The sequence below is a fragment of the Listeria sp. ILCC796 genome, from assembly GCF_900186175.1.
Taxonomy (GTDB): domain Bacteria; phylum Bacillota; class Bacilli; order Lactobacillales; family Listeriaceae; genus Listeria; species Listeria goaensis.
Map to the genome: position 1 here is coordinate 57,672 of NZ_FYBV01000006.1, position 95,339 is coordinate 153,010.

Sequence of the window (95,339 nt, forward strand, 5' to 3'; positions counted from 1 at the left end):
CGCGGACAAACTCTCTTTAAATGAATCGGGCGCAATCACTACTTTCATGGCGCTACCTCCTAAAATTTTATTGTTAATGTTTGTTCTAACACATATTTTTTGCCTAAAACGGAAAGCTGCATCGGCACATCCGTTTGTTTTTCGATACGAAGCGCGCTTTTTGTGAGCGCAAAAGCCAATTGTTCTCCTAAATAGCAGAACTGAAAACGCAATTCATGCCAGCTATCCGGTAAATCCGGATTAACAGATAGGACGCCGTCGCGAATTTGAATACCAGAAAAACCGTGAATCACCATGAGCCAAATGGCGCCAAGTGAGGCCGCGTGAATTCCGTCATCTGACGAGTGCGGATTATCGCCAAAATCAATGCGACAAGCCTCTTTGAAAAAGCGGTAACTAAGTTCGCGGTTGCCACACCACTGAGCTACAATGGCATGAATGGCTTTACTAAGCGATGAATCATGAATCGTTCGCGCCTCATAAAACGCTAGATTTTTTGCCATAACACTTTTTGGAAACAGCGCCGGGAATAAATAGAGCAGCATGACCACATCGGCCTGTTTTAAAATTTGCATTTCGTTGACTTCTGAACGCGCGTAGTCTAGCAAAATGCTTTGGCTACCTTGTTTTTTCTTATATTTTTCCAAAGAAATAACGGGCTTCTGTAAAAAAGTATCGTCTTGTGGAATGATACCCTCCGCGTTCGGTTTTGGCAAATGAAGTCCTTGCAAAAATTTTTCCGCCTGCGGTTTAAACGCTGGGTTCCATTTGGCGGCTTCCTGCACGTTAAAGTGCGCCATATAGTTCGTGTAGGCGTTATTATCAACGTGTTCCGTGTATTCATCAGGCCCAATGACGTCCCGAATAACGAGCTTGTCTCCCGCTTTTTCCGCGCGACTTAGCCAAAATTTCGCCGTTTCGAGGAGCAATTCAGCCCCGCAAGCGCGCATAAAAGCATCGTCTTTCGTCGCCGCGTAATAAGCCACCACCGCAAACGCAATATCCGCCACAATGTGGTGCTCCGCAAGCGCCGACGCAATTTTCTGCCGCTTCCCAGTTTGAATATTAATCGCCGCAAAAAGAGGCGTCTCCTCATCGCCACTAAAAGCACTTTCCCACGGGAATAAAGCTCCTTTGTAGCCGTTCTTACGCGCTTTTTCACGCGCTTTTTCAAGGCGGTGATAGCGGTAGAGCAGCAGGCTTTTGGCTTCACTTGGCTTTTTATGTAGCACAAAAGGTAAAATAAAGATTTCCGTGTCCCAAAAAACGTGCCCCTTGTAGCCCTCTCCGGTCAGCCCTTTCGCGCCGACACTAAGAGGCACCTCCCCATTTGGCGTCATAATTTCAAGATGGTACAGCGCAAATGAAACGAGCAATTGGTCATGCGCATCGTCCGCTTGAATTTGAATACCCGCAACTTGCCAAAATTCCTGCCATTTTGATGCTGATTCTGCCAAACAAGCATCATAATTTTCTGCTGGAATAGCAGCTATATCGATTTCAGCATCTGTGAAAATATGCGTCATTTTTTGAAGCGTTATCATTTTATTTTTCACTGCTTGATACGTTACTTTACCCGTTAATTGGCGATTTTTCGCAAAAAAAACAGCTTTTTCAGAAAGCGTTGAAATAATCGTCATGTTCGCTTGGCTTTCTGTTGTTTCATACGAAGCATACATGCGAGTTTCCCCCAAAACGCGCAGTTCCCGCTCAATTAATTGCTGTGTGCCAAAATTGGTTTGCTGCCCATCAATACCCGTTTCAATTATAATTAGAGCGTCGCCAGAAAGCGGTGTAATCGACACACGGCTCGCAATAAGCGACTTCGTTTGTTTGGACGCAAAACGGCGAAACTCCAATTGATAGGACTTGTTTTTCGGACTGCGCCACTCGATTTGGCGGACGAGTTCTCCTGTCGCCAAATCTAAGGATAGTTCAAATTGAACGAGCTTTCCTAGCTGCATGGAGAACACTTCGCCGTCCAGTGTAATTTTAAACCGCATCACATCAGGCAAGTTGACGAGTTCGGCGCTGACGCCGCCAGCAGGCTTATTGTAAAGTCCCGCTACATACATGCCGCGCACCTGCTCGGAGTAGTCCTCTTCAAACGCGCCGCGCACGCCTAGATTTCCATTTCCAACCGTAAAAAGAGTGCCATATTTATTTAAACATTCCATTTTAAATTCGCGTTCTGACCATCTCATAAATAGACACACTCTTCCTTCTCGGCGGACTCATAAAGTGCGGCAACAAGACGCTGGATGACATACCCTTGCTCGCCGGAAGCGACTTCACCCGTCCCTGAAAGAACTTTTTCAACAAAAGCCGCCATGCTTTCTGGATGACTATCTTTTTGATTAAAACGAGGTTCCCGGAGCATTTCTAGCTCGCCGTCCGTATCCGTATAAATTTCCGCTGGGTAGAGCGTTCCGCCCGCCCGATCCCCGAAAAACGCAACATCAAAAATCCGTTCTTCCTTCATATGCAAAGCAAAAGACGTTTCGAGTTCCAGCACACTCCCGTCCGCAAACTCAATCCAGCCGAGAAGCGCATCTTCCACCGTGAATTTTTCCGGATCCCAGCTGCCAAACGAGCCCGTCCGTTTTTTCGTACCAATTTTTTGGAAACTTTTTGCCATAACGCGCTTAACTTCCGGGAAATCAAGCACGTACATCGCCGTATCGAGCATGTGAATGCCAATATCAATCAGCGGCCCCCCGCCTTGAATTTCCTTGTTCGTAAACGTCCCCCAACCCGGCACGCCAGAACGCCGAAGCGCCCTAGCACGGGCAATATAAATGTCGCCAAAAAGCTTTTTCTCTTGTTTTAAAAACCGCGCTTCATCTGAAAAACGGTGGTGAAAATCATACGCGAGTACGAGCCCTCTTGATGCGGCTTCCTCAGCCATCGCGAGCGCCTCTTCAGGCGTCATCGCAGGTGGCTTCTCGCACATGACGTGCGCACCGTTTTGAAGCGCCAACATCACATTTTCAAAGTGGAAACGATTCGGCGTACAAATGCTCACCATATCCACTTTTTCATTTAAAAACAGCGATTTAGCATCCGAATATGCTGCTAAAAAGCCGTTTTGTTCCGCAAATTCCTCCGCACGCTTTAAATTCGGATCACAAACAGCCGCAAGAATAAGCTCCGGTCGCGTCTTATAATACTCAGCATGAACCGTTTCTGCCACTTGCCCTGCCCCAATTATCGCCACTCTCTTTTTCATCCCATTAACCCCTAACTACAAACAACTTTTAATATGTGCAAGCGCCTCTTTATAAGCCTGCTCTTCATTCTCACTGCGAATACGACATTCAAACGTCATATATCCATCGTAACCAAGCTCTTTTAGCGTATCGAAATGCTTTTTAAAATCAAGCGCCCCGCTGCCCGGCTGATACCGATGATTATCGGCAAGGTGAATGTGTTTCACATCTTTTTGATGCGCCGTCAGTGCCTCTGAAATACCGTCCTCTTCAATATTCATATGGTAAAAATCGGCGATAATTTTCACATTCGACAGCTCATTTTTATCAATATAATCTTGGGCATCTTGAAGCGTATTAATCATATGGTCCTGATAGCGGTTGAGCGGCTCAAGAAAAATCGTTGTACCCGTTTCGCCCGCTACCTTGTCAAGCTCAATTAGCGAAGCGCTGACCGCTGCAAAATCGCCTTCAGTAGAGCGCGGGGACGTCATTGGCGGGAGGCGATACGTGAACATGCCCCAGGCCGCCGGCACAACAATGCCTTTGCCGTTAACCTCCTTTAAAGCGCGTAAAATGGCTTTAATCTCTTCCAAACCTCGCAAACGTCTTTCTTCGATGAAATCGCCAATCCAGCCATCATAGCCGCCACACGCGGTTGAAACTGGCAGTCCGGTCGTCTTGATTGCCGCTTTTATTTCTTCTAGATTTTGAACAAGTTGCTTGCCGTCGATTTCAAAACCATCGAAGCCTAAATCTTTCACATACTGAAATTTTTCTTGAATATTTTCTGGAAAAAATGCTTGGTTTTGCGTTCCGATTTTCATCCTAATCTCTCCTTAAAAGTTAATGCCCATTTTAATGCTTTCATCTGGGTGCTGATCCACGTATTTCATGAAGCCAGCCGCGCTTTCAGAAAATGGAATGACCGGGTCAATGATATCCTCACAGTCCAAATAGCCGTTCATCAAAAGCTCAAAACACGTGTCTTCAATGCGTTTTCTGTCCCAGCGTGGATAATCTGGATTTGGTTCGCTTGCCGCACGGGAAAAGACAATTTTCGCGTTATTAAAATGAGCTTCGCGTCCTAAATTGAAGCCATCTGGAAACGGTTTGGCGAAAGCCACGTAGGAAATAATCCCACCGTATGCAATGCCGCGCAGTGCGCTTTGTAGCGCCGCCGAGTTGCCGCTTGTTTCAATAATCGAATCGGCGCCCAGTTTATTCGTCACTTTTTTGATTTCGAGGCCGACATCGACTTTTGTAGGGTCGAAAGTGAAATCGGCGCCATGTTTTTTAGCAATTTCTAGGCGATGTGCAATTGGGTCCACACCGATAACAATACTTGCACCCGCTTTTTTGGCAAGCTGGATAGCAATTTGTCCGATAGCGCCTAGACCTACAACGACGACAAAATCCCCTGCGCGAACATGTGCGTCGCGAACGCCGCTCATAGCAAATTGGGCAGGATCATAGCAAACAGCATTTTTGTAACTACCGCCGGCTGGGATTTTACGCAACTTATAATTGTTCACGCCTTTTGCAATGACGGTTTCTCGAATTTGTCCGTAAGTGAGTACTTTATCCCCGACCGCATATTCGGTCACAGTTTCCCCAACCTCCGTAATTTCACCACAAATCATGTTACCAAGCGGCAAGTCGCCGAATTCAATGCCGCGTTTCGCCCCCTCGTCGCGCTTCACAAACATATTCCATTCTGCCGAAAATTCTTCATCAATAAAAGGACTAATCCCTCTAAAATCAACCACTTCCGTCCCATGTTTTGGCGAAGCAAATTCAACCTTTATTTTCACTTCATCTTTCTGAATAGCTACTTCTTCATATTCCACAAGCGCCGCCACACGCGGCTCTGTCGCAACTAATTTTTTCATCTAACAAACTTCCTTTCAATTCAATGTTTTACTAAGTCCTCGCTTTTTGGCGAAAAATTCCGTTTACCGTTCAGCCTGCTAGCCTTTGACGCCGCCGTCAGTTAAATTCCCTTTAATAAAGCGCTCTGACAACGCGTACATAATCACAACTGGAAGCGCCGTAATAAGCGAGGCTGCCATCATTCGACCCCAAATGTAATCAGGCGTGCTAAATAGCGTGTTCAGCCCAATTGGGAGGGTGAATTTCTCGGAACTCGATAGGAAAATCGAGGCGAATAAATAGTCGTTCCAAGCAACCATGAAACAGTACACGAACACGGAAATGATGCCAGAAACGGCAAGCGGAATAATAATCCGCAAGATAATTTGGAAGCGGTTTAGGCCGTCCATCATCGCGGCTTCCTCAATATCGTCCGGTATGGTGTCAAAATAGCTTTTCAACATGAAGACAGCTGTCGGCAAGGTTTGCACCACCATTGTAATGATTAGCGACGTTTCTGTGTCATACAAGCCTAAACTTGAAATAATTTTAAACAAAGGAACGATTAACAAAATTCCTGAAAACATGTACACGGTATAAAAGCTTGCGTTTATAGTGATGCGTCCTTTAAACCGCAGTTTGGACAATGCATACGCGCCTAATATCCCAAGAGCCACAGCGACCCCAGCCGCAACGAGTGACACAATTAAACTGTTTTTAAAGTAGGTTAAAAACGGGAAAATATCAGGATTAAAAATATCGACATAATGTTGCCACGTAAAATCCCGCGGGAAAATTGTTGGGCTCGTTGAAATGGCTTCTTTCGTCCCTTTGAACGATGTCATAAGCATAATGAAAAATGGGAAAAGGGAAACTATCAAAAAGGCAACCATGGTAATATAAAACGCGATTTTTTTCGTGCGTTTTGCTTTTTTGCTACTTACCGCCATTTAAATCCACCCGCTTTCTTGTAAAAATAATAACCACGAAAATAATGACAAAGAGGATAACTGAAATGGCCGCCGCTTTTCCTAAATCATTAAAGGCAAACGCCGTTTTATACAAGTAGACCCCTAAAATGTTGACTTTATTCGTAAGTAAGTACACATCGGTGAACATATAGAACATCCAAATCGCCCGAAGTGTCACAACCGTTGCTAAAACAGGCATAATCGCCGGCAAAGTAACAATTTTAAATTTCTGCCAAAAGTTCGCGCCGTCCATATCCGCCGCTTCGTAAAGCGAATTATCAATCGTTTGTAAAATGGCAAGAAACGAAATGAAAGCGTACGGGAAATAGCGCCAAATCGCGAAAAGCACGACTAAAAAGAAACTCGAAACAGGATTATCAAACCAAAGTGGCGCAGAATCAAAAATGTGCAGTAAATCGACCGTAAAATAGTTGACAATACCATATCCATTATTAAACATATATTTCCAAGCAAAAATTAGTGAAATCGACGGTGTCACATATGACAAAATGATGAGCGACCGCGCCGTTTTTCTAAATTTAAATTCACGGTTAAAGAAAATCGCCACAGCGAGCCCAAGCACCGTACTGCCCGCCACAACTAAAACCGTGTAGCCCACTGTCAGGCCAAGCGACTTATAAAATTCTGGATCCTTTAAAATGTCCAAATAATTCGTCAACCCAATAAATGTCGATTTCAAATTTGGATTGAGCGGCATATCTAGAAAACTAATATGAATGTTCGATAGCATCGGATAAAGTACGAGCGCCGCAAGCAAAACAAAACTTGGAGCCAGCAAAATCATCGCGAGCTTAAAATCGGATCGTTTATAAACTTTTGTCTTCATAATTCCCTCCTACCGAATAAACGGTTTACGCCTATTCTTGAAGCGGAACGGCACTCTTTTCTAAAATTTCGACCAAAAGAGTGCCATCCTTTTTTATTTCCCTGATGCATTTGATTCAGCTTTAGCTTGCGCCTCTTTTAAATCCTTCGAAGGACTGCCGCCGCCAACGGTTACATTGTTAACCATTTGAGCGATGATGCCCGAGCTCGTAATATCCCCCATCTTCGTGAAGTTTTTACCGTCAACAAGTCCGAAAACTTGGATTTCGTCAAACGAAGCTGCAATTTCATTCGAAAGGTCGCCAAATGCTTGAACGACTTCATTATTTTTGTACGCGTCTTCTTTTAAAACGTCCTTATTAACCGGTTGCGCACCGCCTGGTGACATCAGTACCCAAGACGCCATATTTTTCGGTTCCGATAAGAATTCAACAAACGTACTTGCCGCTTCTTTTTGCGCCTCATCAAGCCCTGCCGAAATCGTTAAACCTGAAACCGTACCATAAACAGCTTTTTCTTTTTGTTCTGGAATCGCAAAACCGATGTTGCTCGCGTCGCCGTCTTCAAACACAGCGGGCAGAATATAAGTTGAGTAAATCGCCATTGGCGCCGTTTTATTCATAAAAGCATCTTTAATTTCCGTAACATCGTTCGAGCCTGGCATCGTGTACTGCGAAAGCTCTTTATAGTAAGAGAGCGCCTCATTCATCGGCTTCGTATCGATTGTAATATCGCCGTCAGCATTTAAAACATTCGCTTTGTTAGAAAGAGCAAACTGAGAGAAGGCTTGCTCACTCATTGTGCTTTCTGCTGTTGGCATTGCAATCCCATACTTTTTATTTTTTGCATCCGTAAAGTGTTCTGCAATTTTCAAAACATCGTCCCAGCTTTTTGGTTCCGAAAAACCAGCGTCTGAAAGAGCCTTTTTGTCGTACCAAATGCCTTGTACCCAGCCACTAATTGGTGCCGCAATATAGCTTTTGCCGTCCTCAGAACGAACTAAGTTGCGAGCTCCCTCGTAGTAGCTATCTTCCCCAACTGTTTCCATCACATTTTTAACCGCATCTTGGTCAATCAATTTATCCTTATCCATAACTTTCGCGAAATCTTGACTTACTTCCATGACAGCCGGAAGCTTTCCAGAACGCGCGAGCGTCACCACTTTTGTGTTATACGCATCTTCCTCAACCGGAATTTGCTTCACTTTAATGTTTTTATGTTCTTTTTCAAAATCGGCAATCAATTTGTTGATGACATCTAGGCGATCTTTTTCCACCGAAGAGTGCATAAATTCAATTGTAACCTTCTCATCACTCGCTTTAGACCCACCTCCGCAAGCCGTCAGTAACGCACCCAAAACAAGCACAACAACAAGTAAAACTAAGCTTTTTCTTTTCATGATTTTTCCTCCTCATTTGGTTTTAACCAGTAAAATGCATATGGTTCTAATTCTAAGGTACCGCTCCCACGATACGATTTACCCGAAATAATATCGGTGTAATTCCCTTCCTCTAAATCAAAATGTACCGTTTTATTAGCTAAATTATGAATGACTATCATTTCACCCGTTGCATTCACACGTTTTAAAGCAAACAATTCTTCGCCGCCGTCTAAAACTTCCATCGTAACGTCTGGGTGGAATAAAGGCTCATTTTTGCGCAGCGTCACGAGTTTTGTTAGCGCATCATACGTTTTATGGCGTAAACTTTCCGAATCCGCCAGTTCAGACGTAATTTCATCATAATGATATTTTTTACGATTAATCGAACGGTTATGTTTCGTTTTCTCTACGCCATCATAATCATTACGACTACCAAGCACACTTTGCACATAAATCGCCGGCACGCCCGGAATCGCAAGTAAGATGCTGTGCGCCACCAAAAAGCGCTTCAAACGCAAATCGTCCGCATCATTTATATGATTAAGCGCATCCATATACGTCACGTTCACCTCATAAGGACTTTTCGACCCGTCCGGATTTTCTTTATAAGAAACAAGCGCCCCCTCATCTTCAAGCAATTTCACAAGCGCCAAAATCTCTTCCTCTGGTACAATACCGCGAATCGGATTTAAACCAATGCCATCATGTGAAGCAAGAAAGTTAAAGTACGTTGTTTGTTTAAACGGCGTTTCAATCTCGCTTGCCCATGCCGAAAGCACTGACGCCTGCCCGCTTTTAACCGCATGGAGCACCAGTGGCGGCAACGGAAATTGATAAACCATTTGGGCTTCATCGTTATTTCCAAAATAACTAATATTATCGCGGTGTGGCACATTTGTTTCCGTAATTAAAACCGTACCTGGTTTTGCCGTATCCGCAATTAAACGGAACAATTTAATGATTTCATGCGTTTTCGGTAAATGAATTGAAGTCGTCCCCGGCTCCTTCCACATAAATCCTACCGCATCAAGCCGCACATAAGATGCCCTTCTTCCAAGTAAGACAGCAAGACGTCCACCATTTTGTAAAGCACTTCTGGATTTTCAAAGTTCAAATCAATTTGATCGTCGCTAAAAGTGGTCCAAATATTCACTTTAGACCCATCTTTTTTCAAAAAAGGAGTTAAAAGTGGCGTCGCTCTCGGTCTAGTCACCTGACTTAAATCTGTATCCGCTGGCAAATCAATGAAAAACGCCTCATACTCCGGATTTCCCGCCAAATATCCCTTAAACCAATTGCTTTCCTTTGAAATATGGTTGCACACGAAGTCGAACATCAGTCGCGTTTCGTCCGCGAGCGCCTGAATTTCCTGCCAATCGCCAAGCTCCGGATTCACTTTTTTATAATCAATAACCGAAAAGCCATCATCTGAAGAATAAGGATAAAACGGCAATATGTGCACCAGTTCAAACGAATTTTTCAAATATTTATCAAAAAACGTTTTAAATGTTGCCAGCTTCGCCTCGTCCTCCTTGAAAATTTGATCCCCGTATGTAATTAAAACAATATCCTTTTCGTCCCACTCCGCTTTACTATAAAGCGCTTTCTTTTTTGTTTCTAAAATACGCGCTTCAATTCTATCCGCAAGCTTCGGGACAACATCTGCATCATAAATGCGCGCCAAAATTTCTTGTAATTTTGCCATGATAACCTCCTTTTCGTGGTACCGCTCCCATAAAATGAATTATAAAATAGAAAGCGCTTTCTGTCAATTTATTTTTAAATTTTTTTACGAAAAGCTTTGGTATATCGTATTCTATTCTGCCGTGTTGGACAATTCCATTAAAATTGAGTAAGATACATTTAGAATCTTTTTTCATAAAACCGATACCATAAATAGAAAGGAAGATGGAATTGGCTGCCACGATATACGATATTGCGAAACATGCCGGTGTATCGAAATCAACGGTCTCACGTGTACTCAACAAACAAACGAATATTTCCGAAGAAGCACGCGAAAAAGTGCTCCGCGCCATTAAAGAATTAGATTATCAGCCTAGTAAACTCGCGCGCGCACTAACTTCCTCAGGTTTTGATGCCATCATGGTCATTTCAAATCGCTCCACGAAAACAACATCAGGAAATCCATATTTTTCAGAAATCATTCATTCGATTTCAGTAGAAGCAGAACGGGAAAATTTTGATTTAATTTTGCAAACAGCCAAAAATAGTAAAGACGAGCTCCAGAAATGCCTTACAAAAATCCAAGAAAAGATGATAAAAGGCATTATCATGCTTAGTTCACCCGCAGACGAAACCTTTTTTGATAAAATTGACGCGTATAATATTCCTATCGTTGTTACGGGGAAAGTTGAAGGCGCTTACCGAAATATTTACTCCGTCGATACCGACAATTTTGGCGACAGCTACGCCCTAACCAAGTTTCTTATCCAAAACGGTCATAAAAAAATCGCCTGTATCCATGCCCCACTCGACTACCACGTTTCCGTTGACCGCCTAGCCGGCTTCAGAAACTGTCTATTCGACCATCAACTAGATATTCGTGCAAGCTGGATTATTGATAGCGGTTATCAAATTGAAGATAGCTACAAAGCCGCTGTACAATTAATGTCAAGCGACGATAAACCAACCGCCGTTTTCGCAACCGATGATATCAAAGTCATGAGCATTTACAAAATGGCGGCTGATCACGGATACAAAATTCCAGAAGATTTATCCGTCATCGGCTACAACGACAAAGTTGCATCAACCTTTTTGTCCCCCCCACTAACATCCATTGACATTCCCATCAATCGTCTGGGACAAAGTGCTACAAAACTTCTCTTTCAAATATTAAAAGGAGAACAAAACATTCCAAAAGAGACCATCATCTCCACCAATATGATTATAAGAGAATCCATTAAAGAGATTTAAATCAGACCGAACAAAGTAGTTACTTTGTTCGGTCTGATTTATTTTAAGGAAGTATGTCTAGAATTCCAAGTAAAACTATCAATTCCATTTTAGTACCTTGCATTGAACAGTAGTTAGTGGTATACTATATTCGGGTAGTGAATAATAATCAGTACTGAGAAAATAAATATAGCAAAGAATGGAGGGCTTTTTATGGAAGTCAATCCGCAGTTTAAGAAAGGCGTCCTAGAATTGTGTTGTTTGTATTTGATTCGTTCCAAGGACCGCTACGGTTATGAACTCGCGCAACAAGTTTCCATATACATTGAAGTCGCAGAAGGTGCCATTTATCCGGTATTACGACGACTTGTAAAAGATGAATATTGTACCACTTATTTGAAAGAGTCCACCGAAGGACCCTCACGAAAATATTATCAATTAACATTAAAGGGTGAAATTTACTTGAATGAATTAATTTTTGAATGGAGTAACTTTACAAACAGCGTCACAAAATTAATGGAAAAGGAGGGAGTGCGAGATGAATAAAGAACTATTTTTAACCGAATTAGAAGAGCGACTAGCCTCACTAAATCCAGCTGATCGCGAAGAATTACTCGAAGATTACCGCGAACACTTTAGAAGTGGCGAAGCAGAAGGCAAAAGCGAAGAAGAAATCGTCCTAAGCCTCGGCACGCCAAAATCAATCGCCGAAGACATCTTCACACAACGCGAAGAACTACTTCAAGACCCTATGACTCCGCCAGAAACATACTACGTTCCAAGAAAGCCGACCACAAAAGAACGCACACCAGGCTTAAGAGTCATTTTGCTCATCGGTCTTATCTTCCTAGATTTAATTCTTTTAATTCCCATCGGCATTTCAATTTGGAGTTTTGTCATTTCACTTTGGATTTTAGTCGGTACGCTCGTTTTATCACCAGTGTTACTACTCGTTTCCCTCATGTTTGGACAAACACTCGAAATGTATCAAGGCTTTGCAAGCATTGCCATGACCGGCCTAGGCTTAATGCTATTACCAGTTATTCTTTGGTTTACAAACCTTGTTAAAAAACTAAGTGTTCTAGTCATTTCTTGGCATACTTACACGCTGAAAGGAGGACGTTAAAATGAGAAATACAAAATGGACTTGGCGCGTCTTCTTTGCCGGCTTAGCTTTACTTATCATCGGCGGAATTGGCTTTGCTTTCACATTTAATGGCAACGTGATTGAAAAAGGCGAAGCTTATAACAAAACATTTACACTGACAGATGACAAGGTTGAAAATATTACATTAAATATGGAACACGACAGTAATATTATTTTTAAGGAAAGTCAAAATGGCAAAAATTATGTAGAAGTATCTGGTCACTACACAAAAAGTGAAATCGAACAAATTAAAACGACAGAGGTGCAAAATGACGGCACCACGCTTAACCTTGAAGTTAAAAACAAAGAACCGTTTGTTGACTTTATGAAGATAAATATATATGGCAAACAAGAAATTACGATTTATTTAAACAAAGAACAAGCTCTTAAAGAACTTGTTGTAGAAGGAAATTCGTCGGATATGATGGTTTCTGACGGCAGCTTGCAGACGCTTAAAGTGAGCGCTTCTTCTGGTGAAATTCAGCTTGAACGCACAAATGCTGACCAAATCAGCGTAAACAATGACTCTGGCGACACCCGCTTAGTTGACCTCACTGGTGACACAAATGTGAAAGCTTCTTCCGGGGAAATCGAAGCCGCGCGAATTGATGGCGATTTAACGACTGAAACGACCTCAGGCGATATTGATGCCGAAAATGTAACAGGCAGCGCCATCAAATTGGTGAGCAATTCGGGTAGCATTTCTGCTGATAACTTCAGTGCGAAACAAATTTCGCTTGAAACAAATTCAGGTGATATTGAAGGCAGCCAATTAGACGGAAAAGTTCACTCAACCAGTTCTTCTGGCTCAATTGAATTAGATGGACTCGGGGCAAGCGCTTCGGCCAAAACGAGCTCCGGCGATATTGAACTAGCCTTCAATCAGGAACCAAAAACGGTCACTGTAGATTCCAATTCGGGCGAGGTAAATGTAACGTTGCCGGCGGGAATTAAAGCCATTTACAATGTGCGCTCAGATTCTGGTGACATTAAAATGCCAAACAACTCGAAAAATGCATCTAGCGAAATAAACGCGGTCACCTCTTCTGGTGACATTAAAATAAGCGATTAAATTTAGCAAGCCAACACTTTGTTTTAACCAAAATAAAGGTGTTGGCTTTTTTGTTATTGACTTCTGCTGTTAAAATTCGTATCATTGGTTTATACGGTCCTGTAGCTCAGTTGGGAGAGTATCACCTTGACATGGTGGGGGTCGCTGGTTCGAGACCAGTCGGGACCATTTTGAAGCCTGTTTTCTACTCGTTAGAAAATGGGTTTTTATATTTATGCTATACTAAAATTAATGATTGTTTCACGTGAAACATTAAGGACGGGTTGTTATGGAAATTAAAACGTCAATTCATACTTTTTTTCTTTTAGTAGGTTTAAATCGCTTAGGGAAAGAAGTGTTTTTAGAGAAAATCATTTTGCCACAGTTGATTTTGGATTGCGAGGTACCACCCAAATTTGTGCATTTGGAACAAAACGCGGGTGATTTTGACCAAAAGTTGTTGGAAGCGATTCAGTATCCGGCAAATACGGAGTATGTTTTTGTTAGCGTGCCGCACTTGGCGGATGAGTTTTTGGATTATTTGAAGCGACATGCGCTGAAGAATCGATATTCGATTGAAATTTTTGACTTTGGGGATTCGAAATCGGCGTTCCACCATTTCAGTGACGCCAAGGTTCACCGTGTGGATTATCGTGAGAATTTGACGATTTCAAGCAATTATGATGCTTACGCGACCTGTTTGCTGCCAGAAAATAAAACGTATCACATTATTGGAGATACGCATGAATGTGTAGCGGAGCTAAAAACCATGCTGGAAGACTTTGGATTCCAATTTGATGGATCTGACCGGGTTGCGGCTTGCCCGCCTGATGACCAGGCGTTTATTTTTTTAGGGGATTTTATTGATAAGGGCAAACAAACGCGGCAGATGGTCGAATTTCTCTTTGAAAATCAAAAGTATTTTTATTTTGTTCTCGGAAACCACGAAAGTTTCGTCTACAAATATATTCGCGGGGAAATTAAAGGGGCCAATCAAACAATTGTCGACACCTATTTCGACTCAATCCCCGTTTTGAAGGCCGATGCAGAATTACTTGCGAAATTTAACGCGCTTGTAGAAAATGCAAAGCCTTTTTACGAATTAAAAGGGCGTTTTATCGCCACACATGCGCCTTGTAAAAATAAGTATTTAGGCAAAATGGACGAGAAATCGCTACGTAAAATGCGAAATTTCCATTTAAATCGCGATATGCCCATTCAGGATCAGCTGCTATTTTTGAAAAAAGAAGCTTCTGAAGAACTTCCATTCCATTTTTTCGGTCATGTCGCCTGCGCGAATGCATTTCGAATCCACAACAAAGTGCATCTCGATACTGGCTGTGTTCACGCAAATTTGCTTACAGCCGCAATCACTGACGGCACTACCGTGCAAATTCACTCCATCCCCTCACATCATCACACGACTTTAACTAAAAAACTACCACATTTATTCTAAACGTCAAAAGACTGATGACAAACGGTGAGATTCTAGGCAAAGCCGAGTACCGCACCGGAGCGTACTTGAGTACGTGAGGAGCGGAACGGAGGCTTTAACGACGAAGATTGCTGTTTGTCATCAGTCTTTTTCATGATTTTGCTGGTTTAATTACAATATAACGGTACGGGTCGCGCCCTTCCGAATGTGTTTCAACTTTGGTATTTTCGCTTAAAATAGCATGAATGATTTTGCGTTCAAATGATGGCATTGGTTCCAAATGTACTGCACGCCGTGTTTTAATTGCTTTATCACCCATTTTTTTAGCGAGTCCAGAAAGTGTTTCATAACGTCTTTCACGATAATCGCCAACATTAATGATAATGTTTTTAAATTGTTCGGTTTGTTTGTTAGCAATTAGTTGTGTTAAATATTGAAGCGAGTTTAAAGTTTGACCATGTTTTCCAATTAAAACGCCTAGGTTTTCTCCAGAAATTTGGATTTTGATGTCTTTTCCCTCTTCTTCCACGTCAATTGAGATTTTTGCACCCATTTTTTCAGCAATATCCAAAATATAGTCGGTCGCGATTTGCGTGCCGTTTTCTTTTTCAATTACTTTAACCATAGCCAGACGTGAACCTAATCCGAAAATACCCTTTTTCCCTTCGTCCATAACCTCGACATCAACTTGATTTTTTTCAAGTTTTAGTTCTTTAAGTGCATTTTGAACAGCTTCTTCTACAGTTTGTCCTTGCGCAGTTATATCTCTCACTTTCTTTTCTTACCTCCTTTTTTCGAAGCTTTCATGTTTGCAGCTTTCTTTTGAAGTCTTGCTTCCTCTGCTTCTGCCGCTTCACGCGCTTCTAGTTCACGTTTATTTTTAAAAGGATTGTTTATTAAAAGTGTTTGGAATACGGTGAATACGTTACCGATAATCCAGTAAAGAGCCAGTGCTGATGGTAGCGTAATCCCCATGAATAAAATCATAACTGGCATGATATAAATAATCATCGCCATTGATTTATTTTGTTGTGTTTGTCCCATCATTGAAATTTTAGATGAGGCAAATGTTGTTAGGGCTGCTACAATTGGTAAAATGTAATAAGGATCTGGACTTCCGAGCGTCATCCATAAGAATGTATCTGTTTTAATTTCAGCAGTTCGGCTAATTGCTTGATAAAAGCCGATTAAAATAGGCATTTGAATCAAGAGTGGCAAACAACCCATCATTGGATTAATGTTATGCTCTTGGTATAAACGCATTGTTTCTTGTTGCAGTTTTTGTTTCGTTTCATTGTCTTTTGATGCATATTTTGCTTGAAGTTCTTTTAATTTTGGCTGAACATTCATCATTTCTTTTTGGCTCTTAATTTGTTTAATCATAAGTGGCATAATGAGCAAACGAATTAAGATTGTAACAACAATAATTCCCATCGCGTAATTGCCACCAAATAAATCTGCAAACCAAGTAATCACCCAAGATAGAGGATAAACGATGTAATGACTCCAAAATCCTGTAGAGTCTTTTGTAATTGGGTCAGTTGAATACCCACACCCCGAAAGAACTGTCATAAGTAAAACGACTAAACTTGTAATAAACAGTTTTTTCTTCAGGTTCTTTTTCTTTTTCAAAAAGTATTACCTCCCATTCCGCCTTTTTTAAAATTCCCACTCATTTTGAATAGCTCTTTTTAGAACGTTTCATCGCCTTAGCAATTTTTAAAACGTGCTCTAAACTACTCTTTACTTCGTGAAAATCCATGTTGGCCGCCGGTTTTCTGGCGATAATAATATAATCATTTTGCGAATCAATTTCGTTCTCAAATTCATGAAAAGCTTGTCGTATGTAACGTTTAATACGATTTCGACAGACAGCGTTTCCAATTTTTTTACTAACGGATAAACCAATTCGAAAATGTTGTAAATCTTCTCTCTTTAATTTATACACGACAAATTGCCGGTTAGCAAATGACTTCCCTTTCTTAAAAACAAGCTGAAAATCATCATTTTTTTTGATCCGATACTCTTTTTTCATACAGACTCCTTTGGAATGTCCTACCTAAGTAAGAAAATACTTTAAACCTTCCAATAAAAAAACCACTGAGCCTTTTCAGTGGTCTACGCAGATAATACTTTTCTTCCTTTACGACGACGTGCTGCTAAAACTCTACGGCCGTTTTTAGAACTCATACGTGTACGGAAACCATGTACTTTTTTTCTTTTACGTTTACTTGGTTGATATGTTCTTTTCACTTTGTTACACCTCCCATAAATGGGTCCAATCGAATTAAATCTATTAGACAGTCTTAAATATTGTACGTAAATTAACTTTATTTGTCAATAGAGCTAGATAAACTCCGCACATAATCATACCATATTTTAAACATCAAAAAAACCCCTTTACTGCGATAAATTCAGATATTTTTTTCTCTCTGTTTTAAAATAGGGAATTTTTCGTTTGGAGACTTCCTCTAAATATTGAAGAAACTCACCAATTTTTTCATACTCTAGTGGGCATTCAAAATATAAATTTTTTTGAATCAAATAATTATCCATGTAATAGCTTGACTCATTAAATTTCAATAAATCTTCTATAAAATGAATAACTTTCGAAAATTTTGGCATCTCATCGACGTCTTCTATATCTGTGAAATGGAAGAAAAGAACATAAATATGATTTTTTTTAAGGCTCTCTTCAAATATTTTTGGTTCAATGCTACTTTTATAAAAAACAGTAAAATCTTTTAATACAGCTGGTTCCCTTTTATCATAAATGACTAAATAACCAAACGCTTTTTCTCTATTACTTTGTTCAGCAACTCGGTAAAATTCTAAATCTTTACTATTGATTAATCTCTGAAAATGCATGCTTGAACACAACCTTTTTGTCAAATTTACACTGTACTTTCATTCTACCATAGCTTTATATTTTTTGTTTAGTATGTGGATAAACTTAAACGTTCTTTTAAAATTATCCACATATTGCGATTTTTATTGTGGATAATTTGAATTGATTTTAAATTTTATTCAGATGGCTACTCACAAGTTATACACAATAACACATACTGTGGACAACTTTTTTTCACAGGTGGATAAGTTTGGGGAGCAATTTTGAAAGTCCTTGCTATTCAAGCATTTTTTTGATAATATATCAGGTGTTGAAGAGTAAAATAATTGGGGAAAACTAAACTTATCCACAGTATCGTTTTACATTGTGGATATTTTTTAAACAGTACCGGGATATCTTTATCCACTGTTTTTCTAGCTTGTGGATAAATAATAAAAAAAGAAGAGGGGGGAGTTTTTTGCAACCAATTGAAGATGTTTGGTCTGATGTGCTACAAATCGTCCAAAAAAATATGAGTAAACCAAGTTACGACACATGGATGAAATCAACGACTGCACATTCATTAGAAGATAATACATTTATTATCTCAGCTCCTAATAATTTCGTACGGGATTGGCTAGAAAAAAGTTATACGCAATTTATCGCAAATATTTTGCAAGAAGTAACCGGAACATTGTTTGAAGTTCGTTTTATTGATGGTGAACAAGATGAAAACTTTGATTATAAGCCCATCCCACCTAACCAAATTATGTTGGATGAAAATGATCCAGACAATGCCAAACATATGTTAAATCCTAGATACGTTTTTGATACATTTGTTATTGGCTCAGGAAATCGATTTGCTCATGCGGCTTCACTTGCTGTTGCCGAAGCGCCTGCAAAAGCCTATAATCCATTATTTATTTACGGGGGCGTAGGGCTTGGAAAAACCCATTTAATGCACGCCGTAGGTCATTACGTACAGCAACATAAAGAAAATGCCAAAGTTATGTATTTATCAAGCGAAAAATTCACAAATGAATTTATTAGTTCTATTAGGGATAATAAGACCGAAGAATTTCGAACAAAATATCGGAATGTCGACGTTTTATTAATCGATGATATTCAATTTTTAGCTGGTAAAGAAGGAACACAAGAAGAGTTCTTTCATACTTTCAATACACTTTATGACGAACAAAAACAAATTATTATTTCCAGTGATCGGCCGCCGAAAGAGATTCCAACATTAGAGGACCGACTTCGTTCTCGCTTTGAATGGGGACTCATTACAGACATTACTCCACCGGATCTTGAAACACGGATTGCTATTTTACGGAAAAAGGCAAAAGCAGATGGCCTTGACATTCCAAATGAAGTCATGCTTTATATTGCCAACCAAATTGATTCCAATATTCGGGAACTTGAAGGTGCACTCATTCGTGTAGTCGCGTACTCCTCTTTAGTCAATAAAGATATTACTGCTGGCCTTGCTGCGGAAGCTTTGAAAGACATTATTCCGAACTCAAAATCGACCGTTATAACGATTAGCAGTATTCAAGAAGCAGTTGGCGAATATTTCCATGTTAAATTAGAAGATTTTAAAGCAAAAAAACGAACGAAAAGTATTGCTTTTCCTAGACAAATTGCGATGTATCTATCCCGTGAACTTACAGACGCTTCACTTCCAAAAATTGGTGATGAATTCGGCGGGCGTGACCATACAACGGTTATTCATGCTCACGAAAAAATTACACAACTCTTGAAAAGTGATACAGCTTTAAAAAATGATATCGCTGAAATTGAAAAAAACTTACGTAAGAATGTTTAATTGAATTGTGGACATGTGGAAAACTTGAACTTACTTATACACAACTTATTAACATGTGGAAAACTTTTTATACGAAGTCATTTTCTTACTTATCCACAAATCCACAGTGCCTATTACTATTACTACGATTTTTTATTAATTAATTAAAAGGTTTTACAAAAAATGATGATGGGGGATTTTTATGAAATTTGTTATTCAACGTGACCGCCTAGTTCTTGCTGTAAATGAAGTCACACGTGCTATCTCTTCCCGGACAACAATTCCAATTTTAACAGGGATAAAAATGATGGTGAATGATGAAGGTGTTACTTTAACAGGTAGCGATTCTGACATTTCAATCGAGGCATTTATCCCCTTAATTGAAAATGATGAAGTCGTTGTTGAAGTAGAATCATTCGGAGGCATCGTTTTACAATCTAAATATTTTGGAGATATTGTGCGACGCTTACCTGATGAAAATGTTGAAATAGAAGTCACAACAAATAATCAGACGACAATTCGTTCTGGACAAGCTTTTTTCACTTTAAATGGCTTAGATGTTTACGAATATCCGAAACTACCAGAAGTTTCAGATGGTAAAAAAATTCGGATTCCAATCAACGTACTTAAAAATATTATTCGTCAAACTGTTTTTGCGGTTTCCGCAATTGAAGTGCGACCTGTACTTACTGGTGTCAATTGGATTATTAAAAACAATACGCTAACGGCTGTTGCAACAGATAGCCACCGACTTGCGTTACGCGAAATTCCACTTGAAGCCGAAATTAATGAGGAGTACAACATTGTTATACCAGGAAAAAGTTTAGCTGAATTAAATAAAATTTTAGATGATGCGACGGAATCCATCGAAATGGTTCTCGCAAACAATCAAATTCTATTTAAATTAAAAGACTTACTTTTCTATTCTCGTCTTTTGGAAGGAAGCTATCCAGATACATCGCGCTTAATTCCAACTGATACAAAATCAGAGCTAGTCATTAATGCGAAAGCTTTCTTACAAGCAATTGATCGTGCTTCCCTACTGGCGCGTGAAAATCGAAATAATGTTATTAAATTGACGACACTTGAAAATGGACAAGTTGAAATTTCTTCTAACTCTCCAGAAGTCGGAAATGTTTCCGAAAAGCTATTTAGCCACAGTTTTACAGGTGAAGAATTAAAAATTTCGTTTAATGGGAAATATATGATGGATGCGCTTCGTGCTTTTGAAGGTGATGATATTCAAATTTCCTTCGCTGGGACAATGCGCCCATTCGTCCTTCGTCCTCGCGATGCAGAAAATCCAAATGAAATTTTACAACTTATTACACCTGTTCGTACGTATTAATTAAAAGCCCGCCTGATTTGGTGGGTTTTCTTTTTGAAGAGGTGCTTACGTTTTGATGAAAGATATGACTAAAGGAAATCCAACAAAATTAATTTTTTATTTTGCCATGCCAATGCTACTTGGCAATCTAGTTCAGCAACTCTACATTATGATTGATGCGGTAATTGTAGGGAAATTTGTTAGCGTCGACGCCCTCGCAGCAGTTGGTGCAACCGGCGCTATTAATTTTTTTATGATTTCCCTCATCATCGGTTTAATGAGTGGAATTGCTGTTGTTGTGGCGCAATATTTTGGGTTTCAAGATTACAATAAATTGAAAGATGTCATTGCAACCGCTTCTATCGCAGTCGTTGTTGCGGGAATTTTCTTCACCATTGTGGGGGTGCTACTCGCGAAACCATTACTACTTCTACTGCGCACGCCAGAAAATATATTGAATGACGCTAATACTTTTCTAACTACCTTGTTCATCGGCATCTTGCCAATGAGTTTATATAACGGAGTTTCGGCGATTTTACGTGCACTTGGAAATTCAATTACCCCACTCCTCTTTCTTATTTTTTCGTCACTTATGAACATCTTCCTCGACTTTGTTTTTGTTGTTTGGATGGATTATGGTGTGCAAGGCGCAGCTTGGGCGACTGTTTTATCACAAGTTATTGCCGCGATACTTTGCATTTACTACGCTTATAAACATGTTCCCTACATGCGCATTCAGCGAGATCGTTTTAAAATACATAAACCTCTTTTGCAGGAAATGATTCGTATAGGTTTGCCTTCAGGGCTTCAAGGGGCTTTCATCTCCATCGGGAATATGGCCATTCAAAGTTTAATCAATGGCTTCGGAGCGACAGTTGTTGCGGCCTATACTGCTGCCAGCCGAATTGACTCCCTCACCTACCAACCAGGCATTGCTTTCGGCGCTGCCTCTTCCACATTTGCCGCACAAAATGTTGGAGCTGGCAAACTGGACCGCGTAAAGAAAGGTTTTTGGTCGGGTATTAAAGTTGTCACCATAACAAGTTTAGTTATCACACTCATTGTGCAGCTTTTCGCGAAACAGTTTTTACTTCTTTTTGTAGACGGAAAAGAAAAAGAAGTGATTGAGATTGGTGTGAGTTATTTGCTTATTGTGTCTTTGTTTTATGTTGTTGTGGGGATTTTGTTTGTTGTACGTGAAACGCTTCGTGGTACTGGCGATGCCCTTGTGCCTCTAATGATGGGGATTTTTGAACTTGTTTCACGGCTTATTATTGGTTTTGCACTTTCTAAAGTTATGGGCTATGAAGGATTATGGTGGGCGACTCCAGTTGCTTGGGTTACGGCAACAATGCTTGGACTTTGGCGCTATAAGTCAGGTGCTTGGCAAAAAAAGGCTGTTATTCGAAAAAAATAGGAAAAATTTAAAAAACGTCACAGAAAGGCGTTTTTTTTAGTTTTTAAGAAAATAATATCCCCCCACTAGAAATAGTAAAAAAAGCCATAATTGAGTTATATGAAAATAAACTTTGTAATTATGGCTAAAGTTTAGTAAAATAGAAAGGTAGAGATAAAAAAGATTGGGTGTGAAAATTTGGCTAATGTAATAACAATCGATCGTGAATTTGTGACACTCGGGCAACTGCTACAAATGCTTGATGTTGTAAGTACAGGCGGTATGGCAAAAGCTTTTTTAAGCGAACATCCGATATATATCAATGGTGAGCAGGATAACAGACGCGGGAGAAAGCTGAGAAATGGCGATGTTGTACTTATTCCGGGAACTGGAAAAGTAAAAATTGAACAGGCGCTGTAATGGTGTAGAAAGATGCATTTAGAAAATATAGTCTTACGAAATTTTCGAAATTATGAAGAGTTAATGCTCGAATTTGATCCATCTGTTAATGTTTTTCTTGGCGAAAATGCGCAAGGAAAAACGAATTTGCTTGAAGCGATTTTAATTCTAGCGTTAGCAAAATCACATCGAACAACGAACGATAAAGATTTTATTAAATGGGATTCTGACGCAGCAAAAGTTGAAGGTCGCATCATGAAGCACGGTCAAAGCGTCCCTCTCGAACTCACTATTTCCCAAAAAGGTAAAAAAGCAAAGGTTAATCATTTGGAACAAAAAAAATTGAGCCAATATGTAGGAAACCTAAACGTGGTCATGTTTGCACCAGAAGATTTATCACTTGTAAAAGGTGCACCAGGCGTTAGACGTCGATTTTTAAATATGGAAATTGGTCAGATGCAACCCGTTTATTTGCACGATTTAAGTGTGTATCAGCGGATTTTACAGCAACGCAATCAATTTTTAAAGCTCGCCCAAATGAAGAAAAAATACGATGCGGTCATGTTGGATATTTTAACAGAGCAATTTGCGGAAGTGGCCGTTCGCCTAACTGAACGGCGTGATGCATTTATTCGAAAACTCGAAAGTTATGCGGCACCCATTCATCATGATATTTCACGGGGGCTTGAAACGCTTAAAATTAGTTATGAACCTTCAGTATCGCTAGTTGAAGAAGGAGATTCCATCTCAGCTTTACTCGAAAAAATGAAGACGATTCGGCAGAGAGAAATCGACCGAGGTGTAACGCTTATTGGACCACATCGGGATGATTCTCTATTTTATGTTAATGGGCAAAATGTTCAGGTTTTTGGCTCTCAAGGGCAGCAAAGAACAACGGCGCTATCTATTAAACTCGCTGAAATTGATTTGATTCATGAAGAAACAAACGAATACCCTTTACTCCTGCTGGATGATGTTTTAAGTGAACTTGATGATTTTAGGCAATCTCACTTATTAAATGCGATTGCGGGCAAAGTTCAAACTTTTGTTACGACAACAAGTGTCAGCGGAATTAATCATGAAACACTTACGAAAGCTACAACGTATATGGTTGAAAATGGCCACATTAAAAAATCCTGATTACTAGGTTGATATAATTTTAGAAATAAAGAAAGTGCGGTGGAACTTAAATGTCAGAAGAAAATATTTCAAATGTACAAGAAAATGCATCTGATTATAGTGATGATCAAATTCAAGTATTAGAAGGCTTAGAGGCGGTTAGAAAGCGTCCGGGTATGTATATCGGTTCAACAAGTCAACGCGGTTTGCATCACCTTGTTTGGGAGATTGTCGATAACGCAATTGATGAGGCACTCGCTGGATTTTGTACAGAAATTGAAATCACGATTGAAAGCGACAATAGTATTACAGTAAAAGATAATGGTCGTGGTATTCCAACTGGTATTAATGAAAAAGTTGGCCGTCCTACGGTAGAAGTTATTTTCACTGTTCTTCACGCTGGGGGTAAATTCGGCGGTGGCGGATATAAAGTTTCCGGCGGTTTGCACGGTGTTGGTGCATCAGTCGTCAACGCCCTTTCGACAAGTTTAGAAGTTTCCGTTCATCGTGACGGTGAAAAATTCTATCAGCGTTTTGAACGTGGGAATGTTGTGATGGATATGGAAAATCAAGGGAAAACCGATTACCGTGGAACAATTGTTCACTTCACACCAGACCCAGAAATTTTCACTGAAACTGTTGAATTTGATTATGAAACACTTCGTACGCGTACGCGCGAATTAGCATTTTTAAATCGCGGTTTAAAAATCTCCATTGAAGATAAACGTGCAGAACATGAAACGAAAAATGAATATCATTATGAAGGCGGAATTAAATCCTACGTGGAACATTTAAACCGCGCAAAAGAAGTCATTCACGAGGAACCGATTTACATTGAAGGTGAACGTGATGGCATTATGGTTGAAGTTTCCATGCAGTACAATACAGGCTTCTCAAGCTCGATTATTTCGTTTGCGAACAACATTCACACCTATGAAGGTGGAACACACGAATCCGGCTTTAAAACCGCATTAACGCGTGTTATTAACGATTATGCGAGACGAAATAAGCTGTTTAAAGACAGCGACGAAAACCTGTCTGGTGAAGATGTCCGCGAAGGTCTTACTGCAATTATTTCCGTTAAACATCCAGATCCACAATTTGAAGGGCAAACGAAGACGAAACTTGGTAACTCCGAAGCGCGTTCGATTACGGATAAACTGTTTTCAGAAGCACTTAACAAATTTATGATGGAAAACCCTGATGTGGGTAAAAAAATGGTTGAAAAAGGCGTAATGGCCGCTCGCGCCCGTCTAGCAGCTAAACGTGCTCGTGAAGTGGCGCGTAAGAAGAGTGGACTTGAAATTTCAAGCTTGCCTGGTAAACTGGCAGACTGCTCATCAAGAAACCCGGAAATTAGCGAACTTTACATCGTTGAGGGTGACTCTGCCGGCGGTTCTGCAAAACAAGGTCGTGATCGTTTATTCCAAGCAATTTTACCGATTCGTGGGAAAATTTTAAACGTAGAAAAAGCGCGTTTAGATAAAATTTTAGCTAACGAAGAAATTCGAACGATTTTTACAGCGATGGGAACTGGTTTTGGCGGTGATTTTGATGTATCCAAATCGAGATATCACAAACTTATTATTATGACCGATGCCGACGTAGATGGTGCGCACATTCGTACCCTTCTACTCACATTGTTCTACCGCTATATGCGCCCGCTTGTTGATGCTGGTTACATTTATATCGCTCAACCCCCTCTTTTCCAAATAAAGCACGGGAAGCAAGTGGAATATGTTTATTCCGATAAACAACTAGAAGACTACTTGGCAGATTTAGACGGCGAGAAATATAGCATTCAGCGTTATAAAGGCCTTGGGGAAATGAACCCTGAACAATTATGGGAAACAACGATGAATCCAGAAAATCGGACGTTGCTACAAGTAAGCATTAATGATGCTATTGATGCTGATGAAACGTTTGAAATGTTAATGGGTGACCGCGTTGAACCAAGACGTAAGTTTATTGAAGAGAATGCACAATACGTTAAAAATCTAGATATTTAAATTATTTCCCGGGAAATAATTTTGAATAAGCTTGACAAACGGAAAGGGAGGTTTCGCTTAAAATGGCAGAAACACCGAATCAAAGAATAACTGAAGTGAATCTAAATAAAGAAATGCGAACATCGTTTCTCGACTATGCGATGAGTGTTATCGTGGCACGTGCACTTCCTGATGTTCGAGACGGGTTAAAACCCGTTCATCGTCGTATTTTATATGCGATGAACGATTTAGGAATGACTTCTGATAAAGCGTATAAAAAATCGGCACGTATCGTCGGTGAAGTAATTGGTAAGTATCACCCGCATGGTGATACAGCTGTGTATTTTACAATGGTTCGTATGGCACAAGATTTTAGTTATCGTAACATGCTTGTAGACGGTCACGGGAACTTTGGATCTGTCGATGGTGATATGGCTGCGGCAATGCGTTATACAGAAGCACGTATGTCCAAAATTTCAATGGAACTTTTAAGAGATATTAATAAAGACACAATTGATTACGTCGATAATTATGATGGCTCTGAAAAAGAACCAGTCATTTTACCTGCGCGTTTCCCGAACTTATTAGTGAATGGTTCCTCAGGTATTGCGGTTGGAATGGCAACAAATATTCCGACTCATCATCTTGGTGAAGTAATTGACGGCGTATTAGCGCTTAGTCATGATCCAGAAATTACAATTCGTGATTTAATGGAACATATTCCAGGACCAGACTTCCCTACTGCTGGTATGATTATGGGACGCAGTGGTATTCGCCGCGCTTATGAAACTGGTCGCGGTTCTATCACCGTTCGTGCCCGCGTAGATATTGAAACGAAAAATAACGGGAAAGAAACAATTGTTATTACTGAACTTCCGTATCAAGTGAATAAAGCCCGCTTGATTGAGCGTATTGCGGAATTAGCGCGTGAAAAGAAAATTGACGGAATTACAGATTTAAATGACGAGTCCGACCGTTCTGGTATGCGAATTGTTATTGAAGTTCGTCGCGATATTAGCGCAAGTGTTATCGTTAATAATCTGTATAAGATGACAGCTTTACAAACAACATTCGGCATTAACATGTTAGCGCTCGTAGATAACCACCCTAAAGTTTTAAATTTAAAAGAAATTTTGTATTACTATTTAGAACATCAAAAGATCGTTATTCGCCGTCGTACGGAATTTGAACTCCGTAAAGCGGAAGCTCGCGCCCACATTTTAGAAGGTTTACGTATTGCGCTAGATAATATTGATGCAGTTATTCAACTCATTCGTAGTTCTAAAACGACTGAAGCGGCAAAAGAAGGTTTAATGACGCAATTTAGTCTTTCTGATAAACAAGCGCAAGCCATTTTAGACATGCGTTTGCAACGCCTGACTGGTTTAGAACGCGAAAAAATTGAAGAAGAATATCAAAATCTAATCGCACTTATCAATGAATTAAAAGCGATTTTAGCTGATGAAGAACGTATTTTAGAAATTATTCGCGAAGAATTAGAAGAGATTAAATTGAAATATGCTGATAAACGCCGCACAGAAATCTTAACAGGTGACCTTGTCAGCATTGAAGACGAGGATTTAATCCCAGAAGAAGAAGTTGCTGTGACCTTAACAAAACGCGGCTATATCAAGCGTTTGCCACTTTCTACGTATCGCAGTCAGCGGCGCGGTGGGCGCGGTGTCCAAGGTATGTCTACGCATGAAGATGATTTTGTAGAACATCTTGTGGCGACGAGCACACATGATACGCTACTTTTCTTTACAAATACAGGAAAAGTTTACCGTGCGAAAGGTTATGAAATTCCAGAATATGGTCGTACGGCAAAAGGGATTCCAATCATTAACTTACTTGGAATTGAAAGCCAAGAGCAAGTGAATGCGGTTATTAATTTAAGCGAGTTTACAGATGATAGCTATCTATTCTTTACGACTAAACACGGTGTAGTTAAACGGACGACCCTTTCGCAATTTGCTAAAATTCGTCAAAGTGGTCTTCGCGCTGTTGAACTTCGTGAAAATGATGAACTTATTTCTGTTCAAATGACAGATGGCCAAAAGAATATGATTATCGCAACAAAAGATGGTCAATCAATTTATTTCCCAGAAAATAATATTCGTGTAATGGGACGTACGGCTGCCGGAGTTCGTGGTATTCGTCTTCGTTCCGGTGATGAAGTTATTGGAATGGAAATTTTGGAAGACGATGAAAAAGTGCTTGTTGTAACAGAAAATGGTTACGGGAAACAAACCGCAGCTGAGCAATATCCACTACGTAATCGCGGTGGTATGGGTGTCAAAACCGTTTCTATTACAGAGAAAAATGGTCGGTTAGTGGCAATGAAAACTGTAACTGGCGAAGAAGATATTATGCTTATGACCGTAAGCGGCGTATTGATTCGTTTTGAAGTTGATACCGTTTCTCAAACAGGACGGAGCGCTATGGGCGTTAAACTAATTCGTTTAGATGAAGACGAAAAAGTAGCCACAGTAGCGAAAGTTCCAAAAGAAGATGAAACGGAAGAAGATTTAGAAGAAGAGGATCCACAAGTGTTAAAAACAGAAGTTCCAGATGAGAGCTTTGAAGACGGTCCAAGCGAAGACTTGTAAAAAAGTCAGTAAGTTCCAAGTGAGTTCAACTTACTTGGAACTTTTTCTGTGCGGATATTGAAAAAAAATCAATAAATGATTATGATATTCAGATAGTGGTTTGATTTATAATTCATTTGGAAAGCAGGAAAAAAGTATGCCAAAAAAGAAAGATGATGCTCAAAATATTGAAATTTGGGCGGATCTTGTTCACATAAAAGATTTAGTTTTAGCGACATTCATTTGTGTTGTTTTCACAATGGGCGGTTATTTTATTGCGCCTAATGAAGCACCGTTACCCCTATTTTTCGGCCTAGGTGGAGCGATTGTAGGTTTTATTATTTCGAGTTTTATTATTAAACCGAAGCGTACGCTAAAAGAAATTGATGAAACGGAGGATGTTGAAAAATGACCGTCCAACTTGTCATCGAAATGATTTTAGCGTCTGTTTTGGCGGCTGGTATTTACACGATTATCGGCATTGCGCCTGGAACTGATGAAACAGCCGTTCTGGCGCCTGTTACGCTTGCGCTCGTCCTTTTAGGCGTTTCGCCGATGGTTGTGCTCGCTTTTTTTGTTTCGGCAGTCGTAACACTCAATTTGACTGATGCGGTTCCTGTCGCCGTTGCAGGGACACCAGGCGGGGTCATGGCTTCGCCGATGGTTCCATATGGACTGACACTTAAAAAAGCAGGACAATCGGTTGTGGGGATTCGAAAAATGGCTTCAGGCGCGGCCATCGGGACGATTATCGCTGTTCCTGTTAGTTTAGGGCTAGCCACACTACTCGCCCCACTGTCCGAAGTTATTACCAAATATGCCGCGCCCGTCTTTTTTGTCGGGGCAATTTTCTTAGCGCTTATGAGTAAAAATAAAATACTCTCGATTTTGGCTATCTTACCCTTCGGTTTGCTAATTGAAGGCCTACGTTATTTGTACTGGGGAATTGGCGCCATTCCAGAAGGAAAAACCGTTACCATTTCCTTTTTCCTTGGAATTACCATTGGCCCAATGATTTTCAGTATCATTTCACTGCTCAATAAAGAATATCGCGATGCCCTTCCAAAGCACGCAAAACGGGAAATTACGATTGCAAATGTCGGGAGGCAAAAAGGCTTTCCTAACCCATTTAAAGTTCTAACAAAGCAAGAATCATGGGCAACAATTGGTACTTCGCTCGCTGGGTGCTTTACGTTTTTCATGAGTCCTGTCGGGATGACCGTTTTATTCGGAGAAGGTGTTGTAAGCCGTGTAAAAGACCCGATTAAAAAAGCTAAAATTGCGTTAGCAAGCATGGAAGGTTTGGCGCATTCCACTTATTTAGCAGGTCTTTTAATTCCATTAATTGCGCTCGGTGTGCCGCTTTCCCCCGTTGCAATTGGGCCGGCCAATCCGTTGTTTAATGCGCCGCCCGTCTTTACGCTCGATCATAACATGTATCACATTTTATCGATGTCGGAATTTACGGTTGCAACGATTATCGGTTCTGTAGTAGGACTTGGACTAACATATTATGTTATCATGAAGTATTCCCAACAAATTTGCCGTTTTGTATTTAAATACATTCCTCATGAAGCCATTTTGGGACTTTTCATTGCACTCGTCATGATGTTAAGTTACATGGACGGCGGTTTTATTAATATGGCGGGAGTTTTACTTGTAGCAATTGTATCAGGAGCTTTAAGCCGACTTGGTATTAATTTTGGTGTGCTCTTTATGACGCTTTATGCAGCGCCGTGGATTGTTACAACGTTATTTTAATGTAGGAAGGAATGGAGCCGATTGGCGACTGGAAGTGCTACAGCAAAATTAATTTTATGTGGTGAACATGCTGTCGTTTACGGGGAACCAGCAATTTCAATCCCCTTCGCGCAAGCTGTCATTCAAACCGAAGTAATAAAAACTGAAAAAGAAACGAAATTTTCATCTGCTTTTTACACAGGTGATTTAAAAAATATGCCCGATTTTCTTGAGGGAATTAAACAAATGGTTGTCGCAATTTTGGACAAACTAGGCCAGGCCCCTGTTTTAATTCGCGTTTTAAGTGAAGTACCAATCGGCCGAGGACTCGGCTCAAGCGCGGCCGTATCGACTAGCATCGCTCGCGCACTGTACGCCTACTTTGAGCAAACAATTTCCGACAGCGAATTGCTCGAACTGGTCAATCAATCAGAAAAAATCGCCCACGGGAATCCAAGTGGCGTGGACGCGGTCACAGTTGTAACGGGCAAACCAATTTGGTTTGAAAAAAACAAGACGCTCGAGCCACTTCATTTTGAAAAGAAAATCTATTTAGTGGTGGCAGATACTGGTATTCCTAGTGAAACGCGCTCTGCCGTAAGTGATGTCGGACGCTTATTGCAAGAAAATCCAAAAAAATATCGGCCATTTATTGCCGAACTTGGAAATATTTCCCGGGAAATAAGAGGGCAACTTGAAAATAATCCCGATTTGAAAATCATTGGGGCGGAGATGAACAAGGCGCAAAACCTTCTAGAACAGCTGACAGTGAGTGATTCGAGTCTGGAAAAATTAATCCGTGTCGCTCTACAAAACGGAGCTTTAGGTGCGAAGTTAACTGGCGGAGGCCGAGGCGGTTGCATGATTTCTTTAGTTGCGGGCGCAAAACAGGCGGAAAAAGTCGCGCAAGCTCTGAAAAATGCAGGCGCAGCACAAGAATGGATTTTTACGATTGGAGAAGGTAATCATGAAAGCAACAGCGATAGCTCACACGAATATAGCGCTCATTAAATATTGGGGCAAACGCGATGAAAAACTGATTTTACCCGCGAATAGTAGCTTATCGATTACTTTGGATAAATTTTATACCGAGACGACTGTGGAATGGCTAGAGGACGCAAAAAACGATTCGTTTAGCTTAAACGGCCAAGTGAAACAAGACGCGAAAGTGGCGCAATTTTTAAATGTGCTCCGTGCTGAATTTGATGTGCCTTACTTTGCAAAAATTGATTCGGTTAATCACGTTCCAACCGCCGCCGGACTCGCCTCATCCGCATCTGCATTTGCCGCTCTCGCAGTAGCGAGTTCAGCAGCGCTTGGTCGAAAGGATGACATGGCAAATTTATCTCGGCTCGCTAGGCGCGGTTCGGGTTCAGCGACCCGCTCATTATTTGGCGGCCTTGCGATTTGGCAAAAAGGCACACGTTCAGACGGCCGCGACTCGTTCGCAGTCCCATTTCATAGCAATTTAACGGAAAAAATTGCCGTTGTGGTGGCGGTTGTATCTGACGAAGAGAAAGCTATTTCAAGCCGCGATGGAATGAAGTCCACCGTTTTGACCTCGCCATTTTTTGGTGAATGGATTCAGACGGCGGAAGAAGATTTACGCAACATTAAAAACGCGTTTTTATCCGAAAATTTTGTAGAAGTTGGCGAAATTCTCGAACATAATGCAATGAAGATGCATGCGACAACTTTAGGCGCAAAGCCACCTTTCACATATTTCAGCTCTGTTTCAATTTCTGTCATGGAGGAAGTTCGAAAACTTCGTGCAGAAGGCATACCCGCTTATTTTACGATGGATGCTGGGCCCAATGTAAAGGTAATTTGTTTGCGAGAAAATGAAAATTTAGTAGCAGAGCGTATGCGAAAATTTGTTAAAGACGCTCATGTTTGTCACGCTGGAGAGGGAGCAAAGGTGATTCGAGTTGACTAAAATTCAAGTGAAAGTTCCAGGAAAACTTTATATTGCGGGCGAATATGCGGTCGTGGAATCAGGTCACACGGCGGTTTTAACGGCTGTTGATAAATATATTACGCTGACGATTGAAGATGCTGCAAAAAACCAGCTGATTATTCCACATTACAATGATGCGGTTTCGTGGCCTCTAGGCGGGGAACTCAAAGCGGAGGGTGACCATTTTGCTTTTACAGCACTGGCAATTAATACGGCGACGGCTTATTTGAAAATCCGTAAAATCGCTCTTTCACCGATTAAAATTACAATTGAAACGGAACTTGTAAATGATGATGGTGTTAAATTTGGCTTAGGTTCTAGTGCCGCTGTTACAACGGCGATAATAACCGCTTTAATGGAAAAATTTGCGCCTGATACGGAAATGTTGACCAAGTTTAAAATGGCTGCCTTGTCACACCTTGTTGTTCAAGGAAATGGTTCTTGTGGTGACATTGCATCGTGTTTATACGGCGGATTAATTGCGTACACGACATTTGATCAGGAGTGGGTCAAAATGCATTTGCCGTACAAATCACTCGCTTGGTTTTTGGCAAATCCATGGCCGAAATTAAAAATTGAAAGACTACCTAATTTTGAAATGCCATTTTTAGTAGGTTGGACGGGAAATCCAGTCAGCACCGGCCGTTTAGTTGCGGAAATCCAACTTTTCAAAGAAGAGCAACCCGAAAAATATGCTGATTTCCTATTTAAATCCGAAGAAGCTGTTCAAAAGTTTTTATTGGGTATTAAAGAGCAAGACGTGAAAATAATGTTTGCGGCGCTTCGAAAAAACCGCGAGATTTTGCAGAAACTTGGTAATAGCGCAGGTGTTAGCATTGAAACGAGCTTGCTTTCGGAGCTTGCTAATGTGGCGGAAAGTTTTTCGGGTGTAGGAAAATCTTCTGGTTCAGGTGGCGGCGATTGCGGGATTGCGCTCATTCCAAATCAAGATTTAGCAGCAGAAGTGACTGCAAATTGGGTGGAAGTAGGTATAAAGCCTCTGCCATTTCAAGTTGGCGAAGTTCAGATTAAAAGTGTGGAATAAGTAGACTTGTTTTAGGGAATATCCTAGTAGCAAGTCTCTTTTTTTGTAGTTTGTGAAAAAAATCATATGCCAAGTTTTTGAACAAACAAGAAAAATCAGCTATAATGTAAAGCGAGTATGGATTTAAAGTTTTTTAATTACTTTAAAAGTTTGTGATATATTTAGAATGTGAAACTTAAAAAGGGATTTGAAAACAATTTTTTAGAAGTTGTATTTTTGCGCAAAAATACACACAAAAAACACACATCAAATGGAAAAGAGGGGATTCGGGTGTCGAAGCTACTAAAATCATTCCTACTAACCACGCTAGTTGCTGCTGTTGGCGTACTTGGCGGTTGTGGTGATTTAACAGTACTAGATCCAAAAGGGCCTGTAGCAAAAGGTCAAAGCGATTTGATTTTGTATTCCATTATTTTTATGCTTATTATCGTTTTGACAATTTTTGTATTGTTTACGATTATTCTTTTTAAATATCGTGAACGTAAAAACCCAAAAAATTATGAGCCGGATATGCACGGTAGCAGAAAATTGGAGATTTTATGGACGTTAATTCCAGTTGTCATTGTTATTGCGCTAGCTATTCCGACTGTAAAAACAATTTATGCGGGTGAGGAAGCACCAAAAGTTACTTCTCATAAAGACCCTGTTGTTATTTATGCGACAAGCGTTGACTGGAAATGGCTCTTTAGTTATCCAGAGGAAAGTATCGAAACGGTAAACTACGTACATATTCCAACTGATCGTCCCGTTTTATTTAAACTAACGTCTGTTGATACAATGACGAGTTTCTGGGTGCCGCAACTTGGTGGTCAGAAATACGCGATGACAGGTATGACGATGAATCTTTATCTGCAAGCAGATGAAGAAGGAACGTTTAAAGGGAGAAATTCAAACTTTAACGGTGAAGGTTTCCACGAGCAACGCTTTAATGTGATTGCACAATCGGATGAGGATTTTGCGGCTTGGACTAAAAAAGCGCAGCAGTCACCGAAGCTGACGCAAGATGTTTACGATAAGCTTTTAATTCCAGGCGGTTCAAAAGAAAAAACATTCTCTGGAACACATTATGATTTTGTTGATCCAGCGGCCGATCCAGAATACGTTTTCTACGCGTATAAACGTTTTGGCTTTGAGCTAACAAATCCACATAATCCAAATGTAAAAGTGACTGTTTCAGATACACCATTATTACCGGCGCGTCCGGTGACGGTGACGAACCCACAATTTGAACGGCACAATATGGAACCGATGATTATTAAAAACGGTTCAGGTTATCATAAAGATAAGCATTATGATGACGAAATGAAGAAAATGGAAGACGATATTCAAACGAATGAATTTAATAAAAAAGAATCGGATGACGCGGGCGAATAAAAAAGGGGGCTTTTGAACATGAAATGGAATGAGTTTATCATCACTGGCGACCCTCTGATTTTAGGTGCACAAGTTTCAATTGCACTCGTCAGCATCGGGATTGTCGTGTTACTTACGTATACAAAAAAATGGAAATGGCTCTTTAAAGAGTGGATTTCATCAGTAGACCATAAACGAATCGGAATTATGTATCTACTGGCAGCTGTATTAATGTTTTTCCGGGGCGGCGTAGATGCGCTTATGATGCGTACACAACTCGCCTTACCAGGTATGGAATTTTTAGATGCACAGCACTACAATGAAGTTTTCACAACGCACGGAACAATTATGATTTTATTCATGGCAATGCCGTTCGTTATCGGGCTTATGAACATTGCCGTGCCGCTTCAAATCGGGGCGCGTGATGTGGCCTTCCCGTTCCTAAACAATTTGAGTTTTTGGACGTTCTTTATGGGCGCTATGCTGTTCAATTTGTCTTTCGTTATTGGTGGCTCACCAGACGCCGGTTGGACAAACTATGCGCCGCTTGCTGAAGAATTTAGTGCCGGTTACGGGATTAATTTCTATTTACTCGGGGTACAAATCGCGGGTATCGGTACGCTAATGACGGGGATTAACTTCTTCGTCACGATTATGCGAATGCGAACAAAAGGCATGACGCTAATGAAAATGCCAATGTTCACTTGGACAATTTTAATCACGAGTTTGATTATTATCTTTGCTTTCCCAGTTTTAACGGTGGCATTAGCACTAATGTCCTTTGACCGCCTATTCGGCACAGCCTTTTTCACGCTGGCAAACGGCGGACTTCCAATGATGTGGGCGAACCTGTTCTGGGTTTGGGGGCATCCGGAAGTTTACATCGTAATTTTGCCGGCATTCGGGATATTTTCAGAAGTTATTTCGACATTCTCGCGCAAAAAACTATTCGGCTACCCAGCGATGGTTGCGGCGGTTGTCGTTATATCCGTCTTGAGTTTCCTCGTTTGGGTCCATCACTTCTTTACAATGGGTTCAGGCGCACTCGTTAACTCGTTCTTCTCGATTACAACGATGATGATTGCCATTCCAACGGGTATTAAGATATTTAACTGGCTCTTTACGATGTATAAAGGTCAAATACGTTTTGACACGCCAATGCTTTGGTCGCTTGCGTTCATTCCAAACTTCGTTGTCGGCGGGGTAACTGGGGTTATGCTTGCGATGGCAGCGGCCGATTATCAGTATCACAATACGTATTTCCTAGTTTCTCACTTCCACTACGTATTAATTGCGGGTACGGTATTCTCCTGTTTTGCAGGTTTGATTTACTGGTATCCAAAAATGGTCGGGTACAGACTAAACGAGAAAATCGGAAAATGGTTCTTCTGGGTTTTCGTAGTAGGATTTAACGTATGTTTCTTCCCACAATATTTCTTAGGTCTTGACGGTATGCCGCGCCGCCTTTACACATACGTGCAAGGTGATGGTTGGACGACGTTAAACTTTATTTCCACAATCGGGGCATTCCTGATGGGGGCTGCGTTTCTTATTCTTTGCTGGAATATCGTTTACAGTTACAAACACTCTAAGCGGGAAGTTACTGGTGATCCGTGGGACGCTCGCACGCTCGAATGGGCGACAAGCTCTTCAGTTCCACCAAAATACAATTTCGCGATTCTACCAGAGTGGAATGATTTAGACGATTTCTACAACATGAAACAAAAAGGAAAATCTTACTTAGATAATAAAAATTATAAGCCAATTCATATGCCAAGTAATACAATGCTAGGCTTTATCATGTCTGTGTTCTTCTTTATCGCAGCATTTGGCCTCGTGTTTTACTGGTACTGGCTAGGAATTCTCGGCGGATTAGGTGTTCTTGGCTGTATGGTTTATCGTTCGTTCCAAAAAGACGATGGCTATCACGTTGAAGTAGATGAAATTATTGCAACGGAAGAACATAATGCACGCGAACGTGAAACGGGCATAAAGGAGGGTAACCCATGGAATCTGTAAAAACGAATTCTTCGCTTCCATTAGAATATCAATCGGAGCAAGGCAGACTAAACATTTTAGGTTTTTGGATTTTCCTTGGCGCCGAAATAGCACTGTTTGCAACGCTATTCGCAACCTATTTCGTTATGTTTAAAGCTGGTTCTAATGCCGGGCATCCACCGTCCGAAATGTTTGAGCTACACCTCGTTTTAATCATGACGTTCTTGCTTCTTACGAGTAGTTTCACGTGTGGTCTTGCAATCGGCGAGATGCGTAAAGGCAATACGAAGATGTTAATGGTCTATTCGATTATTACACTTCTGCTTGGCGCAGGTTTTGTCGGCTTTGAAATTTATGAGTTTGCGCATTACGTGATGGAAGGTGTGACGATGAAAGTCGGTTCTTACTGGTCGGCATTCTTCGTTCTACTTGGGACTCACGGACTTCACGTAACAATTGGTCTGTTTTGGATTTCATTTATTTTGATTCAAATAAAAATGCGCGGTTTGACGCCACGTGCAGCATCAAAAGTATTCATTTCGAGCCTATATTGGCATTTCCTTGATGTTGTCTGGATTTTCATCTTCACGGGTGTCTACCTGTTAGGGATGGTGAACTAAAATGGCAGAAAATAAAAATACAAATAGCGCACATGTGGAAACGGGAGTTCCGTGGAAGCATATCATTGGCTTTATTTTATCCATCGTCCTTACACTTGTAGCGGTTTGGGTAGCACTTTACTCCACGCTCGACTACAGTGTAAAAGTCGTCATCATCTTCATCTTTGCCTTTATCCAAGCGGCACTGCAACTGCTCATGTTCATGCACATGACAGAAGGTCGCGACGGCAAAATTCAAGTCGGCAACATTCTCTTTGCAGCTTTCATCGCAATCGTAGTTGTGCTCGGCTCATATTGGGTCATGGAAATTGGGCACATGAATCATTTAATGTAAAGTAAAAACGTGCTTTCCTATTTCAGGAAAGTACGTTCTTTTTGAGAAAACACATAAAATTCATAATTATTCACACGAAATTTACCTCTCCTTTATCGAAGCCTAAAAAAAGCACTTTATAATAGGCATTAGGAGGGGATTTTACATATGAAAAAATGGATGAAAGTTACTGGGATTTCAGTTGTTTCAGCAAGTTTGATACTCGCAGGGTGTCAGGCGAATGAAAATGCAAAGGCAGACAGTAAAAACGCTATTTCGGAGAAAAAAATAGTACCCGGCAAGCAAATTGCACTCGAAGGCGCTATTAATGTGCGCGACCTCGGGGGATACAAGACGGAGGACGGAAAAACCATAAAACCACACCGTTTAATTCGCTCGGCAGAACTCTATACCGTGACCGGAAATGATATTGATAAGCTGAAAAAAACGTACGACTTAAAACAAATTGTTGATTTTAGAACAAATAGTGAAGTGGAGAAAAAGCCAGATCCACCCATTCAAAACGTGAAAAATACACACGATTCTGTCATGAAGGATAACGGTGCATCCACAAGCACGGAAGATTTAATTAAGAGCCTAAGCACAATGGACAATCCAGAAAGCTTTTTAATCGAGGCAAATAAAAGCTTCGTGACGGACGAAAATTCACGAAAAGCGTACAAAGAGTTCTTTGATATTTTGCTCGAAAATGAAAAAGGCGCCGTTTTATGGCACTGTACCGCTGGAAAAGACAGAGCAGGATTTGGAACCGCCCTCGTTTTATCCGCCCTAGGTGTGCCAAAAGATACGGTGATGGAGGACTATTTATTATCCAACAAATATCGCGCGGACGAAAATGAAAAAGCCGTTCAAGCTGTCCTTGCAGAAACAAAAAACCAGCAAGCCGCAGACGGAATGAAAGCCGTCATGGATGTGCGCGAAAGCTACTTAAACGCTGCGTTTGATGAAATCGACAAAACATACGGCTCAATGGACGCGTTTTTAAAAGATGGTCTCGGGCTAACTAAAGAAGACATCACAAAATTGAAAAGTATGTATCTTAATTAGTATAATAATGATTTACAAATTTAGTTATATATGGTAAAAATGATTCAATTAGTGCAGGAGGCGTGACATTAGGTAGATGATTGAAATAACATATTTTTGTCTTATGAATGAACAAAATGAAAATGTTGAAGTAATGAAGAGTTTCATGAATACAGATTTTCAAGAAGAGTATTTGAAATTTTATGGAAAGAAAGTAGATATGAAACTATTTGCTATGGAAGACTCTATAGAGCCTTTTGTAGAAAATAAGAAAGTGTATACAGAATTGAAATTGCATGGTATTAAAAGCTTACCCATACTAATTGTTAACAATTAGCTTGTTGCCAAAGAACATTTTGCTTTAGTAAAAATATTACCAGAATATCTAGGAATAGGATTATCCATACAATCCGAGGAATAATAAAATGTAGGCTACCACAGCATTACGTGGTAGTTTTTTATTTATTTGAAAAATTTTTTATAAAAAAAGCTTGCTCTGTAATGCATTACATATTTTATAGTGAAGATGCAAATGAATTTTGAGAGGAGCTTCAACATGACAAATTTTAAATTTCCAGATAACTTTTTATGGGGCGGGGCAGTTGCTGCGAACCAATGTGAAGGCGCTTACTTAGAAGATGGTAAAGGCTTATCGCTTGTGGATTTACTTCCTTCTGTTGAAGAAGGTCGTTGGGACGCACTTGTTGACCCGCAAAAAACACTCGCTACAAAGTACAATTATTATCCGAGCCATGAATCAATTGATTTTTATCACCGCTACAAAGAAGATATTAAATTATTCGCCGAAATGGGCTTTAAATGTTTCCGGCTGTCCATTAGCTGGCCGCGAATTTTCCCGAATGGGGACGAAACGGCGCCAAATGAAAAAGGACTCGAATTTTATGATAAAGTTTTTGCCGAGTGTCATAAATACGGAATTGAACCAGTTGTCACAATTAATCATTTCGATACGCCAGTAGGCCTAATGAAAGACTATAATGGCTGGGCAAACCGCAAAACGATTGATTTCTATTTAAATTTCTGTGAAACGATTTTCAAACGCTATAAAGGCCAAGTGAAATATTGGATGACATTTAACGAAATCAATATGATTCTACACATTCCAATGTTTGGCGGCGGCATGGACATTACAAACGCTGAAAATCCTGAAGAAATGAAATATCAAGCGATTCATCACCAACTTGTTGCTTCTGCTATGGCGACAAAATTAGGTCACGAAATCAATCCAGAAAACATGATAGGCTGTATGCTTGCGGCAGGTACAACTTACCCGAACACGCCAAATCCAAACGATATTTGGAAAGCGATGGAAGCTGACCGTGAAGGCTACTTCTTTGTTGACGTGCAGGCACGTGGCTATTATCCGAGCTACAGCAAGCGATTATTTAAACAAAAGAATATTCAGTTGAAAATGGAAGATGGCGATTTGGAAGTAATGCGCGACCATACAGTTGACTACGTAGCGTTTAGCTATTATTCTTCCCGCCTAACAAGCGCTGACCCGGAAGTGAATAAAGAAACTGAAGGTAACGTGTTTGCGACACTTAAAAACCCATACTTGAAAGCAAGCGAATGGGGCTGGCAAATTGATCCGCTTGGTCTACGCATTACGATGAATGCCATCTATGACCGCTACCAAAAACCATTATTTATCGTAGAAAATGGTCTTGGTGCTGTCGATAAAGTGGAAGCAGACGGTTCAATTAACGACGATTATCGTATCGATTACTTACATGAACACGTTCGCGAAATGGGCGAAGCGATGGAAGACGGCGTAGAACTTCTAGGCTACACACCTTGGGGCTGTATCGACTTAGTCAGTGCAGGTTCCGGGGAAATGAAAAAACGCTACGGCTTCATCTACGTTGATCGCGACAATGAAGGAAAAGGCACTTTAAACCGCTCGAAGAAAAAGTCTTTTGACTGGTATAAAAAAGTGATTGAAACAAACGGTACTGATTTAGCTTAACGTTGTTTTGACGGGTCTAAACACGCTTTGTTTAGGCCTGTCAAAAAATTTTAAAAAAGGTATTGCAAACGCTTTCTATGTATGATATATTTAACTCATCACAAAGGATTGTTACCAATTCGTTGGGCAAAACCTAAGCTGATTTGAAGGATACGTGCAATTTGTGCGCAAAATCCTCAAATGAGTTTAGGTTTTTCTTTTTGCCCAAAACTATTTGAAGAAAGAAGGGGTCGGCTATGAAATATGAACAGTTAGCCAAAGATATTCTCGAAAATGTCGGGGGTACAGAAAACATTAATAGCGTGTTTCATTGTATTACACGTCTAAGATTTAAATTGAAAGATGAGAAAATTGCCAATACTGAAAAAATTAAATCGTTAGATGGCGTTGTTTCCGTTATTCAAAGTGGCGGACAATATCAAGTGGTTATCGGAAACCATGTGCCAGACGTTTATAAAGCAGTACTTGAAGTAGGCGGTATTAACCCAGAAGGTTCTAGTGAAGCAGATTCTGGTGGCGGAGGTAACATTTTTAACCGCTTTATCGATATGATTTCGGGTGTATTTACACCAGTACTAGGCGTATTAGCTGCAACAGGTATGATTAAAGGTTTCGCCGCTGCATTCTTAGCCTTCGGTTGGTTGACAGCAGATTCTGGAACATACCAGATTTTATATGCTATTGGAGATTGTCTATTCTACTTCTTCCCAATCTTCCTAGGTTACACAGCAAGTAAGAAATTTGGTGGAAATATATTCATCGGTATGGCCGTCGGGGCTGCCCTTGTTTATCCAACATTAGCAGGTATCTTAACTGGAAAACCAGAATATGTGTTATTTGCGGGAACAATTTTTGAATCCCCAATTCATGTAACATTCTTAGGTATCCCAGTTATCTTGATGAGCTATGCTTCGTCTGTTATTCCAATTATTATTGCAACATGGTTCGCTTCTAAAGTTGAAAAAGTGGCGAAGAAAATTATTCCAGATGTTATTAAAACATTCATCGTACCATTTGTCACACTACTAATTGTTGTCCCACTTACATTCATGGTCATTGGACCAATTGCAACATGGGCAGGTAAATTGCTAGGTGCAGGTACCATTTGGATTTACGATTTAAGTCCAGTAATTGCAGGACTTATCCTAGGTGGATTCTGGCAAGTATTTGTTATCTTCGGACTTCACTGGGGACTTATTCCAATCGCAATCAACAACTTAACACAATTACACTATGACCCAGTTTTAGCAATGTCGTTTGGTGCATCTTTCGCTCAAATTGGTGCCGTACTTGCAGTTATGATTAAAACTAAAAATCAAAAACTTAAATCACTAAGTGTTCCAGCATTTATTTCAGGAATTTTTGGTGTAACAGAGCCAGCGATTTATGGGGTTACGTTACCACTTAAAAAACCTTTCATCATGAGCTGTATCGGTGGTGCAGTCGGTGGTGCAATCATTGGCTTCTCAGAAGTTAAATCATACATTATGGGTGGACTTGGAATTTTCGGATTCCCGAACTTTATTAAACCAGGATCTCCTGTTGATAGTACAATGCTTGCGGCAATTATCGCAGTCGTTGTAGCATTCATCTTAGGTTTTATCTTAACGTATGTATTTGGTTTTAAAGATCCTGCAAATGCAGAAGCAACAACTGAAAATGTTCCACGTGAAACAGAAACATTGATTGAACGTGAAGTTCTAGTTAGCCCAATTGAAGGCGATGTTATCACTCTTGCAGAAGTAAAAGATGAAGCATTTTCATCTGGCGCACTTGGAAAAGGTGCAGCAGTTGTTCCTACAGAAGGTAAATTATACGCACCAGCAAGTGGAACTATAACAACGATTTTCCCTACAGGACATGCAGTTGGAATTACAACAGATGATGGTGGCGAAGTATTAATGCATGTTGGTATGGACACCGTACAATTAAATGGTGAGCATTTTACAACACACGTGAAACAAGGCGATCGTGTTGAAAAAGGACAACTTCTAACAGAATTTGATATTGCTAAAATTGTAGCGGCAGGCTATGATATTACAACACCAATCATTGTGACAAACTCAGAAAAATATTTAGATATCCTTGTCGTTGATGATAAAACAGTCAAAGTTGGCGATCGTTTAATCACATTAGTCATCTAGAACTTGCTACTTAATCAAAAACAAAAAGGAGTAATGTGGAATGAAAAAGCACATTTGGAAACTGTTGTTTGTTAGCTTAAGCATACTGTTGCTCGCAGGTTGTGGCACAAAAGATGAAACTTCGAAAAAAGAAAGTGCTGAAAAAGCAGATGGCCCAGTTACACTTTATGTAACCCGTCACGGAAAAACAATGTTTAATACAGCTCACCGCGTTCAAGGCTGGTCGGATACTCCCCTCACAGAACCCGGCGTTGAAGTTGCCGAACAACTCGGTTCGGGCGTATCAGATATTGATTTTAAAGCAGCCTATTCAAGTGATTCTGGAAGAGCTAGAGAAACTGCAAGAATAGTTCTTGATACAAAAGGACAGAAAAAGCTAAATGTGCAGGAAAGTCCTAAATTACGAGAAGTTTGTTATGGTAGCTATGAGGGCGATTTAAATGAAAATATGTGGACAGATATTGCTAAAAATTTAGGTTATCCCTCACAGGAAACGATGATGCAAGATTTTGCAGCTGGCAAAGTAAATTTAGATCAAAGTTTAGCAGAAGTCGTTAAATTAGATAAAACTGGTAGCGCAGAAAGCTATGATGTTGTGAAAAAGCGCATGCAACAAGAACTTAAAACTATCGCGGAAGAAAATGCAAAAAATGGTGGTGGAAACGTGCTAGTTGTAAGCCACGGAATGGCTATCGGTGCGATGATTTCGGATATGACTGAAAACTACAAAGAGAAAGAACTTGAAAACGCCAGCGTCACAAAAATCACGTATGATAAAGGTAAATTTACAGTCGATTCCATAGGCGATATGAGTTACGTTGAGGCCGGTAAGAAAAAATAGCTAAAATTTAAAAGTGGAAACGTGCAAATAAAACGTGCGTTTCTGCTTTTTTTTGGATAAAATAGCTCGTATAGGGGGCGTTTCGATGATTTTAAAACGCGGAAGTAAAATTGGCGTGATTGCCTGTTCGAACGGACGGTTGTCTAGTAGCCGACTGGAATGGGAAGAGTTGTACAAAAAATTAGCAGGAAAATATGGTTTGGAAGTGGTGCAAGCAGATACAATTTACGCTCACGCGAATTCGATTTACAGTGGAAGTGCAGAGGAACGCGCAAATGAACTTCATAAACTTTATTTGAACAAGGAAATTGAAATGATTTTTGATATTTCAGGCGGTGACGTTGCGAATCAAATACTGCCTTTTTTAGATTTTAAATTGCTGTCTGAAAATCCAAAGCCATTTGTTGGCTACAGCGATTTAACGACCATTTTAAATGGTATTTATGCAGTGGCGGGGCAACCGGGAGTGCTGTTCCATCTGAACCATGATTTAAGCCAGTTTGAGCGTTGTTTTATGGAGGGTGAGCCGTCTGGTTTGGTTGGGGATTTCATTACGGGGGCGCCGAACCTTGCGGGGACTTTGATTGGCGGAAATATCCGCTGTTTTTTGAAGCTTGCTGGCACCAAATTTATGCCCGATTTTAAGCAAAAAATCATTTTGTTTGAAGCACTTAGCGGCAATGAGGCGAAAATGGCCACGTATATTGCCCAGTACGAGCAACTGGGCGCTTTTTCTCAGTGTAAAGGTCTTTTGCTAGGGCAGTTCACAGAAGCTGAAGAACAAGGCTTCCGTCCGCAAATTGACCGCCTATTCATTGAAGTGGGCGAAAAATATGGCATCCCCGTTTTCAAAACAAATCAAATTGGTCATTCGAGTGATGCCGTCCCAATTCCGATAGGCGCCGAAATTTTTATTGGAAAATGAAGGCGTTTTATTGCGAACCGCCTAGGAAGGTGGTAACATTAAGAAAAAGCATAAAAAGGAGAGTGACATAATGAAAGTAGAAGGATTGCTTGGCTTTTTGGGGGCAGCACTTGGTATCGCTTTTAGTTTAATGGTTTTGACCATTCCAGGGATTTCACAAGCGCTTGAAGAAGAATCTGTGGCTTTTTATATACTGACTAGCGGGGCATTAGTATTGTCTGCTATCGGTTTAGTTGGTTCATTCGTTGTGGCGCATAAACCGCGCATGGGCGGCGTTATGATGATTGCAGCAGCAATTGGTGGCACCATGTCCGTTTCGATGATGTTCTTAGTGCCTATCATGCTTTTAGCGCTGGGCGGTTTAATCGCACTTATTAATTATGAAGAAGCTTCAGCGGAAGCATAAAATAGACTGATGGCAAATGGTAAAGAATCACACCATCTGCCATCAGTCTATTTTTATGCGAAAAAATAACGTCTTGTGCCTGAAGACGTTATTTTAAATTATGAGAAATTTTTACAGTGACCAGTTTCCGCTGGTACATGTATAACATAACATAGTTCTTTTATGAAAGATGTAGCCATTTTTTGACAATTTGACGAATTTAATGACATTTTTGTGGGAATTTTTTTGTTAAAGTTTTGTTAAATCAATCGTAAGTTGGATAAATGAGTGTTAAATCTGTGATACAATGAATAAGATATTTTTATAAAGGAAGTGAATGCTTGGTGGATTTTATCTCGTGGTTATTTGATTTTATTCTACATATTGATGAACATTTAGTTGAAATTATTAATACGTTTGGAATTTGGACGTACGTAATCTTATTCCTCATCGTATTTATTGAAACTGGACTGGTTATTTTTCCGTTCTTACCGGGAGATTCTCTCTTATTTGCTGGCGGCGCGCTAGCGGTTTTAGACGGATCAATTTTAAAGATTGTTCCGCTTATTATAGTTTTATGGGTCGCAGCAGTACTTGGGGATACCGTCAATTACCATATTGGTAGAAAAATTGGAACGAGTATACCAGAAGATAGTTGGTTTGGAAAAATCATTAATCGGGAGAAAATGGAAAAAGCCGAAGCATTTTTTAATAAACACGGCGGAAAAACAATTTTCATTGCTCGTTTTATGCCATTTATCCGCACGTTCGCACCATTTGTAGCAGGTGCCAGCCGAATGAATTACCGTTATTTCTTAAATTATAACCTACTAGGCGCAACCGTTTGGGTACTTCTGTGTACACTTGCCGGTTATTTCTTTGGGAACATCCCAATCGTCAAAGAGAATTTCTCTATCGTTGTTTTAGGTATCATTTTCGTATCGGTCATTCCAATGTTCGTATCATTTTTTCAAGCGAAATTTGGCAAGAAAAAGAGTAATTAAAAAAAGCGAAAACAATTGAAGTCCTTTAGTCTAGAGGCTTTTCTTGTTTTCGCTTTTTTGTTTAAGTATTTAAGTGGATCGTTAGTGGAATATCAGTAAGTGAAGCGACTGTTTCATTATTTTTATTTTTAAAATGGAGTTCCAAAGAAGGGTGCGTATTTTCCAAAAAACGAGAAATATCAGTAGTACGCGCATTCGTCGGAACCGTAAATGAAATTTCGAATGAGTACAGATCCGTGTAAGCCACTTGATTGTTTGCAATCGGAATAACATTTGTCGGCAAGCTCATCACATCGCGAAATTGGTCCTCAAAAGCAACCGATAAACTAAAATTCTCAACATTTTTAAGCTGTTTGTTTAAAATCGGGCTGAGTGACATCGGTAAACAAATTTTCAACTCGGACTGTTTGAATTCCGCTTGAGCCGAATGAATATCAATATGATCTTTTGAAAGCAATTGTGCGATTTTCTCGATGGAATAGGTTTGTTTTTTAGTCGTAGAAGATGGAATTAAAATAACAACAGCGCATAAAACATAGATGCATAATAAAAGAGTAATTAAGTACTTATTTTTCAACATATGGCCTCCTAAAAAGGTCTATGTTAAATTTTATCATAAAATAACAAAGACGACGCTTTCTTTTTAAAAAATTAAATAAAGTAATGTATATCGAAAAACGCTTTGTACCAGTGGTTAAATTGATATTTCATGCATTTTTCTTATAAAAAAGTTAAATTTTATGCATAAAATCGACATAAAGTGTTCACATTTTAGGGAAGAGGGTATGAATAGAAGGAGGATGTGATAAAGATGAAACTAGGAATCAATTCGGAAATTGGGACTCTTAAACAAGTGGTGGTCAAACGGCCTGGGCGGGAACTGGAAAATTTAACGCCGCAATTTTTACATGAATTATTGTTTGATGATATTCCTTTTTTGCCTGCGATACAAAAAGAACATGACTTTTTTGTCAACGTGTTGCGGGAAAATGGCGCGGAAGTTTTTTACTTAGAAAATTTGCTAGAGGAAGCGATTTTGGCGAGCGATACGCGCGCAATTTTTATTCGCGACACTGTTAAAGAAGCCGGACAGTTTGGCGAAAATGCCCAACATCTTGAATCCTTTTTGAATGATTTTGAGACTGCAGAACTTATTCAAAAAGTGATGACGGGGCTTAGGAAAACGGAGGTTCCAAAACGGCGCCTAGCGCGGCTTGACGAAATGCTTGAACATCGGGATCCTTTTTATTTGGCACCGCTGCCGAACCTTTATTTTACGCGCGATCCGGCAGCTGTAATTGGCAATGGTCTTTCCATAAACCAAATGAGTCAGCCCGCAAGAAAGCGGGAATCCTATTTTATGAAGTTCATCGCCACACATCACCCCGCTTTTTTTAAAGAAAACGCCCCTATTTGGTTTGACCGTGATAACCGATATGCACTTGAGGGCGGTGATGAAATTGTGCTGTCTGAAAAAGCGCTTGCGGTGGGAATTTCCGAGCGAACAGATCCGCGAGCTATTCAAATGCTCGCGACAAATTTATTTCAGAAACATCAAGGCATCCGGCAAGTCATCGCGTTTGAACTCCCCAAAGAGCGCGCCTTCATGCATCTAGACACCGTATTTACAATGGTCGCGAAAAACCAATTCATCGTCCATCCAAGCGTCATTTCAAGTGAACTCAAGTTGTTCATCATGGAATGGGACAAACGCCTAGCAGACATTAAAATTACAACATCTAGCAATATAAAAGCCGTTTTGAGCGAAGCATTAAACGAACCTGAAATTGACTTGATTCCTTGCGGCGGAAGTGATCCCATCAACTCTGACCGCGAGCAGTGGAACGACGGGGCCAACACGCTTGCAATAAAACCGGGGGAAGTTGTTACATATAACCGCAACCAAGTTTCCAATGAACTTTTGAAGCGCCACGGAATTAAAGTTCATGAAATTATCAGTTCTGAGCTTTCGCGTGGTCGCGGTGGCCCGAGATGTATGACAATGCCACTTTACCGGACATAGGAAAACGATTTTGCATAAATTTATTGATGCAAGTTTCGCACTATGGTATAATACTTTATTGTGAGTAATTATAAATTATTCCTTGCTCGTTTCTAAATGCATTTGCTATTTAGAGATAGGACAATTTGTCTTATTAGAGCCGCTAAGACCACAAGGAGGTGTAAAAAGATGGCTAGAAAATACGAAATTAACTACATCATTCGTCCGAACATTGAAGAAGATGAAAAGAAAGCGTTAGTAGAACGTTTTGACGGAATCTTAACAAGCAATGGTGCGGAGATCATCGAATCAAAAGAATGGGGTAAACGTCGCTTGGCTTATGAAATCCAAGACTTCCGTGATGGATTTTACCACATCGTCAAAATTTCTGCTGAAAACGCTGATTCTATCAATGAATTTGATCGTTTAGTAAAAATTTCTGATGATATCATTCGTCATATTATCGTTAAAGAAGAAGAATAAAAGCTAATTCAAGAAATTTCTTGATTTATTAAATGAGAGGAGGCTTTTTCTAGATGATGAACCGTGTCATTTTAGTAGGACGTTTAACTAAAGATCCTGAACTTCGCTACACTCCTTCTGGTGTTGCCGTTGCGACTTTTACACTTGCTGTAAACCGCACATTTACAAACCAACAAGGGGAACGTGAAGCAGATTTCATCAATTGTGTTGTTTGGAGAAAACCCGCTGAAAACGTAGCAAATTTCCTGAAAAAAGGAAGTCTTGCTGGTGTTGACGGTCGCGTTCAAACACGTAATTATGAAGGCCAAGATGGAAAACGTGTCTATGTAACCGAAGTCGTTGCTGAAAGTGTCCAATTCTTAGAGCCACGTAATGCAAATAGTGGCGGTGGAAATGGCTACCAAAGTAATAACGGTGGTGGTAATAACAATACTAACAGCTATAATCAGGAACCTGCTGGCGGTGGTTACAATCAGAATCAGCAATCTCAATCTCAAGGTTATCAGCAAACAAACAATGATCCTTTTGCTAGCGACGGAAAACCAATCGACATTTCGGATGACGATTTGCCGTTCTAAACCGGATTTGCTTGCTTAACCAAAACACTTGGATAGAGAATAGGAGGAGAAATTATGGCTGGAGGACGCAGAGGCGGACGTCGTCGTAAAAAAGTATGTTATTTTACGGCTAACGGCATTACGCACATTGACTATAAAGATGTAGAATTACTAAAAAAATTCATCTCTGAACGTGGTAAAATCTTACCTCGTCGTGTAACTGGAACAAGCGCTAAATATCAACGTAAATTAACTGTTGCTATCAAACGCGCTCGTCAAATGGCATTACTACCATTTGTTGCAGAAGAAAAATAAATTATAACTAAAAGCCCCTTTTTAAAGGGGCTTTTAGCTTATAGAAAAACACAAAACAAAACGTAATCCCACTATATTCAGACGGATGACAAATGGTGAGATTCTAGGCAAAGCCGAGTACCGCACCAGAGCGTACTTGAGTACGTGAGGAGCGGAACGGAGGCTTTAACAACGAAGATTGCTGTTTGTCATCCGTCTGAGCCCCTTTTTAAAGGGGCTTTTTTATAGGTGATTAAACTTGTATTTTTCAGATTAATTAAGCCTAAAAACCCTATAATAATGTCATAATACCCATTTTAAAATTCTGTCAATTACACAAAAAATGGAGAAAAAAACTTGATTTTGGTTATTTAGGACTAAAAACGGACATTTCAGGGCATTTTTCGTTTTGACTATTAATTTAGAGGTAAAATAATAGACGGAGGTGAAAATATTGAGTAGTGCAACAGAACAAATTACACTGACAGAAAAATTAGCAGATAAACTAATTTCAAAAGAGCGTTTTCAAAATGATGAAGAAACGTATTTGAAAGTGAAGTACGGCGTAGAAGTTATTTTAATCAACGTATTTAAAATTTCTTTTGTCTACATACTTGCTTTACTGATTGGGGTGTTTTGGGAAACCTTAATTACACATCTAGCTTTTATAGTTTTAAGAAGATATTCTTTTGGACTTCATGCGATTAAAAGCTGGAACTGTACAATTACAAGCCTTTTGATGTTTGTTTTAGGACCATTTGTATTTCAATCCGTTCAGTCTAATAATATAGCTGTCATAGTTGTGTTTGCTTTTGTTCTTATCAATATGTTTCATTATGCTCCGTCTGACACAGAAAGTCTGCCTCTTATTGGTTCAGGAGAAAGAAAAATCTTAAAAAGAAAAGCAATGGTATGTACATTAGTATTGTTTTTAATAACATTACTTGTACCTTTTGCAGAGATGAAAACACTAATCATGTTGGGGTCAGTCTATCAAGTCATTTCGATTCATCCATTAATGTATAAACTATTAAACAGGAGGTACAAGAATTATGAAAGCTATGAGTAAAAAAATGGGTAATTTTATTGGACGTAAACTAGAGGATCAAGGATTGAAGATTGCAAATACTTCAATGAGAAAATCTTGTTTTGGTGTTACTTATGAGCCGAAAAATCCGATGCTAAAAACGTTAGAAAAAAAATAAAAATTTAGTTACCTTGCTATAGTATTCTGATAAAAAAATATGATAGAATTAATATGAAAGTAAAACAACTTTGGGGGCTAGTCATGAATCCACAAATCATATTGTTTGTTGCCATATTAATTCAAAATATAGGATTTTTTATTGTAATACAAATACTAACGGGACGACTATTAAAATGGAAAGAGGGATTAATCACCTTAGCCTGTGCTATAGCGGTTATCCCTCTTTTTCCAATGATTACTTATTGGTTAAACTTAGTTACCATTGGTATTTTTACTATAGCATTATTATATAAAAAACAGTCTGTATTCTTTGCTGTAACAATTCCCTCGATTACATTTATTATATCAATAATGTGTGATTATATATTAAATCCGTTATTATGGTCAGCTTTTAATATTCAAGTTGGAGATATTTCAAGTGATTTGAGATACACTATACTTTATGCTATTGCCATGATGCTGTTTGCTTGTTTAATCGCATTTGTTTTGAAAAAAGTGATTGATAAATGGAGCGTATATACATATTTAAATCAACGAAAATATGGTTTTATGATTCTTGCAGTTGTGCTTCTTACTTTGCTTATTTATCATTTGAATATATTTTTCAGTGCGGCGGATGGTTTTATTCAAGAAATTGTACGCCTAAATACAGTTATTTTTCTTGTTTACTTTCTTACATTAATTGGTATTTTGTATATGGTACTTCAATCAGCTATACAAGAAATCAAGATGAAGACGCAACAAGAGCAATTTGAACAGTTGCAAGAATACACAACAACTCTAGAAAGTTTGCATAAGGAAATGCGTATTTTTCGTCATGATTATATTAATATACTTTCAAGTATGGCGGGATACATGGAAAAAGATGATATAGAAGGATTAAAGAAGTTCTTTTCAGAAAATATCGTCCCAATCAACCAAACGATGATTTCAAATAACCATAAAATATCATTACTTCAAAACATTCATGTAATGGAGCTAAAAGGGCTTATTGCCATTAAACTAATAAGAGCGCAAGAACTTAAAATTGATGCGATTGTTGAAGTAGTAGAAGAAATTGATAAGATTAATATGCCGAGTATCGATTTATGTAAAATTGTTGGGATTTTGCTAGATAATGCCGTAGAGGCTGCTGCTGAAAGTAAAGATCCTTTCATTCGTTTGGCTGTTGTGAAACGGGAAGACTCTGTATTAATTGTTTTTGCCAATAGCATACCGGAAAACATGCCGCCTGTGTATAAAATATTTGAAGAAGGCTTTTCAACTAAAGGTGATGCTCGAGGATTAGGTTTAGCCAGTTTAAGAGAAACAATTCAAAAATATTCAAACGTCACATTAGCTACAAAACTGATGGATAGAGAGTTTATTCAAGAGTTAGAAATCATATAGGAAAAGGGGATATATATGTTACCGATCTTTATATGTGAAGATAATAGAATTCAGCGGGAACGACTAACGAAGTATATAGAAGATTTTATTATGCTAGAACATTTTGATATGGAAATTGTTTTTTCTTCTGGTAATCCTTATGAAGTTTTGGAAGAGATTGAAAAATCTGCAGGGATGGGACTTTATTTTTTAGATATTGATTTGCAACAACCCGATTTAAATGGCTTTGAATTAGCAAAGAAAATTAGAGAAAAAGATGCACGTGGGTTTATTATTTTTATCACAACGCATGCAGAACTAACCTATCTAACTTTTACTTATAAAGTGGAAGCGTTAGATTATATCATTAAAGATAATGTGAAAGAAGTTCAGGAACGTGTTCATGAATGTTTGCGGAGTGTGCAACAGCGGATGTTAGATGAGCGCGAGCCAGACAAATATTTTACTTTTAGATTAACGGATAAAAAAGTAATTCACGAGAAGCAAGATGATATTTTGTTTTTTGAAACGTCTACGAAAAGCCATAAAATTGTTTTGCATGGCAAAAATCGGCAAATCGAGTTTTATGCCAAGATGAAAGATGTCGAGAAAATATTAGATGAACCGTTTTATCGTTGCCACCGCTCATTTTTAGTTAATAAAAATAATATTAATGAAGTGGATAAAGCTACAGGCGAGCTGACAATGACTAATGGTGAAATTTGTATGGCATCAAGTAAGTTAATAAGAGGAATGAAACTATAGAGGTCAAATCCGTATGAAAAGTCGGATTGACCTTTTTTGATTTGAAAGTCTGTTCGATAAAAGGTAAAATATAGAGTGGACGACTACATTTTACAGGGATTATCATTTTTTGTTTAGGAGCTGAATGGAAATGCAAGGCTTTTTTGAGAAAAGAATGCTTAAATATCCATTATATGGCTTAGTTGCGGCAACGATAATTTTGTGTGTCATTACTTTCTTCTATGAGTGGTGGCTCGCTGTTATTATATTTGTTGCAGGCGTTGCACTGATTACAGCGATGTTTTATTTTGAGCATCGTTTAAATCAAGAGGTGCAAGAATATGTTTCTAATTTAACGTATCGTATAAAACGCAGCGAAGAAGATGCGCTTGTTGAGATGCCTATGGGAATTATGCTGTATGATGACGATTATAAGATTCAGTGGTTAAATCCATTCATGGCGAAGTATTTTGATAATCACAAGCTAATTGGAGAGCCGCTAATTGATGTCGGGCCAGAATTTCTGGCTGTTATTAAAGGTGAGGAACAAGAGGGTATACAGTCTATTAAATGGCGTGAATACCGTTTTGATACAATTGTTAAACGTGAAGAGCGGATTTTATATCTGTATGATCGCACGGAATATTATGAGCTAAATGAGAAATATAAGGCGGAGAAGTCTGTTTTTGCGATTATTTTTCTTGATAATTACGATGAATGGGCGCAGGGCATGGATGATAGACGCCGGAGCGCGTTAAACAATTTGGTGACGTCTATGCTCACGAACTGGGCGCGTGAGCACCGAATTTATTTGAAGCGAATTAGTTCGGACCGGTTTATGGGATTTCTAAATGAGGCCATGCTAGAACGTTTGGAAGAGGAAAAGTTTTCGTTGTTAGATCGCATTCGCGAGCGTACGTCTAAACAAAATATTCCTTTAACCCTAAGTATTGGGATTGGCTATAATGAAGATGATCTGATTAGTTTAGCGGATCTTGCGCAGTCGGGGCTGGACCTTGCGCTTGGGCGCGGCGGGGATCAGGTTGTGATTAAGCAGCCGGAAGGTCAAGTGCGCTTTTACGGGGGAAAAACCAATCCGATGGAAAAGCGGACGCGTGTGCGTGCCAGGGTAATCTCTCAGGCGCTTCAAGAGTTGATCACTCAAAGCGACCAAGTTTTTGTTATGGGACATCGCTATCCAGATATGGACGTTATCGGCTCAAGCCTTGGCGTGATGCGTATTGCAGAGATGAATGATCGTGATGCGTATGTTGTGGTTGAACCGGGTAAAATGAGTCCGGACGTAGAACGCCTGATGACCGAAATTGAAGAGTATCCGAATGTGATTAAAAATATTGTGACGCCGCAAGTGGCTAATGAAAATATTACCAATAAGAGTTTGCTTGTGGTGGTGGATACGCATAAGCCTTCGATGGTGATGAATCGCGAGTTGCTGGAATCGGCTTCGCATGTGGTTGTCATTGACCATCATCGTCGTTCGGAAGAGTTTGTGGAAAATCCGGTACTTGTTTATATTGAACCGTATGCATCTTCAACGGCGGAACTTGTGACGGAGCTTTTTGAATATCAGCCAGATTTGGAACAGGTGGGCAAAATTGAAGCGACGGCGTTACTTTCTGGGATTGTGGTGGATACGAAGAACTTTACGTTACGTACGGGGTCACGCACGTTTGACGCAGCAAGCTATTTGCGGTCGCTTGGGGCGGACACCATCTTGGTACAAAATTTTCTTAAAGAAGATTTAGCGACTTTTACGCAGCGTAGTAAACTTGTGGAATCGCTTGAGATTTATCACGACGGGTTGGCGGTTGCAAAAGGTCATGAAAATGAAGTTTTCGGGACGGTTATTGCGGCTCAGGCGGCGGATACGATGCTTTCGATGGAAAATGTGCAGGCTTCATTTGTCGTTACGCTTCGTCCTGATAAGATGATTGGGATTAGTGCTCGCTCTCTGGGCGAAATTAATGTGCAGGTTATTATGGAGAAACTAGGCGGAGGCGGCCATTTGTCTAATGCGGCGACGCAGCTTAAAGGTGTGACGATTGCTGAGGCGGAAAAAGCTTTATTAGACGCGATTGACGCGTATTGGAAGGGAGAAACATAATATGAAAGTCATTTTTCTAAAAGATGTAAAAGGTTCGGGTAAAAAAGGTGAAGTGAAAGACGTGGCGGACGGTTACGCGAAAAACTTTTTGATAAAAAATGGGAACGCTGTGGAAGCGAATGCGAAAAATATGAGCGCGCTGCGCGGGCAAGAAAAACGTGCGGAAAAAGATGCGCAAGAAGAGCTTGCTGAAGCGAAAGCGCTGAAGGAAAAATTGGAGAGCTTGACGGTTGAACTGAAGGCGAAATCAGGCGAAGGTGGGCGTTTGTTTGGTTCGATTACGACAAAACAAATTGCGCAAGCCTTGCAAAAGGATTTTGGGATTAAAATTGATAAGCGGAAAATGGATCTTCCAGATGCGATTCGTTCGCTTGGGTACACGAATGTACCGATTAAGCTACATCACGAGGTTAACGCTACAATGAAAGTACACGTAACAGAAGAATAAAGGAAAAACTAACTTTTAAAAAAAGGAGCTAAGGGCAGTGGATACTTTTCAAGATAGAACGCCACCGCAAAATATTGAAGCTGAGCAGGCCGTCTTAGGGGCTGTATTTCTTGAACCGAATGCGCTGATTACGGCTTCTGAAATACTTATGCCGGACGATTTTTACCGGCAGGCGCATCAGCTGATTTTTGAGACGATGCTTGATTTGAATGACCACGGGAAAGCGGTAGATGTGCTGACAGTTTATGAGGCGCTTGCTGCTGGTGGTCGGATTGAGGATGCGGGTGGTTTACCATACTTAACGGAGCTTTCGGGTGCGGTTCCGACAGCGGCCAACTTAGAATATTATGCGCACATTATTGAAGATAAGGCGCTTCTTAGGCGCTTAATTCGGACGGCGACTCAAATTGCGACGGATAGTTATTCGCGTGAGGACGAGCTGGACGCGCTCATGGACGAAGCTGAAAAAAGCATTTTAGAAGTTTCCGGGCGCAAAAACGTGGGTGCTTTTAAAAACATTAAGGACGTTTTGGTTAAAACATATGATGACATTGAGATTTTACACAACCGAAAAGGCGATATAACTGGTATTCCTACGGGCTTTAAAGAGCTCGATAAGATGACGGCTGGTTTTCAGCGCAATGATTTAATTATCGTTGCGGCTCGTCCATCAGTTGGTAAAACAGCATTTGCGCTTAATATTGCACAAAATGTGGCGACAAAAACGGATGAAAATGTGGCGATATTTAGCCTTGAAATGGGCGCCGAGCAACTTGTTATGCGGATGCTTTGTGCGGAAGGCAATATCAATGCGCAAAATTTGCGTACGGGTTCGCTGACGTCAGATGATTGGCAGAAGCTTACGATTGCGATGGGGACGCTATCCAATTCGGGGATTTTCATTGATGATACGCCAGGCGTTCGCGTTAATGAGATTCGTTCGAAATGTCGACGTTTAAAACAAGAGTCGGGGCTTGGTATGATTGTCATTGACTATTTGCAACTGATTCAAGGGAGTGGCCGAGGCGGCGAAAACCGCCAACAAGAAGTATCGGAAATTTCCCGTTCACTTAAAGCACTTGCGCGTGAACTTGAGGTGCCGGTCATTGCGCTGTCGCAGTTGTCGCGTAGCGTGGAACAACGCCAAGATAAGCGTCCGATGATGTCGGATATTCGGGAATCGGGTTCAATTGAGCAAGATGCGGATATTGTGGCATTCTTATATCGTGAAGACTACTATGACCGTGAAGGCGAAAATGATGGAACGATTGAGATTCTCATTGCGAAGCAGCGTAATGGTCCTGTTGGGGACGTCAAGCTCGCTTTTGTGAAGGAGTACAATAAATTTGTTAACCTTGAAGTAAGATATGATGAGATGGCTTAAAATTAGGCAGGGCGAATAAATCGCTCTGTTTTTTTTGCTAAAAAAAGGGGTAAGGTTTTGTGAAAAGGAGTGGTTGACATGGAAAATTACAAACGGATTTTAGTTGCGATTGACGGATCGCCCTCTGCGGAAGCGGCCTTTTTAAAAGCGGCAGGAGCGGCAAAGCGCAACGGCTCGCATCTTGGAATTACGACAATTATCGATACACTCTACTTTGCGAATTTGACGGCGCTTGATGGTGGGCAAACGGTCAATCAATTTACGGAAAATGCAGAAAAGTTGTTGGCGGATTATGAAAAGCGCGCGAAAGAATTAGGCGTAGAAAGCGTGGAAACGATTTTAGATTATGGTCCGCCAAAAGCGGCCATCGTGGAAATTGCCGATGAAAAGTTCCACGCAGATTTAATCGTTGTTGGGGCGGTCGGCACGTCGAGGCTAAGCCGCATTTTACTCGGGAGCGTAGCTGGATACGTCACACTTCACGCACCGTGCGATGTTTTAGTGGAGCGAACAAGCCTGACAGATAGACTATGAGTGCACCTGCTCATGGTCTATTATTTTTTTAAAAGTAAAAACGAACGATTTTTTTAATACTAAAAAAATCGTTCGTGATATCCGTTGACGAATGATAGGAGAAACGGTAAAATGAATAATGGAAATAATAGCTAACGCGAATGGTTAGCTAAAGACCAAAAAATGAGGTGTTTACATGTCTTCAGTTGTTGTTGTTGGAACACAGTGGGGCGATGAGGGTAAAGGAAAAATTACAGATTTTCTTTCGGAGAATGCAGAAGCAATTGCACGTTATCAAGGTGGTAACAATGCGGGGCACACAATTAAGTTTGACGGCGTCACGTATAAATTGCATCTAATTCCATCTGGTATTTTTTACAAAGAGAAAATCAGTGTTATTGGAAATGGAATGGTAGTAGATCCAAAAGCGCTAGTGGAAGAATTAACGTACTTACATGAAAAAGGTGTAAATACGGCGAATTTACGTATTTCAAACCGGGCGCATGTGATTTTACCGTATCATATTCGCATTGACGAAGCGGACGAGGAGCGCAAGGGCGCAAATAAAATTGGGACGACCAAAAAAGGCATTGGACCTGCTTACATGGATAAAGCTGCGCGTGTCGGCATCCGAATTGTAGACCTCTTAGACAAAGAAACATTTAAAGAAAAACTAGAACAAAATTTAAAAGAAAAGAATCGTCTTTTGGAGCGCTTTTATGAATTAGAAGGGTTTACTTTAGATGAAATTTTAGATGAATATTATGAGTACGGCCAACAATTCAAGGAATACGTGTGCGATACGTCGGTCGTCTTAAATGATGCACTGGACGAAGGAAAACGCGTCCTATTTGAAGGCGCGCAAGGCGTCATGCTAGATATCGATCAGGGGACATACCCGTTCGTCACATCAAGCAACCCAATTGCTGGCGGAGTAACTATCGGAAGTGGTGTTGGCCCGTCGAAAATCAATCACGTTGTCGGTGTTGCGAAAGCCTATACGACGCGCGTTGGCGATGGCCCATTCCCGACAGAGCTGTTTGATGAAATTGGCGATAACATTCGCGAAGTTGGCCGAGAATACGGAACAACGACTGGACGCCCACGCCGAGTAGGCTGGTTTGATAGTGTTGTTGTGCGTCATGCAAGACGTGTCAGCGGGCTAACAGATCTTTCGTTAACGCTTCTTGATGTACTTACCGGCATTGAAACGCTGAAAATCTGTGTCGCTTATAAACTTGACGGCAAAACAATTACAGAGTTCCCGGCTAGCCTTAAAGATTTGGCGCGCTGCGAACCAGTTTATGAAGAGCTACCAGGTTGGACAGAAGATATCACCGGCGTTAAGTCGCTTGATGATTTACCAGCTAATGCAAGACACTACATGGAGCGTATCGCCCAACTTACAGGTGTTCAAGTTTCCATGTTCTCAGTTGGACCAGACCGCAATCAGACGCATGTTGTCAAAAGTGTTTGGCGTTTAGCTTAACAGACTAATTTTAATAAAAAATAAGCATAAATCCCATAAAATCCATTTTTAGAAGTGGTATAGGGGATTTATGCTTTTTTAGTCTTCAAAAATATCGATAATATCATCAACAACACCAGTTTCGTCTTTATAAATTTTAAGCATGAAGTACATTAAAACGAGGAGGACGAATAGATGGGAATGGGTGTCGACATTGTCATCAAATGAAAAGGATATCGTGAAAAAAGAATCGCCAGTTAAAATAGTGGCAAGCAGTTTATCATTCGCATGTAAGTCAACATCTTCGTTTAAGTTTTCCTCAATTAAAATTTTTTGATCTAGAAATTCTGCTATGACAGAAAAATAGAGCATGCTGTTGCCAACTTTATCTTTTAATTCGAAGCGTTTCCCCTCGTAATAAAATTCATATTCAGCAAGTATAAATCGTTTTATGCCAGTGTTTTTACGGTGGATTTGGCCAATCATTGTGCCGTCTGGCGCAGTATAAATATAGGAGTTGTCTTTTTCACGGTCAGAATGTACTTCTTTTTTAATAAGCGCCACAATTTTCCCGTTTTCATCTTTAAGCTCCATATTTGAAGCGTTCTCAAAAATAACTTTATCTAAAAGCGTAAACGTCGCCAACTAAAGCACCTCCTTTTGGAAAAGTATGCCATAAAAAAATTTATATGGATTAAAATGGGGTAGCCGGACTTCGTTTTAATTGGCGTGTCGGCATTTTTGTTGTACAAACCGAAAATTGGGAGCGTTTTCACAAACTTTTAAAAAATAAGTCAATAGGCCTAAATTTCGAACCAATTTGGGAGTTAAGGTAAAAAATAACAAGAAATCCTTATTTATCAACAAATTTAGGTAAATATATAGATGGTTTTAAGTGTCCTTATTGTCAATTTGTAAAAGAATATGGTAAAATCTAAATAGTGATAGCGCTTACATTGTGAAAAAGGAAAAATTTACTGTTTTTATGATATTTTGCGAGTAATCTGATTTTATTGTATGATTAAAGGATAACTTAATAATCAATTTAAGTTCATACACAGACGGCTCTGCAAAATTGGTAAAGAACTTAGCGAGTCCCAAGACTGAAGAGGGGGAAGTACATAATGGAAGAGAAACAAGAATTATCAAGAGGTCTAAAAAACCGTCATGTCCAACTAATTGCCATTGGGGGAGCAATTGGAACTGGGCTATTCCTTGGTTCAGGGAAATCCATTCACTTAGCTGGCCCATCGATTTTGTTCGCGTATATGATTACAGGGGCAATCTGTTTTCTTATTATGCGGGCACTTGGCGAATTACTACTTTCAAATTTAAAGTATCATTCATTTGTTGATTTCGTACAGGATTATTTTGGAAATGCGGCGGCGTTTGTAACGGGTTGGACGTACTGGTTTTGCTGGATTTCAATTGCGATGGCTGACTTAACGGCAGTCGGTCTGTACACACAATTTTGGTTTCCAAATGTTGCCCAGTGGGTGCCGGGCTTAATCGCGCTCGTCATTTTGCTTATTATGAACTTGGCGACGGTTAAACTTTTCGGGGAAATGGAATTTTGGTTTGCCCTTATTAAAATCATTGCGATCTTGGCGCTCATCATTATTGGCACATTCATGATTATTAAAGGTTTTTCAACGGACGCTGGAGCTTCAAGCTTCTCAAATTTATGGAGTCACGGTGGCTTTTTCCCTAACGGCGCAAATGGCTTCATACTTTCCTTCCAAATGGTGGTCTTTGCCTTTGTGGGTATTGAGCTTGTCGGCCTGACTGCTGGGGAAACTGAGGATCCTGAGCGTGTTATCCCGAAAGCGATTAACAACATTCCGATTCGGATTATTATCTTTTACATTGGTGCTCTCCTTGTGATTATGAGCATTTATCCGTGGAATTCGATTAATCCTGCTGAAAGCCCGTTCGTTCAGGTTTTCGCTGCTGTAGGAATAACGGCTGCTGCAGGAATTGTTAACTTTGTTGTCTTAACTTCGGCGGCTTCGGCTTGTAATAGTGCGGTTTTCAGCACAAGCCGAATGATTTATTCGTTAGCAAAAGAAAAAAATGCGCCTAAATCCATGACGAAACTGACTTCACACAAAGTGCCGTCCAATGCGCTGTTTTTCTCGACAATTATCATTTTAATCGCCGTTATTTTAAATTACATTATGCCAGAAGGTGTATTCACACTCATCACAAGTGTATCAACGGTTTGCTTCATTTTCATTTGGGGCATCACTGTTCTCGCACACTTAAAATACCGGAAAACACGCCCAGAACTAGCGGCAAAAAACAAATTCAAAATGCCACTTTACCCATTTGCGAATTACGTGATTTTAGTGTTCTTAGCGTTCGTGCTCGTTGTCTTGGCGCTTGCTGAAGACACTCGCGTGGCGCTGTTCATTACACCACTTTGGTTTGTCGGCGTCATCATCGTCTACTACATTCGCAAATCAAGAATTCAAAACAAAGATATGCAAGAAGAGATTAAAGAATAATTTTTGAAAAAAAGCTAGGTCAAATGAGGCGAAACCTTCAAGACCTAGCTTTCTAATTTAAATTTCTTGCAAAAACTGAAAAAAGTGATAGAATTAGAACGTTGAGTCAATCGGGTTATTAGCTCAGTTGGTAGAGCAGCTGACTCTTAATCAGCGGGTCGGGGGTTCGAACCCCTCATAACCCATTGGGTGCCAAACCCACAAGACCGGAGTACTGTCGGCGTTTTCGAACGTTTGGAAGACAGGACTCGCGGTCTTATTTTTTTGCAAAAATCTCAGAAGGCGGTTATTCTTCTCTACTACCTTAAAATTTCGCGACAACATGTCCAGCGCCAAAAACAGCTTCCCAGTCGCTCGTGAAATCGTGCACGGCTTTTTCAATCGAAGGCATTTCAAACGCTTGTTTAAAAATATCCGCGCCTAGTGTTACTGCATGGGCACCACATTCTAGGGCTGAATTCACTTGGCCGACATTTTTAAAACTAGCGCCTAAAATCTTAGTGTTACTTCCCGACCGCTCAATTGCTGTGCTCATTTCCAAAATGGCGTCGCGCGGATTGATGTTCAGGTTTTCCATGCGGTTGAAATACGGCGCAATATAATTGGCTTCTGCCGAAATCGCTAAATAGGCTTGGATTTTCGAATAAATGGCCGTGGCCGTTACATTTATTTTTTTGGCGCGCAATTCTTTGATGACGCGTAAACCAATTTCGGTGACGGGGACTTTAATGAAAACTTGGTCGTCGATATGGCGCAAAATGGCTTCTGCGTCGCGCATCATTCCGGCGTAGTCGGTGGCGACAACTTGGACGTGTAGGGAGGCAGTTGGGTCAAGGGAGCTTCGGATTTCCTTCATGTGCGTGAAAAACTCAAGCTTGCCCTCTTTTTTTATAATAGAAGGGTTGGAAGTGACGCCAGCGAGGGGTAAATTTCCTGCATAGCGCTTAATAATTTCTAAATTAGCAGTATCGAGCATAAATTCCATTAAAATCACTCCTTTTGCCCTCATTTTAGCAAAAATAAGCTAGAAAAAAATAAGTTCTTTGCTGTTTTGGGGTAAAAAGCGGACGAAACCAAGCGAGTTGTAACGCCAAAAAAGCTAGTTTGCACATTTGTGCAGACTAGCTTTTTGCATGTTTCAAAATTAGCTTAGCCGTTTCATCATCGGTTACAAGAGCATTGATGTAGCCTTTTTTTAGCATCGCGTAAATAGCCCGACTTTTGCGTTTTGACCGAGCAACTCCGAGAACAGTTGGGACGGCGCTTAAATTTTCGAGGCCGATGCTGATGGTGCGTTCATATAGTGGACCGTGTAAAACTTTGCCGTCCTTATCGAAAAAATTGCAACATGAGTCCCCGCACGCTTCGCGAAGGCGTAACTCTGCGTAATCTTCTGGTGATAAAAGGTCACGCCATTTGCTCGTTTTCTCAGATAAAAGTCCGCCGATTCCGACGAGGGCGACATCTAGTTTTGCCCATTTGGATTTTAATTCCTGAAAATATTGTGAGTGAACAATGCCGTTTTTTAGTTCCGCTGTTTCTTGCACAACTGTTGCATTGACGAATAAACTTGTGCCACCCAATTTTCTTGCGAGTTCGTAGACGAGCGTGTTGACGTGGAAGCGGGAATGGATATGACTTGGGCCGCCGACAATTGGGACAAAAGTGGCCATTGTTTTGCGGCGGTTATCAATTTGCGCGATAGCATTGCCAAGCGTTTCACCCCAGGCGACGCCGACTGTTTCGTGTGGCTTGATCATGTTTTTTATAGAGAGGGATGCAATTTGTGCGAGGTTTTCATCTTTTTCTTTACTTGAAAAATGGGGTTCGGTTCGGGCGATGCGAACGTGTTTCAAGTTGAAAGTTTCTTGGAGCGCCGTTTCAAGTTCGTAAATCTGCTCATCAAAATCATGAATTTTAATTTCCACAATTCCGGAGGCTTTTGCTTGTTTAAGCATACGACTGACGCTCGTCCGGTAAATATCGAGTTCACGTCCAATCGTTTCTTGACTTTTTTCTTCAATATAGTACTTGTAAGCAATCTGTCGAAGTAAGTCTAGTTTTTCTTTACTCATCTTTTAAGCCCTCCATTTGGCCGAAACTTTGTAAGAGTGAGGTTCCTTTTTCAGTGAGTTTGTACCGTTTTTCGTTTAAACGGCTTTTTGTTTGGCGCAAAATGTAGTCGTTTGCTTCAAGCCAGAAGACGGTATAGAAAAAGGTGGTTAATGTTAATTTATATTGCGGATTTCGCATGAAAAACTCATCTTGAAGTATGAAAATATTAAAGCTTGGATCAGCTATAAAAATTAAGGTGAACTTTATTTCATCGTGGCTGGGCCTTTTCATAAAAATATCCTTTCGATGGTGCTGCATGTTACTACAAGAAGTTGATTAAGCGGGCGTTAGTATTTGCGGTAAACATCAATCGTATTACCGAAATTAATAAAGTAATTTTTGTAGTTATACATTGGACCGTATTTTTCTCGGTAAAAAGCAACCGTCTGAATTAAGAATTCTTCCGTCACGCCTAGGTGTTCGGCTACTTCGAAATATTCTCTAAAACCATTGTAAAAGCAACGAATAATATCTTCAAGTGGAACGAGTTCCTCATATCCGCGTCTTCTAGCGAAAATTTCTTGTTTGCGATTTGCCATTTCTTTTTGATTGATAATATTGCCATATGTGTATTTCCAGTGCATAAGTTCTTCAATTAGAAGACAGCGCTTTTCGGTATCTGTTTTTTGACTGTCGATTAAAATGGTCCCGTTAATATATAAGCCTGGCAATTTGCTAGGCATTTTTTCTTCTTTTATGGTTACTTTGTTTTGATAATCATTCACCAATTCTTCAAACATATTTTCACTTCCCGCGATGAAGTTGTTTTTTCATTTCAATGTAAGCAAGAATATCTCGCAATTCCTCGTCAGTGACGTCATCATCTAAATGAGCTGCAATCGTCATTAAGCGCTCATCTTTTGCCTCTTGACTTCTTGGAGGGAAGAAAGCATCTATTGTTTGATTGAAAATCTTGGCAAGTTCGAATAAGACGTCTTGATTGGCCTTTCTTTCACCGTTTTCATAACGGCTAATGGTTTGTCTTGTTGTATTTAAGCGTTTGGCAAGCCCTTCTTGGCTTAGCCCTTTTTCTTCGCGAAATTGTTTGATTTTATTTCCAACATATTTATTTAATTCCATGGCTCCTTTGCTCCTTGCTTTATGATTGTTTACAGTGTACCACTTTTGTAACCTTTTTGGAAACTTTATATGTTAAAATGCATCAATTTGTTTACATGTAACCAAAATGGTGCTATAATAAATTTATCAGGCAAGAACACACTTTTTTTAAACTAAAAAGCACCGAAATGGTGACAAAGAGGTGATTTGAATGGAACGCGCGGAATTAAAAAAGCGACAACGAGCGATTATTTATCGTTTGGAGGAACATTTAAATGAGCGTGATAGACAGAAGCTCTTGTGCGAGTTGGAATATTTGGAAGCGCTTGGTGATAGCAAGAAAGGTTTTTTGACAGCAGATCAAAAAATGTTGCTTTTTTCATCTGAAGAGTACTTGGTGCGAAAGCACGTTCAAACGGATAAGCAGATTTATGAGGAAATAGGGGTTTCCAGACGAACGTTTTATTTATGGAAGAAATCGGCAGGGCTCATTGCAAGAAGCGTTTAAGCAAAGTCCAATTTCGCTGATGACTTAAAAAGCTGCGTTAAGTATTCTACTATAGTAGATTTAAATAGATTAAAAATGTCATTTGACCTTCAGAAAAAGTATTGCTTGAGCTGAAAAACAAATGGCATTTTTGCGTACAGAAAGAAGGATGTTTATGGATTATTTAGTTCAAAATATTCCTCAAGTTGTGGCGTTCTTCTTCGGAGGTGGGAGTGTTTTGATTCAAGTTTTACTTATCTTCACCGTGGCCGATTATGTGGCAGGCCTACTTACAGCCGGTTTTCGAGGGAACTTGCGAAGTAGAGTGGGCTTTCAAGGTATCGCGCGCAAATTAGCGATTTTCATTTTAGTGGCGATTGCACATCAGGCGGACCTTGTTACTGGGAATAAAAACTTAGTTCGTGATGCGGTTATTTTTTTCTACCTCGCTAATGAATTAATCTCGATTTTGGAAAATTTCGTTCAAATGGGCGTGAAAGTTCCGCGTGTGCTTAAAAGTTTGGTGGATATTTTCCAATCGAATGCGGGTGAGAAAAACAAAAAATAAACCTTTAAGCATGAGAGGTGTTATACTGGTCGTATCATTTGAAATGAGGTGTTTTTATGAAAGTGCTACTAATTGGTGCCTATGGAACGCTCGGAAAAGCGGTTTTTAATCGGCTTTCAAAGAAAAATGACGTTATTACGGCTGGGCGACATAGCGGGGAAATTCATGTTGATATTACGGACCCGGACAGCATTCGCGAGATGTACAATCAAATTGGGAAAGTCGATGCGGTTGTAAGTGCAACGGGAAGCGCTGTTTTTTCGCCGCTAACGGAACTAACGCCTGAAAAAAATGAACAAACATTGCGGAGTAAGCTTGGGGGACAAATCAACCTCGTTTTACTAGGGCTTGATTATATTAATGATGGTGGAAGTTTCACACTGACAACGGGAATTATGATGGAGGATCCAATTAGGCAAGGTGCTTCGGCTGCGATGGCGAACGGGGCGGTTACCGCCTTTGCAAAGTCAGCTGCGATTGAAATGCCGCGGGGAATTCGGATTAATACAGTGAGCCCAAATGTGCTTCTCGAGTCGTTTGAAAATTTGGAGCCGTTTTTTGAAGGCTTCGTTCCAGTTCCTGCTGACCGGGTGGCGCGTGCTTTTGAAAAGAGTGTTCACGGTGCTCAAACAGGCCAATCTTATAAAGTTTATTGAAAAGACAAGTTGTTCGCATCTTGTCTTTTTGTTTTAGTGGAAAATAATGTTTTGGGTTAGTCTAAGATGATATAATAATGGTGAACGAAAATACGATAATGGGGGCAGTGTCATGCGAACTTTACTCGAAAAAAGTACCAGAAGGAGAATGGAGCTTCTAGAAATTCTTATTGCTGACAATCGGTGGTACAAATTAGAGGATTTAGCTGAACAATTGGATTGTTCGAAACGCACGTTAAACAATGACATTGCCGCGATTCAAAACGACTTAATGGACGAATGGACGCTTTTCACATCTCGGAAATTAGGTATTCAAATTCAAACACCTGAAAATGCGCATGTCGATAAATTATATCAATATTTTATGCAACGGAGTCTTTCTATAAAACTTTTGCTTGGCTGTTTTTATACTCAAAATTGGACGGTTGAAGAATGGGCAGACGAATTGTTTACGAGTCCTTCTTCGCTGTACCGGTTGATTCATCGGATTCGAAAGAAAATGGAAATTTACGGCGTGGAACTTAATATCAATCCGGTGTACATCACGGGGAATGAGGCGCAAGTTCGCTACTTTTTTTCGCAGCTCTATTACACAACTTTCGGTTTGGAGCGTTGGCCATTTAAAGCGGATGACAGGGAGGCGCTTGATCGCTACATCAGCACACATGAAGCTTGTGTGGGTTACCGTTTTGTTTATCCGCAGCGGCAGGAACGATTTTTTTGGCTGCAAGTGTGCATCGAACGGATAAGGCAAGGGTATTTCATTGATATGGCAGAAATTGCGATTCCGTTTTATGAGCATGAGGCTGACCTGAAAAATAGCTTTAAACAGCTTGAGAAGGATACGGGAATCGTGCTAACAGAGGGCGAGCGCTACGGCATTAAGTTGCTTCAGTTGCAGGGGCTGGGCTATGAGCGGAAGGCGAATATTGAGGCGTCGCTTAGTTTTTTTGCGCAACATGCGCCGGAGAAATTAGTCCAGAGCGAGGCGATTTTGGAAAATATTGTGGTTTATTACGGGCATCCTTACCCGAGCAATAAAAATGAGATTTTGCTACAGCTTTTGAGTTATTTGCTTTATTTGGAGCAATTTGTAGAGTTTGATAGCTTTATTGTATCAAAACGGGGGTATGTGACGGGCGTTTTAGAAGAGGAGTTTCCAAGTTTTTGCGAGGCTGTTCGAAAGGCGGTCAAAGATGTTGCTGATTCTCGTGTGAAAGCCGAAACGGTTATTTTCTTCCTAGGAACGCTTTGGGAAGGCTTGGTTTTTGCGCAGCGTAAAGAAATCGAGCCGGTGCGCATTTTGGTTTCTTCGCAGTTAAGTGTGAGCAACACGCGCTTTTTGAAAAGCATTATCGCTTCGAGGTTTCAAGATCAGGTGGAGCTTTTTGAAATGACGGAACCGGATATCGTGGCCGAACATTTGCGAGCGAACCAGATTGATTTTGTTCTTGCCGATTTTGCAGCGGCGCAGTATGACGGAATTCCGACGGTAGAAGTTAACTATTTCCCTAGCGAGCGCGACTGGCGCAACATTCGAAAAAAGATTAGACATATTCAAAAAGAGCGAAATAAAAAGGAGTAGTTTGATGAAAAAAGTAAGCATTTTGTTTTTCGCGGTCTTATTCGTGCTTGCAGGCTGCAGCAACCAAGCTGGAACGGCTAGCGAAAAGCCAATTGAACTGCACATTTCCGTTGCGGCCAGCTTAAAAGATGTGATGGAAGATGTGAAAACGGATTATGAGAAGGCGCATAAAAATGTAAAGCTAACGTTTGATTTTGCTGGATCTGGCCAAATCAAAGAGCGCGTAAAAAACGGGGCACCAATTGATGGCGTGTTACTTGCGAGCGAAAAAGATATGGATGATTTAAAGGCGCAAACAACCGATAAACAACAGTTTGCCAAAAATACACTCGTTTTAATTGTGCCGAGCAAAAATGCGGTGGAAACGAATACGAAAGATATCGCGAAATTGTTGCCAACTTTTGATAAAATCGCAATCGGTAATCCGGAATCTGTTCCTGCTGGGAAATATGCAGAGGAAACGATGGAAAATCTAGGCGTTTACGATGCACTGAAAGAGGAACTTGTCCTCGCATCTGACGTTCGCCAAACGCTTGCTTACGTCGCATCTGGCAACGCGCAAGCGGGTTTCGTTTATAAAACGGATGCTTTAATCAGTAAAGATGTAAAAGTTTTGCAGGCTGTGCCGGACGATTTGCATTCACAAATTGGCTATTATTCGGGCGTGTTGAAAGATGCTGACGAGCCAGATCAGGTGGCGAAGTTTTTAGATTATATGGCGTCTGATGCAGGGCAAAAAGTATTAGCGAAGTACGGGTTTTTAAATATTGATTGACCAGTTTCTATTTTACATGCCTCATAAAACATGATAGCATGAACATAACTCGAATTTTTTTATGAGGAGATGACGATGAAGAATTTACTTTCAAATCGATTACTGTTACTAACTGTTTTTCTGTTTTGGCTAAAGACGGAAATTGTTTATTTTATGGAATTTAATTTAGGCGTTGAAGGCGCATTTCAAATTTTCTTATTACTGATTAATCCAATTGCGATGGCACTCATTATATTTAGTTTAGTCTTTTTGATTCCAAATCGAAAGCTTCGGACAACGATTGCCATTATTGTTTATTTTGCACTTTCCATGCTACTTTATGCGAACGTGCTTTATTACCGCGAGTTTAGCGACTTCTTGTCGGTTAATTTGATGACGAATGTTGGAAATGTTTCGGAAGGCCTTAACGGGAGCGCATTCGCCCTACTAAAATGGCATGATATTCTTTATTGGCTCGATTTTGCATTCATTACGTTTGCGCTAATAAAATACGGGAAGCCATATGCGGAAAAGCGTCGTGCTTTTAAGTTTCAACTTATTCCTGTTGTTTTAGGCCTAGGAATGCTTCTTTTAAATATTACGCTGGCGGAGATCGACCGCCCGCAACTGCTTACGCGGACATTTGATCAGCGTTATCTAGTCAAATATTTGGGCGTCAACACGTTTACGGCTTATGACGGCGTGAAGCACATGAAAACGCAGCAGAAGCGCGTTCAAGCGGAAAGCTCGGACACGGCTGAGGCGGAGAACTTTGTGAATACGAACCGCACGAGTACAGACAATGAGTACTTTGGGGTTGCGAAAAAACGGAATGTGGTCTACTTGCATTTAGAAAGCATTCAACAATTTTTGATCAATTACAAATTGGACGGCGAAGAGGTAACACCGTTCTTAAATCAACTTTATAATAGTGAAAACTCGTTTAGTTTTAGCAACTTCTACCATCAAACGGGGCAAGGAAAATCTAGTGATGCGGAAAACCTTATTGAGAATTCGCTATTTGGACTTCCGCAAGGGTCAGCATTTTCGACTTACGGCGGCACGAATGAATTTCAGGCGGGGCCGGCAATTTTGAAGAATGAACAAGGTTACACGTCGGCAGCGTTTCACGGGAACATTGGCTCGTTTTGGAACCGCAATAATGCCTACAAGCGTTTTGGCTATGATTATTTCTTTGATTCTAGCTACTATGATTTGACCAAGGCGAACTCAACGGACTACGGTCTAAAAGACAAGCCGTTTTATGAGCAGTCCATGGAAATGCTGAAGCAATTGCCACAGCCATTCCAAACAAAATTCATTACGGTTTCCAACCATTTCCCGTATCCTGTTTTTGAAGAAGACGTGGAATTCGCGAATCCTGGAACCAAAGATGAAACAATTAATAATTATTTTTCAACAGCGCATTATGCAGACGAGGCGATTAAGGAATTTTTCGACGCTTTGAAGAAAGAAGGCTTGTATGAAAATACGATTTTCGTTCTTTACGGCGACCACTACGGTATTTCGAAATCACGCCTAGATACGCTTGCACCGCTTCTTGGAAAAGAAGAACTAACCGAGTTTGATAAAGCGCAGTTGCAACGCGTGCCGTTTATCATCCACGCGCCTGGCATCAAGGGGAAAGAAATTACAACGCAAGCGGGGCAAATTGATGTGCAACCAACTGTTCAGCATTTACTTGGCATCGACGGCTCGAAATACTTGCAACTTGGAAATAGCCTGCTTTCCGATAAGCCAACTGATACAGTTGTATTCCGGAATGGCGATGTGATTACTTCCGAGTTCGCTCAAATCGGTTCCACCGTTTACCTGACGCAGACAGGCGAACCAGTTGAAGAGCTAACAAATGAAGAAAATAGTCGTGTGACGGAAAGAAAACATTACGCCGAAACAGCGCTGCGGATTTCCGACGACATCATGCAACGTGACTTGTTGCGCTTCTATGAACCAAGCGAAGATTTCAAAATCCCGAATCCTGCGAAAGTAGATTATAAGGTTTCGACGTCAGATATAAAATAGAACGCGAAAATGACTCTGGCCATCGCCGGGGTCATTTTCACTAAAACTAGAAAGAAGGTGCGGTTTTGGATAAAAACGGGTTTATGCACGAAGCGATCAATGAAGCGAAAAAGGCAGGTGCAATTGGCGAAGTCCCAATTGGAGCAGTAGTCGTGCTAGACGGAAAAATCATCGGTCGTGGGCATAATTTGCGAGAATCCAGTCAAAACGCTGTGACGCACGCCGAAATGATGGCCATTCAAGACGCTTGCCATAATCAAAAATCTTGGCGACTCGCCGGTGCCGAATTATTTGTAACGCTTGAACCGTGCCCAATGTGTAGTGGTGCCATTTTGCTTTCCCGAATTGCGAAAGTGTATTACGGCGCCAAAGATCCGAAAGCGGGAACGGCTGGAACTTTAATGAATCTCTTGCAAGATGAGCGCTTTAATCATGTCTGTGAAGTAGAAAGCGGCCTTTTGGAAGAAGAAACAGGCGCCCTTTTAACGGACTTTTTTCGGGAATTAAGAAAGCGCAAGAAAACCGAGAAACCGAGTTAGTCTAGTAGTTCTTTTCTACCAATTTAGACTAAAATGTCTGTTTGAAACTTTTTGTGAATAAAATAACAAAAACAAAGGTACAGTGAGTTCAATACTTTACAAGCTGATTTCTTATTAAAATGAAAAATAAAAAAAAGACTACTAAAGAACTAAATGAATTTAAGCCGAAATAGGATAAAATATACTGTATATAGAACTTATTCTAATTTAGAAAACTCTGCTTTAGCCGAAAAAGAGAAATGACGAATTTTTTTATTTTACATATCTTTGTGAATGAAATAACAACTAATGGTGCTTGTTTAGATTGTTTTTCACAAACTCGGTTAAGGGAGAACGTAAAAAGAATTAAAACGCAGAAAAAGGAGGGAAAAAGGGTGGATACATTGTTTTTAGCCCGCTTTCAGTTCGCATCAACAACAATCTTTCACTTTTTATTTGTGCCGCTATCCATTGGCTTAGTCTTTATGGTTGCGCTCATGCAAACGCTATACGTAGTGAAAGGGAAAGAAGTTTATAAAAGAATGACAAAGTTTTGGGGACATTTATTCCTCATTAACTTTGCAGTCGGTGTCGTAACTGGTATTATTCAGGAATTCCAATTCGGAATGAACTGGTCCGACTACTCCCGTTTTGTAGGGGACGTTTTCGGAGCACCACTAGCTATTGAAGCCTTACTTGCATTCTTCATGGAGTCGACATTTATCGGTTTATGGATTTTTGGTTGGGATCGCCTCAGCAAAAAATTACATTTAGCGTGTATTTGGCTCGTATCAATTGGAACGATTCTTTCAAGTTTTTGGATTCTAGCAGCCAACTCATTTATGCAACACCCAGTCGGCTTTGAATTTAAAAATGGTCGTGCCGAAATGAACGATTTCTGGGCGCTTATTACAAACGGCCAGCTACTAGTTGAGTTTCCGCACGTTATTTTCGGTGCTTTCGCAACAGGTGCGTTTTTCGTTGCAGGTGTCAGTGCATACAAAATGCTTAAAAAGCAAGATGTGGCTTTCTTCAAGCGCTCTTTCCAAATTGCACTCGTAATCGCAGTTATTGGCGGTTTTGGAACAGCTTTCAGCGGACACTCACAAGCCCAATATTTGGTTAAAACGCAGCCGATGAAAATGGCGGCAACTGAAGGTATATGGGAGGATACTGCCGACCCAGCACCTTGGACGATGATTGCCGGCATCGATGTCGATAACAAAAAAAATACGTGGTCAATTGAAATCCCGTATGCGCTAAGCTTCTTGTCTTATTCGACCTTTAGTGGTTCCGTAGAAGGCATGAACTCGCTTCAAAAACAATACGAGGAACAATATGGCCCGGGAGATTATATTCCGCCAGTACGAACTTCATTCTGGAGTTTCCGTATCATGGTATTAGCCGGCATGGTAATGATTTTAACAGCACTAATTGGTGCGGTGCTTGCTTGGCGTAAAAATCTTGAGAACACAAAATGGTATTTACGTTTAATGGTACCAATGATTTTATTCCCATTCATCGCCAACTCAATGGGTTGGATTATGACAGAAATTGGACGGCAACCGTGGGTAGTATTTGGTTACCAACAAACGGCAGATGCCGTGTCGCCGAACGTATCGGCAGGCTCGCTACTGTTCTCGATAATCGCGTTTTCAACGATTTACGCGTTACTGTTAATCGTGCTCGTCTATTTATTTATTCGCGAAATCAAAAAAGGACCTTATGGTGAAAATAAAGTAGAGACTACTTCTGTTGATCCATTTGATAAAGGGGGCGACAAAATTGTCACTGAATGAGTTATGGTTTTTACTTGTCGCAGTATTATTTGTCGGTTTCTTCTTCCTAGAAGGATTTGACTTTGGTGTAGGGATGTCTACACGTTTCATGGCGCGCAATGATTTGGAGCGCCGCGTGTTAGTGAACACAATTGGTCCGTTTTGGGATGCCAATGAAGTGTGGCTACTTACAGCTGGCGGTGCCATTTTTGCCGCATTTCCAAACTGGTATGCAACGATGTTCAGCGGTTACTACATTCCGCTCGTTGTGTTCTTGCTTGCTTTAATCGGTCGCGGTGTTTCATTTGAATTCCGTGGTCAAAAAGATTCTGCCGCTTGGCGTCAGTTTTGGGATTGGGTTATCTTTTTCGGTAGTATTTTACCGCCGTTCTTGCTAGGTGTCCTATTTTCAAGTCTTGTACAAGGTATGCCAATTAATAGCGAAATGGATATGTATGCAGGATTCTTTGATTACATTACGGTCTTCTCCGTTTGGGGAGGCTTAACCGTTACAATGCTTTGCCTACTTCATGGCTTAATGTTTATCACGCTTCGTACGGAAGATGATATTCAAGACCGCGCACGTCGCATGGCTAAACGCGTTTGGTTCATCACCGTGCCTGTTTTAGTAGTGTTTGTAGTTCTAGCATTCTTTTACACAGATATTTTCCAAGCCCGTCCAATTCTCGTGCCAACTTTAATTGGTATCGTAGTAGTGATGTACTTACTATGCGCATTCTTCCTATGGAAAAATCGCGATGGATTTGCATTTACATTTGGCGGCTTAGGTTTAGCATTAACAGTTGCAACCATTTTCGTAGGGCTATTCCCTCGTGTTATGATTAGCTCAATTGACTCTGCATTTGACTTAACCATTCATAACGCAGCTTCGGGACATTACTCCTTAACAGTTATGACCATTGTATCGGTAACACTATTACCGTTTGTACTCGGCTATCAAATTTGGAGTTACTACGTTTTCCGTAAACGCGTTTCGAGTAAGGAGAAAATGACGTATTAATGGGAAGAGACATTTTTAAATATAAAGGTATAAAAAAAATACTTGCGATTCTTGCCGCGTTGACGATAGTTCAAGGCGCGGCAATTATCGTCATGGCAAGCATGCTGTCAGGCGCGATTACAAAGCTCTTTAATGGTGCATCCTTGTCTACTGTGGCGTTACAAATGGCTTTCTTCGCGGGAGCACTTTTTGTACGCCATTTTTTAAATGTATGGAAAAAAGCGATTGTTTATAAGTTCGCCTCTGATACAGGGAAAAAGATGCGCGAAGAATTGCTTGAAAATTTATTCGTCCTCGGTCCGCGTTTTACGCGCGAAGAAGGAACAGGAAAAGTCGTTACGATGGTCATGGAAGGCGTACAGGACTTCAGGCGTTTTATTGAGCTGTTCTTGCCGAAGTTTATCAACATGGCGATTATTCCTGTGATGATTTGGATTTATGTGCTGACACAAGACGGCAAGTCCGCTCTAATTTTGGCCATTACATTCCCTGTTTTAATTTTATTCCTAATAATCTTAGGCCTTGCAGCAAAGAAACAAGCCGACTCGCAATTTGAGTCGTACCGGATTTTATCCAACCACTTTGTTGACTCGCTAAAAGGGCTTGAAACCTTGAAGTATCTAGGTTTAAGCCATAGTCACGAAAGAAGCATTGCGGACACAAGCTCAAGCTACCGAAAAGCAACGATGAGGACACTACGCGTAGCCTTCTTATCTTCGTTTGCACTCGATTTCTTCACAATGCTCTCTATCGCTGTCGTGGCGCTATTCTTAGGGCTCGGCTTAATTGACGGCTTAATCTTACTAGGCCCGGCACTCACAATTTTAGTTTTAGCACCCGAATACTTCCTACCCGTCCGTGAGCTAGGGTCCGATTATCATGCAACGCTCGACGGACAAGAGGCGGGGCGCGTTATTCAAGCCATTATTGATGAAGGAAAAGCACAGCAAGAAAAAAATGCAGGAACGGCTGCGCCTGCGTACACAAATGATTCTGTGCTGAATTTAGCAGGCATCACGGTTAATTATGCGGATGGGCATCAGGAATCGCTAGCCCAAGCTGATTTTGGCGTTTCTGGTTTGCAAAAAATTGGCATTATCGGAGCAACTGGCGCTGGGAAATCTACAATGATCGACGTTTTAAGCGGCTTTCTAGCACCAACAACTGGCGAAATCCAAATTGATGGCACCGCGGTTAAGCTACACAATTATGCGTGGCAGAAACAAGTGACGTATATTCCGCAGCACCCGTATTTGTTCCACGACACAATTGCTGGCAACATCAAATTTTATCATCCAGAATCAGCAGATGATGCGGTGAAATCAGCGGCAAAAGCGGCTGGACTAAACGCGTTCATTGAAGATTTAGATGAGGGATATGAAACGGTTGTTGGGGAAGCTGGGCGAACGCTAAGTGGCGGTCAGGAACAGCGAATTGCGCTAGCGCGCGCGTTTTTATCTGACCGGCAAATCGTGCTCATGGATGAGCCCACTGCGCATCTGGATATCGAAACGGAGTATGAGTTGAAACAGCCGATGCTTGATTTGTTCGAAAATCGGCTCGTCTTTTTTGCAACGCATCGCCTGCACTGGATGCTCGAAATGGATCAAATTATCGTTTTAGACAAAGGGGCGATTGTTGAAACGGGGACGCACGCTGAACTTGTTTCAAAAAAAGGGTTCTACTATGACCTAATTAAAGCCCAATTGGAGGAGATTTAATGCTAAAAAACAGTTGGATTGGCCCTTATATTAAGCAGAATTTTGGCCTCTTTTTAGTCGTTATTTTCCTCGGCGTGCTAACATTTTCGGCGGGGGCAGCGCTCATGTTCACGTCTGGGCACCTCATCTCGAAATCGTCGCTCATGCCGGAATCGATTATGGCCGTGTACGTTGCAAGCGTTGGCGTGCGGGCTTTCGGAATTTTACGCTCAGTTTCCAAATATGTCGAACGGCTAAACAGCCATTCGTTAGTGCTTCGGATTTTGGAAAAAATGCGCGTCAGATTGTATCGACTTTTAGAACCTCAGGCGCTACTTCTTAAATCCCGCTACCGGACGGGTGATATATTAGGCATGCTCGCAGATGATATTGAACACATTCAAAATTTCTATTTGACGACGATGCTGCCGGCTGTCATTAGTTTGTTTTTATATGCTGGCGTTGTCATTGCGCTCGGCTACTTTTCGATTCCGTTTGCGATTTTAATTTTAGTTTTAATAGGTTTGCTTGTGTTCGTACTACCTGGCGTTTCTATTTTGTATGCGCGCGGGAAAAATGCCTATTTAAAGCAAGGGCGAAATCGGCTATACAGCCAGTTTACAGATGCGGTTTTTGGTCTTAGCGACTGGATGTTTAGCGGACGCGAGAAGCGTTTAATTGAGGGGTATGAAAAGGACGAAGCGGCACTTTTGAAAGTGGAGACGAAGCAATTTCATTTCGTCAATTGGCGCGACTTTTTTAGCCAGCTAATTGTTGGTGTGATGGTCATTTTAATGGTCTATTGGAGCACAAATGAAGTGAGCAATGGCGCCATTTCAGGCACGCTAATTGCCGCGTTTACACTCGCTATCATGTCGCTTGGTGAGGCTTTTGTGCCCGTATCAAGTGCCGTAAGCGACAAGTCGCTGTATCAAGATTCGCTTCTGCGGCTGGATAAAATCGAAGACACGACGCTACCTGACTTCGACGCGGAAATCGAGCAAAAAGCGCAAATCGAAACGGTGGACGTAACGCTACGGGCAGAAAATCTTTCGTTTCAATACAATGAAAAAAGCCCTTTTGTGCTGAAAAACTTTAATTTTGAACTGCGACAAGGCGAAAAAGTGGCGATTATCGGCCGAAGCGGCACAGGAAAATCAACTTTCCTAAAACTAATTCAAGGCGCGCTCGTGCCAAATGCTGGAGCAGTCACAATGAATGGCGCAAGCCCAGCTGACCTCGGACCACAAATCCCAGAAGTTGTGGCGATGCTCAATCAAAAAGCGCACCTTTTTAGCACAACGGTTTTCAACAACATTCGTCTTGGCAATCAAAATGCCACAGATGAAGAGGTTTATGAGGCGGCTAAAAAAGTGCAAATGCACGATTTTATTATGAGTATGCCAAACGGCTACAAGACGCAGATGTCCGAAATGGGCGCCCGCTTTTCAGGCGGTGAACGCCAGCGAATTGCGCTTGCTCGAATTTTGCTCCAAAATACGCCCATCGTCATTCTTGACGAGCCAACAGTTGGCCTCGACCCAATAACGGAACGCGATTTGTTGCAAACGATTTTTGAAACGCTAGAAGGAAAATCCGTACTTTGGGTAACGCACCATTTGGTTGGCGCCGAGAAAATGAATTCGGTGCTTTTCCTAGAAGACGGCGATATTTTAATGCAAGGCACACATGCCGAACTGATGGCTTCTGCGCCGCGCTACAAACGTTTGTACGAGCTGGACCGACCAATTCAGTTGTAAAAGAGGGATAAAATGAGCGAGTTTTTTATGGGCGTTGATATTGGCACGACAAGTACAAAGGCGGTTCTTTTTGATGAAAACGGGAGCCAAGTGACGCGCTATGCAGTGCATTACAATTTGGCGACCGACGTTTCGGGCAAGGCCGAGCAAAACCCCGATGAAATCTTTGAGGCCGTCAAAAAGGCCATTTGGATGGTCATGTCGGCGAGTCGGATTGGGCAAGATGAACTTGCCGCCATCTCATTCAGTGCGGCGATGCACAGTTTGATTTTGGTCGACAAAACCGGTTCGCCGCTCACAAATTGCATCACTTGGGCGGACAGCCGTAGCAGTGCGGCGCTTGAAACGGCCAAACGCCATTACTATCTCGAAGGCATTTACGAAAAAACTGGCACGCCGATTCACCCAATGAGTCCGTTCGCAAAATTGATATGGCTTTCCGAAACGGCACCCGAAAAAATGGCGGCCATGCACATGGCGTGCGGAATTAAGAGCTATGTTTTATACAAAATGTTCGGCAAATGGCTAATTGATGCGTCGCTCGCGTCCGCTTCCGGGCTCTACAACACGAAAGCCGGCTGCTATGAAAAATCGGCGCTTGAAATCGCGCAGCTCTCGCAAAACAAACTCCCGACCGTTGTCTCCGAACTGCACCAACTGAGCGGCCTCAGCACCGAACTCGCAAGCGAAATGGGCATTGCCCCGGGCATCATTTTTGTCGTCGGCGCAAGCGACGGAGCCCTTGCAAATTTAGGCCTCCAAGCGACAGCTCCGAATGATGTTACCGTAACAGTAGGTACAAGCGGCGCCGTCCGCAAAACGACCACGACCTTCCAAACAGACGGCAGAAGCCGCACGTTTTGTTACCGCCTAACAGACGGCCTTTTCATTCAAGGTGGCGCTGTGAACAACGGCGGCAAGGCCATCGAATGGGCGATGGAGCAGTTTGCGCCCCAAGATGTGCGTGAAAATCGTGATTACGTGAAGCTCATGCAAAACGCAGCCGAAGTGCCACTAGGGTCTAATGGACTTTTGTTTCTGCCGTATTTGCTCGGGGAACGCGCACCTTACTGGACAAGTGATATTCGCGCGGCCTTTTTGGGCATCACCATCAACCACACGCCGCCTGAATTCCTCCGCGCAGCCATCGAAGGCGTTGCGCTAAATTTGGCGAGCGTTTATTCCTCTATGGGGGAAAAAGGGGATGTGGTGTATGTTTCAGGCGGTATCGCCGCGCACACGTTTTGGTGCAGCTTGCTCGCGGACATTTTAAATCGCGAAGTACGCGTAACCCACACAATCGAGGGTTCAAGCCTCGGCGCCGCGCTACTCGCAATGAAATCCCTTGGCAGGCGGGCTAGTTTTACGTTACCCAAAAAGCCAGCTATAAAAGCCGTTTACAGGCCGAATGTGGAGCGCGCAAAAGCATATGCAGAACTCCATAAAATCTTCGAACTAGCGACCGTACAGCTAACCGGAATCAACAAACAACTAATTGATTGGCAAAAAAATGTTACAAAATAAAATTTCAGGGGAATAGTTCAGTAATAAAGAAAAAAGGGGTTTTTATGATGAACAAAAAAATTGTATGGATCGCCCTCGTTCTAGTTGGCATTTGTCTACTCGGAACGCTTATCGCGACACTCGTAAGCATCTATTTAGTATGATTTTTAAGATAATCTGGCTTGCTTTTGCAAGCCAGATTATCTTTTGGTTTTCCTTGGCGATTTTAGCGTGCCTAAATTTATCAGTCGCAAGGTTGATTTTTACTAGAACGCGCGATTTTACTTGCACTTTTTAACTAAAAAAGATAAACTAATGTTTGAGCCTTTTAAATCAGGGTTCATTCATTTTGGTAGCAAATTTGCCGTGCTAGACGGGGAGATAGCGGCGCCCTGTAACCCGCAATCCGCTCTAGCGGGGTTGAATTCCCAAATTGAGGCCTATACCTGTCTGGTCTGCCGCCAGCAAGTGGTGTTGACGATTGGGTCTTGCGCAATGGAAGCCTGTGAACCATGTCAGGTCCGGAAGGAAGCAGCATTAAGCAGTGCCTTTTATGTGCCGCAAGGTTGCCTGGTCTGAGCTAACGACTGACGTAACGCAGGTGGTTGTATGTCGAACTTGGGTGCACGGCGTTAAATTTTAAATACGAACTCTCTTTTGTATAAAAGAGGGTTTTTTCATGTTCAAATTGCATCTCCGCACAGCTTCTCCAAAGCTTCCGCCTCATTTTGAGCAAAGAAAATTGCATCCCCCGCATTGCTTTCGCGCATAAAATCTTGCAGTGCCTTGCTACGATAAACCGAGAAATCGCCCACAATTGCAAGCTTCGTCTGATAAGTGACAAACTTTTGAAGTACCTCACCAGCAAGTCCGCTTCGCAAATCAAAGAAACGCTCATCAAATGCCTCTTTATTCAAAGCAATTCGTGTGCAGTCATTTTCGTATTGCACAGTCATAATTACATCGAGAGCGGTCTCGACGCTCGATATGATAACCTTGTCATGATGTATAATTGCACAGCGTAGCCCATTTTCTATTACAATTTTCGTATTCATTGGAATTCCTCGCTTATTTTTTATATTCATTGTAACACGACGTCATTAAAGTTTCGCAACTCCTTTTTTTAAATAAAAAAGTGAAAAAGCAATGTAAAACTGTTACAATATTAGTATGACGTAACTAGATAAAGAAGGATGAAAAGTATGCAACACATCAAAAAACGAAAGAACATTATCATTTTAAGTATTTTAGCTGTTATTGTGGCCGTTTTAGCCATTCTAAGTATTATTTTTGGTGTCTTTCAAAGGCAAGAAGTGCTTGATAAATATGATGTAGCCTATGAAATAAACGGAAAGTTATATGAGGTTTTCCCGATTTCTTCAACGGACATTGGCGTGGATAAAAAGAAAGAGGATAAGCATTTATATTTTCGCGTAAATAGCTACTACAATCTTGAATACTTATTCCGCATCGCGTATAAACAGTACGAGCTAAACGAACCTTCACTTGATAAAAACTACGCGGGAAAGCTCGATTACAGTATTGCGGATAACGCGTATGTCACGCAAGAAGATGTATACCGGACGAAAGACGATATGTACGCCGTTTATTCTTTTCATGATAAAAACGGGAAAGAAATCTACAAGTATGACCCGGAAGAAACATCGTCCGATAAATTTGTTACCCGAATCAAACCAACCATTTTGCAAGGCTATGAAAAAAGCGACATTTCGAGCTATGACGACTTTTTAGATATCACCGCGCTATTTAAAGAGAAACTGAACAAAAACGTAAAAGTCCGTGTTGATGATGCGAAAAACATGGTAATATTTTCAATTGAAGATGAAAAAAATGTAGACTAATTAAAAAACCTCAAAAGTTAGATTTTATTCTAACTTTTGAGGTTTTTTTTTAATTAGACTTGTCTTTTTCAGTCTCTTTTTTATCTTCGTCACGCTTCAACTTCGGTAATTCCTTTAAATCATCTGGAAAAATAATCGAATAATCACCGCGCTTGATGACTTTACTGTTACGGCTTTCTTCGGGCATATCAGATTTAAGAGCCACGTTCATCACCTCGTTTTTATAGATTTAGTATAGCACGAAATAAGGAATTCATAAATAAAAAGGAGGTCTTTTTGTGAAAAATCACGCAATTGTGTGTAAGCGGTTTCTTGGTTTACACGATTCTTAAAAATGTGTGTAAATAAAAGAAAGTGTCTATTTTGAGGTTTTTTAGTTCGTTTTGCATACAAAAAAGTTGGCACATAAATTGCTATATAAATTAGTGTATCCATGAAAGCCTTATCATGAAACAGAGAGGAGGACTCCCGAATTTCGCAAGGCTTGAGTTGGAGGTCGTCTAATAATCAAAATAGATTCAGAGGGAGTTAGGTTAAAAGGTTAGCACATTATTTTGTTAATAGGCGAATCATTTTTGTACTAAAGGGAGGATTAAGATGAACGGATTAACAGCATTTTTAGAGAAATATTTTGTTCCAGTTGCAGCCAAAATTGGTTCGCAAAAGCACTTAGTTGCGTTACGTGATGCGTTTATTTCGACAATGCCAATTACGATGGCGGGGTCGATTGCAGTACTTTTAAATGCATTTTTTAGGGATTTTCCAACAGATTGGGGCTGGACAGGCTTTGTTGAAGCCATGCAACCACTAATTGGGATTAATGGATATGTTTATAATGGGACTCTAGCAATTGTATCGATTATTTTTGCATTCTCGTTAGGTTATAATTTATCAAAAGTTTACGAAGTAGATCGTCTTGCAGGGGGCTTAGTTTCCTTAGCTGCCTTTGTTATGAACTTAACAGTAACAATTAGCTTAGACGCTGTTAAAGCTGCAATTACTGCAGCTAATGCTGATTTTGATATTAGTAGCTTACCAAAAGAGTTTACAGGTATTTATGGATTCTTTAATATGGGACAAGTAAATGGAACGGGTCTATTTACTGCCATGATTTTTGGTTTTATTTCAACGATTATCTACGCTAAATTAATGCGTCGTAAAATTACAATTAAAATGCCGGATTCAGTTCCGCCAGCTGTAAGTAAAGCGTTTGCTGCGATTATTCCAGCACTTGTTGCACTTTATGTTGTGGCAATTATTGATTGGGCATTCTTCAAAATTACAAATATGGATGTTATTTCTTGGATTTCTAAAACAATTCAAGAACCTCTACTTGATCTTTCACAAGGTTACGGGGCTGTCTTACTAATTACTTTCTTAGTGCAACTACTTTGGTTCTTTGGTATTCACGGGCCAAACGTACTTGCGCCAGTATTAGAATCCTTATGGGGAACAGCTCAACTTCAAAATATTGCGGCTGCGCAGGAAAAAGTGGCGCTACCGTTTGATTGGGTTCGTGGTTCCTTTGATGCTTACGTATGGATGGGTGGTTCTGGTGGTACAATCGTACTTATCATCGCTCTTCTTATGTTCTCGAAACGTGCGGATTCTCGTACAGTAGCAAAACTATCACTCGGCCCTGGTATTTTTAATATTAATGAACCAATTATGTTTGGTTTGCCGATTGTTTTAAATACAATTTACTTAATCCCATTCATTATTGCGCCAATGATTATGGTTACTGTCGCTTACTTTGCAACAACACTAGGACTGGTCGGTCCAGTTAAAATAGCAGTTGTTTGGGTAATGCCGCCACTTCTAAACTCGTTCCTGGCAACAGGGGGAGATTGGATGGCTCCGGTCATATCATTAGTCAATATGATAATAGCCTTCCTCATTTGGGTACCGTTTGTTATCACAGCAAACCGTGTAGGTGTCCCGGAAGAAGAAATGAAAGAGTAAAATTGTTTCTGGCTGGGAGGTCTGAATTGCCCAGCCAGATTATTATGCGTTGTAAAACGCGCCGAAAAACAAATTTAGTTAAGGTTTCTTATTGCAACGTGAAACGCTTAACGTTAAAATATTACTTGAGGAGGTTTTCAAAATGATTATTGTAAATTGTCCAATGAAACGCGATTACGTGACGGAGTTGCTTGAAAATTATAATGAAGATGGTGTGACTTTTAAAAAGGTGAGCGAAGTGGGTATGAAACTTAGCTTTGAAACAAATTTAGAAGATGAAGAAAAAGCAGCACGTATTGCAAAAGATACTATAAAGGCAACGGAAATTGGCGCTGTGCTTTATTTCCAAGTGACTGTGGGTTAAGATATGAAAATTGCTAATGGTTTATTTATCATGAGTATTGGGCTTTTGATCATTATGTTAAGCCCTTCTTATGGGAAAAACGGGGCAGCGAATGTGCCGTTTATGGTTACTGGCTTGGTCATTGTTTTAATTGGGGTCGTTCTTGTCTTCATAAAAGTGAAAAAAGGGAAAAAGAATGATGGACAAGGAGGAGATAAGAAATGAATATCTCGCAAAAATTATATATTTCGCAAAAAGAATGTTTTGATGCCATTATAAAATCTGTTATTTATGATATAAAACAATCAACTGGAAAAAGTAAGCAAATGCGCCAGTTGGAAGGGTTCTCTTACCAACGAGATATGTCAAATGGTGCTCGTGCCACGATTGCAATTACGGAAGTGAAGCCGTATGAGCAATACGTATTTGAAACAAAGAGCCGTGTGAATACGCATATTACAACGTATGCCATTAAAGCGACAAGCGAAGGCACATGTGAAGCTTCATATCATGAGAAAATTGAGGCGGAAGGTACTGTGCAAAAGCTAAATAATATGATCGTTGGTTTCTTGTTTGGGATTTTTAGAAGGAAACGTGCGAAAAACTTATTAAAAGCAATTGAACTTTCGGTTATTAACGAAAGTAAAGCAAAGAAACAAAATGCCGCACCGAATGCTGAATAAAAAACTTGGAAGGTGTCCAGCCGTTTGGACGCCTTTTTAGGTGAAAGGGAGAAGTTTACTCTTAACAAAATAGTCCGAAGTAAGCTATAATAAAACTACTAAGGTTTAGAGGAGAGTGAAGGATGGCATATCAGGCATTATATCGTGTTTTTCGGCCGCAGTCGTTTGATGATGTTGTCGGGCAAAGTCATGTCACTAAAACACTTCAAAACGCAATCACTCAAAACAAAACATCACATGCTTACTTATTTAGTGGACCTCGGGGAACTGGGAAAACAAGTGCAGCGAAGATTTTTGCGAAAGCAATCAATTGCGAAAATAGCACAGATGGTGAGCCATGTAATGAATGTGATATTTGCAAAGGGATTACAGATGGATCAAATCCAGACGTTCTAGAAATTGATGCTGCCAGCAATAACGGCGTGGAGGAAATTCGCGATATTCGTGAGAAAGTGAAATACGCGCCAACTGTTTCCAAATATAAAGTATATATTATTGATGAAGTGCACATGTTATCAACCGGCGCTTTTAACGCGCTCCTCAAAACGCTTGAAGAGCCGCCGAAGCATGTCATTTTTATACTTGCAACGACAGAGCCGCATAAGTTGCCGCTGACGATTATTTCTCGGGTACAGCGCTTCGACTTTAAGCGAATTACCACGCAAGACATCGTTCAGCGCATGGCTTTCATTTTAAACGAGGAAAAGATTGCTTTTGATGAAAAGGCGCTAATGATTATCGCACGAGCTGCCGAGGGAGGCATGCGCGACGCACTTAGTTTGCTCGACCAAGTCATTTCCTATGGTTCAGACGAGGTCAGCGTTTCGGATGCGCTTGAAATTACCGGTTCGGTGGCGCAAAATTTATTGACCGATTTAGTTGCGGCGATTTTAAACCAAGATGCGAGTCTGGCGATGGAACGCCTTTCGGGCTTGCTTTCAGAGGGCAAAGACCCCGTTCGATTGGTGGAAGACTTACTTGTTTTCTTCCGTGACATTTTACTTTATCAGAAGGCGCCAAATTTGGAGGAGACGCTTGAACGCGCCGTTCCAGATGAGGCTTTTCAGGAGTTAGCGAAAGCGGCGAATGCAAGCCAAATTTATAAGGGCGTGGAGCTTTTAAATAAGACGACCACGCAAATGCGGTTTTCGAACCACCCGGGAATTTATGTGGAAGTTGCCGTAGTGGAGTTGACCCAATTACGGGGCGGGAATCCGATTGTGCAAGGGGAGTCTGGCGCCGATGTTTCTGCCTTACAAAATGAAGTGCGGGAATTGAAGCGGGAGCTAGCCGATGTGAAAAAGCTGCTAGAAAATGGGGTTCGTGCGGATACCACAAACGCGGAGAAAGTTGCCCGACCTAAAAAAGCAGCGATTAACAATTCGAAAAGTTTTAAGGCACCAGTTGGGAAAATTAATCATGTGCTCGATGTCGCGAAAAAGAAAGATTTACAATTGATTCGCGGTTGTTGGGGTGAGCTTTTGTCGATGCTTATGGCGTCCCAAGCGGCACTTTTAAATGATGCTGAGCCAGTTGCTGCGTCAGAAGACACTTTTGTGTTAAAATTTAAGCATGAAATTCATTGTCAAATGGCGATGGACAATCAATCTTTTGTTGAAACGATTGAAACGAGCATTTCAAAATTAACGCAAGTCAATTATAGTTTCATTGGGATACCTGAAATTCAATGGTTTGAAGTGCGTGAAAACTTCTTGAAAACTCATACACCTTCCGAGGAACATGAGTCAGGCGAGGAACTTCCAAAACCTGCGGTGGCGGACACTAATTCATTCGTCGAAGAAGCGGAAAAACTCGTAGGAGCAGATTTACTCGAAATAAAAGAATAAAAATTAAATGATGAAGAGGAGAATTTTTTATGCGTGGAATGGGAAATATGCAAGGTATGATGAAACAAATGCAAAAAATGCAAAAGGATATGGCGAAAGCTCAAGCGGAATTAGAAGAAATGGAATTCACTGGCACGGCTGGTGGGGAAATGGTCGCTGTCAAAATGAGCGGCAAACGCCAAGTGCTAGATATTGTCATTAAAGAAGAAGTGGTGGATCCAGAAGACGTGGAAATGCTACAAGACCTTGTATTAGCGGCGACAAATGATGCGCTGAAACAAGTGGAAGATACGACTGCTCAAAAAATGGGCAAATTCACACAAGGAATGAATATTCCTGGATTATAAGAGATTAGGCGGCAGAATGTTTGACGTTCTGCCTGCTTTTTTGAAAGTGAGCGATGAAGATGCATTATCCTGAGCCGATAACGAAGCTAATTGATAGTTTCATGAAATTACCAGGCATTGGGCCAAAATCGGCTGCACGCCTTGCTTTTTACGTGCTAGATATGAAAGAAGATGACGTGCTCGGCTTTGCCAAAGCACTTGTTGACGCCAAACGAAACCTGAGTTTTTGCTCGGTTTGTGGGCATATTACGGACACCGATCCGTGCTATATTTGTAAAGATCACTCTCGGGATAAAAGCGTGATTTGCGTCGTGGAAGAGCCACGTGATGTCATTGCAATGGAAAAAATGCGCGACTACCATGGCCAGTATCACGTCTTACACGGAACAATTTCGCCTATGGACGGAGTTGGCCCTGAAGATATCAACATTCCTGACCTCCTGAAGCGCCTACAAAACGAAGAAGTGACGGAGCTTATTTTAGCGACAAATCCAAATGTCGAAGGGGAAGCAACCGCGATGTACATATCACGGCTTGTTAAACCAAGTGGCATTAAAGTGACGCGGATTGCGCACGGTCTTCCTGTTGGTGGCGATTTAGAATATGCTGATGAAGTCACGTTATCAAAAGCATTAGAGGGACGCCGAGAAGTTTAACGAAATTTGAGGTGACGAATATGGAATCAAGAAGCGTTCAGCACGGTAGAAAAAAAAGAAAGAAAATGGGGAAACTGCACAAAGAATATGATGCGTATTTGATGGATTTAATTGAAGCGACGCAAGAAGAATGGCATAAACAAAAAGTTATCTTGCGCAAAAGTTTCAACTATAATGAGCGTTTAGAATATGAAGCAAAAAAGGCGGGCGCCAAATATTTTTACCTCTTTAAAGAGGCAAGACATCGTGGCGTCAGCGGGAAAAAATAAAGTATGCTTAAAGGTTGTAGATGAATAAAATCTGCAGCCTTTTTTCATTTAAAAAATATGTAAAATAATACAAGTTTAAACCCAATTGTCACAAAAAGTTCAATAATGTGCCTGTATTTGTGAAATTTAGGTGTATGATTCGTCTATAAAATCATTTAAACTAGGAGAGTTTAAGGGGGGAAGCAAAAAAAGGAGTGAAATAAATGCATGAGTTGATGATGGGGTTATACACAAAAAAAGAAGTGTATGATTACTTTAATGAACTGCAATTAAAAGAATTGTTAACGTCAAACTTACAAGGATCTATGAAAAAAATCCGTATTGATCGAAGCCGAGTTTTGCTTTCAAAAACAGAGAATACAAAAGTTTACTTTATTTTAAGTGGCATTGTGGCGGCACGAAAAGACGGGAATTTGTTATACTTTCGCGGAGAAAATCGTTTTATAGGCCTTGAATCTATTTTATTTAGTGAAGACTCGGAACTTGTGACTTTAAACATTGGAAAAGTGGAATTAATCGAATTTCCAAAAGTAGAGGTTCTTGAATTATTAATGGGACTCCAAGAAGGGTGGCTGTATTGCTATCTAATTAACAAGGACTTAAACCAAGTGCTGATGAGAAATTATAGTAACTTTCAGGCAAAGCCGTACGAACGCAGCAAACAGATGTTAACCGATTTAGCCAAAGAGTTTGGCGGCTCAAGTGAGCTTAGTGTGGTTTTGCCAAAACAGTTTACTTTAACCATATTAACGAACTACTTAGGGATTAGTTACGTCACCATGAGAAAAATTTTAGAAATCCTTCGAGACGAAAACTTTATTGTAGATTCCGGAAAACGCAAAGAAATTAGAATACAAGCGGATTGACAAAACAAGTTTTAGTGTAAAAAATCGAGAAACATTTCCAGTGTTAGGAATGGTTTCTCGATTTTTTTCATATAATCTTCAGGGGTACTATCATAGCCCAAACGGCTTTTCCGTGCGGACATAAACAACATCGGGCGCGCTACTCACACGTTCGCCGCGGTTTAATTTGTTAATAATAATCATTTCTTCACGGGTTAAAGCAAAGTCATAAATGTCCGCGTTCTCGCGAATTCGATTAGGATGTTCGGACTTTGGAATGATGGCGTTGTCATTTTGAAGGTGCCAACGTAAGACGACTTGGGCGGGCGTCTTATTGTACCGCTTGCCAATTTTTTTAAGCTCGCCGTCTTTTAAAACTTGGCCTCTTCCGAGCGGGCTGAAGGCCTGATGCGCAATATGTAACTCATCTAAGTAATGATGCAGCAACTTATTCGGGAAGTAAGGGTGGGTTTCGAGTTGGTCGACAGCCGGCAGAACATTGGCTTTGGTGAGGAGGCGGTCAAGATGGTGCGCCTCAAAATTAGAAACGCCGATTGCGCGAACAAAACCTTCATCATAGAGCTTTTCAAGCGCCTTCCAAGTTTCGAAAAAGGTTTCTTGTTTGGGCCAGTGCACTAAATATAAATCGATTTGGTCGAGCTGCAACTTTTTCCGGGACGCTTCAAAAGCTTTCAGCGTCTCATCGTAGCCCTGATCGGTGTTCCACACTTTCGTCGTAACAAAGAAGTCCTCCCTTTTTAACCCCGAAGAATGAAAGAAATCACCCATAAACTGCTCATTTTGGTAGAAAGCCGCAGTGTCAAAAAGGCGGTAATCGGCCTTCGCCGCGGCTTCGAGGGAGTTCCGCAATTCAAATTCGTCGGTAATCTTGTAAACACCAAACCCGTGCTTGGGCATTAAAACGCCATTATTTAGCTGGATTTGGTCAGAAAACGACTTGGTCATGTTATCTCCTCCTCGCCTTATTTCATTTCAATCGATTTTAAGTTTTTAGAAATGACGTCTGGCTTTTCGTCAATTTGGATTTGTGCGGCCGTAGCATAGACGCCTTCCAAAAGGGGAGCATCAAATAAAATGATTTCTTTGTCTGAAAGTTCGCTGACCGTTTCAATATTCATTTTTGCGCTGCCGAGGTCGTAAAACGCGTACACTTTATCGGCTTCATTTTGTTCGAAAGCGTCATTTACTTTATCAAAACTCGTGCCGATACCGCCGTCATCCGTTCCGCCGGCATAGGTGATGCAAACGTCATGCGCCACTTGGCTTGCAATATCAAATACACCTTTTGCAACATCGGCCGAGTGCGAAATAATCACAATTCCGTAAGGCTTCTTCATTTAGTTACCTCCTCGCTTTTTAAAAGGGATGCAAATAGTATGGCGGACGAATACGCACCGGGATCGAGATGCCCAATGGAACGCTCCCCTAGGTACGAGGCGCGACCTTTTGTGGCTTTCATGTCTTTTGTTTTTTCTAGGGCCGTCTGAATCGCGTCATTTGAAAATTCACCTTGTCGCATGACGCGGATAACGGGCTCCCAAACATCAATCATTGTTTTCTCCCCAGCTTGTGATTTTCCGCGGTTTTTAATGCCGTCTAAGCCCGCTTCGAGCGCATCTATGAGCTGTTCTTCGGTGAGGGTGTCAGCGTCAACGGCTTTGCTAATATTTAGAAAGGCGGAGCCGTACAGTGGGCCAGATGCGCCGCCTACTTTGCTGAGTAGTGTCATCGCGGTTGTTTTGAAGACGTCTTTTAAAGTTTCTGGAGGCTTTTTTGCAAAAGCGTTTTTCAGTTCTGTCAGTCCGCGCGCCATATTGATGCCGTGGTCGCCGTCACCGATTGACTGGTCCAAGTCGCTTAAAAGTTGCTTATTTCCAATGATTTGGTCCGAAAAATCAGTTAGCCAATTCATTGCCCAGTTTTTATCATAAGTCATCGTAAGCCCTCCTCATTTCCATGCGATTGTTTGGACAGGCAGATTCAGCATATCCACCCATTTTTCATCTTCTAGTTTTAAAATCGTAAGCGATAACCCCGCCATCTCAAGCGAAGTCATGTAGTCGCCAACAAAAGTTTTTTCAACAGTGACATGCGCGTCGCTTAAAAGTTCATGGACATCGTTTGTGAAAATGTATTGTTCCATTAGTGGCGTTCCGCCCATCCCGTTCACAAGCACGACGACCTTATCTCCCGATATGAAATGATGCTCCTTATTAATGCGGTCAAAAAGCTGTTTCGCGAGCTCTTTTGACGACATAATTTTTTCGCGGCTAAAACCAGGCTCACCATGAATGCCAATGCCTAGTTCGATTTCATCGTCGGAAAGCTCAAAACCAGGATGCCCAACCTCTGGAACTGTACAAGGTGTCAAGGCTACGCCAATCGTCTTAGTCTCTTTCACCACTTTTTCACCAAGCGCTTTTAGTTCCTGCAAACTCGCCCCAGCTTCCGCCGCCGCCCCGACAATTTTATGCACGAACACGGTTCCAGCTACGCCGCGCCGTCCAGTCGTGAAGGTGCTATCTTCTACAGAAATATCATCGTCAATAATAATTTGATCCACTTCGATATCGTCCATTTCGGCAAGTTCTTTCGCCATGTCAAAATTCATTACATCGCCCGTATAGTTTTTAACAATTAAGAGCACGCCTTTTCCTTGATCGGCCGCTTTAATGCCTTCATGAATTTGGTCAGGTGTTGGGGAAGTGAAAACATCGCCGCAAACGGCCGCAGAAAGCATACCTTGCCCAACATAACCCGCATGCGCAGGTTCATGGCCCGAACCGCCGCCACTCACAAGGCCGACTTTGTTAGGTCGCTTGTCCTTTCTCGCGATAACCCGCGTATCTGGAACACGTTCGATTAAATCTGGATGCGCTTTCACAAGGCCTTCTACCATTTGCTCGACAACTTGATCCGTGCTATTGATAATTTTTTTCATGAAAAAAACCTCCTCCAAATTTTCCTACAGTTAAAAATTTCCCTTTGCCCGTCTTGTTAAACTCTATTATAATATGTTTTTTATGTAAACGCTTAACAAGAAGCATTCTGTTTATAAAAATGCTACAATAATGATTGGAAAAGGAGGCGTCGAAATGGCTAGTCAGGAAGAGGTTCCGTTATTTTCAAAAATGGAAGAACATGTACGTCAAAATCCACTTTCGTTTCACGTGCCGGGTCATAAAAATGGCATTTTGTCTGAACTTAAATGGCAAGACATGCTGAAATATGATTTGACGGAAATAAGCGGATTAGACGATTTGCACCACCCGGAAGGAGCAATTCGGGAAGCGGAAGCGTTATTAAGTTCGGCGTACGGCGCAAGCAAGAGTTTTTTTCTAGTTGGCGGCTCCACCAGTGGGAACTTAGCGATGATACTTGCTGCAGTTCGCCGCGGTGAGCGCGTTTTAGTGACTCGTGATGCGCATAAGTCGGTCGTGCATGCTTTGGAACTTGCGGGAGCTCGGCCTGTTTTTTTAAACACAAAAAAAGATGTTTTGACGGGCGTTTCAAATGGCGTAGACGTGGCGACACTTGAACAGGCGTTTCGCGAGTATCCGGACATTGTGGCAGCCGTTTTGACGTATCCGAGCTACTACGGTACGACGTTTGATTTGGCGCGTGTGGCACAAGTGATTCATCATTTTGGGGCGCTCGTTTTGGTTGACGAGGCGCACGGGGCGCATTTTGCTGCAAGTGATGCTTTTCCGCGTGATGCGCTTAGATGCGGGGCGGACGCGGTCGTGCAGTCGGCGCATAAGACACTCCCGGCGATGACAATGGGCGCTTTCCTACATATTAATTCGGATTCCGCGCGGCTCGCACGCATTCGCCACTACCTCCAAATCGTGCAAACAAGCAGCCCTTCCTACCTTGTGATGGCTTCGCTTGATTTGGCGCGCCGCTTCATGGCTATGTATTCGGACGATGATTTTCAAGCTTTTTGGAAAATGCGCGCCAAATGGGTCGACTACTTGGAAGATGCAGGCTTCATCGTTTTGCTCCCAGACGATCCGTTAAAGCTGGTTGTTCGGAAAAACGGGTATTCAGGACACGAAATTGCACGGCATTTTGAGGCGCACGACTACTATCCTGAACTGGCGGACGACCGCCAAATGCTGCTGATTTTGCCGCTCACACGGAGCGGAACGCAGTTTGCGCCAACTAGAGAATTGCGGGCAATCAAGGCGCCAAAAGGGGAAACGAGGCCAATTGAATTTGCCACGCCAAAACTTTCAGAGCTGGCACTATCCTATACGGAAATGGCCGAACTGGATAGCGTTCTTGTGGCATTAGACGAAGCGGTGCATGCCGTCGCCGCAGAAAACATTTCGGTGTATCCGCCTGGGATTCCTTTCGTCCTTCGCGGAGAAAAACTGACGGAAGCGCACATTGCTTTTTTGAAAGCCACATCTGGCGTACATTTCCACGGAGGAGAGCACTTAAAAGACGGCAAAATTGCAGTGTATTTATGATATAATCGAAAAGAGACTTGCTTGAAGGAGAGGAAACGATGGGGTTATTTATTACGCTTGAAGGGCCGGACGGTTCGGGAAAGACGACAACGATGCGTTTATTAGAAGAAAAAATGCGACTTGCGGGCATTGATTTTATTAAAACGCGTGAGCCGGGCGGCAGTCCGATTTCCGAAAAGGTTCGGGAAATTGTGCTTGGAATTGGGAATGAGGAAATGGATTCGCGGACGGAGGCGCTTCTTATCGCAGGTGCTAGACGCCAGCATGTTGTTGAAAAAATTCGACCAGCACTTCAGGTGGGAAAAACGGTGCTTTGTGACCGGTTTATTGATAGCTCGCTTGCTTACCAAGGCGCCGGACGTGGTATAGGTATACAAGAAGTACTTAGTATCAATTTGTTCGCAGTTGGCGAAACGTTACCTGACATGACTTTTTATTTGGACGTAGATGCGGCGACAGGGTTAGAACGGATTGCGGCAAGTCGCGGGCGCGAAATTAATCGGCTTGACAAGGAAGATATTAGCTTCCACGATAAGGTTCAAAAAGGCTATGAAGAAATTATCGCGATGTTTCCAGAACGCATCATTCGAATTGACGCAAATCGCACGCCAGAAGAGATTACAGATGAAATTATCGCGCATATTTTAAAACGGCTAAACTGACACTGCGTGTGAGGTATTCACTAGGCGAGGAAAGCAAAAAAATGAGTCTAGGCGGATATTTTTGCTATAATTAAAAAAAGCTCTTTGAAGGAGATGAAAAAAATGAAATTAATTTTCGCTATTGTTCAAGACCAGGATAGCAATCGTCTGTCTGATGCTTTGATGAAAGATAATTTTGGTGCAACAAAGCTTGCGACAACAGGTGGCTTTTTGAAAGCGGGGAATACGACGTTCATCATCGGTGTGGAAGACGACCGTGTGGACGATGCACTCGATATTATCCGCGAAAATTGCAAGGCGCGCGAACAAATGATGACACCATCTGCCTCACTCGGCGTAACGGTTGACACCTATGTCCCTTACCCAATTGAAGTCCAAGTTGGCGGGGCGACAGTGTTTGTGATGCCAGTTGAAAGTTTCCATCATTTTTAGAGTGAAAAAGAGTAGTTGCGTGAGCGAATCCCCAAAAGTTAGACTAAAAATCTAACTCTTGGGAATCGCAACAAAGCTCCTCTTTTTTTATGTCTTTTTTTCTAAAAAATTCATAAAATCTACACAAACAATAAAAAAGTAACATGCTCTATTAAAATTGTAAGAAAAATACATAAACTGGAGATGAGTTTCAATTAGAATGCCCTGCCTGAATTGCGCGACCTTATGGCAAAAGCGAACGTAAGATGGAGGTTGTTATAACGCTACAAACACAAGAACGGCTAGTGTGGGAGAAGAGTAAGACCAACAAAATTGGGGGTTTTAATTTTAAAACAGGGTTTCTTGTTGTATACTATAAGAGGTGTTTTTTATATAAATAGAGAAAAGGGGTGTAACCATGAACGGGAAAAAAATAGCGATTTCCATTATTGGTTTATCAATTTTACTAGGAGGTTGTTCATTTATGGGGCAGTCAGATGAAAAAGAAAAGAAAATAGACGACGGGACAACACCTGTTGCGGAGTATAAAGGACAAGGATTTAGATTAGTTGACGGAGATAAGTCTAAAGAAATTGTCGAAAAGAACGAAGCAGAAATTAAAAAGCGAGCCATCGCATATATGAAAGATACATATAAAACTGATGTTAAAGTGAATAATGTTGTACCTGCAAGAGACGCAGCGGTTGTAAAAGTAGAAGCAGAAGAACCAATTCAATTTCATACCTCTGTTATTGTCGGGCTTGATATGCAGAAAAAGAAACTTGATCCACCGGATTTTGTTCGCTCGGAAGATGGTGTAGTTGAGTCCGCAATTGTAAGTGGCTTGTATGCAAAAGCTTATGAGGCAGAATTTAAAAGATTGGATTTATTTGCCGAAAAAGAAGCGGAAAAGTATAATTTACAAGGTTTGAACCAAGAAACTATAGATAAGACACAAGCATCAGGGTATCAACACTCGTATTATTTTATTCCGACAAGTATTGCTTTTGATGATGCCTACAATGCTTATATAAGTAATCCTGAAATCAATCCGACCGAGATACGCGAGCTATTTCTTAAGGAAGATGAAAATTTTAAAAACGTACATGTTGCTCTTCAATTTTATAGCAAAAGTGACGGACTACCCAAACAAGAAAAGGCGGATAAAATTGCCGAAGACTTAAAAAAAGAAGTTGGACTGCCGAAAGCTGTTTATACGATAGATATTTATAAAAACTTTATTGTTGACCGGGTGGGACTTCCTGATGGTGAAAATATCAGTGTTGAAGATATTCAAAAATAGAGAAAGGGGAGGTTGAATTGCTGACAGCAGAAAAGTTGAAAACATCTGATCTGGATATTATAGAACTAAGTGGGAGAGTGGTCTACGAAGAGCCACATGAAAGACAATATATAGATATAAACGGAGAAAAAAGAGCGTACTTGGTTAAAGAAGGTGTGTATAACACGAAATCCGGACTAGATTACATGATTGTCGAAAATACGAAAACGGGTGAAGTCGGCATGATTTTCCAAGGAACACAAGGTCAAAAAGACGGTGGTCGGGATATTATTACCGATGCCACGCTTCCTGGAAATATTCCGGATGATCAACTAAAAGCAGCGGATAAAGCCTACAAGAAAATGAGTAAAAAATATGACATTAAATACGTTGGAGGAAACTCTTTAGGGGGCGGGCTTGGGAATTATGTCGCGTCAAACAATGAGGTGAAAAGTGTAACCTATAATCCTGCGATTTTGCCTGATGGCAAATATTCACAAAAGAATCCTGATATTACCAACTATATGAGCGAGTATGACCCGTTAACACTAGGGGAACGAAGTGCGGGATATTTGAGTCGCTTGCCGGGGAAGCATGTCACCTTAAAAAACAACGTACCTTTATTTACCACCCTTACATCAAACCACACGGGTTATAGTGACCCTATCAACATCGACGGGGAAGAAATCTTGATTGATGCCGACGCCTATTTACCCGTTGGTGTGTGGAGTGGAGCTGTTCTCACGGGTGGAAAAGGGCATAAAATAGATGTGAACCCTGCAAATATGAAAATCTTAGCGGATTCCATGGTATCGAAAATGAAAGGGCAAATCACGACCGCTCAAACGCATGTGGATCATGCCGTGGATATTGTCGAACGGGAAGGCAGTCAACTAGATGACCGGACAACAAAGCTAGCAGATAGTTTTGACGATTTACTCGGACAGGGAAGCTTCGGAAAAGCGTTAACGACGCTGTCGGGTTATGAATACCTACGGGACACTATTGAATCAGGGATGCCAGGCGTCTCACTGGCAAGCAAGGCCATTTACAAGCTTAAAAATTCTTCTGCGGTTTCTGATTTTCTAGTCAGCTTTTTAGGGAATTTTAACGGCATGTTGGGGACATCTATTGAATTGCCTATTCTGATTGTGGATACCGTGACGCGACTAGATGACATCATTACCCAACTAAACGCGCTTAAAAAGCATGCCATTCCGATGCTGTTTCAAGGAATAGATAACGAATTTTTCAGTGATGGCATGGTGGCAGAACTAAAAGCCCATTATAAAACGATAGATGAAAATAAAGAGGTTGTAACGAGTCAAATTATTACGTTCAGTACACAAGTTACTTACGTGTCCAAAGAGTTGGAAAAAGCGGACAAGC

The 95,339-nt window shown here is 40.9% G+C and carries 96 protein-coding genes, 2 tRNA genes, 1 other RNA gene and 1 pseudogene (1 of these 100 only partly in view); 73 read left to right on the plus strand and 27 right to left on the minus strand.

What is annotated here, in order from left to right:
- From CFS04_RS07835 to CFS04_RS13175, 9 genes and pseudogenes are all read right to left on the minus strand, one after another.
- Positions 1-48 carry the start of a glycerate kinase gene (locus CFS04_RS07835; protein ID WP_088810092.1) on the minus strand. 1,065 nt of this gene lie to the left of the window's left edge, so the window shows 48 of its 1,113 coding nt (coding positions 1-48); it begins with the start codon at positions 46-48; its stop codon lies beyond the left edge, outside the window.
- A gap of 11 nt (positions 49-59) precedes the next feature.
- Entirely contained in the window at positions 60-2,204 is a 2,145-nt protein-coding gene (locus CFS04_RS07840; RefSeq protein WP_088810093.1) for a glycoside hydrolase family 65 protein, read from the minus strand.
- Complete coding sequence (locus tag CFS04_RS07845; protein ID WP_088810094.1) at positions 2,201-3,229, minus strand: Gfo/Idh/MocA family protein; 1,029 nt, start codon at positions 3,227-3,229, stop codon at positions 2,201-2,203. The genes CFS04_RS07840 and CFS04_RS07845 overlap by 4 nt, the downstream gene beginning before the upstream one ends.
- A 15-nt stretch (positions 3,230-3,244) precedes the next feature.
- Positions 3,245-4,036, minus strand: a complete 792-nt coding sequence (locus tag CFS04_RS07850) for a sugar phosphate isomerase/epimerase (RefSeq protein ID WP_088810095.1) — start codon at positions 4,034-4,036, stop codon at positions 3,245-3,247.
- Positions 4,037-4,048: 12 nt separating this feature from the next.
- Entirely contained in the window at positions 4,049-5,101 is a 1,053-nt protein-coding gene (locus CFS04_RS07855; protein WP_088810096.1) for a zinc-binding alcohol dehydrogenase, read from the minus strand.
- A gap of 78 nt (positions 5,102-5,179) precedes the next feature.
- Positions 5,180-6,031 carry a carbohydrate ABC transporter permease gene (locus CFS04_RS07860; RefSeq protein WP_088810097.1) on the minus strand — a complete coding sequence of 284 codons (852 nt, stop codon included), beginning with the start codon at positions 6,029-6,031 and terminating at the stop codon, positions 5,180-5,182.
- Complete coding sequence (locus CFS04_RS07865; RefSeq protein WP_088810098.1) at positions 6,018-6,899, minus strand: carbohydrate ABC transporter permease; 882 nt, start codon at positions 6,897-6,899, stop codon at positions 6,018-6,020. Before CFS04_RS07865 ends, CFS04_RS07860 begins: the two co-directional genes overlap by 14 nt.
- A gap of 93 nt (positions 6,900-6,992) precedes the next feature.
- Positions 6,993-8,297 carry an ABC transporter substrate-binding protein gene (locus CFS04_RS07870; protein WP_088810099.1) on the minus strand — a complete coding sequence of 435 codons (1,305 nt, stop codon included), beginning with the start codon at positions 8,295-8,297 and terminating at the stop codon, positions 6,993-6,995.
- A pseudogene (locus CFS04_RS13175) lies at positions 8,294-9,984 on the minus strand (alpha-amylase family glycosyl hydrolase). The gene CFS04_RS07870 and the pseudogene CFS04_RS13175 overlap by 4 nt, the downstream one beginning before the upstream one ends.
- 209 nt (positions 9,985-10,193) lie before the next feature.
- Here CFS04_RS13175 and CFS04_RS07885 point away from each other — a divergent pair.
- The 6 genes from CFS04_RS07885 (at position 10,194) to CFS04_RS07910 (ending at position 14,846) form a co-directional block, all read left to right on the plus strand.
- Positions 10,194-11,213 carry a LacI family DNA-binding transcriptional regulator gene (locus CFS04_RS07885; protein ID WP_088810101.1) on the plus strand — a complete coding sequence of 340 codons (1,020 nt, stop codon included), beginning with the start codon at positions 10,194-10,196 and terminating at the stop codon, positions 11,211-11,213.
- A 192-nt stretch (positions 11,214-11,405) separates the two neighbouring features.
- Positions 11,406-11,738, plus strand: a complete 333-nt coding sequence (locus tag CFS04_RS07890; RefSeq protein WP_088810102.1) for a PadR family transcriptional regulator — start codon at positions 11,406-11,408, stop codon at positions 11,736-11,738.
- Entirely contained in the window at positions 11,731-12,318 is a 588-nt protein-coding gene (locus CFS04_RS07895) for an HAAS domain-containing protein (RefSeq protein ID WP_088810103.1), read from the plus strand. The genes CFS04_RS07890 and CFS04_RS07895 overlap by 8 nt, the downstream gene beginning before the upstream one ends.
- A 1-nt stretch (position 12,319) precedes the next feature.
- Positions 12,320-13,411, plus strand: a complete 1,092-nt coding sequence (locus CFS04_RS07900) for a DUF4097 family beta strand repeat-containing protein (RefSeq protein ID WP_088810104.1) — start codon at positions 12,320-12,322, stop codon at positions 13,409-13,411.
- A 95-nt stretch (positions 13,412-13,506) separates the two neighbouring features.
- A tRNA-Val gene (locus CFS04_RS07905) sits at positions 13,507-13,579 on the plus strand.
- 100 nt (positions 13,580-13,679) lie between these two features.
- On the plus strand, positions 13,680-14,846 hold the full coding sequence (locus CFS04_RS07910) for a metallophosphoesterase (RefSeq protein WP_088810105.1): 1,167 nt from the start codon (positions 13,680-13,682) through the stop codon (positions 14,844-14,846).
- Between the two features lie 130 nt (positions 14,847-14,976).
- Here CFS04_RS07910 and jag read toward each other — a convergent pair whose 3' ends face one another.
- From jag to CFS04_RS07935, 5 genes are all read right to left on the minus strand, one after another.
- Positions 14,977-15,597: an RNA-binding cell elongation regulator Jag/EloR gene (jag, locus tag CFS04_RS07915; RefSeq protein ID WP_088810106.1), complete on the minus strand. Its 621-nt coding sequence runs from the start codon at positions 15,595-15,597 to the stop codon at positions 14,977-14,979.
- Positions 15,594-16,457: a membrane protein insertase YidC gene (yidC, locus tag CFS04_RS07920; RefSeq protein WP_088810107.1), complete on the minus strand. Its 864-nt coding sequence runs from the start codon at positions 16,455-16,457 to the stop codon at positions 15,594-15,596. Before yidC ends, jag begins: the two co-directional genes overlap by 4 nt.
- 40 nt (positions 16,458-16,497) lie before the next feature.
- Positions 16,498-16,860: a ribonuclease P protein component gene (gene rnpA, locus CFS04_RS07925; RefSeq protein ID WP_088810108.1), complete on the minus strand. Its 363-nt coding sequence runs from the start codon at positions 16,858-16,860 to the stop codon at positions 16,498-16,500.
- 83 nt (positions 16,861-16,943) lie between these two features.
- Positions 16,944-17,078 carry a 50S ribosomal protein L34 gene (gene rpmH, locus CFS04_RS07930; protein ID WP_007548627.1) on the minus strand — a complete coding sequence of 45 codons (135 nt, stop codon included), beginning with the start codon at positions 17,076-17,078 and terminating at the stop codon, positions 16,944-16,946.
- 147 nt (positions 17,079-17,225) lie between these two features.
- Positions 17,226-17,693: a hypothetical protein gene (locus CFS04_RS07935; protein WP_088810109.1), complete on the minus strand. Its 468-nt coding sequence runs from the start codon at positions 17,691-17,693 to the stop codon at positions 17,226-17,228.
- Positions 17,694-18,130: 437 nt separating this feature from the next.
- Between CFS04_RS07935 and dnaA the strand changes: the two genes are divergently transcribed.
- From dnaA to CFS04_RS08055, 24 genes are all read left to right on the plus strand, one after another.
- On the plus strand, positions 18,131-19,480 hold the full coding sequence (gene dnaA / locus CFS04_RS07940; protein ID WP_088810110.1) for a chromosomal replication initiator protein DnaA: 1,350 nt from the start codon (positions 18,131-18,133) through the stop codon (positions 19,478-19,480).
- A 181-nt stretch (positions 19,481-19,661) separates the two neighbouring features.
- Entirely contained in the window at positions 19,662-20,807 is a 1,146-nt protein-coding gene (gene dnaN / locus CFS04_RS07945; protein ID WP_088810111.1) for a DNA polymerase III subunit beta, read from the plus strand.
- A 52-nt stretch (positions 20,808-20,859) separates the two neighbouring features.
- On the plus strand, positions 20,860-22,203 hold the full coding sequence (locus tag CFS04_RS07950; RefSeq protein WP_088810112.1) for an MATE family efflux transporter: 1,344 nt from the start codon (positions 20,860-20,862) through the stop codon (positions 22,201-22,203).
- Between the two features lie 234 nt (positions 22,204-22,437).
- On the plus strand, positions 22,438-22,602 hold the full coding sequence (locus tag CFS04_RS07955) for an RNA-binding S4 domain-containing protein (protein WP_369821470.1): 165 nt from the start codon (positions 22,438-22,440) through the stop codon (positions 22,600-22,602).
- A 12-nt stretch (positions 22,603-22,614) separates the two neighbouring features.
- The gene (gene recF, locus CFS04_RS07960; protein WP_088810114.1) at positions 22,615-23,721 is read left to right on the plus strand and encodes a DNA replication/repair protein RecF; all 1,107 of its coding nucleotides are present in this window, start codon (positions 22,615-22,617) and stop codon (positions 23,719-23,721) included.
- A gap of 50 nt (positions 23,722-23,771) precedes the next feature.
- Positions 23,772-25,709, plus strand: coding sequence for a DNA topoisomerase (ATP-hydrolyzing) subunit B (gene gyrB, locus CFS04_RS07965; protein ID WP_088810115.1), 1,938 nt, complete (start codon positions 23,772-23,774; stop codon positions 25,707-25,709).
- 62 nt (positions 25,710-25,771) lie between these two features.
- Entirely contained in the window at positions 25,772-28,297 is a 2,526-nt protein-coding gene (gene gyrA / locus CFS04_RS07970; RefSeq protein WP_088810116.1) for a DNA gyrase subunit A, read from the plus strand.
- A gap of 136 nt (positions 28,298-28,433) precedes the next feature.
- Entirely contained in the window at positions 28,434-28,688 is a 255-nt protein-coding gene (locus tag CFS04_RS07975) for a hypothetical protein (RefSeq protein ID WP_088810117.1), read from the plus strand.
- Entirely contained in the window at positions 28,685-30,037 is a 1,353-nt protein-coding gene (locus CFS04_RS07980; protein ID WP_088810118.1) for a tripartite tricarboxylate transporter permease, read from the plus strand. Before CFS04_RS07975 ends, CFS04_RS07980 begins: the two co-directional genes overlap by 4 nt.
- Before the next feature lie 21 nt (positions 30,038-30,058).
- Positions 30,059-31,027 carry a mevalonate kinase gene (gene mvk / locus CFS04_RS07985; RefSeq protein ID WP_088810119.1) on the plus strand — a complete coding sequence of 323 codons (969 nt, stop codon included), beginning with the start codon at positions 30,059-30,061 and terminating at the stop codon, positions 31,025-31,027.
- Positions 30,984-31,952: a diphosphomevalonate decarboxylase gene (mvaD, locus tag CFS04_RS07990; protein WP_088810120.1), complete on the plus strand. Its 969-nt coding sequence runs from the start codon at positions 30,984-30,986 to the stop codon at positions 31,950-31,952. Before mvk ends, mvaD begins: the two co-directional genes overlap by 44 nt.
- Positions 31,945-33,018, plus strand: coding sequence for a phosphomevalonate kinase (locus CFS04_RS07995; RefSeq protein ID WP_088810121.1), 1,074 nt, complete (start codon positions 31,945-31,947; stop codon positions 33,016-33,018). The genes mvaD and CFS04_RS07995 overlap by 8 nt, the downstream gene beginning before the upstream one ends.
- Before the next feature lie 270 nt (positions 33,019-33,288).
- Positions 33,289-34,392 (plus strand): cytochrome aa3 quinol oxidase subunit II, encoded by a 1,104-nt coding sequence (gene qoxA, locus CFS04_RS08000; RefSeq protein WP_088810182.1) that lies wholly within the window; start codon positions 33,289-33,291, stop codon positions 34,390-34,392.
- Positions 34,393-34,410: 18 nt separating this feature from the next.
- Positions 34,411-36,390, plus strand: a complete 1,980-nt coding sequence (gene qoxB, locus CFS04_RS08005; RefSeq protein WP_088810122.1) for a cytochrome aa3 quinol oxidase subunit I — start codon at positions 34,411-34,413, stop codon at positions 36,388-36,390.
- Entirely contained in the window at positions 36,378-36,989 is a 612-nt protein-coding gene (gene qoxC / locus CFS04_RS08010) for a cytochrome aa3 quinol oxidase subunit III (RefSeq protein WP_088810123.1), read from the plus strand. The genes qoxB and qoxC overlap by 13 nt, the downstream gene beginning before the upstream one ends.
- Position 36,990: 1 nt before the next feature.
- Positions 36,991-37,323 (plus strand): cytochrome aa3 quinol oxidase subunit IV, encoded by a 333-nt coding sequence (gene qoxD, locus CFS04_RS08015; RefSeq protein WP_088810124.1) that lies wholly within the window; start codon positions 36,991-36,993, stop codon positions 37,321-37,323.
- A gap of 147 nt (positions 37,324-37,470) precedes the next feature.
- Positions 37,471-38,370, plus strand: coding sequence for a tyrosine-protein phosphatase (locus CFS04_RS08020; protein WP_088810125.1), 900 nt, complete (start codon positions 37,471-37,473; stop codon positions 38,368-38,370).
- Between the two features lie 76 nt (positions 38,371-38,446).
- Complete coding sequence (locus CFS04_RS08025) at positions 38,447-38,686, plus strand: hypothetical protein (RefSeq protein WP_088810126.1); 240 nt, start codon at positions 38,447-38,449, stop codon at positions 38,684-38,686.
- Between the two features lie 219 nt (positions 38,687-38,905).
- Positions 38,906-40,339 (plus strand): 6-phospho-beta-glucosidase, encoded by a 1,434-nt coding sequence (locus CFS04_RS08030; protein ID WP_088810127.1) that lies wholly within the window; start codon positions 38,906-38,908, stop codon positions 40,337-40,339.
- 236 nt (positions 40,340-40,575) lie between these two features.
- Positions 40,576-42,483 carry a beta-glucoside-specific PTS transporter subunit IIABC gene (locus CFS04_RS08035; RefSeq protein ID WP_088810128.1) on the plus strand — a complete coding sequence of 636 codons (1,908 nt, stop codon included), beginning with the start codon at positions 40,576-40,578 and terminating at the stop codon, positions 42,481-42,483.
- A 40-nt stretch (positions 42,484-42,523) separates the two neighbouring features.
- Positions 42,524-43,324, plus strand: a complete 801-nt coding sequence (locus CFS04_RS08040; protein ID WP_088810129.1) for a histidine phosphatase family protein — start codon at positions 42,524-42,526, stop codon at positions 43,322-43,324.
- An 85-nt stretch (positions 43,325-43,409) separates the two neighbouring features.
- Entirely contained in the window at positions 43,410-44,249 is an 840-nt protein-coding gene (locus CFS04_RS08045) for an LD-carboxypeptidase (RefSeq protein ID WP_088810130.1), read from the plus strand.
- A gap of 70 nt (positions 44,250-44,319) precedes the next feature.
- Positions 44,320-44,655 (plus strand): DUF4064 domain-containing protein, encoded by a 336-nt coding sequence (locus CFS04_RS08050; protein WP_088810131.1) that lies wholly within the window; start codon positions 44,320-44,322, stop codon positions 44,653-44,655.
- A 323-nt stretch (positions 44,656-44,978) separates the two neighbouring features.
- Positions 44,979-45,638, plus strand: a complete 660-nt coding sequence (locus CFS04_RS08055) for a DedA family protein (RefSeq protein WP_088810183.1) — start codon at positions 44,979-44,981, stop codon at positions 45,636-45,638.
- Positions 45,639-45,699: 61 nt separating this feature from the next.
- Here the strand turns inward: CFS04_RS08055 and CFS04_RS08060 are convergent, their stop codons facing one another.
- Positions 45,700-46,215, minus strand: a complete 516-nt coding sequence (locus tag CFS04_RS08060) for a hypothetical protein (RefSeq protein ID WP_088810132.1) — start codon at positions 46,213-46,215, stop codon at positions 45,700-45,702.
- Positions 46,216-46,443: 228 nt separating this feature from the next.
- On the opposite strand from CFS04_RS08060, the gene arcA reads away from it, so the two are divergent.
- From arcA to CFS04_RS08125, 13 genes are all read left to right on the plus strand, one after another.
- Positions 46,444-47,661, plus strand: coding sequence for an arginine deiminase (gene arcA / locus CFS04_RS08065; protein WP_240310359.1), 1,218 nt, complete (start codon positions 46,444-46,446; stop codon positions 47,659-47,661).
- A gap of 168 nt (positions 47,662-47,829) precedes the next feature.
- Entirely contained in the window at positions 47,830-48,123 is a 294-nt protein-coding gene (gene rpsF / locus CFS04_RS08070) for a 30S ribosomal protein S6 (protein WP_088810134.1), read from the plus strand.
- Between the two features lie 53 nt (positions 48,124-48,176).
- Positions 48,177-48,701 carry a single-stranded DNA-binding protein gene (ssb, locus tag CFS04_RS08075; protein ID WP_088810135.1) on the plus strand — a complete coding sequence of 175 codons (525 nt, stop codon included), beginning with the start codon at positions 48,177-48,179 and terminating at the stop codon, positions 48,699-48,701.
- 54 nt (positions 48,702-48,755) lie between these two features.
- Positions 48,756-48,995 (plus strand): 30S ribosomal protein S18, encoded by a 240-nt coding sequence (gene rpsR, locus CFS04_RS08080; protein WP_036097540.1) that lies wholly within the window; start codon positions 48,756-48,758, stop codon positions 48,993-48,995.
- Between the two features lie 433 nt (positions 48,996-49,428).
- Positions 49,429-50,043 (plus strand): accessory gene regulator B family protein, encoded by a 615-nt coding sequence (locus tag CFS04_RS08085; protein WP_088810136.1) that lies wholly within the window; start codon positions 49,429-49,431, stop codon positions 50,041-50,043.
- Positions 50,027-50,179, plus strand: coding sequence for a cyclic lactone autoinducer peptide (locus CFS04_RS08090; protein WP_088810137.1), 153 nt, complete (start codon positions 50,027-50,029; stop codon positions 50,177-50,179). Before CFS04_RS08085 ends, CFS04_RS08090 begins: the two co-directional genes overlap by 17 nt.
- Positions 50,180-50,274: 95 nt before the next feature.
- Positions 50,275-51,570 (plus strand): sensor histidine kinase, encoded by a 1,296-nt coding sequence (locus tag CFS04_RS08095; RefSeq protein WP_369821469.1) that lies wholly within the window; start codon positions 50,275-50,277, stop codon positions 51,568-51,570.
- Positions 51,571-51,585: 15 nt separating this feature from the next.
- Positions 51,586-52,314: a LytTR family DNA-binding domain-containing protein gene (locus tag CFS04_RS08100; RefSeq protein WP_088810139.1), complete on the plus strand. Its 729-nt coding sequence runs from the start codon at positions 51,586-51,588 to the stop codon at positions 52,312-52,314.
- A gap of 130 nt (positions 52,315-52,444) precedes the next feature.
- A complete protein-coding gene (locus CFS04_RS08105) occupies positions 52,445-54,418 on the plus strand; it encodes a DHH family phosphoesterase (protein WP_088810184.1) in 1,974 nt (657 codons plus the stop codon).
- 1 nt (position 54,419) lies between these two features.
- On the plus strand, positions 54,420-54,866 hold the full coding sequence (gene rplI, locus CFS04_RS08110) for a 50S ribosomal protein L9 (protein WP_088810140.1): 447 nt from the start codon (positions 54,420-54,422) through the stop codon (positions 54,864-54,866).
- A 37-nt stretch (positions 54,867-54,903) separates the two neighbouring features.
- Positions 54,904-56,250: a replicative DNA helicase gene (dnaB, locus tag CFS04_RS08115; RefSeq protein WP_088810141.1), complete on the plus strand. Its 1,347-nt coding sequence runs from the start codon at positions 54,904-54,906 to the stop codon at positions 56,248-56,250.
- A 78-nt stretch (positions 56,251-56,328) separates the two neighbouring features.
- A complete protein-coding gene (locus CFS04_RS08120) occupies positions 56,329-56,784 on the plus strand; it encodes a universal stress protein (RefSeq protein WP_088810142.1) in 456 nt (151 codons plus the stop codon).
- 175 nt (positions 56,785-56,959) lie between these two features.
- Positions 56,960-58,252, plus strand: coding sequence for an adenylosuccinate synthase (locus tag CFS04_RS08125; RefSeq protein WP_088810143.1), 1,293 nt, complete (start codon positions 56,960-56,962; stop codon positions 58,250-58,252).
- Positions 58,253-58,330: 78 nt separating this feature from the next.
- Here the strand turns inward: CFS04_RS08125 and CFS04_RS08130 are convergent, their stop codons facing one another.
- A complete protein-coding gene (locus CFS04_RS08130) occupies positions 58,331-58,876 on the minus strand; it encodes a hypothetical protein (protein WP_088810144.1) in 546 nt (181 codons plus the stop codon).
- A 479-nt stretch (positions 58,877-59,355) separates the two neighbouring features.
- Between CFS04_RS08130 and CFS04_RS08135 the strand changes: the two genes are divergently transcribed.
- Together CFS04_RS08135 and CFS04_RS08140 are read left to right on the plus strand one after the other, a co-directional pair.
- On the plus strand, positions 59,356-60,738 hold the full coding sequence (locus tag CFS04_RS08135; protein WP_088810145.1) for an amino acid permease: 1,383 nt from the start codon (positions 59,356-59,358) through the stop codon (positions 60,736-60,738).
- Positions 60,739-60,850: 112 nt separating this feature from the next.
- Positions 60,851-60,923 (plus strand) — tRNA-Lys (locus CFS04_RS08140).
- Positions 60,924-61,042: 119 nt separating this feature from the next.
- On the opposite strand, the gene CFS04_RS08145 is transcribed toward CFS04_RS08140, so the two are convergent.
- From CFS04_RS08145 to CFS04_RS08165, 5 genes are all read right to left on the minus strand, one after another.
- The gene (locus tag CFS04_RS08145; RefSeq protein WP_088810146.1) at positions 61,043-61,723 is read right to left on the minus strand and encodes a fructose-6-phosphate aldolase; all 681 of its coding nucleotides are present in this window, start codon (positions 61,721-61,723) and stop codon (positions 61,043-61,045) included.
- A gap of 136 nt (positions 61,724-61,859) precedes the next feature.
- Complete coding sequence (locus CFS04_RS08150; RefSeq protein WP_088810147.1) at positions 61,860-62,813, minus strand: sugar-binding transcriptional regulator; 954 nt, start codon at positions 62,811-62,813, stop codon at positions 61,860-61,862.
- On the minus strand, positions 62,806-63,084 hold the full coding sequence (locus CFS04_RS08155; RefSeq protein ID WP_088810148.1) for a DUF3116 family protein: 279 nt from the start codon (positions 63,082-63,084) through the stop codon (positions 62,806-62,808). Before CFS04_RS08155 ends, CFS04_RS08150 begins: the two co-directional genes overlap by 8 nt.
- Before the next feature lie 56 nt (positions 63,085-63,140).
- Entirely contained in the window at positions 63,141-63,593 is a 453-nt protein-coding gene (locus CFS04_RS08160) for an ImmA/IrrE family metallo-endopeptidase (protein WP_088810149.1), read from the minus strand.
- A gap of 4 nt (positions 63,594-63,597) precedes the next feature.
- Positions 63,598-63,933: a helix-turn-helix transcriptional regulator gene (locus tag CFS04_RS08165; protein ID WP_088810150.1), complete on the minus strand. Its 336-nt coding sequence runs from the start codon at positions 63,931-63,933 to the stop codon at positions 63,598-63,600.
- Between the two features lie 190 nt (positions 63,934-64,123).
- Here CFS04_RS08165 and CFS04_RS08170 point away from each other — a divergent pair, with 190 nt between their 5' ends.
- The 13 genes from CFS04_RS08170 to ffs all read left to right on the plus strand — a co-directional run bounded on the left by CFS04_RS08170 (position 64,124) and on the right by ffs (position 78,915).
- Positions 64,124-64,420: a hypothetical protein gene (locus tag CFS04_RS08170; protein ID WP_088810151.1), complete on the plus strand. Its 297-nt coding sequence runs from the start codon at positions 64,124-64,126 to the stop codon at positions 64,418-64,420.
- A gap of 154 nt (positions 64,421-64,574) precedes the next feature.
- Entirely contained in the window at positions 64,575-64,967 is a 393-nt protein-coding gene (locus tag CFS04_RS08175) for a holin family protein (protein WP_088810152.1), read from the plus strand.
- A gap of 56 nt (positions 64,968-65,023) precedes the next feature.
- Positions 65,024-65,623: a short chain dehydrogenase gene (locus tag CFS04_RS08180; protein WP_088810153.1), complete on the plus strand. Its 600-nt coding sequence runs from the start codon at positions 65,024-65,026 to the stop codon at positions 65,621-65,623.
- 112 nt (positions 65,624-65,735) lie between these two features.
- Positions 65,736-67,208 (plus strand): helix-turn-helix domain-containing protein, encoded by a 1,473-nt coding sequence (locus tag CFS04_RS08185; protein ID WP_088810154.1) that lies wholly within the window; start codon positions 65,736-65,738, stop codon positions 67,206-67,208.
- A gap of 4 nt (positions 67,209-67,212) precedes the next feature.
- Positions 67,213-67,983, plus strand: coding sequence for a molybdate ABC transporter substrate-binding protein (modA, locus tag CFS04_RS08190; protein WP_088810155.1), 771 nt, complete (start codon positions 67,213-67,215; stop codon positions 67,981-67,983).
- Positions 67,984-68,058: 75 nt separating this feature from the next.
- Positions 68,059-70,005: an LTA synthase family protein gene (locus CFS04_RS08195; RefSeq protein WP_088810156.1), complete on the plus strand. Its 1,947-nt coding sequence runs from the start codon at positions 68,059-68,061 to the stop codon at positions 70,003-70,005.
- Positions 70,006-70,070: 65 nt separating this feature from the next.
- Positions 70,071-70,544: a tRNA adenosine(34) deaminase TadA gene (gene tadA / locus CFS04_RS08200; protein WP_088810157.1), complete on the plus strand. Its 474-nt coding sequence runs from the start codon at positions 70,071-70,073 to the stop codon at positions 70,542-70,544.
- Between the two features lie 374 nt (positions 70,545-70,918).
- Positions 70,919-72,322: a cytochrome ubiquinol oxidase subunit I gene (locus tag CFS04_RS08205; protein ID WP_088810158.1), complete on the plus strand. Its 1,404-nt coding sequence runs from the start codon at positions 70,919-70,921 to the stop codon at positions 72,320-72,322.
- Positions 72,309-73,322 (plus strand): cytochrome d ubiquinol oxidase subunit II, encoded by a 1,014-nt coding sequence (cydB, locus tag CFS04_RS08210; RefSeq protein WP_088810159.1) that lies wholly within the window; start codon positions 72,309-72,311, stop codon positions 73,320-73,322. Before CFS04_RS08205 ends, cydB begins: the two co-directional genes overlap by 14 nt.
- Positions 73,322-75,043, plus strand: coding sequence for a thiol reductant ABC exporter subunit CydD (cydD, locus tag CFS04_RS08215; RefSeq protein WP_088810160.1), 1,722 nt, complete (start codon positions 73,322-73,324; stop codon positions 75,041-75,043). Before cydB ends, cydD begins: the two co-directional genes overlap by 1 nt.
- Entirely contained in the window at positions 75,043-76,782 is a 1,740-nt protein-coding gene (gene cydC / locus CFS04_RS08220) for a thiol reductant ABC exporter subunit CydC (RefSeq protein WP_088810161.1), read from the plus strand. Before cydD ends, cydC begins: the two co-directional genes overlap by 1 nt.
- Before the next feature lie 12 nt (positions 76,783-76,794).
- Positions 76,795-78,306: a gluconokinase gene (locus tag CFS04_RS08225; protein ID WP_088810162.1), complete on the plus strand. Its 1,512-nt coding sequence runs from the start codon at positions 76,795-76,797 to the stop codon at positions 78,304-78,306.
- A gap of 343 nt (positions 78,307-78,649) precedes the next feature.
- Positions 78,650-78,915, plus strand: an RNA gene (ffs, locus tag CFS04_RS08230) — signal recognition particle sRNA large type.
- Positions 78,916-78,968: 53 nt separating this feature from the next.
- Here ffs and CFS04_RS08235 read toward each other — a convergent pair.
- Positions 78,969-79,340, minus strand: coding sequence for a DUF4180 domain-containing protein (locus CFS04_RS08235; RefSeq protein WP_088810185.1), 372 nt, complete (start codon positions 79,338-79,340; stop codon positions 78,969-78,971).
- Positions 79,341-79,487: 147 nt separating this feature from the next.
- On the opposite strand from CFS04_RS08235, the gene CFS04_RS08240 reads away from it, so the two are divergent.
- Complete coding sequence (locus CFS04_RS08240; protein ID WP_088810163.1) at positions 79,488-80,147, plus strand: hypothetical protein; 660 nt, start codon at positions 79,488-79,490, stop codon at positions 80,145-80,147.
- A 49-nt stretch (positions 80,148-80,196) separates the two neighbouring features.
- Here CFS04_RS08240 and CFS04_RS13015 read toward each other — a convergent pair whose 3' ends face one another.
- Complete coding sequence (locus CFS04_RS13015) at positions 80,197-80,352, minus strand: hypothetical protein (RefSeq protein ID WP_162859624.1); 156 nt, start codon at positions 80,350-80,352, stop codon at positions 80,197-80,199.
- Positions 80,353-80,744: 392 nt separating this feature from the next.
- Here CFS04_RS13015 and CFS04_RS08250 point away from each other — a divergent pair, with 392 nt between their 5' ends.
- From CFS04_RS08250 to CFS04_RS08290, 9 genes are all read left to right on the plus strand, one after another.
- On the plus strand, positions 80,745-82,109 hold the full coding sequence (locus tag CFS04_RS08250; protein ID WP_088810165.1) for a PTS sugar transporter subunit IIC: 1,365 nt from the start codon (positions 80,745-80,747) through the stop codon (positions 82,107-82,109).
- Between the two features lie 142 nt (positions 82,110-82,251).
- Complete coding sequence (locus tag CFS04_RS08255; RefSeq protein WP_007472962.1) at positions 82,252-82,473, plus strand: hypothetical protein; 222 nt, start codon at positions 82,252-82,254, stop codon at positions 82,471-82,473.
- 3 nt (positions 82,474-82,476) lie between these two features.
- Positions 82,477-82,677: a DUF3188 domain-containing protein gene (locus tag CFS04_RS08260; RefSeq protein ID WP_088810166.1), complete on the plus strand. Its 201-nt coding sequence runs from the start codon at positions 82,477-82,479 to the stop codon at positions 82,675-82,677.
- Positions 82,674-83,135 carry a DUF3284 domain-containing protein gene (locus tag CFS04_RS08265; protein ID WP_088810167.1) on the plus strand — a complete coding sequence of 154 codons (462 nt, stop codon included), beginning with the start codon at positions 82,674-82,676 and terminating at the stop codon, positions 83,133-83,135. Before CFS04_RS08260 ends, CFS04_RS08265 begins: the two co-directional genes overlap by 4 nt.
- Before the next feature lie 122 nt (positions 83,136-83,257).
- Positions 83,258-84,982 carry a DNA polymerase III subunit gamma/tau gene (gene dnaX, locus CFS04_RS08270; protein WP_088810168.1) on the plus strand — a complete coding sequence of 575 codons (1,725 nt, stop codon included), beginning with the start codon at positions 83,258-83,260 and terminating at the stop codon, positions 84,980-84,982.
- Between the two features lie 29 nt (positions 84,983-85,011).
- A complete protein-coding gene (locus CFS04_RS08275) occupies positions 85,012-85,329 on the plus strand; it encodes a YbaB/EbfC family nucleoid-associated protein (RefSeq protein WP_088810169.1) in 318 nt (105 codons plus the stop codon).
- A gap of 59 nt (positions 85,330-85,388) precedes the next feature.
- On the plus strand, positions 85,389-85,985 hold the full coding sequence (gene recR, locus CFS04_RS08280; RefSeq protein ID WP_088810170.1) for a recombination mediator RecR: 597 nt from the start codon (positions 85,389-85,391) through the stop codon (positions 85,983-85,985).
- 20 nt (positions 85,986-86,005) lie between these two features.
- Positions 86,006-86,254 (plus strand): YaaL family protein, encoded by a 249-nt coding sequence (locus CFS04_RS08285; RefSeq protein WP_088810171.1) that lies wholly within the window; start codon positions 86,006-86,008, stop codon positions 86,252-86,254.
- A 203-nt stretch (positions 86,255-86,457) separates the two neighbouring features.
- A complete protein-coding gene (locus CFS04_RS08290) occupies positions 86,458-87,120 on the plus strand; it encodes a Crp/Fnr family transcriptional regulator (RefSeq protein ID WP_088810172.1) in 663 nt (220 codons plus the stop codon).
- Between the two features lie 90 nt (positions 87,121-87,210).
- On the opposite strand, the gene CFS04_RS08295 is transcribed toward CFS04_RS08290, so the two are convergent.
- Genes CFS04_RS08295 through dhaK form a run of 4 tightly spaced genes read right to left on the minus strand, consistent with a single transcriptional unit; the run spans position 87,211 to position 90,061 of the window.
- Positions 87,211-88,065 carry an aldo/keto reductase gene (locus CFS04_RS08295; protein WP_088810173.1) on the minus strand — a complete coding sequence of 285 codons (855 nt, stop codon included), beginning with the start codon at positions 88,063-88,065 and terminating at the stop codon, positions 87,211-87,213.
- A 17-nt stretch (positions 88,066-88,082) separates the two neighbouring features.
- On the minus strand, positions 88,083-88,457 hold the full coding sequence (gene dhaM / locus CFS04_RS08300; protein ID WP_088810174.1) for a dihydroxyacetone kinase phosphoryl donor subunit DhaM: 375 nt from the start codon (positions 88,455-88,457) through the stop codon (positions 88,083-88,085).
- A complete protein-coding gene (gene dhaL, locus CFS04_RS08305; RefSeq protein WP_088810175.1) occupies positions 88,454-89,056 on the minus strand; it encodes a dihydroxyacetone kinase subunit DhaL in 603 nt (200 codons plus the stop codon). The genes dhaM and dhaL overlap by 4 nt, the downstream gene beginning before the upstream one ends.
- A gap of 12 nt (positions 89,057-89,068) precedes the next feature.
- Positions 89,069-90,061, minus strand: a complete 993-nt coding sequence (gene dhaK, locus CFS04_RS08310) for a dihydroxyacetone kinase subunit DhaK (protein ID WP_088810176.1) — start codon at positions 90,059-90,061, stop codon at positions 89,069-89,071.
- A gap of 154 nt (positions 90,062-90,215) precedes the next feature.
- Here dhaK and CFS04_RS08315 point away from each other — a divergent pair, with 154 nt between their 5' ends.
- The 5 genes from CFS04_RS08315 to CFS04_RS13020 all read left to right on the plus strand — a co-directional run.
- On the plus strand, positions 90,216-91,595 hold the full coding sequence (locus CFS04_RS08315) for an aminotransferase class I/II-fold pyridoxal phosphate-dependent enzyme (protein WP_088810177.1): 1,380 nt from the start codon (positions 90,216-90,218) through the stop codon (positions 91,593-91,595).
- A 38-nt stretch (positions 91,596-91,633) separates the two neighbouring features.
- Positions 91,634-92,257 (plus strand): dTMP kinase, encoded by a 624-nt coding sequence (gene tmk / locus CFS04_RS08320; protein ID WP_088810178.1) that lies wholly within the window; start codon positions 91,634-91,636, stop codon positions 92,255-92,257.
- 102 nt (positions 92,258-92,359) lie between these two features.
- Positions 92,360-92,689, plus strand: coding sequence for a cyclic-di-AMP receptor (locus tag CFS04_RS08325; RefSeq protein WP_088810179.1), 330 nt, complete (start codon positions 92,360-92,362; stop codon positions 92,687-92,689).
- Positions 92,690-93,086: 397 nt separating this feature from the next.
- Positions 93,087-93,971, plus strand: coding sequence for a DUF1672 family protein (locus tag CFS04_RS08330; RefSeq protein WP_088810180.1), 885 nt, complete (start codon positions 93,087-93,089; stop codon positions 93,969-93,971).
- Positions 93,972-93,988: 17 nt separating this feature from the next.
- The coding region (locus tag CFS04_RS13020; RefSeq protein WP_179946384.1) for an SA1320 family protein at positions 93,989-95,339 on the plus strand (1,351 nt) is incomplete at its 3' end.

Excerpts from the sequence above, each read along its gene's own strand:
- CFS04_RS07840 (WP_088810093.1), bottom strand. The coding sequence starts at position 2,204 with ATGAGATGGTCAGAACGCGAATTTAAAATGGAATGTTTAAATAAATAT.
- CFS04_RS07845 (WP_088810094.1), bottom strand. The coding sequence starts at position 3,229 with ATGAAAAAGAGAGTGGCGATAATTGGGGCAGGGCAAGTGGCAGAAACG.
- CFS04_RS07850 (WP_088810095.1), bottom strand. The coding sequence starts at position 4,036 with ATGAAAATCGGAACGCAAAACCAAGCATTTTTTCCAGAAAATATTCAA.
- CFS04_RS07855 (WP_088810096.1), bottom strand. The coding sequence starts at position 5,101 with ATGAAAAAATTAGTTGCGACAGAGCCGCGTGTGGCGGCGCTTGTGGAA.
- CFS04_RS07860 (WP_088810097.1), bottom strand. The coding sequence starts at position 6,031 with ATGGCGGTAAGTAGCAAAAAAGCAAAACGCACGAAAAAAATCGCGTTT.
- CFS04_RS07865 (WP_088810098.1), bottom strand. The coding sequence starts at position 6,899 with ATGAAGACAAAAGTTTATAAACGATCCGATTTTAAGCTCGCGATGATT.
- CFS04_RS07870 (WP_088810099.1), bottom strand. The coding sequence starts at position 8,297 with ATGAAAAGAAAAAGCTTAGTTTTACTTGTTGTTGTGCTTGTTTTGGGT.
- CFS04_RS07890 (WP_088810102.1), top strand. The coding sequence starts at position 11,406 with ATGGAAGTCAATCCGCAGTTTAAGAAAGGCGTCCTAGAATTGTGTTGT.
- CFS04_RS07895 (WP_088810103.1), top strand. The coding sequence starts at position 11,731 with ATGAATAAAGAACTATTTTTAACCGAATTAGAAGAGCGACTAGCCTCA.
- CFS04_RS07900 (WP_088810104.1), top strand. The coding sequence starts at position 12,320 with ATGAGAAATACAAAATGGACTTGGCGCGTCTTCTTTGCCGGCTTAGCT.
- CFS04_RS07910 (WP_088810105.1), top strand. The coding sequence starts at position 13,680 with ATGGAAATTAAAACGTCAATTCATACTTTTTTTCTTTTAGTAGGTTTA.
- rnpA (WP_088810108.1), bottom strand. The coding sequence starts at position 16,860 with ATGAAAAAAGAGTATCGGATCAAAAAAAATGATGATTTTCAGCTTGTT.
- CFS04_RS07935 (WP_088810109.1), bottom strand. The coding sequence starts at position 17,693 with ATGCATTTTCAGAGATTAATCAATAGTAAAGATTTAGAATTTTACCGA.
- dnaN (WP_088810111.1), top strand. The coding sequence starts at position 19,662 with ATGAAATTTGTTATTCAACGTGACCGCCTAGTTCTTGCTGTAAATGAA.
- CFS04_RS07955 (WP_369821470.1), top strand. The coding sequence starts at position 22,438 with ATGCTTGATGTTGTAAGTACAGGCGGTATGGCAAAAGCTTTTTTAAGC.
- recF (WP_088810114.1), top strand. The coding sequence starts at position 22,615 with ATGCATTTAGAAAATATAGTCTTACGAAATTTTCGAAATTATGAAGAG.
- gyrB (WP_088810115.1), top strand. The coding sequence starts at position 23,772 with ATGTCAGAAGAAAATATTTCAAATGTACAAGAAAATGCATCTGATTAT.
- gyrA (WP_088810116.1), top strand. The coding sequence starts at position 25,772 with ATGGCAGAAACACCGAATCAAAGAATAACTGAAGTGAATCTAAATAAA.
- CFS04_RS07975 (WP_088810117.1), top strand. The coding sequence starts at position 28,434 with ATGCCAAAAAAGAAAGATGATGCTCAAAATATTGAAATTTGGGCGGAT.
- CFS04_RS07980 (WP_088810118.1), top strand. The coding sequence starts at position 28,685 with ATGACCGTCCAACTTGTCATCGAAATGATTTTAGCGTCTGTTTTGGCG.
- mvaD (WP_088810120.1), top strand. The coding sequence starts at position 30,984 with ATGAAAGCAACAGCGATAGCTCACACGAATATAGCGCTCATTAAATAT.
- qoxB (WP_088810122.1), top strand. The coding sequence starts at position 34,411 with ATGAAATGGAATGAGTTTATCATCACTGGCGACCCTCTGATTTTAGGT.
- qoxC (WP_088810123.1), top strand. The coding sequence starts at position 36,378 with ATGGAATCTGTAAAAACGAATTCTTCGCTTCCATTAGAATATCAATCG.
- qoxD (WP_088810124.1), top strand. The coding sequence starts at position 36,991 with ATGGCAGAAAATAAAAATACAAATAGCGCACATGTGGAAACGGGAGTT.
- CFS04_RS08020 (WP_088810125.1), top strand. The coding sequence starts at position 37,471 with ATGAAAAAATGGATGAAAGTTACTGGGATTTCAGTTGTTTCAGCAAGT.
- CFS04_RS08025 (WP_088810126.1), top strand. The coding sequence starts at position 38,447 with ATGATTGAAATAACATATTTTTGTCTTATGAATGAACAAAATGAAAAT.
- CFS04_RS08030 (WP_088810127.1), top strand. The coding sequence starts at position 38,906 with ATGACAAATTTTAAATTTCCAGATAACTTTTTATGGGGCGGGGCAGTT.
- CFS04_RS08035 (WP_088810128.1), top strand. The coding sequence starts at position 40,576 with ATGAAATATGAACAGTTAGCCAAAGATATTCTCGAAAATGTCGGGGGT.
- CFS04_RS08040 (WP_088810129.1), top strand. The coding sequence starts at position 42,524 with ATGAAAAAGCACATTTGGAAACTGTTGTTTGTTAGCTTAAGCATACTG.
- CFS04_RS08045 (WP_088810130.1), top strand. The coding sequence starts at position 43,410 with ATGATTTTAAAACGCGGAAGTAAAATTGGCGTGATTGCCTGTTCGAAC.
- CFS04_RS08050 (WP_088810131.1), top strand. The coding sequence starts at position 44,320 with ATGAAAGTAGAAGGATTGCTTGGCTTTTTGGGGGCAGCACTTGGTATC.
- rpsF (WP_088810134.1), top strand. The coding sequence starts at position 47,830 with ATGGCTAGAAAATACGAAATTAACTACATCATTCGTCCGAACATTGAA.
- ssb (WP_088810135.1), top strand. The coding sequence starts at position 48,177 with ATGATGAACCGTGTCATTTTAGTAGGACGTTTAACTAAAGATCCTGAA.
- rpsR (WP_036097540.1), top strand. The coding sequence starts at position 48,756 with ATGGCTGGAGGACGCAGAGGCGGACGTCGTCGTAAAAAAGTATGTTAT.
- CFS04_RS08090 (WP_088810137.1), top strand. The coding sequence starts at position 50,027 with ATGAAAGCTATGAGTAAAAAAATGGGTAATTTTATTGGACGTAAACTA.
- CFS04_RS08100 (WP_088810139.1), top strand. The coding sequence starts at position 51,586 with ATGTTACCGATCTTTATATGTGAAGATAATAGAATTCAGCGGGAACGA.
- CFS04_RS08105 (WP_088810184.1), top strand. The coding sequence starts at position 52,445 with ATGCAAGGCTTTTTTGAGAAAAGAATGCTTAAATATCCATTATATGGC.
- rplI (WP_088810140.1), top strand. The coding sequence starts at position 54,420 with ATGAAAGTCATTTTTCTAAAAGATGTAAAAGGTTCGGGTAAAAAAGGT.
- CFS04_RS08120 (WP_088810142.1), top strand. The coding sequence starts at position 56,329 with ATGGAAAATTACAAACGGATTTTAGTTGCGATTGACGGATCGCCCTCT.
- CFS04_RS08125 (WP_088810143.1), top strand. The coding sequence starts at position 56,960 with ATGTCTTCAGTTGTTGTTGTTGGAACACAGTGGGGCGATGAGGGTAAA.
- CFS04_RS08135 (WP_088810145.1), top strand. The coding sequence starts at position 59,356 with ATGGAAGAGAAACAAGAATTATCAAGAGGTCTAAAAAACCGTCATGTC.
- CFS04_RS08145 (WP_088810146.1), bottom strand. The coding sequence starts at position 61,723 with ATGGAATTTATGCTCGATACTGCTAATTTAGAAATTATTAAGCGCTAT.
- CFS04_RS08150 (WP_088810147.1), bottom strand. The coding sequence starts at position 62,813 with ATGAGTAAAGAAAAACTAGACTTACTTCGACAGATTGCTTACAAGTAC.
- CFS04_RS08155 (WP_088810148.1), bottom strand. The coding sequence starts at position 63,084 with ATGAAAAGGCCCAGCCACGATGAAATAAAGTTCACCTTAATTTTTATA.
- CFS04_RS08160 (WP_088810149.1), bottom strand. The coding sequence starts at position 63,593 with ATGTTTGAAGAATTGGTGAATGATTATCAAAACAAAGTAACCATAAAA.
- CFS04_RS08165 (WP_088810150.1), bottom strand. The coding sequence starts at position 63,933 with ATGGAATTAAATAAATATGTTGGAAATAAAATCAAACAATTTCGCGAA.
- CFS04_RS08170 (WP_088810151.1), top strand. The coding sequence starts at position 64,124 with ATGGAACGCGCGGAATTAAAAAAGCGACAACGAGCGATTATTTATCGT.
- CFS04_RS08175 (WP_088810152.1), top strand. The coding sequence starts at position 64,575 with ATGGATTATTTAGTTCAAAATATTCCTCAAGTTGTGGCGTTCTTCTTC.
- CFS04_RS08180 (WP_088810153.1), top strand. The coding sequence starts at position 65,024 with ATGAAAGTGCTACTAATTGGTGCCTATGGAACGCTCGGAAAAGCGGTT.
- CFS04_RS08185 (WP_088810154.1), top strand. The coding sequence starts at position 65,736 with ATGCGAACTTTACTCGAAAAAAGTACCAGAAGGAGAATGGAGCTTCTA.
- modA (WP_088810155.1), top strand. The coding sequence starts at position 67,213 with ATGAAAAAAGTAAGCATTTTGTTTTTCGCGGTCTTATTCGTGCTTGCA.
- CFS04_RS08195 (WP_088810156.1), top strand. The coding sequence starts at position 68,059 with ATGAAGAATTTACTTTCAAATCGATTACTGTTACTAACTGTTTTTCTG.
- cydD (WP_088810160.1), top strand. The coding sequence starts at position 73,322 with ATGGGAAGAGACATTTTTAAATATAAAGGTATAAAAAAAATACTTGCG.
- cydC (WP_088810161.1), top strand. The coding sequence starts at position 75,043 with ATGCTAAAAAACAGTTGGATTGGCCCTTATATTAAGCAGAATTTTGGC.
- CFS04_RS08225 (WP_088810162.1), top strand. The coding sequence starts at position 76,795 with ATGAGCGAGTTTTTTATGGGCGTTGATATTGGCACGACAAGTACAAAG.
- CFS04_RS08235 (WP_088810185.1), bottom strand. The coding sequence starts at position 79,340 with ATGAATACGAAAATTGTAATAGAAAATGGGCTACGCTGTGCAATTATA.
- CFS04_RS08240 (WP_088810163.1), top strand. The coding sequence starts at position 79,488 with ATGCAACACATCAAAAAACGAAAGAACATTATCATTTTAAGTATTTTA.
- CFS04_RS08250 (WP_088810165.1), top strand. The coding sequence starts at position 80,745 with ATGAACGGATTAACAGCATTTTTAGAGAAATATTTTGTTCCAGTTGCA.
- CFS04_RS08255 (WP_007472962.1), top strand. The coding sequence starts at position 82,252 with ATGATTATTGTAAATTGTCCAATGAAACGCGATTACGTGACGGAGTTG.
- CFS04_RS08260 (WP_088810166.1), top strand. The coding sequence starts at position 82,477 with ATGAAAATTGCTAATGGTTTATTTATCATGAGTATTGGGCTTTTGATC.
- CFS04_RS08265 (WP_088810167.1), top strand. The coding sequence starts at position 82,674 with ATGAATATCTCGCAAAAATTATATATTTCGCAAAAAGAATGTTTTGAT.
- dnaX (WP_088810168.1), top strand. The coding sequence starts at position 83,258 with ATGGCATATCAGGCATTATATCGTGTTTTTCGGCCGCAGTCGTTTGAT.
- CFS04_RS08275 (WP_088810169.1), top strand. The coding sequence starts at position 85,012 with ATGCGTGGAATGGGAAATATGCAAGGTATGATGAAACAAATGCAAAAA.
- recR (WP_088810170.1), top strand. The coding sequence starts at position 85,389 with ATGCATTATCCTGAGCCGATAACGAAGCTAATTGATAGTTTCATGAAA.
- CFS04_RS08285 (WP_088810171.1), top strand. The coding sequence starts at position 86,006 with ATGGAATCAAGAAGCGTTCAGCACGGTAGAAAAAAAAGAAAGAAAATG.
- CFS04_RS08290 (WP_088810172.1), top strand. The coding sequence starts at position 86,458 with ATGCATGAGTTGATGATGGGGTTATACACAAAAAAAGAAGTGTATGAT.
- CFS04_RS08295 (WP_088810173.1), bottom strand. The coding sequence starts at position 88,065 with ATGACCAAGTCGTTTTCTGACCAAATCCAGCTAAATAATGGCGTTTTA.
- dhaM (WP_088810174.1), bottom strand. The coding sequence starts at position 88,457 with ATGAAGAAGCCTTACGGAATTGTGATTATTTCGCACTCGGCCGATGTT.
- dhaL (WP_088810175.1), bottom strand. The coding sequence starts at position 89,056 with ATGACTTATGATAAAAACTGGGCAATGAATTGGCTAACTGATTTTTCG.
- dhaK (WP_088810176.1), bottom strand. The coding sequence starts at position 90,061 with ATGAAAAAAATTATCAATAGCACGGATCAAGTTGTCGAGCAAATGGTA.
- CFS04_RS08315 (WP_088810177.1), top strand. The coding sequence starts at position 90,216 with ATGGCTAGTCAGGAAGAGGTTCCGTTATTTTCAAAAATGGAAGAACAT.
- tmk (WP_088810178.1), top strand. The coding sequence starts at position 91,634 with ATGGGGTTATTTATTACGCTTGAAGGGCCGGACGGTTCGGGAAAGACG.
- CFS04_RS08325 (WP_088810179.1), top strand. The coding sequence starts at position 92,360 with ATGAAATTAATTTTCGCTATTGTTCAAGACCAGGATAGCAATCGTCTG.
- CFS04_RS08330 (WP_088810180.1), top strand. The coding sequence starts at position 93,087 with ATGAACGGGAAAAAAATAGCGATTTCCATTATTGGTTTATCAATTTTA.